The organism is Pseudomonas sp. SJZ079 (assembly GCF_007993865.1).
Lineage (GTDB): Bacteria > Pseudomonadota > Gammaproteobacteria > Pseudomonadales > Pseudomonadaceae > Aquipseudomonas.
The window spans coordinates 1-112,803 of sequence record NZ_VIUH01000004.1 but is presented as its reverse complement, the minus strand read 5'-3'; the positions used below and the strand labels follow the sequence as shown (position 1 = coordinate 112,803).

Sequence of the window (112,803 nt, the reverse complement as noted above, 5' to 3'; positions counted from 1 at the left end):
TCTCTAGCGACACTGACAGGTATGCGATGACTATTCTGCTTTCCATGGCGGCCTTTGCCCTGGCCGCCTCGATCTCCCCTGGTCCTGTCAATCTGCTGGCGCTGAGCGCCGGAGCCCGCTACGGCCTGCGCGCCAGCCTGCGGCATGTGACCGGGGCGACGCTGGGCTTCACCCTGTTGCTGTTGTGCATGGGGTTGGGGTTGCAGCAACTGCTGAATCAGTGGCCCGCGCTGGCTGTATCGATCCGCTGGTCTGGCGTCGCCTTCCTGCTGTACATGGCCTGTTGCCTGGCGCGTGACGATGGCAGGCTCGGGGCTGGCAAGGCGGCACAGGCGCCCTCGCTGCTCACCGGCGCGCTCATGCAATGGCTCAACCCCAAGGCCTGGCTGGCGTCGCTGGCGGGCATGGGGGCCTACGCGGCGGACGGTGAACTGCGCCTGGTCGGGCAGTTCGCCGCGCTGTATTTCGTCATCTGTTACCTGTCCATCGCCTGCTGGGCCTATGCCGGTGCGTTCCTGCGCCAGTACCTGGACGACCCCCGCCGCATGCGCCGCTTCAATCACAGTCTGGCGTTGTTGCTGGTGCTCTCTGCGGTCTACCTGCTGTGGTCGTGATCAGGCCGGACGGCGGTACTGCCCGGGCGTGGCGGCGAGCAGCTGCTTGAAGGCCCGCTGAAAGTGGGCCTGGTCGGCAAAGCCGGCCGCCAGCGCCACCTCGGCGATCTCGCCGCCGCGCCTGAGCCGGTTTTGCGCGTACTGGATGCGGCTGTTGATCAGGTAGGTGTGGGGCGTCATGCCGTAGCCGCGGCGAAAGGCGCGCGTCAGGTAGGAGGCCGACAGCCCGGCCGCCGCGCAGATGTCGTCCAGCTTGAGCGGCTGGGTGCAATGCTCATGGATGAACTCGGCCGCCAGGCGAATGCGTGGATTGTCCTCGCGTCGGCGCTGCGGCGCCGGCTCCAGGCGTTGCTGCAGTTCGCTGAAGCAATCGAGCAGGGCGCAGTGCTTGTGCAAGGTATCGGCCTGGGGATCGCTGAGCAGGGTGTAGAGGTGATTCAAACCGTTATAGAGCACCGGGTCGTGGCTGAGGGTGGCGGAAAAGGCGTGCAGCGACTGGTTGTGGCTGAAGCCCAGTTGCTGCTGCAGTTCGTTCAGCCAGGCTACATCCACATAGAACATGCGGTAGGACCAAGGCTGTCCGGCCAGGGGGTTGCAGGCATGGACGTCGCCCGGGTTCATCAGCACCACGCTGCCGGCGCCGATCTGTTCGCGGTTTTTTTCGTTGAGGTAAATGCTGCGGCCCTGGGTGACGGTGCCGACGGAGAAGGTTTCGTGGGCGTGCTTGGCGTAGCACTGTTGGCGGCCATCCAGCACGTCCCGCGCCTCGACGAAGGGCAGTGCCGGATCGCGCCAGAAGCGTGGGGTGGTGGTCCGATTGAGCTTTGCCATGTTCGCCCGCCCGCTGGCTAGTATTGGCCGATCCAGGACTATAGCCGGCCGTGGTCATGGCCGAAAGCCTCGCCTGCAGTAGCCTGCAAGCGGGCGTGCTTTGTCTTACCATGCCGGGACTGTCCTGAGTCGAGTCGTGCATGCCTGCGTTCTTCCTGCGATACCGCGTGGTCCTGATCGCGTTGCCGATTCTCCTCGGCCTGTTCGCCAGCATGTGGCTGGCCGGGCGTTATGCCGAGCAGCGCGCCTGGCTGGAGCGCAGCGTCGAGGCGCGCGGACAGTTGCAGCTCTATGCCCAGTCGCTGCACACCCTGGTCGAGCGCTTTCGTTCGGTGCCCGAGGTGCTGGCGCTCGACAGCGATATCAAGTCGCTGCTGCGTGCGCCGCGGGATCGTTTGCTGCGCGACACACTCAATCTGCGCCTGGAACAGCTGAATGCCGCCGCCGGCTCCAACGTGCTGTACCTGCTGGACCGGCAGGGCGAGGCCCTGGTGGCCAGTAACTGGCGCGACTGGAGCAGTTTCGTCGGCAACAACTACGCCTTTCGCCCGTACTTTCAGGATGCCCTGCGGCATTCCTCAGGCCGCTACTTCGCGGTCGGCGTGACCACCGGCATTCCCGGTTACTTCCTCTCCCATGCGGTGCATGACGATGACGGCACGCTACTCGGCGTGCTGGTGGTCAAGCTCGAACTGGAGAATCTGCAGCGCGAGTGGGCAGGCCAGAACGGCGTGCTGTTAGTCGCCGACAGTTATTCCGTGGTGGTGCTGAGTAACCGCCCGGCCTGGCGTTTTCGTGCCCTCAGCGAGCTGAGCGAACAGGCGCGGGCGGAACTGGTCGAGGTGCGCAAATACGCCGAGCAGGCCCTCAAACCACTGCCCAGCGAGCTGCGCCAGCAGATCGATGACGATGCGCAGTGGCGCCGCGTCGATGGCCCGGACGGGCGCCGCGATTACCTCTGGCAGCGCCTGGCGCTGCCCGAGGAAGGCTGGACCCTGCACCTGCTGCTCGAGCCACAGACCCTGGTCGACAGCGTGCGCAGCTACCGTCTGGCCGCCGCCGGGGTATGGATGACCCTGGCCTTCCTGCTGTTGTTTCTCGCTCAGCGGCGCAAGACCCAGCGCCTGCAAGCGGGCATTCGTGCCCGCCTGGAGTCTGAGGTGGCGCTGCGCACCGCCGAGTTGCGCGAAGCCCAGGAAGGCCTGGTGCACGCGGCGAAAATGGCCGCCCTGGGGCAGATGTCGGCGGCCCTGGCGCATGAAATCAACCAGCCGCTGACCGCCATGCAGATGCAACTGGGCAGCCTGCGCTTGTTGCTCGACAGCGGTCGTCAGGCCGATGTGCACGAGGGTTTGCGGCGCATCGATGGCCTGCTGCAACGCATGGCAGGGCTGACCGGCCACCTGAAAACCTTCGCCCGCAAGAGCCCGGCCGGACTCAAGGAGCGCCTGCGCCTGAGCGATGTGCTGGAACAGGCGCTGCAACTGCTGGCGCCGCGTATGCGCAGCGAACAGGTGGAACTGCGCAGCGATATTGATGCCAATGCGCAGGTGCTGGGCGATGCGATTCGCCTCGAACAGGTGCTCCTCAACCTGCTGCATAACGCCTTGGATGCCATGCGCAACGTCGAGCAACGGCGGCTCAGTATCGTGATTCGGCAACAGGGCGATCACTGCCTGCTGAGCGTGGCGGACAGCGGCAGCGGCATCAGTGCCGAGCACCTGGCCAATGTGTTCGAACCCTTCTTCACCACCAAGCCGGTGGGCCAGGGCCTGGGCCTGGGCTTGGCAGTGTCCTACGGCATCGTCCGCGAGCTGGGCGGCTGCCTGGAGGCGGCCAATGGCGAGCACGGCGCGCTGTTCACCATGCGTCTGCCAGCGGCTCCGCACGCGTAGGGTGGGTTAGGCGCATACAGCAGGCCCTCTGGCCTGCGGAAAATACGCCGCGCCGTAACCCACCACTGGCAGCACTTTGTAATTACAACGTGGTGGGCTACGCGGCGCACGGCGTGATTTATCGTCTGCCTGTACAGGGCTCCGCGCGCTCCCCATTCCACGGCTGGTCCCCGCCGAAGACCTTGGTCGCGGCAACAGAATTCGACGCAGGGCGATACACTGCGGGTATTCAGCAGGAGGTGCTATGAGCGGTCAGGTGATTGTGGTCGATGACGAGGCGGCGATCCGCGAGGCGATCCAGCAATGGTTGGAGCTGTCCGGTTTTCGCGTGCGAAGCTGCGCCAGTGCCGAACAGGCCCTGGACCTGATCGATCGCGACTTTCCTGGCGTGGTGATCAGTGATGTGCGCATGCCGGGGACCAATGGTCTGCAGCTGTTGGACAAGTTGCTGGAGTTGGACCGCGACCTGCCGGTGATCATGGTCACTGGCCACGGCGATGTGCCGATGGCGGTGCAGGCCCTGCGCCAGGGCGCCTACGATTTTATCGAGAAACCCTTCACCCCCGAGCGCCTGCTCGAAAGCGTACGCCGTGCCCTGGACAAACGCCGTCTGGTCTGCGAAAACCGCAAGCTGCGTCAGCAGTTCGCCTTCAAGGATCATATCGAGGCGCAGCTGTTGGGGGTGTCGCGGCCGATGGAAAACCTGCGCCGGCAGATCCTCGAACTGGCCGGCACCTCGGTGAATATCCTGATTCGCGGCGATACCGGCAGCGGCAAGGAGCGGGTAGCCCGTTGCCTGCATGATTTCAGCGCGCGGGTGGCAAAACCCTTCGTCGCCCTGAACTGCGCGGCGATTCCGGAAAGCATCTTCGAGAGCGAGCTGTTCGGCCATGAAAGCGGCGCCTTTACCGGTGCCCAGGGCAAGCGCATCGGCCGCATCGAGCACGCCGATGGCGGCACCCTGTTCCTCGACGAGGTGGAAAGCCTGCCGCTGGCGCAGCAGGTCAAACTGCTGCGGGTGTTGCAGGAAAAAACCCTGGAGCGGCTCGGCTCCAACCGCAGCATTCAGGTGGACCTGCGGGTGATCAGTGCGGCCAAGCCGGACCTGCTCGACGAGGTGCGCAGCGGGCGTTTTCGCGAGGACCTGTTCTACCGCCTGAATGTCGCCACCGTACAGATTCCGCCGCTGCGCGATCGACGCGAAGACATTCCGTTGCTGTTCGAGCATTTCGCCCATGAGGCGGCGCTTCGGCATAACCGCGAGGCACCGCCGCTGGCCCCAGGCGATCTGGCCCGCCTGCTTGGACATGACTGGCCAGGCAATGTGCGCGAGTTGATCAACGCCGCCGAACGCCATGCCCTGGGCCTCAGTACGCCTGGCGAGACGGCCGAGGTGGGCGATAGGCAGTCGCTGGCCGAGCAGATGGAGGCGTTCGAGGCGCAATGCCTGCACAACGCGTTGCTGCGCTGCCAAGGCAATATTGCCCAGGTGATGACGATGCTGCAGCTGCCACGCCGCACCCTCAACGAGAAGATGCAACGCCATGGCTTGCAGCGCAGCAGCTATCGGCCGGCGGGGAGTGTCGACGAGGAATAGGCAAGATATCGCCTAGGCTCCATCGTGGGTGGGCGGTTTTCCGCTTATTTCAGCCTGTTTGTTCGCATAAATCCCTCTAGAATGGCCTCCTCAGCCCTTGGCACGGCATCTGCTATAGCTCTTGTCAGCCAAGCGCGTTGTCGCGCTGGCGACTATAAGAAAGACAAGAGGTCAGCCAATGAACTGCCATGCACCCCACGCGAGCCTGACTCGCCCAACTGCTCTTCGCCTCCTCTTGTGCGCCAGGCTCAGGCCCGGTATCGGCGCTTGCCGCTTTCCCCAGCTGCAATAGAAAGTCCCGATAGAAAGCCCGATCGAAAGTCCAGCTCGATTCAAGCGCTGCCCAACCGCGCTCTGCTGGGCATCGACTACAGTGAAAAACTCTGCATTACAGCCATAACAACAACGGAGATTCTCCATGCGATTGACTAAGCGTTTCAGCCTGTTCGCCGCCGCTGCGGCCCTGACTGCCAGCACCGCGGTACTCGCCGCGCCGACCTTCATCAACATCCTCACCGGCGGTACCAGCGGGGTGTACTACCCGATTGGCGTCGGCCTGTCGCAGCTGTACAGCAACGGCATCGAGGGCGCCAAGACCTCGGTGCAGGCGACCAAGGCTTCGGTGGAAAACCTCAACCTGCTGCAGGCCGGGCGCGGCGAACTGGCCCTGGCCCTGGGCGACTCGGTGGCCGACGCCTGGAACGGCGTGGAAGACGCCGGCTTCAAGGCGCCGTTGAAGAAGCTGCGGGCGATCGCCGCCACCTACCCGAACTACATCCAGATCGTCGCCAGCAAGGAGTCGGGCATCACCAGCCTGGCCGACCTCAAGGGCAAGCGCATCTCCGTCGGCGCGCCGAAGTCCGGTACCGAGCTGAACGCCCGCGCCATCTTCAAGGCCGCCGGCCTCAGCTACGAAGACATGGGCAAGGTCGAGTTCCTGCCGTTCGCCGAGTCGGTCGAGCTGATGAAGAACCGTCAGCTGGACGCCACCCTGCAGTCCGCCGGTCTGGGCATGGCGGCGATCCGCGACCTGTCGGTGACCATGCCGCTCAACTACGTCGCGATTCCGGCCGAGGTCACGGCAAAAGTCGGCAACCCGGCCTATCAGCCCGCGACTATTCCGGCTGGCACCTATGACGGCCAGGACGCCGAGGTACCGACCGTGGCCATCACCAACATCCTGGTCAGCCACGAAGGTGTCTCCGACGAGGTGGCCTACCAGATGACCAAGCTGATGTTCGACAACCTCGAGCGCCTGGGCACTGCGCACTCCGCGGCCAAGGACATCAAACTGGAAAACGCCGCGAAGAACCTGCCGATTCCGTTGCACCCGGGTGCCGAGCGCTTCTACAAAGAAGTCGGCGCGCTGTAAACCTAGCAGTTGGCTTGCTGGCTGTCGGATGGGCTGCGCCTGGCGCGGCCCATCACCACGGCCCACTGGGTTAAGTCGCATGCGGCTAACCCAGGCCGGCCAGCCTCTGCAGACCAGAGGCGCTAATAAAACCAGCGTGAGCGTTGCCAGCAGTTCGCGGACGCTCACGGCAGGTTTTGTTAGCGGCTCTTCCGCTTTACCCGCGTAGTAATGAGGGCGTGACCTCCATGACCGAACACAATCAAGGCCTCGCGGCGCACTCCAGCGATTGGCCGAAGGCGCTGTTTTACGTGGCGCTGCTGTTCTCCAGCTTCCAGATCATCACCGCGGCCTTCTCCCCGGTGTCCAGCCAGGTGCTGCGCGCCGTACACGTCGGCTTCCTGCTGCTGGTGGTGTTTCTCAGCTTCCCCGCCGATGGCAAGGACAAGCCCTGGCAGCCCCTGGCCTGGTTGCTCGGCTTGGCCGGCATGGCCACGGCCGCCTACCAGTGGCTGTTCGAGGCCGACCTGATCCAGCGCTCCGGCGACCTCAACGACATGGACATGGCCATCGGCCTGCTGCTCACGGTGCTGGTGTTCGAGGCGGCGCGGCGGGTTATGGGCATCGCCCTGCCATTGATCTGCGGCCTGTTCCTCGCCTATGGCCTGTTCGGCGAGTACCTGCCGGGCGAACTGGCGCACCGTGGCTACGCCCTGGACCAGATAGTCAACCAGTTGTCCTTCGGCACCGAGGGCTTCTACGGCACACCGACCTATGTCTCGGCCACCTACATCTTCCTGTTCATTCTGTTCGGCGCCTTCCTCGAGCAGGCGGGGATGATCAAGCTGTTCACCGACTTCGCCATGGGCCTGTTCGGTCACAAACTCGGCGGCCCGGCCAAGGTCTCGGTGGTGTCTTCGGCGCTGATGGGCACCATCACCGGCTCCGGCGTGGCCAACGTGGTCACCACCGGCCAGTTCACCATCCCGCTGATGAAACGCTTCGGCTACCGGCCGGCCTTCGCCGGCGGTGTCGAGGCGACCTCGAGCATGGGCAGCCAGATCATGCCGCCGGTGATGGGGGCGGTGGCGTTCATCATGGCCGAGACCATCAACGTACCCTTCTTCGAGGTGGCCAAGGCCGCACTGATGCCGGCGCTGCTGTACTTCGGTTCGGTGTTCTGGATGGTTCACCTGGAAGCCAAGCGCGCCAACCTGCGCGGCCTGCCGAAAGACCAGTGCCCGAATCCCTGGGCCGCGGTGAAACAGCGCTGGTACCTGCTGATCCCCTTGTTCATCCTGGTCTACCTGCTGTTTTCCGGGCGTACGCCACTGTTTGCTGGCATGGTCGGCCTGGCCCTGACCGCCATTGTCATCCTCGGCTCGGCGATTATCCTGCAGGTCTCTTCGACCGCGCTGCGCATGGTCTTCTGGGTCGCCCTCGGGGTGCTCTGCGCCGGTTTCTTCCAGCTTGGCATCGGCGTGGTGTTCGGCGTGGTCGGGCTGCTGGTGGCGGTGTGCTGGTTCATCAAGGGCGGTCGCGACACCCTGAGCATCTGCCTGCACGCGCTGGTCGAAGGCGCCCGCCATGCGGTGCCGGTGGGTATCGCCTGTACCCTGGTCGGGGTGATCATCGGCGTGGTCTCGCTGACCGGCGTGGCCTCGACCTTCGCCGGCTACATCCTCGCCATCGGCCAGGACAACCTGTTCCTCTCGCTGATCCTCACCATGCTTACCTGCCTGGTGCTGGGCATGGGCATTCCGACCATTCCCAACTACATCATCACCAGCTCGATCGCCGCCCCGGCATTGCTGGAGCTGGGCGTGCCGCTGATCGTCTCGCATATGTTCGTGTTCTATTTCGGCATCATGGCCGACCTAACCCCACCGGTGGCCCTGGCCTGTTTCGCGGCAGCGCCGATCGCCAAGGAGAAGGGGCTGAAGATCAGCTTCTGGGCCATTCGTATCGCCATCGCCGGCTTCGTCGTACCCTTCATGGCGGTCTACGAGCCGGGGTTGATGCTGCAAGGCGGCAGCGTGCTGACCACCGTTTATGTGCTGTTCAAGGCGGCGCTGGCGATCGGCTTGTGGGGGGCGGTGTTCACCGGCTTCCTGCACAGCAAGATGGCCTGGTGGGAGCGGGCGCTGGGCTTCGCCGCCGGCGCCAGCCTGATCCTGGCCACGCCGATGAGCGATGAAGTCGGCTTTGCCTTGGCGGCACTGTTCTTCGCCCAGCATTACTGGCGCAGCCGTCACGCGCACGTGGCCTCGGCTTGATCGGTCTGTGCATGGGCCTGGCTGGCGCGGTCTGGGCCGAGCTGCCGGTTGCCGAGTTCACCCTGGCCTGGCGCCATACCATCGAGAAGGTGCGTTGGGAGGAGGATTACCGCGTCAGCGCCGAGGGCTTGTTGCTCGGCGAAGCGCGGGTCAAGGGTTCCGGTGCCGGCATGGAAATTCCTGCCGATGCCGAACTGCGTGGGGGCAGTTGGCACTACCAGCGTCAGCTACCGCCCCTGCAACCGCTGCGCTTGGGGCGAACCCCCGAGGCAGGGGATTACCAACTGTGTTTTAACCAGCGTTGTCACTCGATGAGTGACTGGCTCGGCCCGCCACAAGCGACCCAGCCGGCGTTGGAACTCTGGAGCTGTGAGCTCGGCTCCCCCGCGTCCCTGGTGGACGAGGGTCAGGGCAGCGGCTAAGGCTGCGTCCGCTCCCGGCGCCACAAGCGCTGGTCTTAGCACGCAAGAAGAGAACCCCCAGTCGGCGTTGCCGGTGGGGGTTTTGTTCATTTAGACCCGGCTGATGCGCGCTAGGCGTGCCGTCCGAGGGTTATTCGAGGGCGTATTTGCCTTTAAGGCGGTGCAGTAAAGCGGGTTGCTCGCGCAGGAATGCATCGAACGCGGCGATCACCTCGGGGTGGCGCAGGCTGGAGAGATGGTAGTGGTCATCGACATGCGCCAGCTCGGGATCGAACAGCAGAGCGTCGCCCGGCAGGCCCGCGGCTATCAGCGCATGCCGCGCCACCAGCGGGTTGAGATAGACCGCATCGACTCGCCCGGATATGGCCATGCGTAACAGCGAGTCGATGCGGTTGCTCTGGGTCAGCGACATCGCCCCACTTTCGATTGGTGCCAGGTAAGGCGACGGGGTGAAGCCGAGTTGGGTGCCGAGCACCTTGATGCGCTGCTGACCCTGACCGAGATGCCTGGGCAGTACCAGTACCCCGTCGGTGTAGGGCAGCACAGGCTGGCTGTAGTAGATCCTCTGGCCCTGCTTGTGCTCGGCTTTCCACTGCGGGTTGTCGGGAAACTTGAAGTCCAGGGCGCCGGCGAGGAAGTTGCTCAGCAGGCGTTTGACCGGTAACGCGACGTAGATGAACTGGTGACCCTGGCTGGCGGCGAAGGCGTCCAGCAGTTCACGGGCGTAGCCTCGATATTCACCCTCCTGCACGGCGAAGTAGGGCAGGTAGGGTTGCAGTTCTACGCCGACCCGAAACTGTTCCGCCGGCGCCGGGCTAACGGCACCGAGCAGGCTGAAACTGAGGATGATCGACAGCAAGGCTTTCATCGGCAGACACTCGTAGTGGCTGGGCCAGGCAACACGCGCGGTACAGCTCTAACCATAGTCCGGACTCAAGTCGGCTGAGCGGATCTCGGCTCAGAGGATAGGCGAGATCAGCCGTGCCACGCGCATGCCCAGCTGTTGCAGGCGGTGCAGGTTCTTGCGGTCCTCGGTCCGTAGTTCGCGGGACTGCCTGAAGTCCTCCTCGAGCATCTGCTCGACCTCGGCGGCGAAGCCGGCATCGACGGTCAGCAGGGTGATTTCGAAGTTCAGGCGGAAGGAGCGGTTGTCCAGGTTGGCACTGCCGATGGTGCAGGCGTCGCGGTCGATCAGCATGACTTTCTGATGCAGGAAGCCCGGCTGGTAGCGGAATACCCGCACCCCGGCGCGCAATGCCTCGAAGGCATACAGGCTGGAGGCGGCGAAGACCACGCGGTGATCGGGACGCGCGGGCAGCAGGATGCGCACGTCGATGCCACGCAGGACGGCCAGACGCAGGGCACTGAACAGCGCCTCGTCGGGGATGAAATATGGGCTGGTGATCCAGATCCGTTCGCGGGCGGCGTGGATGGCTTCGACGAACATCAGGGCGCAGGTGTCCTGGGGGTCGGCCGGACCGCTGGCGATCACCTGGCAGAGCATGCCACTGGCGGCGTAGGCCTCGGGCAACAGCAGCGGCGGTAACTGGCCACTGGCCCAGAACCAGTCTTCGGCGAAGGACTCCTGCAGGCAGGCGACTACCGGCCCACGCACCTCGACGTGGGTGTCGCGCCAGGGCGACAGCGGCGGCTTTTTGCCGAGGTATTGGTCGCCAACGTTGTGGCCGCCGAGAAAACCGCGCTCGCCATCGACCACCACGATCTTGCGGTGGTTGCGAAAGTTCAACTGGAAGCGGTTGAGCAAGCCGCCGCCGGTGGGAAAGGCGTGCACCTGCACGCCGCCGGCGCGCAGGCTGTCGCGGTAATGCGCCGGCAGGGCGTGGCTGCCGATCCCGTCATACAGCAGGTAGACCCGCACCCCGGCCTTCGCACGTTGCAGCAGTAGCTGTTGCAAGCGCCGGCCGAGTGCATCGTCATGGATAATGAAGAACTGCATCAGGATCACCTGGCGGGCCTCGGCCAGGGCGGCAAAAATCGCGGCGAAGGTGGCTTCGCCGTCAATCAGCAACTGCACCTGGTTGTTCGCCAGGCAGGGCATCGGGCTCAGGCGCGGTAGCGCACGCAGGCGTCGGAAGGCCTTGGACTCGTGGGCGGCCAGGGCTTCCTCGACCCAGGGGCGCCAGTTCAGGACCGCCATGGACCGGTGCATCTCCTGATCGGCCAGCCGGCGTGCCCGGATATAGGCACCGAAGCGACTGCGGCCGAACACCAGGTACGGCACCAGGGTCAGGTAGGGCATGAAGAACAGCGACAGCGCCCAGGCAATCGCCCCCTGGGCGGTGCGCACGCTGAGTACCGCATGAATGGCGGCGAGCACGCCGAGTCCATGGATGGCGGCGATCAGGTAGGCGAATAGGTGGGGAATGCCGAAGTCCATGAGTGTGCGATTCCTCTGCGCTGACCTCAGTCTAGGAGCCTGTCGGACTTAACGCTGCCCTACTGCGGAAAAGCCGGATTTGCCCATTTTTGCCGCTCTTTCTCGTTAAATAGCTCACTATTCGCCTCGATAGATCAGCAACACTGACTCAAACCGGACTTTCCCTCGCTACGTACGGTCAAGTCCGACAGGCTCCTGGAGCAGGCGACGCTACGGCGTTGCGTCATCGGCTGTCGCCAGGCCGGCACGCTGCCGCGCTGGGACGGCGCGGGCAGGCACGCAGGTGACATGGCTGTTACCCTTGTTGCCACAGCCGGGAACTAACCGGTTGACAGTGAGTCGGGCGAATCCGCCCTACACTTGTCAGTGAGTCAAACGGATCAAGGAGTATTTCGAATGGGCAAAGACCCTACGCACAGCACGGCAGCACCGCCGGACGTGCCGAGTGAGGACAGTATTCCAGCGCCGAGCGGGGCGTCCAATCTAATCGATACCGACTACGTCATCGGTCAGGACAACATCAAGGGGCGGTTTCTCTTCAACCTGGATATCCATGGCAAGGTGTTCAGCATTTCCGCGCTGACCATCGTGTTGTTCGTGGTCTTGACCCTGGCCCTGCAAAGCCAGGTCGAGCCGCTGTTCAGCGCTATTCGCAGCTGGCTGACCACGCACATGGCCTGGTTCTTTCTCGGCTCGGCCAACATCTTCGTGCTGCTCTGTCTCGGGTTGATCGTCTCACCCTTGGGCAAGGTACGCCTGGGCGGTAAGGAGGCGACGCCGGACTATTCCTACGTCGGCTGGTTCTCCATGCTGTTTGCCGCGGGCATGGGCATCGGCCTGATGTTCTATGGCGTGGCCGAGCCGATGTCGCACTTTTCCTCGTCCATGGGCGGGGTCAGTGTCGGCGCAGACGGTCTGCGCACCGACTGGGCGCCACTGGGCGCCGCCGTTGGCGATGCCGAGGCGGCGGCCAAGCTGAGCATGGCCGCGACCATCTTCCACTGGGGCCTGCACCCTTGGGCGGTCTACGCCATCGTCGCCCTGGCGCTGGCGCTGTTCTCCTTCAACAAGGGCCTGCCGCTGAGCATGCGCTCGATCTTCTACCCGATTCTGGGAGAGCGGGTCTGGGGCTGGCCGGGTCATGTGATCGACATCCTGGCGGTGTTTGCCACCCTATTCGGTCTGGCCACTTCGCTGGGCCTGGGTGCCGAGCAGGCGGCTGCGGGACTCGATTATCTGTTCGGTATCACTGCCACCGATACCAGCAAGGTGCTGTTGATCATCGGCATTACCGCGATCGCCCTGATGTCGGTGCTGGCCGGTCTGGACAAGGGGGTCAAACGCCTGTCCGAGATCAACATGGTGCTGGCCATCGGGTTGTTGCTGTTCATCCTGATCGCGGGGCCGACGCTGGCCATTGTCACCGGCTTCTTCAGCAACCTGGGTGCGTACCTGACCTACCTGCCGGCGCTGTCCAACCCGGTCGCGCGTGCCGATGCCAACTTCAGCCAAGGCTGGACCGCCTTCTACTGGGCCTGGTGGATCAGCTGGTCGCCGTTCGTCGGTATGTTCATCGCCCGGGTCAGCCGGGGCCGCACGGTACGCGAGTTCCTGATTTCGGTGCTGCTGGTGCCGTCGTTGTTCTCGGTGTTGTGGATGACCGCCTTCGGCGGCACCGCAATCGAGCAGTCCGTCGTTGAGGGTTTCACCGGGGTACAGGATGCGGCGTTGGAACTGAAGCTGTTCGCCATGCTCGGCCAGCTGCCGTTGACCGCGATCAGCTCCTTCCTCGGTATCGTTCTGGTGATCGTGTTCTTCGTCACCTCGTCGGACTCCGGTTCGCTGGTGATCGACACCATCACCGCGGGCGGCAAGGTCAATGCGCCGGTGCCACAGCGGGCCTTCTGGGCCATCATGGAGGGCGTGGTTGCGATCGCCCTGCTACTCGGTGGTGGTTTGACCGCGCTGCAGGCCATGGCGGTGTCCACGGGCTTGCCGTTCACCATCGTGCTGCTGGTGGGTTGTATCTCCATCGTCAAAGGGCTGATGTCCGAGCCGCGCTAGGGCGGGTTAGGCCCATGGTGGGGTGGGGCGATGCGCCGATTTCGGGCACGCCCTAACCCATCATTTGTTGCGAGTAAGTATTCGCCCTAAAAAAGGCGCGCCCGGAAACGGTCGCGCCTTTTTCAATTCCACAGTTCGCCGAGCGTGACCTCCGCCGAGTAGTGGGTGGCGACTTGCGCCTGCAGCAGTTCCGCCGTGGCCAGGGCATCGGTCAGCGCGTGATGCGCCTGATACAGCGGCAGGTTGTAGCGCAGGCGGCTGTCGGCCAGGCGGATGGACTCCGTTTGCTTGCCGAGCAGGCGGGCCAGCCAGCCGGGTTGCTGCTGGCCACGGTGCAGGCGGGCTTCCAGCTGCATGGTATCGATCACCGGGAAGTGCAGGGCTTCACCGAGCTGCTGCTGCACCGCCTGGTTGAGAAAGTCGCGCTCGATGCTGCGGTAATGCACCACCATCACCTTGCCGGCCATGGCCGCCAGCAGCTCGTCGAGCACGCTGGCGAGCCTGGGCGCGTGGCGAATATCCGAGTGGGTGATGTGGTGGAAGGTGACCGACTCGCTGCTGAGTTCGCCCGCCGGCTTGACCACCCAGTATTTAGCTTCGCCGCAGCGGATGCGCTTTAGATTGAACGGCACCAGGCCGAGGCTGACGATCGAGTCGCGCTGGCAATCCAGGCCGGTGGTTTCCACATCCAGCGCCACCAGCGGTGCCTGCTGCAACGGCGTATCGGCCGTGACTGCGCCGGCCTGGTAAAACTGCACCAGCCTCGGGTCCCTGGCCTGTTGCGCCAGTGCGGCGAAGTGCTGTTTCCAATCCACCACTGGCTGCTCGGCGGCTCTGCTGCCGGCTGCGAACAGACTCATAGCGGCCGCGCCAGCGGCTGCGCCGGGTAGCGGAAGCGCAGAAATTTCTGCGCATTGCTGAGTACCTGAAAGGCTTCCTTGAGGTTATGCCGGTCGGTGGCCGAGAACTTTTCCGGCTCGATGTAGTTGTCCGGCTCGCGGCCCTCCTGAACATCCATGGCCTGATGGCGGATGCGCACGATGGAGAGAAACTCCAGGGTGTAGCGCAGCCGGGTAATCGCCTCCTGAGGCAGCAGTTTGGTGGCGGCAATGGCGTCCAGTCGCTCCTGCGAGTTCTGCGCCTTGGAGCCGCAGGCCAGGGCGTGCACGCGAATCAGGTCGGTCAGCGGGGCAGTTCCGCGGCCTTTGAGGTTGATGATGTTTTTCTGTTCGCCATCGGTTTCCATCACAAAGGTGCGGAAGAAGCCCAGCGGCGGGGTGCGATTGAGGGCATTGTTCGCCAGGCTGGCGAGGAACAGCGGGCTGCGGCTGGCTTTCTCGGCCAACAGGTCCTTGAGGCTTTCGGCCAGTTCGGCCTCGCCATAGACGCTGTCCAGGTCGAAGAAGATGCAGCTGTTGAGCAAGGTTTCCGGGTTGGGCTGCTCGATCCACTGGTTGAAATAGCCCCTCCATACCCGCAGCGGCTGCCGCCACTTGGGGTTGCTGGCCATGATGCCGCCCTTGCAGTAGCTGTAGCCACAGGCCGCCAGGCCGTCGCTGACGAAGTTGGCCAGCTGCAGGAAATACTCGTCGTGCACCCGCGGGTCGAAGCTGTTGTCGAGCACCAGGGCGTTGTCCTGATCGGTGACTATCAGTTGCTCGTCGCGGGCCATCGAGCCGAGTGCCATGAAGCAGTAGGGCACCGGCGGTGGGCCGAACTGCTGTTCGGCCAGTTCCAGCAGGCGCTGGGTAAGGCTGCGGCCGATGCCCGACATGGCGCTGCCGATCATATGCGCGTTGGCCTCGTCGCTGACCATGCGCACGAAGGTGGCGCGCAGGTCCGGCAACAGCGCCTGCAGCTCGGCCACCGACTGTTTATTGAAGATGTTGTTGACCAGGTACAGGCTGCTTTGCGATTCGTACTTGATGATGTCCGACAGGTTGATCACCCCTATCGGCCGGCGCCGCTGCAGCACCGGCAGGTGATGGATATTCTGGCGCAACATGCACAGCATGGCCTCGAACACCGAGTCATCGGCCTGCATGGTAATCGGGTTGGGCGACATCACCTGGCTCACCGGGGTGTCGGGGGCCAGACCTTCGGCGACGACTCGGGTGCGGAAGTCGCGGTCGGTAATGATCCCCGCCATCACCTGGGTTTGCTGTTCTGCGACGAGAACTCGCTCTGGGTCTGCAATATTAGCCTGAGGATCGACGATGATCAGCGACGATACGCTGTTTTCGGTCATTACGCGTGCGGCTTCCTGTACCGAACAGCCCAGTGCCACGGTCACCGGCTGACGCGAAATCAGCTTGCGCACCTTGATCTTCATCAGCTCGCTGGCTTTGCCCTGCGTCTCTACCGCCGACTTCAGGCGTGATTGACCGCCGGCTTCGACGAAGTCGGCGAAGCTGTCATGGGCGTCGCACAGCTGTTCGAACAGGGCGCCGGGTATGAAGTAGAGCAGGCTGTCTTCGATGGCTTTGGCCGGATAGCGCACCCGGTGCTGGCGCAGGCCAAACTGGCCGAACACATCGCCCTCGGTCAGACGGTTGTACAGCGTGCCGTTGCGTCGGTAGATCTCCACGGCACCGCTGCGCACGTAGTGCAGGTCCTGGATGTCCGCGCCGTAGATGAGAATGTCGGTGCCAGCCTTGAAATAGGCGACTTCCACCTGCTGGGCGATTTCGTCGAGGGTTTCCTCGGGCAGCGCATCGAAGGGGGGGAAGCGACTCAGGTGGTCACGGATCTCGATCAACTCGATTTGCATCAGAGCCTCGCGGTCTGGAGTAGGGTTTAGCGCAGGAGCCTAACGACTATGACGTTTTTAGACCCACGGCGCATCGACGAATTAAAGTCTGTGTAGGTCAATCGGTAAGAAAATGTTGATAGCTCTGCCGGTTCCAGGCAGGCGTGCTACGCAGCGATGGGCCGCAGCGTTAGGCCATGGCCCAGGACGTGGAAGACGGCTGAGCTGTGCGTTTCAGCGCTGCCCTGATCAGTGGCTGTTAGCTAGTCCGGCGCTCAGGGTTGCGGGTTTTCTTGCGCTTCACTCGACCAGGCTTCGCGCCTGGCGTGCGGCTCGGCCTCGCTGGTTGTGGGGTTTCCTGATCGCTGCCGATGTCTGCGAGCAATTCGCACTGTCGCTAGACCCACGCGGATCCAGCTGCCCTAGGGGTTCCACGTGAAACCCCTATAAATCCTGATGTGCATGCATGTCGATGGGCGTCCAGAAGGTAGGCTGACCAACGCTTCGCAGTACTAGCGGGTATGCGCGACTCATTACGGTCAGGGTCATCGTGGAGGTTTGCGTGTGGCTGGAGTTTGTTGTGTTATGTTATAACAATTAAGTCGCGCGACCTGTGCATCACAACCCGCGAGCGCCAGGCACATCGCGACCCCCCTGATCGATACTGGAGCCCCTCGGCATGCCCAAGCGTCTACCCGTCACCCTGTTGTCCGGCTTCCTCGGCGCCGGCAAGAGCACCCTGCTCAATTACATTCTGAAGAATCGCGAGGGGCTCAGGGTCGCGGTGATAGTCAACGATATGAGCGAGATCAATCTCGATGGCAGCGAAGTTCAGCGCGATGTCAGCCTGAACCGCGCCGATGAAAAGCTCGTGGAGATGAGCAACGGCTGCATCTGCTGCACCCTGCGCGAAGACCTGCTGGAAGAAGTCAGCCGCCTGGCCCGCGAAGGGCGTTTCGATTACCTGTTGATCGAGTCCACCGGTATTTCCGAACCGTTGCCGGTGGCCGAGACCTTCACCTTTCGCGACGAGCAGGGCCAGAGTCTGGCCGATCTGGCGCGCCTGGACACCCTGGTGACCGTGGTCGACGGGGTGAACTTCCTCCAGGACTTCCACGCCGCCGAGGACCTCGTCAGTCGCGGCGAGAGCCTAGGTGAGGCGGATCAGCGCTCGATCAGCGAGTTGCTGATCGAGCAGGTGGAGTTCGCCGACGTGCTGCTGATCAGCAAGATCGATCTGATTAGCCAGGACCAGCGGGATGAACTCATGGCCATCCTTCATGGCCTCAACCGGCATGCCGAGATAGTGCCTATGAGCATGGGTGCGGTGGCGCTGGAGAAGGTCCTCGATACCGGCCGCTTCGACTTCGAACGGGCTGCCCAGGCGCCAGGCTGGCTCAAGCAGTTGCGCGGCGAGGTTGTGGCGGAGAGCGAGGAATACGGCATCGCATCAGCGGTCTATCGGGCGCGCCGGCCCTTCCATCCGCAGCGCTTCTTCGAGTTCGTCAATCGCGAGTGGTGCAACGGTAGGCTGCTGCGCTCCAAGGGCTTCTTCTGGCTGGCCAGCAAATATCAGGAAGCTGGCAGCTGGTCCCAGGCCGGCGGTCTGATGCGCCATGGCTTTGCCGGGCGCTGGTGGCGCTTCGTGGCGAAGGAACAGTGGCCCGCGGACGAGGAAGCCCGGCAAGCGATCATGCGTCACTGGCAGGCCGAGCTAGGCGACTGTCGGCAGGAGCTGGTGTTTATCGGCCAGCATATCGATTTCGCCGAACTGCGCGCCGAACTGGACGCCTGCCTGCTCAGCGAGGCGGAAATGCTCCAGGGCGAGGAGGCCTGGCACAGGCTGCCCGACCCATTCGGTCCCTGGCTCGAAGAGCGGGCGGGCTGATTCAATGCCGGGATGAATTGCCCGTCAGCGCGCCATCCACACGCCCTTGTTCTGCCGTTCGCAGAACGGCTTGAGGTAGGCGGCGTCGCTGGCCACGCCGTAATAGTGGATGTCCTGCTGGTAGGGCGTACCGCCGACCCTGGCGTTGCGACACACGCCGTAAGCACCGATCGGGCATTGCTCGACGAAGGCGACTTCGACCTTCTGCCCTTTCAGTTGCGGTTGGCAGAAACCGCTGCGAAACAGCTGCGGCGGGATGCTGCGGTTTTGCTGGCAGACCTTGACGTCCAGGCGCTCGGCCTGGCTGTGCACCACACAGGCTTCGCCCCAGGCCAAGCCGGATAAAGCCGATAATGCCAGCAGTGTTAAGCAACGCATCGAATGCCTCCTGAAGTCTCTGCCGGCGACTCTAGCACGGCGCTTTTATTGCGTCTGCGCGGGCTGGCGAGTGCCGAGGACTTCTCCTTCGCACAGTAAAACCGCACCATAGAGCCATGTTGAAAAATATTCCCACCCATCTGATCGCCGGTCCCCTGGGCGCCGGCAAGACCAGCCTGATCCGTCACCTGTTGGCGCAACGTCCAGAGCATGAGCGCTGGGCGGTGCTGATCAACGAGTTCGGCCAGATTGGCCTGGACGCGGCCTTGCTCAGTACGGATGACGCCGGCATCGCCCTCGGCGAAGTCGCCGGAGGCTGCCTGTGCTGCGTCAACGGCGTACCGTTTCAGGTTGGCCTGAGCCGCTTGCTGCGCAAGGCCAAGCCGCATCGCCTGCTGATCGAGCCTTCCGGCCTCGGCCATCCGCTGGAACTGTTACGCCAGCTCAGTGCGCCGCCGTGGGCCGGGGTGCTGAGCGTGCAGGCGCCGGTGCTGGTGCTGGATGCTGCCGCGTTGGCGGCAGGCGCGGCCCTGCCGCAGAGCCAGCAGGCGACGCTGAGCCGTGCGGGATTGCTGCTGATGAACAAGGCTGAGAACCTGGACGCTGCGGCGAGGACCCTGCTTGCCGCGCAACTGCCAGCCCGGCCGCTGCACTGGACCAGTCAGGCCGCGCTGGCGCTGGCGCAGTTGCCGGGGTTCGCCGCCCAGGCCGAGAGCGGCGCCGGGCTGGCGGCGCTGCCCGAGCAGCCAGCAGCTTTAGCGGCGATCTGGCACTCTCCGCAGGAGCCAATCTGCCAAATCCAAGACCAGCCCGAGGGCTGGAGCATCGGTTGGCGCTGGCACCCGAGCCAGTGTTTCGAACGCATGCGGGTGCAGCAGTGGCTCGCCGCGCTGCCTTGGCGGCGGGCCAAGCTGGTGCTGCACAGCGATGCCGGTTGGCGCTCGGCCAACGCCCTGGAAGGGCAGGCGCTGGAGTGGCAGAGCAGCGAGTGGCGCAAGGACTCGCGGCTCGAGCTGATCTTCGATACGCCGCAGGATGCGGCGTGTCTCAAGGCCGCGATGGCGGCGTGTCGGCTGCAATAAAGGCAATAACGCCGATTCACCCGACCTCTTGCACTGGCTACACTGCGCGCTGATTTTTGCGAGGCGCTTTGCATGCAGTTGCTCCCCTGGTCCCACGCCAGTTCCGCCGGCTTTACCCTGCGCGGTTGGCATTCGCCGGCCTCCGGCAAACCCGTGCTGCACTTCCTGCATGGCAATGGCTATTGCGGGCGGGTCTATCAGCCGCTGCTGGAGCTCCTGGCGGAGGACTTCGACCTCTGGTTGTGCGACGTCCAGGGCCACGGCGACAGTGATCACGGCGGTCGTTTCCATGGTTGGAATCGCAGCGCCGAGCTGGCCCTGGAGGCCTTCGCCGAGGGCCGTGAGCGCTTCGCCGAGGCGCCGGTGTTCGCCCTCGGCCACAGCTTTGGCGGGGTGCTCAGCAGCCTGATGCTGGCTCAGCAACCGCAGCTGTTTCAGCGTGCGGTATTGCTCGACCCGGTGTTGTTCAGCCCGGCGATGATCGGGGTGATGGCGCTGTCCGACGTGGTCGGCCTGGGTCGCCTGAATACCCTGGCGAGCAAGGCGCGCAAGCGCCGCCGGCAGTGGCCGGACCGAGACGCGGCGTATGCCGGCCTGCACGGTCGCGGCATGTTCCGCGGCTGGACCGAGGCGGCGTTCGCGGCCTATATCGAGCATGCCCTGCACGACACCGAGCAGGGCGTGGAGCTGAAGTGTCGGCCGAGCCGCGAAGCGGATATCTTCGGCTCCTACCCCAAGCGCCTGTGGCCGTCGCTGGCCAAGGTGGTCACGCCGACCGAGGTGATCTACGGCCAGCGCAGCTACCCCTTCGTCGCCAAGTCGGTGGCACGCTGGTGCGCCAGCAATCCTCACGTGCGGGCCCAGGTGGTCGACGGCGGCCACTGCTTTATGCAGGAGCGGCCCACGGCGACTGCCGAGCGGGTGGCCGACTTCCTGTTGCAGCGCAGCTGAACGGCTCCAGCAGGCCGGGCTTAACGCTGCCCTGCTGCGGCAAAGCCGGCAGGCTCCCAGCCCGTCCTGGTGCTGGATGATCGGGCAATAGGCGTGGCTGGCGCGATGCGGCTCACGCCGTTCAATCGTGCGGCCGCCGCTCGCGCCGCCATTGCTCCAGCTCGATCACCTGCGGGCTCTCGGCCGCAGGGGTTTTGCAGGGGTGCGCCGCCAGCTCGATGCGTCCGAGGTGCTGGCCGAACATGACGATGCTGCCGGCGTGGCGTTGTTCGCCGGTGACGGTGAACTCGAAGCCATAGACCCGCGCCAGGCGCCGGTGACCCCGGGCATCGGTGAGCAGGGTGAGTTTGCGCAGGGCGACGTTGCCGTCGAGCAATTCGATATCGGCCTTCACGCAGTGCTGCTTGACCAGCGCCAGGGCGCGCTCGCGCAGGCCGTGGGCGTGCCACAGCCAGGCCCCGGCCGTAGCCAGCAGCATCAATACGAAAATATTGCCGAGGGTCAACATCAGGGGCTCCAGGCGGGCGCTGCGTGGGTCGCAGGGGGCTGCGGCAGCTGCTCGGTGCATTCTGCCAGTCGCGGCCGGGCGCTGTCTTGCCTCGTCGCTTAGCTCTCGGTTTTCAAGCCCAGGTAGCGCCGTTCCAGTTCCTGGCGAATCGCCCGGCGTTGCTCGGCTTCTCTGAAGCGTCGCTGTTCATCGGCGGTTTGCGGCTGGCGTTGCGGCACCAGCGTGGGGTTGCCCTGATCATCGACCGCGACCATGGTGAAGAAACAGCTGTTGGTGTGGCGTACCGAGCGTTCGCGGATATTTTCCGTGACCACCTTGATGCCGACCTCCATCGAGGTGCGACCGCTGTAATTGACCGAGGCATGAAAGGTCACCAGTTCGCCGACATGGATCGGCTGGCGAAAGGTCACCTGATCCACCGACAGGGTCACCACGTAACACCCGGCATAGCGGCTGGCGCAGGCGTAAGCGACTTCATCGAGGTATTTGAGCAGGGTGCCGCCGTGCACTTTGCCGGAGAAGTTCGCCATATCCGGGGTCATCAACACGGTCATCGACAGCTGGGCGTTTCCGGGTTCCATGGGCGGGCTCTTCAAGGTTGGGGCGGGTTGAGGCGGTCTACTACGCCTAATCTATCAGAACGACTCAGGCCGGCGGCGGGTCACGCCAGCGTTTGCGCGCATGCAGGTAGGCGGCGCTGTCGTTGTAGCCGAGCAGTTCGCCGATCTGTGCACGACTGAGCCCCTGAAACTCGTAGTGCTGCTCCAGGTCGGCGCGCAGCAGGTCGAGCAGCTGGCGGAAGCTCAGCTCCTGTTCCTGCAGGCGCCGGCGCAGGGTGCGCGGACTCTGGTGCAGGGCCTCGGCGATGCTCTCCAGACTCGCCGGCTGGCCGTGCTCCAGGGCGCGGCGCGCGGCGGCGGCAACCTTGCCGGCCCAGCCGCCGAGGTGACGGCGCTGCGCCAGGCGGCGGTCCAGCTCCAGGCAGAGCAGCTCGACCATGCCCGGGTGGCGGTTGAGCATGGGCAGGGTCTGGGTCGAATGATCGAACAGCAGGCGGTTGTGCGCGGCGTTGAACTCGACCCGCTCGCCGAACCAGGGCCGATATTGCTCATGGTAGGCCGGGCGGGCGTGGCGGAACTGCGCGCGCAGCGGCAGCAGCGCCTGGCCGGTGCCGCGGCGCATCTGGGTCACGGCCATCACCGTGTAGTGTTCGACCAGGTAGCGCGCCAGCTGCGGCGGCGCGTCTATGTCCAGCTCCACGCCCAGGCCCTCGTCGGTGTCGACGATGCGCAGCTGGTCGGAGTCGGCGGCCAGGCCGGCGTAGCGCACCCAGCAGCGGGTCGCCTCGGCGACGTCGGCGCAGAACAGGCAAAGGTGCGCCAGCACATGCCAGTCCTGGGGGCTGAACTGGCCGAACAGGTGCAGACCGATGGCCGGATCGTGCTCGGCGGCGGCGCTCCACAACTGCTCCAGCTCGGCCAGGCTGAAGTCCGGCGAGGCGCTGGCGCGGCTCTGCAGGAAACGTTCGAGGACCTGGCCGAGGGCGCCGCGGTGGAAGCGTCGGGCGGGCAGATTGGCCTGTTCTCGGGTGTTTTTGTCCGTTTCGCGCATGTTGCCTCGGGCCGTTGTGGCTTCTTATGGGGCTGTCGCCCGGTGCGTCTGCCGGGCTCAGTCGAGGTTGCCATGAATCCAACAACAATCGCCAATAATCCCTCGCTGGTGGTCGGCGCGATCTTTCTCGGCTTCATCCTGCTGGAACTGGCCTGTGGCTGTTTCCGTCAGCCCAAGGGGCAGTGGCGCGACGTCGCCCTCGAGGTGATCGGTTCGAGCCTGCTGCTCGGCCTGACCTTCCCGCTGATCTTCTTCCTCTGCAACACCCTGCTCGCCCAGTGGCTGCCCCAGGCGCGCGGCGTGCTCAGCGAGCTGCCCTGGTGGGCCGGGGTCGGCCTGTTGTTGCTGTGCGACGACATGACCCAGTACGGGTGGCACCGTCTTACGCACAGGGTGCCCTGGTTGTACGCCCTGCACCGTGCGCACCACTCGGCGGACTACATGAGCATCCGTATCGTCTACCGCAACAACAGCTTCTACTACCTGCTGATGCCCGGTCTCTGGCTGTCCGCGATCCTGGTCTACCTGGGGCTGGCGGAGATCTACTACGGCTACCTGATCGTCAAGATGGCGGTGATTTTCGGCGCCCACAGCAGTGTGCCCTGGGACGACAGGCTCTATCGCATCCGCGCCCTGCGCCCGCTGATGTGGCTGCTGGAGCGGACCATCTCGACCCCGGCGACCCATTCCGCCCACCACGGGCAGAACGCCGCCGATGGCGTGACCCACTACAAGGGCAACTTCGGCAACCTGCTGTTCTTCTGGGACGTACTGTTCGGCACGGCGAAGATCACCCGGCGTCGGCCCCAGGCCTTCGGTGTGGAGAACCTGCGCCCGGTGAGCTGGCAGCATGAGCTGTTCTGGCCGCTGGTGCGCAGCCGCAAGCCGGCCAAGGCCGGCGAGCCCCAGGCACTGGGTGACGGAGCCGGGCAATGAGTCTGAAGCTGGTGTTGCTGGCCGGCTCCAGTCAGCCGTCCAGCCAGTCGGCCAAGGTCGCCGCCTACCTGCAGCGGCGCCTGCTGGAGCTGGGCCATTGCGCGGCGGCGGACCTCAGCCTGATCGACCTCGGCGCCACCCCGCTGCCGTTGTGGCCGGCCGAGGATCAGGCCGGCGCCTGGGCCGACTGCGCGGCGCTGCTGCGCGAGGCGGACGGCCTGGTGCTGGTCAGCCCGGAGTGGCACGGCATGGCCAGCCCGGCGCTGAAGAACTTCTTCGTCTACGCCGGGCGCCGCGAGCTGGGGCACAAGCCGGGGCTGCTGGTCGGTGTCTCGGCCGGGGTCGGTGGCGCCTATCCGTTGAGCGAGCTGCGTGCCTCCAGCTACAAGAACTGCCGACTGTGCTACTTGCCCGAACAGCTGATCGTGCGCCAGGTGGACGGCGTGATGAATGGCGGCGCGCCGGTCGATCAGGCCGATGCGCGGATCCGCGCGCGAGCGGACTGGGCGCTGCAGGTGCTGGTGCACTATGCGCAGGCCATGCGCCCGCTGCGCACGGCGATCCAGTTCGAGTCGGCGGCCTTCGCCAACGGCATGTGAGTGATGGCAGGTGCATGGCGCCGGCTTATTTGCCGGCCGAGAGGCCGAAGTCGATCGCCAGATCGGCGCCGGTGATGGCCTCCGCATGCGGCTGGCACAGGTACCAGACCAGCTCGGCGATTTCCTCGGGACGCAGGAAGCGCGCCTCGCGGCCCTGGGGGTACTGGCTGAGCAGCTCGCGCTTATAGGCGTTGGGGTTGCCCTTGCCATAGCGTTCGGCCTGGTAGTCGAGCATCGGCGTGGCGATATCGCCGGGTGACACGGCGTTGACCCGCACGCCGTGTTCGGCCAGTTCCAGTGCCAGGGTCTTGCTCAGCATGTTCAGTGCGGCCTTGCTCGCACAGTAGGCGGCCGAGCCACGGTAAGCCTGGCGGCCGGCGTCGCTGGAGATGTTGACGATGCAGCCGCGGCTCTCCATCAAGTGCGGGATGGCCGCCTGGCTGAGGTAGAAGGCGGCCTTCAGGTTGACGCCTATGACCTGGTCAAAGTCCTCTTCGCTGAAGTGCGCCACCGTCCCTTCGCGCCAGACCCCGGCGGCGTTGATCACGGCGTCCAGGCGCCCGGTGCTGGCCATGACCTTGGCAATCAGCTCATGGCAGTTAGCGGCGCTGCGCAGGTCGGCGGTGGCGCTGAAGTCCAGCGGCACCTGGGTATTCAGGGCATGCAGGCCACTCTTGTCGACATCGGTGCCGGTGACCCGCCAGCGGCTCTGCGAGAAACGCTTGGCAATAGCGCGGCCGAGACCGCCGGCGGCGCCGGTAATCAGGACAACAGGGGTGCTCATGGGGCGATCCTCCAGTTGGGCGGTGGTCAATCCAGTTTAGGTAAAACCGGTCACTTTGCGCGGCGCGCGGCTCATCAGGCTTGGCTGAGGTACCAGCGCCAGTCCTGCTCGCCGACTTCACCCATGAACTGACGGTATTCGTGGTACTTGATCGCCAGGAACACCTTGATGAACTCCGCGCCCAAGGCTTCGCGGGCCCACTTCGAGTGTTCCAGCGCGCGCAGGGCACTGAGCCAGTCGGTGGGCAGGAACTCCGTGGCCTGGGCATAGCCATTGCCTTCGATCGGCGCGCCCGGGTCGATCTGTTTGCGGATGCCCAGGTGGATGCCGGCGAGCACGGCCGCGGCGGCGAGATAGGGGTTGGCATCGGCGCCGCAGATGCGGTGTTCGATATGCCGGCTGAAGGCCGGCCCGCCCGGCACGCGCAACGACACGGTACGGTTGTTCACCCCCCAGTTCTTGGCCAGCGGCGCATAACTGTTGGCCTGGAAACGGCGGAATGAATTGGCGTTGGGGCAGAACAGCGCCAGCGAGTCGAGCAGGGTGCTCAGCATGCCACCGATGGAGTGACGCAGCAGCGGGGTGCCGCTGGGCGCTTCGCTGGCGTACAGATTGTTGCCCTGTGCGTCGGCCAGGCTGACGTGCAGGTGCATGCCGTTACCGGCCAGGTCGCCGAATGGCTTGGCCATGAAGCAGGCCTGCAAGCCCAGCTTATTCGCCACGCCCTTGACTAGGCGCTTGTAACGGATGCCTTCGTCGATGGCCTGCAGGGCATCGGCGCGATGTTCCAGGGTGATTTCGACCTGGCCCGGCGCGTACTCGGAAATCGCCGTGCGCACCGGCAATCCCTGCACGTCGCAGGCGGCGTACAGCTCGTCGAGGAAGGGTTGCAGTTGCTCCAGTTCATAGACGCCATAGACCTGGGTGGTCTGGGGTCGCAGCCCGTTGCCCTGCCGAGCCGGCAGTGGGCGACCCTGCTCGCCGCGTTCGCGGTCGAGCAAATAGAACTCCAGTTCCACCGCCATCACCGGGTGATAGCCGTCGACCTTGAGGCTGTCGATCACCCTGGCCAACACATGCCGCGGGTCGGCGACGGCGGCCGGCAGGCCCTGGCTGGGGTGCATGCTCACCTGCAACTGGCCGGTCGGCTGCGCGCGCCAGGGTTGCAGGCACAGGCTGCCGGGCAGTGGATAGGTCCAGCAATCGGCATCGCCGACCTCCCAGGCCAGGCCGCTGTCTTCGACATCCTCACCATTGATGGTCAGGCCGAGGATGGTGCTCGGCAGCGGGCGGCCGCTTTTATACATCGCCAACAGTTCATCGCGGTGCAGCAGCTTGCCGCGCGGCACGCCGTTGGCATCGATGATAAACAGCTCGATGCTGCGCACCTCGGGGTGTTGGTTGAGAAAGTCTTCGGCTTCCTGAAGGGTGGCGAATTGCATGTAAACCTCGTGGGCGCCGGCTTGGGCGCCTATGCCTTATGTATGTAGCCCGGATGCAATCCGGGATGGGTCGACCGAGCCCATGGCAGCCGGGCTACGCAATGTCGCCCCCTGGCTTATTCGCGGGCGGCGGGCATGGCCAGCAACTCACCCAGCGCCTGGTCCAGGGTGGCGATCAGCCTGTCGACATCCTCCGCGCAGGTGTCCGGACAGCACAGGGTCATGTTGTGGAACGGCGTGATGAGGATGCCGCGGTTGATCAAATACAAATGCAGGGCCATCTGCAGGCTGTCGTGGAAGGCCGCCTCGGCCTCGGCGCCGGTCTTCGGCGGCGCCGCGCAGAACTGGAATTCACAACGCGCGCCCAGCTCGGTCACCGACCATTTGAGCTGGTGTTTTTCGATCAGGCGGCGCAAGCCGGTGGCCAGGCGCCCCGCCAGTGGCAGCATGTGGTCGTAGGCGGCCTGGGTCATCACCTGTTCCAGGTTAGCGCGCATGCAGTGCATGGCCAGGGCGTTGGCCGACAGGGTGGTGCCCATGCCGCTGTGGCCGTGGCCGTGACTCTCTTCGCTGGCCTGCTGGCGCGCCTTGAGCATGGCCTCGGCCATGGCCGCGCTGCAGCCGAAGATGCCGCAGGGCACGCCGCCGGCGATCGGCTTGCCGACCACGAAGAAGTCCGGGTCAAGGTTCCACAAGCGGGTGCAGCCGCCGATGTCGGTGGAGATGGTATGGGTCTCGTCGATGATCAGCAGGCTGCCGTACCTGCGGGTCAGCTCGCGGCATTGCTGCATGAAGCCCGGCGCCGGCAGCACCATGCCGATATTGGTCATGGCCGGCTCGCACAGCAGCGCGGCGACATCGCCCTGGGCCAGCGCGGCCTCCAGGGCTTCGACATCGTTGAACGGGATCGAGCGGCTGTACTGGGTCAGGTCGTAGGCCTGGCCGATCAGTCCCGCGCGTGGCTGAGTCGCGCCGTCGCGGCAGCGCACCATCACGTCGTCCACGCTGCCGTGGTAGCAGCCGTCGAACACCAGCAGGGTCTTGCGTTGGGTGATCGCCCGCGCCCAGCGCAGCACGTAACGGTTGGAGTCGGTGGCGGTGGCGGTCACCTGCCAGAACGGCAGACCGAAGCGCGCGGCCAGCAACTCGCCGCAGACCACCGCGTCCTCGCCCGGCAGCATGCTGGTCAGGCCGTTGCTGGCCTGCTCGGTGATGGCTTTGGCGATCGGCTCCGGCGAGTGGCCGAACATGCTGCCGGTGTCGCCCAGGCAGAAGTCGAGGTACGCGTGGCCGTCGACGTCATAGAAACGCGCACCCTTGGCGCGCTCGACGAACAGCGGGCAGGGGGTCGACCAGTCGGCCATCCAGTGCATCGGCACGCCGGCGTACAGCGAGTGACGGGCGCGTTCGGCCAGGGCCACGGACTGTGGGTTCTGCTCGAGAAAGCGCTGGCGCTCGCGAGCGACGAAGGCTTCCACGGCGGTTTCGCTGATACCACTGGCAGTCATTTCAAAACACCTCGTTCGAATTTCTGCACATTCTTATTTTGTGATCACAAAAATGTCAATAGATGGCAGATGTGGGGAGCTATGTTAGTATTTTGTAAGTTTTGTGATCACAAAAGGAAAGATAGGTGACTGAGTCAATGTGGCAGGGGCAGGTTGCTCTGGTCAGCGGAGCTGGAAGTGACAGCGGCATCGGCATGGCCATTGCGCGCCGCCTGGGCCGCGTAGGCGTGCGCGTGCTGCTGACGGCCAGCAGTGCGCGAATCCAGCAGCGGGTGACCGAGTTGCAGGCAGAAGGGATAGACGCCCGTGCCCTGGCGGCCGACCTGACCGACGAAGTGCAGGTGGCGGAGCTGGCCGTCTGGGCTGTAGCGCAGTTCGGTCACGTCGACATTCTGGTGAACAACGCCGGCATGGCCATGCAGGGCAGCCCGGAGCCGTTCGCCGAGGTGGCGGCGATGGACCTGGCGACCTGGAACCTGTCGCTGGCGCGCAACCTGACCACCAGCTTCCTGCTCACCCGCGCCCTGCTGCCGGGCATGCAGGCCCGAGGTTACGGACGCATCGTCAATATCAGCTCGACCACCGGGACCCGGGGCAGCAACCCCGGCGAGGCGGCCTATAGCGCGGCCAAGGCGGGCCTGCTCGGCTTGAGCATGGGCTTGGCGCTGGAAGTGGCCAAACAGGGCATTACGGTGAACAGCGTGGCGCCCGGATGGATTGCCACCGGCTCGAGTACCGAGGCAGAGCGGCGCGCCGCGTCCTATACGCCCCTGGGGCGCGCCGGGCGTCCTGCTGAAATTGCCGGAGCCGTGGCCTTCCTGGCATCCCCTGAAGCCAGCTACATCACCGGCGCAGTGCTGGTGGTGGACGGCGGTAATTGTCTGATCGAGAACAAGGCGCCCTGAGCGCTAAGGAATAATGCATGCGTAACTGTCTTCTGACCCTCAACCAACTGCCGGCACCGCCGGCGTGCGCAGGGTGACCCGGGCATGGCCGACAACCTGCAGGAGCAACTCTACCAACGTATCCGCGAGGCGCTGCTGGCGGGACGTTTTCAGCCCGGCGAGCGGATGAAAATCCGCGACCTGGCGGCCGCCTGGGGCACCAGCCCGATGCCGGTGCGCGCGGCGCTGCAACGCTTGGTCGCCGAAGGCGCCCTGGAAGGCGAGCAGCAACGTTCGGTGCGGGTACCGGCGATGACCCGCGAACGCTTCCAGCAGATTTCCCTGGTGCGCCTGAGTCTGGAGGGCCTGGCGGTCGAACAGGCCGCGCCGCGTATCGGTGAGGCTGAGATCGAGCGGCTGCACGGCTGCATCGTGCGGATGGAACAGGCGCTGGAACAGCGCGATGTGCAGGGCTACCTGAAGGACAACAGCCAGTTCCACATGACCCTGTACCGTGCCTGCGGCAATCCGATTCTGCTGCGCATGATCGAGAGCCTATGGCTGCAGGTCGGGCCGTTCTTCAATCGCCTGTTTACCGAAGCGGACCTGCTGTTACGCCTCAACGACTTTCATGAGGACGTCTTGCAGGCTTTGCGCGCTGGCGATGGCAAGGGCGCGCGGGCGGCGATTGAGCAGGATCTGAGTTTCTTCGGTCAATTCCTGCTCAGTCTGCTGGATTTGGACAGTGCGGCGCGCGGCTGAGGGCGTGGGCCGCTGAGCCTTGGGGCCGCGCACTGCGCAGCCCGGGCCTGGTACTCAGCTCTCCAGCCAGACGTCGCGCACCCAGTGCCAGACCGATTCCCAGGTTTCGTCTTCGTTGAGCTCGCCGGTATCGCCTTCCCACAGCAGCACGGTGCCGTCTTCTTCGACGCAGTAGTAGTTGCCCCTGTCCTCACAGATCGGCACCAATTCGCGCGGTACGCCCAGCGACCAGGCCATCGAGGCCACTTCCGGCAGGTAGGTGTGCGACTGCGGGTCGGCGGCGGTCACCGGCTCCAGGCGACCGTAGACCACATCGCTGACCTGGAGCAGAAACTCGCGCAACTCGTAGGGCAGGTGAATCAGGATCTGCTCCTGGATTTCCACCAGGGTTTCCTCATCCGGTAGCTCCAGGGGCACCGGCACGGGTTCGTTCAGTTCGCGCAGTTGTTCGATGACTTCTTCCACGGCAATAGGCCCTCAATGCATTCTGATGCGCTTTATACAGTAGCTGGTGCCGGGAAGAAAAAGCATCCTGCGCTTCACCGGCGAATTCTGGTTGCAGGGGCGTTCACTGAGCTGAGTGCGCATGGCAATGCGCACTGGCTTTGCTCCGCTACGGATAGACCCAGTACTGCTGTCGAGGGTACCCGCCTAGCACCAAGTGTTGCAGCCTGGCGCGTGCGCGCAGACTAAAATTCATCCATGGGATCGTCGCTTAGCCAGCCGCCTTGGGTATCGGCTGGCAACGGGAGGTGGATCATGCATATGGCAGCAACCTTACAGCGCAGCCTGGAGCAGGCGCAGTGTCAGTTCGATCTGGTGCCGCACCCGCATTCGGCAGGCAGTCTGGAGTCGGCACGGGTGGCCAACATTCCGGCAGAGCGTCTGGCCAAACCGGTGATTCTGGATGATCGCCAGGGCCACTACCTGATGGCGGTGCTGCCGGCCAGTCGGCACCTGGATATGAGCATGGTTTGCAAAGGGGCCGAGCATTGGCAGCTCAGCAACGAGTCCACTATCGCCGGCCTGTTCAAGGATTGTGAGCTGGGCGCGGTACCGGCGGTAGGTGAGCCTTACGGGATGAACATGCGGGTCGATCCGCAGTTGACCCGCCAGCAGGATATCTATTTCGAGGCCGGCGATCATGAGAGCCTGGTGCATATGAGCACCGAGCAGTTTCTCAAACTGGTGCCGCATGCCGAAGTCTGTGAGCTTTGTCCGCAAGGGCCCGCCTAGGCCGTCGGCGCCGCCGATCTTCTATTGGCGCCGCTCGATCGCCCAGCGCCAGGCGCATCGTGTCGGTCGGCCGCGGGCGAAGGATCGCCGTTGAGTGCTGGCCGCTGAGCATACCGGTATAAAAAACCCCAGGCGTGCCTGGGGTTTTGTGTGCACAAACGAACCGATCAGTTCTGACGAATGCCCGCCACCAGCCAAGGCTGGTTGTCGCCCGCTGCGCGTTCCAGGCGCCAGCTTTCGCTGAAGCTTTCGCCCTGGTCGAAGCGCGAGGTCTTGGCCAGGCCAATGAAGGTCAGGGTGGCCACGGTCTTCTCGGCGGTGTCATCGACGCCGTCCAGCTGCACGTCGAGGTTGTCGATATAGGTGGACTGGAAACCGTCGCCCAGGCTGGTGCGTTCCTGAGTCAGGAAGCCCAGCAACTGAGGAGTGACGAATTCGGCGATCTGCTCCATTTCGTTGGCATCCCAGTGCTGTTGCAGGCTGAGGAAGTGCTCGCGGCCGGCCGCGATGAAGCTTTGCTCGTTGAACCAGGCTGGCGCATTGATCACCGGCTTGATCGCCGCCGAACTGCCGCCGAAGATCGGGCTGGCTGCGGCGGGCATCTCGCGCTGGTAGGGCGCGCCATTGGCGGCCATGGGCTGGCTGCGCTGGCGACGAGCGGCGAGAAAGCGGAATAGCAGGAAGGCGATCAGGCCGAAGATCAGCATGTCCATGATCTGCAGGCCTTCGAAGCCATCACCCATGAACATCGAGGCGAGCAGGCCACCAGCAGCCAAACCGGCCAGTGGGCCGAGCCAGCGCGAGGCACCGCTGGCGGCGGCGGGTTGGCGCCCGGCGGCGGTGGTGCCGGCGCTCGGTTGTGTCGAGGTCTGGCGGGTCTGGTGGCTCGGCGCGGAACCGAAGGATTTAGCGCCGCCAAAGCGCTTGGCGTGGGCTTCGAAGCTGAAGGTTAGCGCCAGGCAGATAACCAGGGCGATGCTGAGGAAACGCTGCATGATGGAGGTGCTCTCGGTTGTTGGAACTACGCGCGGCATCTTGCACGTGCAACGAGGCGATGGCCAGCCGCAGAGTGTTTCGGGCTTTTGCTTTTTAGCTGTACCGGTACAACCTGCTGCCTGCTGCCTGCTGCCTGCTGCCTGCTGCCGCGCGCGAACCCTTCAGCCATCCGTCGGGGGGATCGTTGTCAGGAACTTCCCCAAAGCCTTTGCCGAAGACGAGCTGAGTCGCTGCATGAGCTGATCGATCAGGTGCCCTGGCCGCCGGGGTCAGCGCACTCTGCGCAGGGCGTGCAGGTCGGCCTGCAACAATCGTCGCGGCCGAGCGAGTGGAGCCTGGTCGCGCGGATGGCGGATTTGACCAGCCATTAGCCGTACAAACCACTAGGCCTGGCGCAGCAACATCAACAGCGGGCCACAGCGCAGTTGTCGGCGCAGCAGGGCGCGGAACTCCACCGGGTCCTCGGTGGGATGGCGCAGCCAGTGAATGAAGCAGCGCAGGTAGACGCCGCTGAGCAGGCTTTCCTCGGCGATGCGGTGCAAGTACAGGGTTTCCCGCCGGGCGGCCTCGCGCCACCACTGCACGGTGCGGCTGATGCGCAGCAGGCCCAGCAGCTGCAGGTGCAGATGTCCTGGTTCGAGTTTGTAGAACAGCATCTGCCCGGTCACCGCGCGGTGCGCGGCCAGGCTGTCGAGCCAGGCGATCAGCAGTTCCTCCAGGCACCTGGCAGGCTCCAGCGCGACCAGATCGGTGGCTTTGGCGCGCGTTAGCAGGGCGCGGTCGGCACGGTCGAACCAGGCTTCGACCAGTTGATCCTTATCGCGAAAATGCGCGGCGATGGCGTCCAGGCCGACGCCCAAGTGCGCCGCCACCTCGAACAGGTGCAGACGCTCCCAGCCACAGTCATCGGCCAGTTGCAGTGCCGCGTCGAGGACCTGCTCGGCGCTAACGGTCGGTTTTTTCATCGGCTCACCTCGCTTTCGAGTATGGGCCGGCAGTAGCAAAGGGGTGGCCAGAAACGACAAACGGAGGCGAAGGCTCCGTTTGTGCTGGGTCATTGCGTTGGCTGTACCGCCGGGCTCAGCGCCAGTTGTACAGTTCCTTCTCGGACAGCTGGTGCATCTGGCTGACCTGGGCCTGGAAGGCCTTCATCGAGGCCCAGATACGTCCGTTCAGCTCGCTCTGCGCGGCCAGTTCGCCGAGCACTATTTCGGCCTCGAAGTGCATGGCGTCGAGCACCTCGTCGGGGAAGCGCTTGAGCAGGGTGGCCTGCTTTTTCAGTTCATCCAGGGCCAGGGCGTTGTGATAGACGTAGTCGTCCAGCATGTCCTGGTTGGCCGCGCGAGCCGCCTCGGTGAGGATCGCCTGCAAGTCGAGCGGCAGACTGTCCAGGGCTTTCTGATTGATCAGCAGCTCCAATACCGCCTGGGGTTCCTGCCAGCCCGGGTAGTAGTAGAACTTGGCCGCCTTGTGCAGACCGAAGGCCAGGTCGTTGTAAGGGCTGACCCAGTCGGTGGCGTCGATGGCGTTGGTCTGCAGGGCGGTGAACACCTCGCCACCCGGCAGGTTGACGGTGGTCGCGCCGAGGCGGTTGAGCACTTCGCCGCCGAGGCCGGGCATGCGGATCTTCAGGCCCTTGAGGTCATCCAGCGAATTGATTTCCTTGTTGTACCAGCCGCCCATCTGCATCCCGGTATTGCCTACGGCCATGGGCTTCACACCAAAGGGGGCATAGGCCTCGTCCCACATCTGCTGACCGCCGGCCTTGCTCAGCCAGGCGTTCATTTCCGCGGTCGACAGGCCGAACGGCACGGCGGTGAAGAATTGCGCTGCCGGCACCTTGCCCTTCCAGTAGTAGGCCGCGCCGTGACCGAGTTCGGCGGTGCCGCGCGAGACCGCGTCGAACACCTCCAGCGGCGGCACCAGTTCGCCACCGGCGTAGACCTTGATGGTCAGGCGGCCGTTGCTCATGGTCTTGACCCGCTCGGCCAGACGTTCGGCGGCGGTGCCCAGGCCGGGAAAGTTCTTCGGCCAGGCGGTGACCATCTTCCACTGATAGCTCTGCACCGGCGCGACGGCGGCTTGCTCGGGGCTGGCTTTTTCGTCATTGCAGCCAGCCAGACCGAGGGCGGCCAGCAGGGCCAGGGTGGCGCCGAGAAGGTTGCGGTGATTCATCGAGGCATCCTTAATGTCTGTCTTATTTATGCTGCAGCTATTACCAAGCAGCTCAAGGAGTGTTCAGCGCTGGAGCGGAGCGTCGTCTTGATTGAGCATTGGCAAGACGACTCGCACTCCAGCTGTGGAAAAAGCTTCTTTCCACAGTGCACTGCCTGGGAGGTAGATTCTTGAGCTTACTTGAGGCCGCCGTTCGTTAGAACTGGTAAGCAATACCCGCCTGTAGCGCTTTGCTGGTCAAGCGCTGCTTGTACTCTTCGCCCCACAGGTTGGCGGGCACCATTTCCGTACCGTAATCCGCGTAGCGGTATTCCAGTCGCGCGGAGATATTGGCGTTCAGCAGGTATTCTGCGCCGACGCCAGCCACCCAGCCGTCTTGCCAGCGGGTATGTGATTCCTTCACTTGGGCCAGGGTGTCCTGCCAGGTTCTTTCGACCCGTACCGCCGAGTAGCCTGCGGTGGCATAAAGCAGGAACTGCTTGTTGAAGAGATAGCCTGCGCGGCCTCTTAGCGATCCGGCCTCAGTCAACTCAGTCGTGGCGTGATAAGACGGATCGGGCTGTCCGTTAAAGGCCTGATAATCGCGGTCGGTGTCATCGGCGCGGCCTTCGTAGTCGGCCTCTATTCCGAGCAACAGATTATTTTCAAAGGTCCAGTTATAGCCGGCCAGGAGACCGTACTGGATGCCTCTGGGGTTGGTGGTTTGCGCCCAGTTGCTTTTTACCCCGGTGGCCTGAAACTGGCCCTTGCCTTCATCTTCGCTCCAGCTGTAGCCGCTGTAGGCACCCAGATAAGGCCCATTGAAAGTGTCTGCGAGGGTAACGTTCGAGGCGATCAGTGCAGCCAGGAACAATGGATATTTCATGGTTTTTTCCCTGTATTATTTTTAGCGCGAGCTGAAATGCTCAGCATCCTTGGGTGTAAGTGTTTTGACGGAAGCGTTTTTAACGCGGCCCCGAGAAGCAAGCCCAGCAGTCCTAATTTGATGTGTGTCCCTATTCCAACTGGCGTCGATTCTTACAGGGCTTCCAGCTTGGCGTAACTGAGCATCAGCCACTTGCTGCCTTCGCTTTCGAAGTTGACCTGTACCCGCGCCTGCGCGCCGCCGCCCTCGAAGTTGAGGATGGTGCCCTCGCCAAACAACGCATGCTGTACACGTTGGCCGAGGCTGAAGGCGGTATCCGGTACGGCGCTGCCGGCGAACATGCTGCCGCCGCTCATACCGCGATTGCCTGAGCCCATGGGCCGGGTGACGCTGTTGGACAGGCGCACTTCCTGGATCAGCGCGGGCGGGATCTCGCGGACGAAGCGCGACACCTTGTTGTAGGTCTCGCTGCCGTACAGGCGACGGGTCTCGGCGTAGCTGATCACCAGCTTGCTCATGGCGCGGGTGATGCCGACGTAGGCCAGGCGCCGCTCTTCCTCCAGGCGGCCGGGCTCTTCCAGGCTCATCTTGTGCGGGAACAGGCCTTCTTCCACGCCGACCAGAAACACCTGGGGGAACTCCAGACCCTTGGCGCTGTGCAGGGTCATCAGCTGGATGCTGTCTTCATTTTCCGCTGCCTGGGTGTCGCCGGCCTCCAGCGAGGCGTGGCCGAGGAAGGCCTGCAGCGGCGACTGTTCGTCGTCTTCGTCGTTCTCGAAGGCACGCGCGGCGCTGACCAGTTCTTCCAGGTTTTCGATGCGCGCCTGGGCCTTCTCGCCTTTTTCCGCCTTGTGGTAGGCGATCAGGCCGCTCTGCTCGATGACGGTCTGGGTCATCAGGTGCAGCGGCATGCTCAGCACCTTGGCGGCGAGGTTCTCGATCAGCTCGATGAAGCCAGCCAGGGCGCCGGAGGCGCGGCCGGGCAGGACCTTGCCGGCGAGCATCAGGCCGATCGCCTCCCACATGGAGAGGTCATGGCCGCGGGCGTACTCGCGAATCGCCTCGACGCTCTTCTCGCCGATCCCGCGTGCCGGCACGTTGATCACCCGCTCCAGCGCGGCGTCGTTACCGCGACCTTCGAGCAGGCGCAGGTAGGCCATGGCGTTCTTGATCTCGGCGCGCTCGAAGAAGCGCTGGCCGCCGTAGATGCGGTAGGGAATCTTCTCGCGCAGCAGCGCCTCTTCCAGTACCCGCGACTGGGCGTTGGAGCGGTAGAGGATGGCGATTTCGCTGCGCTTGAGGCCGTCCTTGCGCAGCGCGTCCTCGATCGACTCGACCACGTAGCGGGCTTCGTCGTGTTCGTTGAAGGCGGCGTACAGGCTGATCGGCTCGCCGTCGCCGTCCTCGGTCCACAGCTCCTTGCCCAGGCGCCCCTGGTTGTTGGCGATCAGCGCGTTGGCGGCCTTGAGAATGCCGGCGGTGGAGCGGTAGTTCTGCTCCAGGCGGATGGTCTCGGCGTCCGGGAAGTCGCGGCTGTACTGGTGAATGTTCTCGATCTTGGCGCCGCGCCAGCCGTAGATCGACTGGTCATCGTCGCCCACCACCATCAGGCTGTCGCCGTCCCTGGCCAGCAGGCGCAGCCAGGCGTACTGCACGGCGTTGGTGTCCTGGAACTCGTCGACCAGGATATGCCGGAAGCGCCGCTGGTAGTGCTCGAGCAGGCCCGGCTTGTCGCGCCACAGGTCGAGGGCGCGCAGCAGCAGCTCGGAGAAGTCGATGACCCCGGCGCGGGCGCAGGCCGCTTCGTAGGTTTCGTAGATTTTCAGCATGGTGGCGAGGAACAGGTCGCCGCCCGGCTGAGTGTGCTGCGGACGCAGGCCTTCGTCCTTCTGCCCGTTGATGAACCACTGGGCCTGGCGCACCGGCCAGCGTTGCTCGTCCAGGCCGAGCTCGCGGATCACCCGCTTGACCAGGCGTTGCTGGTCGTCGGAATCGAGAATCTGGAAGTTTTCCGCCAGGCCGGCTTCCTGCCAGTGCGCCCGCAACAGGCGATGCGCCAGGCCATGGAAGGTGCCGACCCACATGCCCGCCGGGTTCATGCCGAGCATCTGTTCGATGCGCGCGCGCATTTCGGCGGCGGCCTTGTTGGTGAAGGTCACCGACAAAATGCTGTGCGGCGAAGCGTTCACCACCTGGATCAGCCAGGCGATACGGTGCACCAGCACACGGGTTTTGCCGGAGCCAGCACCGGCCAGGACCAACTGACGGCCCAAACCGGCCGCTACGGCCTGGCGTTGAGCATCGTTGAGAGAGTTCAGCAGAAGAGAGAGATCGTCGCGCATCGCGGCATTCTAGGGGGCGGGCGCAGGCAGGGCAAACCGCAGATGAGCACGCCGTGGCCAACTGACGACTGGCAGGTCACTCCGCGGGACCCTGCTGCAGGGCCGCGCCTCGGCAAAAGCCAGGCTGGCGGGCGATGAAATCGCGCAGATCGATCTTGGGTGCAGTCTCTGCCTCGGGTATGCTCCGCCGACGCCTAGGCAACCCTTACAAGAATAGCGCCTATGACTGCCATCACGAGCACCGCAGTAGCCGAGTCGATGTTGGACATCTCGACCGAGATTGATCAGCAATTCGTCACCGACATCGCCGCCGAACGGACCCGCCTGCTGTACCAGGGCTCACGGGTGCCGACCCTATTGATGATGCTTAGCGGCCTGGCCTGCGCTTACCTGCTGTGGACACCGCACAATCGCGGGTTGCTCTCCGGCTGGCTGGTCTGGCTGGTGCTGCTCGGCGTATTGCGCCTGGTTCAGGTCACCGCGTTCAACGCCGCGGCGCCGAGCCGTCAGGCCCGGCCGTACTGGCGCTGGCGTTTTTTGTTCGGCGCCGCGGCCTCAGGTTTGACCCTGGCCTATGCCGCCATCGCCCTGGTGCCGGCCGACGAGTTCTACCAGCAGGCCCTGGTCTACGGGCTGATTTCCGCGGCGATTCTCTCCGCCAGCGTCGCCTATGCGGTGAGCCTGTCGGCGTTTCTGACCTTCGCCTTACCCTGTCTGCTGCCTACCCTGGCCTACCTGCTGCTGAGCGACCACCCCTTGCTGCGTGGTTGGGGCCTGCTCGGGGTGATCCTGGCCCTGGCCCTGCTGGTAGTGGCCTGGCAGGTCAACCGCCTGGTGCAGCGCAGCCTGCTGCAACGCTTCCAGAACCTGGCGCTGATCGGCAACCTGGAGCATGCCAAGCTGCAGGCCGAAGGCCTGAATGTCGAGTTGGCGCGGGAAATCGAACAGCGCCGACGAGCCGAGCGCGAGCTGCGCGCTGCCCACCGCGAACTGGAAATGCGCGTGGCCGAACGCACCCTGGAGCTGGACGAAACCACGCATGCCCTGAGCAAGAGCCAGGCGCGTCTGGCCCTGGCCCTGGAAGCCAGCGAATTGGGTTTGTGGGACTGGGACCTGCAAAGCGACCAGGTGCACCACTCGCAGCTCAAGGAGATTTTCGGCCTCGAACCCGGCGCGGTCCAGGTCATGTTGCGCGACCTCAAACCGCGCCTGCATCCGGACGACCTGCCGGCCCTGCGCCGCGCCCTGGTCGAGCACATGAAGGGGCGTACCGACGGTTACCAGATCGAGTACCGGATCAAGCACGCCGCCGGGCACTGGGTGTGGATCGAGGACCGTGGCCGCGCAGTCGAGCACGACGCCCAGGGACGGGTGCTGCGCATGCTGGGCACGCGGCGCAATATCAGTGTGCGCAAGCAGCAGGAACAGCAGCAGCAGCTGGCCGCCACGGTGTTCGAGGCGGCCAGCGAAGGCATCGTTATTCTCGATCCGGACTACCGCCTGTTGGCGGTCAACCGCGCGTTCAGGCAAGTCACCGGCTACCGCCAGGATGAGCTGATCGGTAAAAACGTGATCAGCTTTATCAGCAGTCGCGAGGCGCGCCAGCAGTACCAGCTGATTCGCCTGGAGTTGGAACAGTGCGGTAGCTGGCAGGGCGAACTGCTCGAGGCGCGCAAGAACGGCGAACTCTACCCGCAGTGGCTGCAGTTGAACGTTGTGCGCGACTCGCGGGGCAATGTCAGTCATGTGGTGGGCTTCTTCGCCGATCTATCGTCGCGGCGCGAATCCGAAGAGCGCCTGCGCTACCTCTCGCATTACGATCAGTTGACCGGTCTGGCCAATCGCAGCCTGTTCCGCGAGCGCCTGCATGACGCCAGCCAGCGCGCGCGCCAGAGTGGCCGTAGCCTGGCCCTGCTGCACATCGACCTGGATCGCTTCAAGCTGTTGAATGACAGCCTCGGGCATGACGTGGCCGATCAGCTGTTGCGGCAGATGAGCCGGCGCCTGAGCCAGGCGGTGCCCGAGGCCGACACCCTGGCGCGCCTGTCCGGCGACGAATTCGCGGTGTTGCTCGACTCCTACGGCAGCCTGTCCAGCCTGGCGCGCCTGGCCAGTCGCCTGCTGGCCAAGTTGCGGGTGCCGCTGACGGTCGGCGATCAGGAGCTGGTGGTCAGTGCGTCCGTCGGCATCAGCCTGTGGCCGGACAACGCGCGGGAAATCACCGCGCTGATCAGCCAGGCCAACATGGCCATGCAGCATGCCAAGCATCTGGGCGGCAACAGCTTCCAATTCTTCACCGACAACCTGCAGGCCTGCACCCTGGAACGCCTGCAACTGGAGACCCAGTTGCGCAAGGCCATCGACGAGGGTCAGCTGGAGGTGTTCTACCAGCCCAAGCTCTGCCTGGCCGATGACAGCCTGAATGGCGCCGAGGCGCTGGTGCGTTGGCGTCATCCGCAGCGGGGCCTGGTGCCCCCCGGCGACTTCATTGGCCTGGCCGAGGAAACCGGCTTGATCGCGCCCATCGGTGAGTTCGTCCTGCGTCAGGCGTGCCGCCAGGCGCGCGAATGGCAGCGTCAGGGGCTGGCGGATATTCGCGTCTCGGTAAACCTGTCGGTGCATCAGCTGCGTCAGGGCAATCTGACCAGCCTGGTGCGTCAGGTGCTTGAGGAAACTGACCTGGCGCCGCAGTTTCTTGAGCTGGAGCTCACCGAAAGCCAGCTGATGGAGAACGTCGAAAGTGTCATCAGCACCTTCCAACAGTTGCGTGCCCTGGGGGTCAAGCTGGCGATCGATGACTTCGGTACCGGCTATTCCTCGCTCAGTTACCTCAAGCGGTTTCCGGTGGATTACGTGAAAATCGATCAGACCTTCATTCGCGACCTGTCGAAGGGCGGTGAAGATGCCGCGATCACCCGGGCGATCATCGCCCTGGCCCACAGCCTGGAGCTGAAGGTGGTCGCCGAAGGGGTGGAAACCCAGGCGCAGATGGATTTCCTCAAGGCGCACCACTGCGATGAGATTCAGGGCTTTCTGATCAGTCGACCGGTCGAGGCGGCGGCGCTCGCCCGCTTACTCAAGGAGCAGGCCGGCGTGCGCTGAGCTTATTAGGCTGTAAGCCCTGACCGCTAACCGCGACAGGACTTGCAGCGGGCCAGCGACTACTCCATCCACTGCCGGCCATGTCGTTCGAGCAGACGTTGCAGCTGCTCCGGGCCGTTGCTGCCGGCCGGGTAGGGGCGCGGGCTCTGGTAGTGCTGATGCCAGCCCTGGATGATCGGATCGATCCATTGCCAGGCGGCCTCGACTTCATCGCGGCGCATGAACAGCGTCGAGTCGCCTTCGATGACATCCAGCAGCAGGCGCTCGTAGGCGTCCCAGCGGCGCTGTTTATTGAAGGCGTCGGCCAGGTTGAGATCCAGCTCCACCGGCTCCAGGCGCATGCCCTTACCGGGATTCTTGGCCATCAGTTGCAGGCTGATGCGCTCTTCCGGCTGCAGGCGGATCAGCAGGCGGTTGGCCTCGCTGTCGCCGAACAGTCGATGCGGCACCGGCTTGAACTGGATGAGGATTTCCGAGGACTTCTTCGCCAGGCGTTTGCCGGTGCGCAGGTAAAACGGCACGCCGGCCCAGCGCCAGTTGTCTATTTCCGCCTGAATGGCGACGAAAGTCTCGGTATCGCTGTCGTTGTCGACATTTTTCTCGAAGTAATACGCCGGCACGTCCTGCCCGCCGATCTTGCCGGCGGCGTACTGGCCGCGTACGGTCTTGTCGCGCACGTCGAGGCCGGTGATGGGCTTCAGGGCTTCGAGAATCTTCACCTTTTCGTTGCGCACCGCTTCGGCATCGAAGCGTACCGGCGCCTCCATGGCCACCAAACACAATAGCTGCAGCAGGTGGTTCTGCACCATGTCGCGCATCGCCCCGGCGTGATCGTAGTAGGCGCCGCGGTTCTCCACCCCTAGGGTCTCGCAGACGCTGATCTGGATATGGTCGATATGCCCGGCGCGCCATATAGGTTCGAACAGGGCGTTGGCGAAGCGCAGCGCCATCAGGTTCTGTACGGTTTCCTTGCCCAGGTAGTGATCGATGCGGAACACCCGCGTCTCGTCGAACACCGCGCCGATCGCCGCATTGATCGCCTGCGCCGATGCGAGGGAGTGGCCGATGGGTTTCTCCAGCACGATGCGCGCCTTGGGCCCGGCCAGGCCGCTGATCTTCAGGTGCGAGGCGATGTCCTCGAACAGGTCGGGCGCGGTCGCCAGGTAGTACAGGCGCACGCGTTCGTCGACGTGGCCCAGGTGTTTGCTCAGGCGGCCGAAGTCGGCGCTGTGACCGGCATCCATGGCGAAGTAATCGAGGCGCGCGGCGAAGCCTTGCCAGGTCTCGCTGTCGAAGTCGGCGCGCGCGACTTGGGCGCGGCAGTGGCGCTCGGCGAGCACCTGGAAGGCTGCGCGGCTGTGCTTGCTGCGCGCCAGGGCGAGGATGCGCATGTCGGGGTGCAGGCGCCCGTCGCGGTGCAGGTGATAGAGCGCGGGCAACAGTTTATGCAGGGCTAGATCGCCGGTGCCGCCAAACACCAGCATGTCGCAGGGAATACTCAACTCAGCAACTCCGACTCGGTTTACCTGTGCGGGGGTAGCGGCCATGTAGTATAACTACAAGATCACTACAACCCGGCCTGCGCCGATCATAACCGAGTCGTGACTCGGTCGAGGGTCGCTCGCCGGATTCGATGCCTCCAGCAGAGCCTATTTCTTGTGAATTTGTTGCAACACATAGCCCAGTCGCGTCACCTGTTACGTAAGTCGGAACTCAAGGTGGCCGACCATGTGCTACTCGACCCGGCTGCGGTGATGCACAGTTCGATGGCCGAGTTGGCCCATAACGTGGGCATCAGCGAGCCGACCATCGTGCGCTTCTGCCGCGCCATTGGCTGTGGCGGCTTTCAGGACTTGAAGCTCAAGCTGGCGCAAAGCCTGGCTGCCGGCGCCAGCTTCGGTCAGTTCGCGATCCATGAGAATGACTCGGTCGCCGATTTCAGCCTGAAGATCTTCGACACCACCCTGCACACCCTGATCGAGGTGCGCGAGCACCTCGATCCCCAGGCGCTGCAGCAGGCCATCTCCGCCTGCGCCCAGGCCCAGCGCGTGGAGTTCTACGGTTTCGGCGCCTCCGGGGCGGTGGCGGCGGATGCCCAGCACAAATTCTTCCGCCTGCTGCTGACCGCCGCGGCCTATTCCGACCCGCACATGCAGGCGATGAGTGCGGTGACCCTGAAGCCGACCGATGTGGCGATCTGCATCTCCCAGTCTGGTCGTTCCAAGGACCTGCTGATCACCGCCAACCTGGTGCGGGAAACCGGCGCCACGCTGATCACCCTGTGCCCGAGCCAGACGCCACTGGCCGATCTGGCCACGGTCAACCTGGCCATCGACGTGCAGGAGGACACCGAGATCTACACCCCGCTGACCTCGCGCATCGCCCACCTGGTGGTGATCGACGTGCTCGCCATGGGCGTGGCCATGGCCCGCGGGCCGTCGCTGGTCAACCACCTGAAGAGCGTCAAGCGCAGCTTGCGCAGCCTGCGCCTGTCGCCCAAGTCGATCAGAATCGCCGACGATCAGTAGTTCTCGCGCTAGCGCCGCCCGTGCTGACGACGGCCTGAGGTAACCACAGCTTCATCGCATTGCCGTCAAAGCGTCATGCTGACGGTCGATCCTGTGACTCCCGTTATTCGCCTTGGGAGACACGTGATGGCTGGTTACTCGGATAAAGTGCACGCGCACGCCGACAGTGATGCGAAAGAGCGACGCAAGTTGCGCGACCAGCGGCGTATGGCGTACCGCCGGGCGATCGAGTCCTACGCCGAACAGCGGCTGTTGCAGCAGGAGTTGGCCGACTATCCCGAGTTGATTGCCGCTAATTACCTGGCGACGACTCAGGCAGTGACCCGGCAAAGCGCTCAGCCAGCGCGTTGATCTGGCTGCGCTGGTTGCGCACGAAGTTGAAAAACGCCTGCGCCACCGGTGACAGGTGCTTGCCGCGCGGATGCACCACGCACCAGCTGCGCAGCAGCGGCAGCTCGCTGACCGGCAGCTCGCGCAGTACACCCTCCTGCAGTTCGCGGCGCACCGCGTGACGCGGCAGCAGGGCCAGGCCGAGGCCGGCCAGCACTCCTTCGCGCTGCCCCTCCAGTGAGCCCACCTCCAGGGTCTGGGCGAAGTGCGCGCGCTTCTGGTGGCAATACTCCTCGCAGGCCTTGCGTGTGCCCGAACCCGCCTCGCGTACCAGCAGCGGCCAGCCGGTCAGGTCCTGCAAGCTCAGTGGCGCGCGGGCGCACAGCGGGTGCGTCTGCGGCGCCACGGCGACGATCGGGTTGTTGAGGAAGGGCAGAAACTCCAGGGCCATGTCCGCCGGCACCTGCGACATGATCAGCAGGTCGTCGCGGTTGGCGCTCAGGCGCTTGATCGCCTGGGCGTGATTGACCACCACCAGCTGCAGGCTGACTTCCGGGTATTCGTGGCGAAACGCGGCGAACAGGTGGGGCATGAAGTACTGCGCGCTGGACTCCACGGCCAGGCTCAGCTGCCCCTGCAGCGAGCCCTGCAGGTCGGCCAATTGCATGTCGAGGCTTTCCAGGCGGCCGAAGATATCCGCGCCGGCGCGTTGCAGAGCCTCGGCGGCGTCGGTCAGGTAGAGCTTCTTGCCGACGTAGTCGAACAGCGGTTGGCCGACCAGTTCTTCCAGTTGCCGAATCTGCAGGCTGACGGCCGGCTGGGTCAGCGACATCTCCTCGGCGGCGCGGCTGTAGGAGCGCTGCTCGCACACCGAGCGAAATACCTGGAGCTGGCGCAATGTCATGCGCATCAAGGACTTACGCATTATGGGTCTCGTCGATTGCGAGTGGGGAGGCCGCGTTTGGCGGTCTGTGCAGATGCCTGGAAACGGGCGTAGAGGCGTGAGTATTAGTTTTTAATTATAGCTAATCAAATAAATATTAATTTTTGGTAATTCGCTGCGCGGCGTAGGGTAATCGGGCGATTGCTGCACGCCAGCGATCCTTCGCCGAACGGCTTGCTCGTTCGTCTGCTGCCGTTTCATCAGAGGCTGACCGAGGAAAAACTCGTGATCAAGAAAATCCTGATAGCCAACCGCGGTGAGATTGCCGTGCGCATCGTGCGCGCCTGCGCCGAGATGGGCATCCGCTCGGTGGCCGTCTACTCCGACGCCGACCGCATGGCGCTGCACGTCAAGCGTGCCGACGAGGCCCACGGCATCGGTGCCGACCCGCTGGCCGGCTACCTGAACCCGCGCAAGCTGGTCAATCTGGCGGTGGAGACCGGCTGCGACGCCCTCCATCCGGGCTACGGCTTCCTCTCGGAGAACGCCGAGCTGGCGGAAATCTGCGCCGAACGCGGGATCAAGTTCATCGGCCCGAGCGCCGAAGTGATCCGCCGCATGGGCGACAAGACCGAGGCCCGACGCAGCATGATCAAGGCCGGCGTACCGGTCACCCCGGGTACCGAAGGCAACGTCGCCGACCTCGCCGAGGCGCTGCGCGAGGGCGAACGCATCGGCTACCCGGTGATGCTCAAGGCCACCTCCGGCGGCGGCGGTCGCGGTATCCGCCGCTGCAACAGCCGCGAGGAGCTGGAGCAGGCCTACCCACGGGTGATTTCCGAGGCGACCAAGGCCTTCGGCTCGGCCGAGGTGTTCCTGGAGAAGTGCATCATCAATCCCAAGCACATCGAGGCGCAGATTCTCGGCGACAGTTTCGGCAACGTGGTGCACCTGTTCGAGCGCGACTGCTCGATTCAGCGACGCAACCAGAAGCTCATCGAGATCGCCCCCAGCCCGCAACTGACCCCCGAGCAGCGCGCCTATATCGGCGACCTGGCGGTGCGCGCGGCGCAGGCGGTGGGCTACGAGAACGCCGGCACCGTGGAGTTCCTGCTCGCCGAGGGCGAGGTGTACTTCATGGAGATGAACACCCGGGTGCAGGTGGAGCACACCATCACCGAGGAAATCACCGGCCTGGACATCGTCCGCGAGCAGATCCGCATCGCCAGCGGTTTGCCGCTGTCGGTCAAGCAGGAAGACATCATCCACCGCGGCTTCGCCCTGCAGTTCCGCATCAACGCCGAAGACCCGAAAAACAACTTCCTGCCCAGTTTCGGCAAGATCACCCGCTACTACGCCCCCGGCGGTCCCGGCGTGCGCACCGACACGGCGATCTACACCGGCTACACCATTCCGCCTTACTACGATTCGATGTGCCTGAAACTGATCGTCTGGGCGCTGACCTGGGAAGAGGCGATGGACCGCGGCCTGCGCGCCCTGGATGACATGCGCGTGCAGGGGGTCAAGACCACCGCCGCCTATTACCAGGAAATCCTGCGCAACCCGGAGTTCCGCAGCGGTCAGTTCAACACCAGCTTCGTCGAGAGCCATCCGGAACTGACCGAGTACTCGATCAAGCGCAACCCGTCGCACCTGGCCATCGCCATCGCCACCGCCATTGCTGCCCACGCTGGCCTGTGAGGATTTGAGAAATGTCTAAGACCCCTGTTGTCAAAAAAATAACCGTCACCGACACCATCCTGCGCGACGCCCACCAGTCGCTGCTGGCCACGCGCATGCGCACCGAAGACATGCTGCCGATCTGCGACAAGCTCGACCAGGTCGGCTACTGGTCGCTGGAAGTCTGGGGCGGCGCCACCTTCGACGCCTGCGTGCGTTTCCTCAAGGAAGACCCCTGGGAGCGCCTGCGCCAGCTCAAGGCGGCGCTGCCCAACACCCGCCTGCAGATGCTGTTACGTGGACAGAACCTGCTCGGCTACCGCCACTACAGCGACGATGTGGTGCGCGCCTTCGTGGCCAAGGCGGCGGTCAACGGCATCGACGTGTTCCGCATCTTCGACGCGATGAACGACGTGCGTAACCTGCGCGTGTCGATCGAGGCGGTGAAGGCCGCCGGCAAGCATGCCCAGGGCACCCTGAGCTACACCGTCAGCCCGGTGCATACGGTCGCGGCCTACGTCGAGCAGGCCAAGGCCATGCAGGCCATGGGCGTCGACTCCATGGCGATCAAGGACATGGCCGGCCTGCTCACGCCTTACGCCACCGCCGAGCTGGTCAAGGCGCTGAAGGCCGAGGTCGACCTGCCGGTGTTCATCCACAGCCACGACACCGCCGGCATGGGCTCGATGTGCCAGCTCAAGGCGATCGAGGCCGGCGCCGACCATATCGATACCGCCATCTCCAGCATGGCCTGGGGCACCAGCCACCCGGGTACCGAGTCGATGGTCGCGGCGCTGCGCGGCAGCGAATACGACACCGGTCTGGACCTGGAGCTGATCCAGGAGATCGGCATGTACTTCCATGCCGTGCGCAAGAAGTACCACCAGTTCGAGAGCGAATTCACCGCGGTGGATACCCGCGTGCAGGTCAATCAGGTGCCGGGCGGGATGATGTCCAACCTGGCCAACCAGTTGAAAGAGCAGGGTGCGCTCGATCGCATCAACGAAGTGTTCGCGGAGATCCCACGGGTGCGCGAGGACCTCGGCTTCCCGCCGCTGGTGACCCCGACCTCGCAGATCGTCGGCACCCAGGCGGTGTTCAACGTGCTGGCCGGCGAGCGCTACAAGACCATCACCAACGAGGTGAAGCTCTACCTGCAGGGCCGTTATGGCCTGGCGCCGGGCAAGATCAACGAGCAGCTGCGCAAGCAGGCGATCGGCAGCGAAGAGGTGATCGACGTGCGCCCGGCCGACCTGCTCAAGCCGGAGATGGCCAAGCTGCGCGGCGAGATCGGCGCCCTGGCCAAGTCCGAGGAAGACGTACTGACCTACGCCATGTTTCCGGACATCGGCCGCAAGTTTCTCGAGGAGCGTGCCGCCGGCAGCCTGACCCCCGAGGTGCTGCTGCCGATCCCCGAAGCCGGTGGCGTGGCCGCGGCCGGTGGCGAAGGCGTGCCGACCGAGTTCGTGGTCGATGTGCACGGCGAGAGCTACCGGGTCGATATCACCGGCGTCGGCGTCAAGGGCGACGGCAAGCGGCATTTCTACCTGTCCATCGATGGCATGCCGGAAGAGGTGGTATTCGAGCCGCTCAACGACTTCGTCGCCGGTGCCAGCGGCAAGCGCAAGGCCGCCAGCGCGCCGGGTGACGTCAGCACCAGCATGCCGGGCAACATCGTCGAGGTGCTGGTCAAGGAAGGCGATGCGGTCAAGGCTGGCCAGGCGGTGCTGATCAGCGAGGCGATGAAGATGGAGACCGAGGTGCAGGCGCCCATCGCCGGTACGGTCAAGGCGGTGCACGTGGCCAAGGGCGACCGGGTCAATCCGGACGAAGTGCTGATCGAGATCGAATAAGCGCAACTGCGGCGCAAGCGAGGCGCGTGCCGCCATCTGCAACTGTTTACCTCTGGGGGGGCCGCAAGGCTCCCTTTTTTTAACTGAACGTCAGGCCATGGCATCTACGGGAGGCGGTAATGGGCATCGATCCGGTTGTACTGTTTTTCGTCTTCGGCCTGAGTGCGGGCTTGCTGAAAAGCGAGCTGAAGCTGCCGCCGGCACTCTATGAAACCCTGTCGATTCTGTTGTTGCTGGCCATCGGTCTGCACGGCGGGGTGGAGCTGGCGGAGCAGGCCAGTGCGCGGTTGTTGGGCCAGGCCGCGTTGGTCCTGGGCTTGGGCGTGGCCTTGCCGGTGGTGGCCTTCGGCATCCTGCGGGCACTGGGCTTCGATCGGGTCAACGCCGCGGCGGTGGCGGCCCACTATGGTTCGGTCAGCGCCGGTACCTTTGCCGTGGCCGTGGCCTTTCTGCTGGCGCGCGGCATCCACTTCGAGAGCTACATGCCGCTGTTCGTGGCGATTCTGGAGATCCCGGCGATTCTGGTCGGCATCCTCCTGGCCAAGGGCCTGGCCCGCGATACCGACTGGCGCGAGCTGGGCCGGGAGATCTTCCTCGGCAAGAGCATCATGCTGCTGCTCGGCGGCCTGATCATCGGCGCGGTGGCCGGCAAGGACTCGATCAAGCCGCTGGAACCGCTGTACACCAGCATGTTCAAGCCGGTGCTGGCGTTCTTCCTGCTGGAGATGGGCCTGATCGCCTCGGGTCAGCTCGGTGCGCTGAAGCAGTTCGGTCTGCGTCTGGCCGGTTTCGCCCTGCTCATGCCACTGCTCGGCGCGCTGATTGGCGCCGCCCTGGCGCGCCTGATGGACCTGTCGCTGGGCGGCACCGCGATGCTCGCCACCCTGGCGGCCAGTGCGTCCTATATCGCGGTGCCGGCGGCCCTGCGCCTGGCGTTGCCGCAGGCCAATCCTTCGCTATCCTTGACCGCCTCGCTGGGGATCACCTTTCCCTTCAACATTCTGCTCGGCATTCCGCTGTATCTGGCGCTGGCCGAACAACTGATCGCCTGGGGACTCTGAGATGACCGCGCATACCCGTACCCTGCTCACCGTGATCTGTGAAGCGGCGCTGGAGAAGAAGCTGGTGGCCGACCTGGAACAGCTCGGCGCGCCTGGCTGGACCATCTCCGACGCGCGCGGGCGTGGCGCGCATGGGGTGCGCAGCGCCGGCTGGGAAACCGAGAGCAACATTCGCGTGGAGGTCATCTGCGCGCCTGAACTGGCCGAGCGCCTGACCAGCCATCTGCAGCAGCGCTACTACGCCAACTACGCGATGGTCTGCTACCTGGCGCAGGTCGAGGTGTTGCGCCCGGAAAAATTCTGAGTACGGCGCTACCGGGTGCGCCGGCACTTTTAGTGTGATCAGTGCTGCATGCCTGGCGTCTAGCAACGGTAGCCTGGGCGCCGTCCAGGTGTTGCCGCGAGGCCCCGCATGCAAGCGCTGTTGAACGAAATTCTCGATGAGGTCCGTCCATTGCTCGGCCAGGGCAAGGTGGCCGACTACATTCCCGCCCTGGCCACTGTCGAACCGCGCCAGCTGGGCATCGCGGTCTACGGCAACAGCGGCGAGCTGCACGTGGCCGGCGATGCGCAGCGGGCCTTCTCGATCCAGAGCATTTCCAAGGTCTTCAGCCTGGTCCAGGCCATCGGCCATTCCGGCGAGGCGATCTGGCAACGGGTCGGTTATGAGCCGTCCGGGCAGCCGTTCAATTCCCTGGTGCAGCTGGAGTTCGAGCGCGGCCGGCCGCGCAATCCCTTTATCAACGCCGGTGCCCTGGTGATCTGTGACATCAACCAGTCGCGCTTCGCCGCGCCGCCGTTGTCGATGCGCGATTTCGCCCGGCGCCTGGCCGGCAACCCGGAGCTGGTCAGCGACAGTCGGGTTGCCGAGTCGGAATACCAGCACCGTGCGCGCAACGCGGCCGCGGCCTACCTGATGCAGGCCTTCGGCAATTTCCATAACGACGTCGAGGCGGTGCTGCGCAGCTATTTCAGCCACTGCGCGTTGCGCATGAGCTGCGTCGATCTGGCCCGCGCCTTCTGTTTTCTGGCCAACGAAGGTTTCTGCAAGCACAGCGGCGAGCAGATTCTCAGCGCGCGGCAGACCAAGCAAGTCAACGCCATCATGGCCACCAGCGGCCTGTACGACGAGGCCGGCAACTTCGCCTACCGGGTCGGCTTGCCGGGCAAGAGCGGGGTCGGCGGCGGCATCGTCGCGGTGGTGCCGGGGCGCTTCACCGTCTGCGTCTGGTCGCCGGAGCTGAATGCCGCCGGCAACTCCCTGGCCGGCATGGCGGCCCTGGAACTGCTCAGTCAGCGCATCGGTTGGTCGGTGTTCTAAACCGGGCGAGCAGCGATTATTACCGCGCTATGGCTCGCTCGCCATCTGGGTTCCTCGTCGCTCGAGCGTGGCTGGCGCGGCTCAGGTCAGGCGCTTGCGGTACTGCACGAAACCCGAGCGTTCGGCGACGCGTTCGTAGAGCAGCATGGCGCTGCTGTTGCTCTCGTGGGTCAGCCAGTGCACCCGGTCGCACTCGGCCTCGCGCGCGCGGGCGTAGACGAAGTCGATCAGCTGGCCGCCGACACCACTGCTGCGCGCCTGCTTGCGGATGAACAGGTCTTGCAGGTAGCAGTAGTCGCCGACTGTCCAGCAGGAGCGATGAAACACCCAGTGGACCAGGCCAACGGCCTGACCGTCGTGCCAGGCGAGGGCGGCATGCATCGGTTCGCCGGGGTCGAGAAAGCGCTGCCAGGTGATGTCGCTGGTGGCGGCGGGTATCTCGGTCATATAGAAACGTTGATAGCCCTGCCACAGCGGCAGCCAGGCGGCATGGTCGTCGGCGCTGACGGGGCGGATCTCGACGGGAATACGAACGGGCATGGCGCGGTCTCCTGTATGCGCAAGCTGTCATCCTGCGACGGTTAGGCCGAGGTCGCAAGCCTCGCGACGGCATCGCGCGGCGGGCTTGCGGCGGCCTGGGCGGCTGGCCTCAGTCGGCGCGTTCGCCGCACAGGTCGAGGGCGAACCAGTGTTCCACCTCGGCTTGGCTCAAGCCGGCGCCGAGCAGGGCGAACAGCTTGCCCAGGGCCGCCTCGCGGGTCATGCCGCCGGCGGACACCAACCCGGCGCCGGCCAGCCGGCTACCGGCGGCGTACACGCCGAACTCGACATGGCCGTGCGGACACTGGCTGATCGCCGCCAGCACCACACCGCGCGCATGCGCGGCCTGGAGCGCGGCGAGCAGCTCGGCATCGCCGGCCGGGCCGGTGCCGCTGCCATAGCACTCCAGCAGCAGCCCCTGCACGCCGCTGGCCAGCAGGGCGCTGAGGTGCGCGGCCTGGAGGCCGGGGTAGAACGGCAGCACGGCGAGGTTCACCGGATGGCGCGGCTGCCGGTAACCGAGGCGGGCGGGGAGGCTCTCGGCCCGTTCGCTGTGGCGCTGGCGCGGCAGCACGCTGAAGGCGTCGAAGGCATCGCTGCGCAGCTTGCTGACCCGCGCGCCATGCAGCAGCTGGCCATTGAAATACAGCTGCACGCCGGCGGCCACGCCCTGCTGCAGGGCCTGCATGGCGCCGAACAGGTTGTCCCAGGCGTCGCTGCCCTTGGTGCCGGCCGGCAACATCGAGCCGGTCAGCAGCACGGGCACCGGCAGCCCCAGCAACAGGAAGCTCAGCGCCGCGGCGCTGTAGGCCAGGGTGTCGGTACCGTGCAGGACCAGCACCGCGTCGCAGCCGTCCTGCTCGACACCGGCGCGGATCGCCGCGACCATCGCCAGCCAGTTGGCCTGGCTCATATTGGCGCTGTCGATCGGCGGCAGCAGTTCGCGGAAGCTCCACTCGGGCAGTTGGCGACCCTGCTCCAGGGCCTGCTGGGCGCGCACCCGGGCCTCGAAGCCGGAGGCCGGTGCCAGGCCGTCGGCGCTCATCTGCATGCCGATGGTGCCGCCGGTGTAGAGCACTAGCAGTTTGGTTGGGGAGGACATGGCGTGGCTCCTTATGCAGATAGCAAAACAGGGGGCACGCCCCCTGTTTTGTCATGCCGCAACGCTGTTTAGCGTTGGTGCAGGTAGTTGCTGGCTTCGGCCTGAGCGCTTGGCTGCGGGACCGGCGGGTTGGCCGGCCAGGCCTCTGGGTCGAGGTCCAGATCGGCGAAGGCTTTCGGGTCGAAGACGGGTGACTCTACACCCGCTTTCACCTGGCTGTCGTAGTCGTTCATCAGGCGCAGACCGACCTTGAACAGCAGCGCCAGGGCCACCAGGTTGGCGACTGCGAGCAGGCCCATGGTCACGTCGGCGAAGGCGAACACCGTGCCCAGGTCCTGCACCGAGCCCCACAGCACCAGGCCGACTACCAGCACCCGGTAGACCTGTACCGGCCAGCGCTTGCTGGTGAAGAAGCCCAGGGCGTTCTCACCCAGGTAGTAGTTGTAGATCAGCGTGGTGAAGACGAACAGCAGCAAGGCGATGCTGACGAACACCCGGCCCCACTCGCCGACTACGGCGGCCATGGCGGTCTGGGTCAGCACTACGCCGGCCATCTCGGTGCCCGGCTGGTAGACGCCGGAGAGCAGGATGATCAGCGCGGTGCAGCTGCACAGGATCATGGTGTCGATAAATACGCTGAGCGACTGCACGATGCCTTGTGCGGCGGGGTGCTTGACCTGGGCCACGGCGGCGACGTTGGGTGCGCTGCCGAGGCCGGCTTCGTTGGAGAACAGGCCGCGCTTGACGCCCATGATGATCGCCGCGCCGATGCCGCCGGCGAAGGCCGGCTCCAGGCCGAAGGCGCTCTTGACGATCAGCGCCAGCACCTCCGGCACCTGGTCGATATTGCCGCCGATCACGAACAGCGCCATGGCGATGTAGGAGAAGGCCATGCTCGGCACCAGGACGTCGGCGATCTTGGCGATGCGCTTGATGCCGCCGAAGATGATCAGGCCGATCACCACCACCAGGGCCAGGCCGCTGATATGGGTGGGCAGGCCGAAGGTGTCGTGCAGCGAACTGGCCACGGTGAAGGACTGCACGGCGTTGAAGCCGAAGCCGAAGGTCACCAGCAGCAGCAAGGACACCACGATGCCCAACCAGCGCTGGCCGAGGCCGTGCTGGATGTAGAAGGCCGGGCCGCCGCGGTAGGTGCCGTCGGCTTCGCGGCGCTTGTACAGCTGGGCCAGCGAGCACTCGAAGTAGCTGGTGGCCATGCCGACCAGGGCTACCACCCACATCCAGAAGATCGCGCCCGGACCGCCGAGCATGATGGCCACCGAGACGCCGGCGATGTTACCGGCGCCGACGCGACCGGCGACGCTGAGCATCAGCGCCTGGAACGAACTGAGCTGGCCCGGTTGACGCTGAAAGGCTTCGCTGAAGATGCGGAACATGCTGCCGAAATAGCGGAACTGCACGAAGCGCGAGGCGATGGTGAAGTACAGGCCCAGGCCGATCAGCATGACGATCAGCAGCTTGCTCCAGAGTAGGTCGTTGAGGAGGTCCAGCATGAGGAGATGCCTCTCTTGTAGTTATTCGGGAATGCCACGCAGCGGGCAGCCTGTGCATGGTTGAGTAACTGGGTGTTTCAGGCAATTTCGCGGATGGCGGCGATGTGGCGCGAGTTGATGCTATATTTGCGCCGCTAGCATCACCTAGGCAGGCGTCATGTCGAACCATCAGGGTCTCAATCTCAAGCTGCTGTGCAGCCACTACCGCTCTATTGCCGAGGTTTGCCGGCAGCTGGCGATCAATCGCGCGCAGTTCAACAAGTACCTCAGCGGGCAGAGCCGGCCGACGGCTTACAACCTCAAGCGCATCTGCGATTTCTTCGGCATCGAGGACTATGAGCTGGGCCTGCCGGCGGAGCAGTTCGCCCGGCTGATCGGCGTACGCCGCAGTGGTCAGGAGCGACCGGCGGCGGCCGATCCGCTGCTCGAGCTGCTGCAGCCACTGCGCGAGCATTGCAGCAGTCTGTCGCGCTACTGCGGCTACTACTTCGAGTACGCCAACTGCATGTCGGTGCCCGGCAACATCCTGCTGTCGCTGGTGCAGCTGCGCGAGGAGCGCGGCACCTACCTGTTCGAGCGCCAGGAACGCCAGGAGCGCTCGCGCGCCGACAGCGGCGAGGCCGACGACTGGGTGCGTTGCCGCTATCTGGGCGCGGCGTTCTACCTGCAGGACCGGGTGTTCCTGATCGACTACGAGTCGCTGACCGCCAATGAGGTGAGCCAGACCATTTTGATTCCCAGCTTCAAGAGTCGCATCACCCGCCTCAATGGCCTGAAGACCGGGGTGTCCAGCGGCGATCGGCGCACCCCGGCCTGCACCCGGGTGGTCTGGGACTACCTGGGGTCGGAGATCAACCGGGTCAGTGCCTATCGCCAGGTGATGCTCTATGGCCCGGACGACCCGCGCATCGACGCCGACATTCGCCAGCGCCTCAGCGGCGGCCAGGTGCGCGACGGCTTGTTCGAGGTCGAGTAGGCCGCTGCCCGATTCAACCTGGAGGGCCGGGCGGTGTGCCGGCAACTCAGTCGCGCAGTTCCTCCAGGCGGCGTTTCTGCCGTCCCTGGTCATCGAAGTTGGCGGGCGCCAGCCAGCGCTGGAAGGCGGCGTGGCAGGCCGGCCACTCGCGGTCGAGGATGGAGAACCAGGCGCTGTCGCGGTTGCGCCCCTTGATCACCATATGCTGGCGGAAGGTGCCTTCGTAGACGAAGCCCAGGCGCTCGGCGGCGCGCATGGAGCGGGCGTTGAGGGCGTTGCACTTCCACTCCAGGCGGCGGTAGCCGAGCGTGCCCATGGCCAGCTCGGCCAGCAGGTAGACCGCCTCGGTGGAGCCTGGCGAACGCTGCATGGCGCGGCCGAAGGCGATATGGCCGATCTCGATGCAGCCGTCCTTGGGCGTCATGCGCAAAAAGCTCAGCAGGCCGACGGCGCGCTGGCTGGCCAGGTCGAGTACGGCGAAGAACAGCGGGTCGCTGCTGGCCGCGTTGGCCGCCAGCCAGGCATCGAAGGCCGTGCGCTCGGGGAAGGGGCCATAGGGCAGATAATCCCACAGCAGTGGGTCGCAGTCCGGGCCTTGCAGCGCCCGCCACAGCTCGTCGCCGTGAGCGGCGAGGTCCAGCGGTTGCAGGCGCACATAGCGGCCAGCCAGTGGCTCACGTTGCGGCAGGGGGCGGGGTTGCCAGTCAGCCAGGTCGGTGTGGGTCATGGCGCTGCTCCTGTCAGAGGTTCTTGCGATATTGGAGAAAGCCGGAGCGCTCGGCGACGCGCTGGTACAGCTGCATGGCATCGACGTTGCTCTCGTGGGTCAGCCAGTGCACTCGCGAGGCACCAGCAGTCTGGGCGGCCTGGTAAACGTGCTCGATCAGCCGGCGGCCGATGCCGGCGCCGCGCAGGCCTTCGCCGACGAACAGGTCCTGTAGGTAACAGTAGTCACCCTCGGTCCAGCAGGAGCGGTGGTAGATGAAGTGCACCAGCCCCACGGCGCGGTCGTCCTGCCAAGCCAGGGCGGCGTGCATGGGTTCGCCCGGGTCGAGGAAGCGCCGCCAGGTCAGGGCGCTGGTTGCGCTGGCGATCTCGGCTTTGTAGAAGCGCTGGTAGCCCTGCCACAACGGCAGCCAGGCGGCGTGGTCGGCGGCGGTGACGGGGCGGATCTCGAGGCGCATGGGTCTTCCTTGGGTGGAGTTAGTTAGGGCTGCTCATGCGCGCGGCCAGCTCACGGTCGCGCGCGTCGGGGCTGGCGTTCAGGCCCTCATGCACGCCGCGCTGGTCGGCGGCGCTGCGGTTCTGCCCGAGCTTCCACTTGCCTTCGAGACGTTCGATCGGCAGGGCGAAACCGACGATGGCGCGCAGCATGCCGGCGAGGTAGTCGCGGGGCGCCTCGCTGACCGCCCAGGGCTGGGCACGGCCGGCCTCGTGGCGCTCGCTGAGGCGGCTGACCAGCGCCAGCAGACGTTCGGCGTCGTCGAACACCTCGGCCTGGCCGTAGGCATGCACGGCGATGTAGTTCCAGGTCGGCACCACCTTGCCGTGCTCGGCCTTGGCCGGGTACCAGGACGGGCTGACGTAGGCGTCCGGGCCATTGCAGATCACCAGGGTTTCGCCGCCGGCGAGTGCCCGCCAGTGCGGGTTGGCCCGGGCGAAGTGGCCGTAGAGGGTGCCGAACTCGCCCTCCTCGGGCATCAGCAGCAGCGGCAGGTGGCTGGCCTGCAGGCCGTCCGGGCCCAGGTTGACGACTGTGGCCAGGCGGCAGGCGGCAACCTGCCGATGCAGTTCGGCGAGGTCGTCCTGGCGAAAGGATGGAGGCAGGTACATGGCGGCTTCTCCAAAATGGGGGCTGGTGTGATGGGTCCATGCTAGGCAGGATATTGGTCTGTTGTAAGATCCATTTACTGCGACTTTCATAGGGCCAATCCATGCCGTTGCCAGCGCCGCTACCCGTCGACCTCTCCGGCATTCGCCTCGATCCGGCCCGGGGCCTGGCGCGGCAGCTGTACCAGGCGCTACGCGAGCGCATCCTCGACGGACGCCTGGCCAGTGGCACCCGCCTGCCGGCCAGCCGCGACCTGGCCGGCCTGCTGGGCATCGCCCGCAACACCGTGATCCGCGCCTTCGACCAGCTGTATGCCGAGGGCTTCGTGGAGGGGCGCATCGGCGCCGGCACCTATGTCGCCGAACTGGCCGCGGTGGTGCGCCCGCCGCCCGCACCGCCCAGCGTCGCCGCGCCCAGCCAGGCCCTGCAGCGCCTGCAGCAGCACCATCTGCCCGGTGCGCTGGAGGGTGCGCCGCGGGCCTTTCGGGTCGGCGTGCCGGCCTTCGATCTGTTTCCCTTCGAGACCTGGGCGCGGCTGTCGGCGCGCTTCTGGCGCAAGCCGTCGGCGGCGCGCCTGGGCTATGGCGATCCGGCCGGGGACGCGCAGTTGCGCGAGCTGATCGCCGCCTACCTGCGCAACGGCCGCGGCCTGCACTGCGACCCGACGCAGATCCTGGTGACCTGCGGCGCGCAGCAGGCCATCAGCCTGTGCGCCCAGCTGCTGGTCGAGCCGGGTGACCGGGTGGCCATCGAGAACCCCGGCTACCGCGCCGCCGGGCATGCCTTCGCGGTGGCCGGGGCGGAGCTGGCGGGTATCGCGGTGGATGGCGAGGGGCTGGACACGGCCGCGCTGGAACGGGCGGGGCGCTGCCGCCTGGCCTATGTCACGCCTTCGCACCAGTACCCCACCGGCGTCACCCTGTCGCTGGCGCGGCGCCTGGAGCTGCTGGACTGGGCCGAGCGCCACGACAGCTGGATCATCGAGGACGATTACGACGGTGAGTACCGCTACAGCGGCACGCCGCTGGCGCCGCTGGCCGCCCTCGACCGGCAGGGCCGGGTGCTCTACGTCGGCACCTTCTGCAAGATCGCCTTCCCGGCGCTGCGTCTGGGCTACCTGCTGCTGCCGGCCGGCCTGGCCGAGGCCTTCGCCCGCCGCCGCGCACTGGACATGCGCCATTCGGAGATCGGCAGCCAGGCGGTGATGGCCGAATTTATCGCCGCCGGGCATTTCCAGCGGCATATCAGGCGCATGCGCGGCGCCGCGCGCAGCCGCCGCGATGCCCTGCTGGCCGGTTGGCCGCAGCAGGTACCCGGTTGCGCACCGCTGCCGGCGGTGGAGGCCGGCCTGCACCTGTGCGTGCGGGTGGACAGCCTGGCGCGCGAACGCCAGTTGATCGCTTCGGCGGCCGAGGTCGGGGTGGAGCTCAACGCCCTCAGCGACTACTGGCTGGCGGACAGCGAAGTTCCTGAAGACCGGCGCGCCGGGTTGGTGCTGGGCTTCGCCGCGGTGCCCGAGACGCGTATCGCGCAGGCCCTGCAGGCGCTACGCCGGGCCTGGGGCGTTTAGCGCCCCGGCTCAGCACAGCTGCGGGTTCTTCGTGCAGCTGCCGTAGCCCTCGCGGCGCATCTGCTGCAGCGCCGCCTGCAGGCGTTCGACCACCTCGTCCGGGGTGTCCTTGTTCAGCGCCAGGTACAGCTGCGAGGTCTCGAAGCTCAGGGCGGTGTCCAGGCCGCTGGCGCCCTGCTCCTTGGCGTAGTAACGCCAGACCGGGTCGGAGGTGGCCCACAGGTCGATCTGCCCGCGTTGCAGCTTGCGGATATTCTCCTGGTCGCGCAGGGCGTTCTGCGGCTTGAAGCCGAGACGCTCCAGGTACTGGCTGACCGCGGCGCTCTGGTAGGCGCCGATGCGGTAGGCCTTGGCCTGCGCCAGGTCGGTTGGTCGCGGGCCGCCGTCCTTGAGGCCGACCAGCACGCTCTGGTACTCGGCGATCGGCCCGACCCACTTGAACAGCGGTCGCCGTCCCTCGCTTAGCGAGGTGGAGAACAGTCCGTGATTGGGCGTGGTCATCGCCTGCTTGTAGATGCGATCCCAGGGGAAACGCAGGGTCAGGCTGTAGTCGATGCCGGCACGCTTGAACATCTCGCGCACGATGTCGGCGCTGATGCCCTGGATATTCGGGTCGCGGGCGAAGTTCTTGTTGTTCACCGCCATGTTGAACGGCGGGAAGTTCTCGGTCAGTAGCACGACCTGGTAATCGCGCGGCAAGTCGGCGTGGGCGAGGCTGCTGAACAGCAGGCCGAGTAACAGGCAGAAAGAGGCATAACGACGCATGGTCGATCACTCCTAGGGAGCACAGGGGCTCGCGCCGGCCACCTGGCCGCGCGGCGCCTATGACACAACGAAAGCCGCCCGGAGCAGAGTCCGGGCGGCAGAGGCTTAGCGCTGTTGCAGAACGTTGCTCGGCACGCTGCCAGCGATGGTGGGCACCGCCAGTGGGGGGAGCACTTCTGGCCAGGCCTCTGGGTCGAGGTCCAGACCGGCGAAGGCTTTCGGGTCGAAGACGGGTGACTCTACACCCGCTTTCACCTGGCTGTCGTAGTCGTTCATCAGGCGCAGACCGACCTTGAACAGCATTGCCAGGGCCACCAGGTTGGCGACCGCCAGCAGGCCCATGGTCACGTCGGCGAAGGCGAACACCGTGCCCAGGTCCTGCACCGAGCCCCACAGCACCAGGCCGACTACCAGCACGCGGTAGATCTGTACCGGCCAGCGCTTGCTGGTGAAGAAACCCAGGGCGTTCTCACCCAGGTAGTAGTTGTAGATCAGCGTGGTGAAGACGAACAGCAGCAAGGCGATGCTGACGAACACCCGGCCCCACTCGCCGACCACGGCGGCCATGGCGGTCTGGGTCAGCACCACGCCGGCCATCTCGGTGCCCGGCTGGTAGACGCCGGAGAGCAGGATGATCAGCGCCGTGCAGCTGCACAGGATCATGGTGTCGATGAACACGCTGAGCGACTGCACGATGCCTTGCGCGGCCGGGTGCTTGACCTGGGCCACGGCGGCGACGTTGGGTGCGCTGCCGAGGCCGGCTTCGTTGGAGAACAGGCCGCGCTTGACGCCCATGATGATCGCCGCACCGATGCCGCCGGCGAAGGCCGGCTCCAGGCCGAAGGCGCTCTTGACGATCAGCGCCAGCACATCCGGCACCTGGTCGATATTGCCGCCGATTACGAACAGCGCCATGGCGATGTAGGAGAAGGCCATGCTCGGCACCAGGACGTCGGCGATCTTGGCGATGCGCTTGATGCCGCCGAAGATGATCAGGCCGATCACCACCACCAGGGCCAGGCCGCTGAGGTAAGTCGGCAGGCCGAAGGTGTCGTGCAGCGAGCTGGCCACGGTGAAGGACTGCACGGCGTTGAAGCCGAAGCCGAAGGTCACCAGCAGCAGCAAGGACACCACGATGCCCAACCAGCGCTGGCCGAGGCCGTGCTGGATGTAGAAGGCCGGGCCGCCCCGGTAGGTGCCGTCGGCTTCGCGGCGCTTGTACAGCTGGGCCAGCGAGCACTCGAAGTAGCTGGTGGCCATGCCGACCAAGGCTACCACCCACATCCAGAAGATCGCGCCCGGACCGCCGAGCATGATGGCCACCGAGACGCCGGCGATGTTACCGGCGCCGACGCGACCGGCGACGCTGAGCATCAGCGCCTGGAACGAACTGAGCTGGCCCGGTTGACGCTGAAAGGCTTCGCTGAAGATGCGGAACATGCTGCCGAAATAGCGGAACTGCACGAAGCGCGAGGCGATGGTGAAGTACAGGCCCAGGCCGATCAGCATGACGATCAGCAGCTTGCTCCAGAGTAGGTCGTTGAGAATATCCAGCATGGTGTCTCACCTGTTCTTGTAGTTGTCGGGGACGAAAGAGGATGGCGCCGCAGCGCCGCCCGATGGGGCGACGCTGACGGACGACAACGGGTGGTCCGCTGCACGGATAGCCCGCCCAGTACAGTCGCTTCCGGCTGAGTGTGCCGACACAGAAAACCGCGTCGCGTCGGGGACGGACCCTGACGCGCTGCGGCATGAACGCGGAGTCGACTGGACTGGGTTGACTATTTCGAGCGCTAGCGCCTCGGGGATGGCCCGCGGCTTGGCGGTGAGAGACGGCTGAGGTTGAGCTGTTTCATGGGTTCACCCTGTGTAGTCATTGTTGGTATGCCCTGGAGGCCTATAGGCCTCTCGTTGGCTGCCGGCTCCGTCCGGCTGTGCGCCTGCACTGGTTAGGCGCAGGCGTCCCGCACGGCCTTGTGCGGGTGTCGCTCGGGGATGCGGGTTCAGGCTTTCAGCGGCACCAGGCGCGGGGCGATCATGTTCTCCGGGCGGAGGATGTCGTCCAGTTCGGCGTCGTCCAGCAGCTTCTCTTCGCGCACCAGCTCCAGCACGCTGCGGCCGCTGTCCAGGGCCAGCTTGGCGATGCGGGTGGCGTTCTCGTAGCCGATGTAGGGGTTGAGCGCGGTGATCAGGCCGATGGAGTTCTCCATCAGTGCGCGGCAATGCGCCTCGTTGGCGGTGATGCCGACCACGCAGTGCTCGCGCAGCATGTCCATGGCGCGCTGCAGCAGGCGGATCGAGTCGAAGATCTTGTAGGCGATCAGCGGCTCCATGACGTTGAGCTGCAACTGGCCGCCCTCGGCGGCGATGGTCAGCGCCAGGTCGTTGCCGATGATTTCGAACGCGACCTGGTTGACCGCCTCGGGGATCACCGGGTTGACCTTGCCCGGCATGATTGAGCTGCCCGGCTGACGTGCCGGCAGGTTGATCTCGTTGATCCCGGTGCGCGGGCCGCTGGACAGCAGGCGCAGGTCGTTGCAGATCTTCGACAGCTTGACCGCGGTGCGCTTGAGCATGCCGGAGAACAGCACGAAGGCGCCCATGTCCGAAGTCGCTTCGATCAGGTCGGCGGCCGGCACCAGCGGTTGGCCGCTGATCGCGGCCAGACGGTCGACGGCGAGCTGTTGGTAGCGCGGGTCGGCGTTGATCCCGGTGCCGATCGCGGTGCCGCCCAGGTTGACCTCGGTGAGCAGCTCTGGAGCCAGGTTGCGCAAGCGCGCCAGGTCTTCGCCGAGGGTGGTGGCGAAGGCGCGGAACTCTTGACCGAGGGTCATCGGCACGGCGTCCTGCAGCTGGGTGCGGCCCATCTTCAGCACGTGGGCGAATTCCTCGCCCTTGGCGGCGAAGGCGCCGATCAGGCTGTCGAGGCTGGATAGCAGGGTGTCGTGGCCGAGCAGCAGGCCCAGGCGGATGGCGGTCGGGTAGGCGTCGTTGGTCGACTGCGCCATGTTCACGTCGTTGTTCGGGTGCAGGTATTGGTACTCGCCCTTGGCGTGACCCATGGCCTCCAGGGCGATGTTGGCGATCACCTCGTTGGCGTTCATGTTGGTCGAGGTGCCGGCGCCGCCCTGGATCATGTCGACCACGAACTCTTCATGGAAGTCGCCACGGACGATGCGTGCGCAGGCTTCGCTGATCGCCGCGTGCTTGGCCGCGCTGAGGTGGCCCAGTTCGCGGTTGGCGTCGGCCGCCGCCTGCTTGACCATGGCCAGTGCCGTCACCAGTTTCGGGTAGTGCGCCAAGGGCACGCCGGACAGGCGGAAGTTGTGCACGGCGCGCAGCGTCTGGATGCCGTAGTAGGCATCAAAGGGAACTTCGAGAGTACCGAGCAAATCTTTTTCGACGCGAAATAATGCAGCAGCGGACATGATGGCTAGCTTCTCTTGGGGATGCGGTGAGTGCCGCGATGCCTTTTAGAATAGGGGCTGCGCCCGAATGCCGGCTAATGCTGTTAAGCGCTAGGGTATGCATAATCGGCATAATGTCGGCGTGACGTCCTAAACTGATCGGACGTGTAGCCCGGATGAAATCCGGGAATGCCCAACCACTCTGCCCCGGATTGCATCCGGGCTACGGGCGACTATCCATTCAAGCCGCATTACGGAAAGCAGATGAACCTGGAAACCAAATGGCTGGAGGACTTCGTCACCCTGGCCGCCACCCGCAGCTTTTCCCAGGCCGCCGAGAAGCGCTTCGTCACCCAGCCGGCCTTCAGTCGACGGATCAAGGCGCTGGAGCAGATGCTCGGCCTGACCCTGGTCAACCGCTCGCGCACCCCGGTGGAGTTGACCGAGGCCGGCCAGTTGTTCCTGGTCACCGCGCGCAGCCTGGTCGAGCAGCTCGGTGAGGTGGTGCGCCACCTGCACAATCTCGAAGGCAAGCAGGGCGAGATGTTGCAGATCGCCGCGGCGCACTCGCTGACCCTGGGCTTCTTTCCCGAGTGGATCGCCCGCCTGCGCCGTGAAGGCCTGCCGCTGACCACCCGGCTGGTGGCGACCAACGTCGGTGAAGCGGTGCATTCGCTGCGTGAAGGCAGTTGCGACCTGATCCTCGCCTACTACGACCCGGACGCCGCGTTGCAGATGGACCCGGAGATCTTTCCCTCGCTGCACCTGGGCCTGACCTCGATGCTGCCGGTGTGCGCGGTGGACGACGCGGGGCAACCCTTGTTCGATCTCGACAGCGGCCAGAGCGTGCCGCTGCTGGCCTACACGGCAGGGGCCTTTCTCGGCCGCTCGGTGAATCTGCTGCTGCGCCAGCGTGCCCTGCGCTCCAGCACGGTGTACGAGACGGCGATGGCCGACAGCCTGAAAAGCATGGCGCTGCAAGGCATGGGCGTGGCCTGGGTGCCGCGCCTGAGCGTGACCGCCGAACTGGCCCGCGGCGAGCTGGTGGTGTGTGGCGGCGAGCCCTGGCAGGTGCCGCTGGAGATCCGCCTGTACCGCTGCGCCCTGGTGCGCAAGGCGGCGGTGCGCCTGCTGTGGCGCAAGCTGGAAAGCGGCGAGGTCGGGCGTTCCTGAGGAACTGCGGCGAAGCAGTGTGCTGATAAATCAGGGCGTGGACGACTCGCCAGTCGTCCCGCCTTGGTGTGTTGTCTCGTAATAACCGTTCCCCGGCCGAGCCGCTGCTCGCAGGGGCGTCACCAGCAATGTAGGAGCCAGCTTGCTGGCGATCTTGGCTGCCTGTTGGCGGATCGCCAGCAAGCTGGCTCCTACACAATGTTCCCCCGAACTATTTCGCCGGCATCAATAATTCCGAGGCAGCCCCCTGGGGCGGTACTCAGGTGCCCGACTTGATCCGGGTCCAGGCGCGGGTGCGGATGCGTTCGGTCTTCAGCGGCAGCGGCTTGAGCACATACAGGGTCTTCTGCGCCTCGGCCGTCGGAGTCAGGTCGGAGTTGTCGCGGATCTCCGCGCTGACCAGTGGCATGGCGTCCTTGTTCGGGCTCGGGTAGCCGAGGAAGGTGCTGATGGGCGCGACCACGCTCGGGTCGAGCAAGTTATTGAGGAACTCGTGGGCCTCGTCGACGTTCTGCGCGCTGGCCGGGATGGCGAAGGAGTCGAACCACAGCGGTGCGCCTTCCTTGGGCAGGCGCCAGTCGACCACCACGCCGTTGCCGGCTTCTTTGGCACGGTTGGCGAACTGGTAGAAGCTGCCCGAATAGCCGATGGCCACGCAGATGTTGCCGTTGGCGATGTCGTTCATGTACTTGGCCGAGTGGAAGTAGCGCACGTGCGGACGGATCTTCAGCAGCAGCTCAGTGGCCTTGTCGTAGTCCTCGCGCTTGCTGCTGCTCGGGTCCAGGCCCAGGTAATGCAGGGCGATCGGCAGGATCTCGCCCGGCGAGTCGAGCATGGTCACCCCGCACTTCGCCAGCTTGGCGGCGTTCTCTTCCTTGAAGATCAGGTCCCAGCTGTTCACCGGGGCGTCCTCGCCGAGCGCGGCCTTGACCTTTTCCGGGTTGAAGCCGATCAGCACGGTGCCGTACATGTAGGGCACCGCATGCTCGTTGCCGGGGTCGTTGGCGGTCATCAGCTCCAGCAGGGCCGGGTCGAGGTGCTTCCAGTTGGGTAGCTGGGACTTGTCCAGCTTCTGGAACACCCCGGCCCTGATCTCGGTGTCGAGGAAGGTGTTGGTCGGCACCACCAGGTCGTAGCCGGAGTTGCCGGTGAGCAGCTTGGCCTCCAGCGCCTCGTTGGTGTCGAACACGTCCCAGGTCAGCTGAATGCCGGATTTGGCCTGGAACTCCTTGGGCACCGACGGCAGCATGTAGTCGGCCCAGTTGAATACGCGCAACTCGCGCGGCTTCTCCGCGGTCTGCGCCTGGGCCGCGCTGCACAGCGCGGTAGCGACTAGGGTCGCGCCGAATAGCTGGGTGATTCTGTTCATCGAGGTCACTCCATTCTTGTTGTAATGCTGTCACCGCGCTCGGGCGCGCGGGATTGTGTCGGGGTGGATGACGGTTTATCCATCCACCAGGCTGGCCCCGGTGGACGAAACGAGCGCCGTCCATCCCGGGATCAGCTCGCTTCGAAACCTTCCAGCACGTTCACCGCATTGATGCCGATCTCCTCCACCGCGTAGCCGCCCTCCATGACGAACAGGGTCGGCAGGCCGAGGGCGGCGATGCGTTGGCCCATGCGCAGGTAGTCCGGGCTGTCGAGCTTGAACTGGGAGATCGGGTCGTCTTTGAAGGTGTCCACGCCGAGCGAGACGATCAGCACTTCTGCGCCGTACTCGGCGATGCGCTGGCAGGCCTGCTCCAGGGCTGCGCCCCATTCCTGCCAGGCGCTGCCGGCCGGCAACGGGTAGTTGTGGTTGCAGCCTTCGCCGGCGCCTGCGCCAGTTTCATCGGCATAGCCGAGGAAGAATGGGAACTCCGCCAGCGGGTCGCCGTGGATCGAGGCGAACAGCACGTCGCTGCGGTCGTAGAAGATCGACTGGGTGCCGTTGCCGTGGTGGTAGTCGACGTCAAGGATCGCCACCTTGGCCCGGCCCTGATCGAGGAAGGCCTGGGCGGCGATGGCCGCATTGTTCAGGTAGCAGTAGCCGCCCATCACATCGGCGGCCGCGTGGTGGCCGGGCGGGCGACACAGGGCGAAGGCGCTACGGGCGCCGGCGGCGATTTCCGCCTGGGCGCTGAGCGCCACTTGCGCGGCGCTATAGGCGGCCTGCCAGGTGCCGGCGGTGATCGGCGCGCCGGCGTCGAAGCTGTAGTAGCCGAGCTGGCCGTGCAGGCTTGTCGGCATGACCGAGCGCAGGGTGCGCGCCGGCCAGGTGTAGGGCAGCAGGTCACCCTGACCGGCCTGCTCCTGCCAGCGCGCCCAGGCGCCTTCGAAAAACTCCAGATAAGCCGCACTGTGGATGCGCTGCAGTGGCGCGCGACCGAAATCCTTGGGCGCGCGTACCTCGCCGAGCTGGCGATCCTTGACCCGCGCCAGGATATGGTCGGCGCGTTGCGGCTTCTCGAAACAGGGCACCAGTTGCCCGTTCATCAGCTCGCAGCTGCCGTGGTGCAGGTGATGGTCGTCGCTGTAATAGGTCAGCATGTGCGGGCGGCTCCCGGTTTGTTGTTGTGGGAGTCATTGTTCGCCGGGTCGGCCGACTGGGGAACGCTGGCAACGGCCAATAGGGGATCGAAGTGGCCAAATATTCCGGCCACAGCCAGCCGTGATGAAGAACGTAGGTTGGATTAGCGAAGCGTAATCCGACAATCCGAAGCCCCGGATTACGCCTGCGGCTAATCCAGGCTACGCGCGGAAGCGACTCGGCGCGACCCCACTCCAGCGCTGGAAGGCATGGCGGAAGCTGGCGCTCTCGCTGAAACCGAGTGCCTCGGCGATGCGGCAGATCGGCCAGTCCTCCTGGCCGAGCAGGTTCTTGGCGTGCTCGAAGCGCAGTTCGTCGAGCAGCTCCTGATAATGGGTGCCGAGCTCCTGCAGGTGGCGGCGCAGGGTGCGCGGCGAGCAGTGCATCTGCTGCGCCAGCGCCTCCAGCCCCGGCGGCTCGGCCAGGTGGCTGGTCAGCTCCTCGCGCACGCGCTGCAGCCAGGCCTGGCGGGTGGTGAACTCGACATTCAGCTTGCGGCAGCGGGCGAGCATCTCCTGATGGGTGACCGGATCGGCCAGCGGCAGACGCCGTTGCAGCCACTCGGCGGGAAAGGCGAAGGCATTGCGCGCGGCGCCGAACTGCAACGGGCAGGCGAAGCTGGCCGGGTAACGCTCGGCATAGGCCGGCCGGGCATGGCGGAACTGCGCCGCGGCCAGCGGCACGGGCCGACCGAGCAGGTCATCGCAGACCAGTTTCAGCGAGGCCAGGCACATCTCCACATTGAACTGTTCCAGCGCCGGCGCATGCCGATACTCGGCCGCACTGACCCAGGCCAGCTCGCCCTCGACGCTCAGGTCCAGCTTGAAGTAGGTGCCGAGCAGGGCCGGGTACTGCAACAGCAGCCGCCAGGCGTCACCAAAGGTGGCACTCGACAGCGCGGCGTAACCGAGCAGACCGTAGGACGACACATGCAGACGCCGGCCCAGGGTCAGACCGAGGTCGGCGTGCCGGTCCAGGGCATTGGCGCACACCTGTAATTCCTGGGTGCGGGTGATGCGCTGCTCGCCGCTGGCCAGGTCACCGGCCTGGATGCCGCTGCCGGCGAGCAAGGCCTCGGTGGATTCGGGCCGCTCGGCGAACAACTCGAGAATCAGCGAAACCACATGCAGGGTGGTCAGGTGGGCATGCAACATCGACGGCATCCGCTACTTCGGGTGGTTGGAAGCAGCAAGAAGCATACCGCGGGTCTGGCTGGATCGGCTTTGGCCTGTTTATCTGCCAGCAGATCACGGCTATGCGCAGAAGCTGGTGCCGGCGTTCGGGGCTCCTGGTGCAGCCAGGGCCGAATGCGGGTGTGCTTTCTTCTTGGTTACTTGTTCTTTGCAACGGACGCCGATACGGGGCAAACAACAAGTAACCCGCACTAGGGGGCGAAACCCGAACATGCAGCCAGCACGGAAAAACGGCCGAGCGAGAGCTGGGAAGTGGGGAGGCAGTTGGTGGGCAAGCAGAGCGTTGCCCACCCTACAGAAGTCAGGACGGCACTTAGGTATCCAGGCTACTCGCTTTCTGGTTCAGGTGAATTCTCTGCATATTGAACGACAGAATCCGGGATGACCTCCCAGCTTGCTTTTGAACCAACAAATATATGCCTGCCTATTTCAATGCCTGGATCGTCGTTCAAGCAACCCAGGGTAATGCCATGAATCTGACCGTTGAAAACACCACAGAGCGTTGAACCGCATTTGCTACAGAATTGCAGGCCAAAGCCGGACCCGCTGGAAAAAGTAGTTAGTAGCTCTTGCCCTCGCGTCCATGTGAACTGATCCGGCTCCACGAGAGCGTAGGAAGACGCTTGTGAGCTGAATGCTTTTCGGCACTTGGAACAATGGCAGGAGCGCGCGTCACGCACCGTTCCGGCTATTTCATAGGCGACGGAGCCACAAAAGCATTCTCCAGTCAGTATCATTCTGATCTCCTACCTGTTGTCGCCCTGATTAATGCATTCAGGAACTCGGCTGGTAAAAAATAAATCACTCCGTCCTCTTTAGCTGACCATATACGCCTAGTTAGGCGTTAGCGTGCGCTTATGTTAGTTAGTATGCAGGCACCAAGCATTACGAACCATGCGCCACCAAGTATTTTCGCAAGAGTGTTGAAGTTTTTAGTTTGGCTTTTATTTATGAATAACAAGAATATCGATATTGCTGCGGATGATAGTAAAAATAAATAGCCAGGCCAGAGGTTTTCACCTGCCATTATGAACGAATTGCGCCTTGTCCCGACCTCAATGATTCCAGTGATGTATCCAATGTACGCATAGTTGACGCAGGCAATAATCATAGCGACTCCCGTCATGCGTAGGACCACTAATTTACTGCCTTCAATCTTTGGTGCGCCTGTCATAGAGCTAATGCCTAACGAAGCTGTAGAAAAACCCCAAAACCACTCCCGCTATCCAGGCTCGCAGCACTTTTTCAAGAAGCTGAGCGCACATCGGGCGATGGGTGTTTTGGGCGGATATGTGAGTGGTTGGCCATTCACGGGCTTTGATGGGGCGCGTGAGGGGTGTCTGGATGGTTTCCTGCGGTCTGGTTGTCATGACCAGGCCCCGCGGTGGGAAAGTTTTTCGATGTTGTGGGTGATGCAGTAGAGCTTCCACTGGCCATCCACCCGCTCGCGGCCACGCAGGCTGAAGCGATCCAGGCGTTTGTTGTGGCGTAGATTACCGAACACCGGTTCCACCGTGGCGAAGCGGCGGGTGATCATCTCGCGGCCAGCCGGACCCCTTTAGCTCCGTGCCAGTGAACGAAGCGAGCGATTTTACCAATTGTTATGCATGCTCGAAGTCACGGCATGACTCAAGCTTAAAGATTTTTACAAGATTCTCTTTTAACTCACGTGCTTCGGGGGTTATTTTTTCTGTCATGAGCTCAACTCGAATTGGTAGGAACACACCATTCCCACCAACCAGCTCGGTTTGGCAATGTTTGTAGTGACCCCAGTGAACTCTATTTCTTACGCCGTAAAAATTAGACATCGGGAAAACTTTTCTGTTTAATTGAAGCTGGCCAATTAGGCTGGAAATCACAATTTGTGTTTTTGATATTTTTACAATTTTATTGGTCATTGTCTTGAGTAGCAGAAAAAACCAATAGCCGCCTATGGCAAGAGAAAGTATTGGTGAGACCTTGGTGGCCCACATTGTAGTTATAATTCCGACAAGTAATATCGTTGCTGCGTACAGGGGCTTTTTACGGCGTGGATGAAATTCTAGGTCAATATTCATATGCATAACTATTAAGCTAATGGCTGTCTTCGCCGGTCCCAGTGAATAAAATTAGCGGCTTCAGCGCCTTGTTAGCGGTGATACCACGTAGCAATTTTTGTTTTCCCTTCCGGGGTATATTTTTTGAGCAATTTTGCGAGAACTTCTTGATTTTCGTAGCCTTCAAAACGTAAGTTGCTGAACGACTTTGTTGTAAGTAGTATTGATTTTATTTGGCCTTTGTTGTTTTGGATAATTAAATTCTCAAAGTCGGTGAGTGGCATGCTCACAGTCGCGCCCTTGTGCGAAATATTAAGCTTGTTGTCATGCTCCAGAATTTCTAGCTCGGGGTATGATGAATCGTTGTTTATTATGTTTCTATAAGCATGAGGAAGGTATCTTAAAAGCAAAAAAATACCGACTATTGATATGGTTTGATTGGTGGTTGTTGTGCTGCCAAAAAACATCCATACAAGGCCGATGATCAAAAGGGCAACTAACATTGAGGCGAGAATTGTATGCCGCCGCCCTTTGATTTTAAAATTTTCAGATACTTTAAATTTCATATGAATCGCTAATTAGTAATTATCCGACATACTTGGATATGGGAACAATTTCCATATCCAGCCCCTATGCCCATATTGGGATACCCAATGGTCTTATGTAGCCAACACTTGCTCCCCTCACAATCGTAAAACCCAAGGCACCACAAACCCTGCCTATATTTCAGGCATAGAGTCATCGATTGAGAGGGGTAGCGAAGGCACATGCAGATATCCATATCCTGCCTGAACGGCGTGGTCGTAGTGGCAGTTTGCTCCAGTACAGGCGTCTAGCTCAAGGGCGCAGGCGCTCACTGCCTGTATATAGAGAGAAAGCCCGCGCCCCCCGGCGCCAGAGCTGGCGGACGGACGGTCATGCAGGGGGGGCGCTCTTTGTGTCGTTACGCTATACTGCGCCGCCTTAAAACCCGCCTGCTCGCGGGTTTGACCCGATCATGACAAGCCACGCACTTTGCGTGGCTTGTTGGTTTTTGACGCGCCGTGAGGCGCCCGATGAAGAGGCACGACGATGAGCGCACTGGTTGGCGTGATCATGGGCTCCAAGTCCGATTGGTCCACCCTTAGCCACACCGCCGAGATGCTGGACAAGCTGGGCATTCCCTATGAAGTCAAAGTGGTGTCTGCCCACCGCACTCCGGACTTGCTGTTCCAGTACGCCGAAGAGGCCGAGGCGCGTGGCATCCAGGTGATCATCGCCGGTGCCGGTGGCGCCGCGCACCTGCCGGGCATGTGCGCGGCCAAGACCCACCTGCCGGTGCTCGGCGTGCCGGTGCAGTCGGCGATGCTCTCGGGCGTCGATTCGCTGCTGTCGATCGTGCAAATGCCGGCCGGCATCCCGGTCGCCACCCTGGCCATCGGCAAGGCCGGTGCGGTCAACGCGGCGCTGTTGGCGGCGAGCATCCTCGGTCACCAGCACCCGCAGTTCCACGCCGCGCTCAAGCAGTTCCGCCAGGAACAGACCGAGACCGTGCTGGATAATCCGGACCCGCGCGAGGCCTGATGGCCGCTCAGGGCTTGGCCTGGTAAGAGTATCGCGGGCGAGCCCGCTCCCACAGGTTGTGCGCAGGGCCGCAGGCGCTTGCGGCAGTTGATGAGGTAGCAGCATGAAGATTGGTGTAATCGGTGGCGGCCAGTTGGGTCGCATGTTGGCCCTGGCGGGGACCCCGCTGGGGATGAACTTCGCCTTCCTCGACCCGGCGCCGGACGCCTGCGCCCAGGCCCTCGGCGAGCATATCCGCGCCGACTACGGCGATCAGGATCACCTGCGTCAGCTGGCCGATGAGGTCGATCTGGTGACCTTCGAGTTCGAGAGCGTACCGGCCGAGACCGTGGCCTTCCTCTCGCAGTTCGTGCCGGTCTACCCCTGCGCCGAATCGCTGCGCATCGCCCGCGACCGCTGGTTCGAGAAGTCGATGTTCAAGGAACTGAGCATCCCGACCCCGGCGTTCGCCGACATCCAGTCGCAAGCCGACCTCGATGCCGCAGCCGCCAGCATCGGCCTGCCGGCGGTGCTGAAGACCCGCACCCTGGGCTACGACGGCAAGGGCCAGAAGGTTCTGCGTGCTGCCTCCGACGTGGTCGATGCCTTCGCCGAGCTGGGCAGCGTGCCCTGCCTGTTGGAGGGCTTCGTGCCGTTCAGCGGCGAAGTGTCGTTGGTCGCCGTGCGTGGCCGCGATGGCGAGACGCGCTTCTACCCGCTGGTGCACAACACCCACGACAGCGGCATCCTCAGCCTGTCCGTGGCCAGCAGCGAGCATCCGCTGCAAGCGCTGGCCGAGGACTACGCCAGCCGTGTGCTGAACAAGCTCAACTACGTCGGCGTGCTGGCCTTCGAGTTCTTCGAAGTCGACGGCGGCCTCAAGGCCAACGAGATCGCCCCGCGCGTGCACAACTCCGGGCACTGGACCATCGAAGGCGCCGAGTGCAGCCAGTTCGAGAACCACCTGCGCGCCGTCGCCGGCCTGCCGCTGGGGCCGACCACCAAGGTCGGCGAGAGCGCCATGCTCAACTTCATCGGCGTGGTGCCGGACGTGAGCAAGGTGGTGGCGATCGACGACTGCCATCTGCACCACTACGGCAAGGCCTTCAAGGTCGGGCGCAAGGTCGGCCACGCCACCCTGCGCTGCGCCGACCGCGCCACCCTGGAGGCGAAGATTGCCGCCGTCCAGGCGCTGATCGCGCAGGCCTGAGTCGATTTTTGGCGCCGTCTGCGGGCGGCGCCATGCGTCGGCCATTGAACCTCTGCAGTTGCATCCCGTCTGATGGCTTAACGCCAGACTTGAAGCAGAAGCCTGGCGCCTCCAATCTATTCGGAGCGCATGTCATGGGCATTCTCGGCACTATTTTCATCGGCCTGATCGTTGGCCTGATCGCACGGTTTCTCAAACCGGGCAACGACAGCATGGGCTGGATCATGACCATCCTGCTGGGCATCGGCGGCGCCATCGCCGCGACCTACGGCGGCCAGGCGCTGGGCATCTACCAGGCGGGGCAGAGCGCCGGTTTTATCGGCGCGGTGGTCGGCGCCATCGTCCTGCTGATCATCTACGGCGCGATCAAGAAGAACTGAGAAGTGGTGAAAGAATGCTCGCCTGCTCCAGCAATGCCGTTCCCCTGGGTCAAGTGGACAGCCTTTTAGTAGCCCGGATGTAATCCGGGGAAGTCCGGCGCCTGAAAGACCGCTCCCGGATTGCATCCGGGCTACGCATCGGGCGCGACGGCGATTGATATTTACCCACGCTCTGGACCCTTAGCGTCCCGATCATCTACGAGTACAGCTATGCGCCATCTGCTGTTGTCCCTCCTGCTGCTGAGTAGCCTGGTGCATGCCGAGCTGGCGGAAACCGACTGGCTGGAACTGATGCCCGAAGCCGACCGCCAGGCGCTGGAGGCCATGCCTGAGATCAGCCACGACAGTCCCGAGCAGGACGGCGCCTTCTACAACCCGAACGGGCTCCGGCAGCAGGACAAGAATTTGCCGGCGGTGATGTATTCGGCCAAGACCGTGGCCGCGCTGGACGGCAAGGCGATTCGCCTGGGCGGTTACCCGGTGCCGCTGGAAACCGACGCCCAGGGCCGCAGCACCTTGTTCTTCCTGGTGCCTTACCCCGGCGCCTGCATCCACGTGCCGCCACCGCCGCCTAACCAGTTGGTGCTGGTGCGTTACCCGCAGGGCATCGAGCTGGAGGATATCTACGCGCCGCTGTGGGTCAGCGGCACCCTCAAGGTCGAGCAGGTCAGCAACGAGCTGGCGGATGCCGCCTATGCGCTGGATGCCAAAGGGGTGCGCCTGGTGGAGGAGGCCGACCTGTAGCAGGCCGTTGAATAACTACTGCGCTCGGCTATGCGGCGTTGAAACCAGCCTCACAAAAGCGCAGCGTTGAACGCGCTTTAGCGCGGCCCCGAAGGGGTGAGCGAAGCGAATCAAATGCTCATTCACCACGTAAACTGCGCTTTTGACTCGCTACCGCTCGCCCTTCGGGCCAGCCTTTGGCTGTTACTCCGCTTCGCTGCGTTTCGGCCGATTTCGCCTTGCCTAGCCTTCGCTCGCTACATTTTCAACGGCCTGCTAAGGCCGGCCTCGCTGCCGCGCTCAATCGGCCAAGGGTTCCGACCACAGCGTCATGCTCAGGCTGTGCTGCTCGCCGGGCGCCAGGGTCAGCGCATCGTCCAGCACGTTGGCCGACTCGATGCAGAGCATGCCCTGCCAGGCGTCTTCGGCGAATTGCGAGAGGCGCTTGGCCTTGTCCACCCAGGGGTTCCACAGCACCGCCGAGCGCGAACCGCTGGTCTGCAGGTGTATGCGCCGCTGCCAGCCTGGATCGAGGATGCTCAGCTCGGCGGGCAGGCCCAGGTAGATGCGGTCGGTCTCGCCGCTGATGCGCAGGTTGCCGTCCTGCCAGCGCTCCTGCCAGTCCTCCAGCGTCTCGATATAGCGGCTGCCGCCGAGCCCTTCGACTTCCACCTGACGCACATCGCTGACCGCGAAGTAGCTGTGCAGCGCCTGGCTGATGGCCGCCGGCGCGCTGCCCTGGTTATGGCTGGTGAGGCTGATCTGCAGGTGCTGGTTGAGGCGGATGCTCAGGTTCAGGCTGACCCCCGGCCAGCCCGGCAGGCCGTTATCCGGCTCGATGAAGGCGAAGTCCATGCGCACGCCGTCACCCTCGTTCTCCACCCCCAGCAGTTGCCAGTCCGCGCCGCGTACCAGGCCGTGGGCCGGGACTATCATGCGCCCGCTCTGGTACATCGTCTGCACCGGCTGCGGGTTGCGCGCCAGGTCGCCGAACCAGGGCCAGCACACCGGCACCCCGCCGCGCAGCGACTGACCCTTCTTGTAGCTGGCCTGCTCGCTGAGCCAGATCAGCGCTGGCTGACCATGCTGTTGATAGCTCAGCACCTGTGCGCCCTGTTGGGCCACCAGTAATTCGGCCTGCGCCGTGCGCACCCGCCAGCAGACCAACTCGTCCATTTCTACCCGTTCGACCTGCGGGGTCTGCTCTGCACTGTTCATGGCTGCACTCCTCGGTAATACATAAGGGAATTTGAACCCAGTCGGAGGAAAAGGCCAATGGCGAATGACCGAGCGGCGTGGCTCGAACGCCGCTGGCGTTTCGAGTTTTCGTGCCGAGCGTGACATCCCGACTACCCTTGGATGGAGGAGATCGCTGTAACGGAGAGCTGCATGCGCAAACTGTTGATCGCCCTGGTAATAGTCGCCGGCCTGGTGGCGTTGGGCTGGTGGTGGAGTCGTCCGCAGCCGCTGGCGGTGCGGTTGCTGGCGGTCGAACGGGGGCCGGTCGAGGCACTGGTGGCCAACACCCGTGCCGGCACCCTGAAGTCCTGCCGACGTTCACACCTGTCCTTCGAGACGGGCGGCCAGGTCGACGAGTTGCTGATCGGCGAGGGTCAGCGGGTGCTCAAGGGCGAGCTGTTGATGCGCCTGCGCCAGGATGAGCAGCAGGCAAGGCTGGCGGAGGCCGAGGCACGCCTCAACGGCCTGCGCAACCAGCGTCAGCAGCGCTGTCTGCAGGCCGAGCTGGACCGCCGCGATCATCAGCGCCTGAGTCGCCTGGCCGAACGCAAGCTGGTCGCCGACGACCGTTTGGATCAGGTGGCGACCCGTGCGCGGTTGGCGCAGCTGGCCTGTGACGCCAGCGAGTCGCAGATCCACGAGGCCGAAGCGGGCCTGGCGCTGCAGCGCGCGTTGCTGGAGCAGACCAGCCTGCGCGCACCCTTCGCCGGCATAGTGGCGGAGATCAACGGCGAGCTGGGCGAGTACATCACCCCCTCGCCACCGGGGATTCCGACGCCGCCGGCGGTGGACCTGATCGACGACAGCTGCCTGTACGTGCAGGCGCCGATCGACGAGGTGGACGTCTCCCGCGTGCACCTCGGCCTGCCGGTGCGGATCAGCCTGGACGCCTATCGCGATCAGCATTTCGCCGGCGAGGTCAGCCGCATCGCCCCCTTCGTGCAGGAGCTGGAGAAACAGGCGCGCACCGTCGATATCGAGGTGCGTTTCGCCGAGGTGCCGCCCGGTCTGGCCCTGCTCACCGGCTACAGCGCCGATGTCGAGGTGCTCCTGGAGCGCAAGCGCGATGCCCTGCGCATCCCCACCGAGAGCCTGCTGGAGGGCCAGCGGGTGCTGCGCTACGACGCCGCGGCGGGGGTGCTGCGCGAGGTGACGGTGCACACCGGCTTGGCCAACTGGCGCTGGACCGAGGTGCTGGATGGGCTGGAGGCAGGTACGCAGATTCTCGCCAGCCTCGATCAGGAGGCCCTCGGCGATGGTGTGAAGGTGATCCCGCAGACCGCGACGGAGTCGTCGCCATGATCCGCTTGCGCGAGGTGACCCGCCGTTTTCAGATCGGCGAGCAGCAGGTGCTAGGCCTGGACCGGGTCAGCCTGGACGTCACTGCCGGGGATTACCTGGCGGTGCGGGGGCCGTCCGGTTCGGGCAAGTCGACGCTGCTGAATATCCTCGGCCTGCTGGATGCGCCGGATAGCGGCGAATACTGGCTGAATGGCGAGGCGACGGCGAGCTTGAGCGAGGAGCGCCGGGCCGAGTTGCGCAGCCGTTGGATCGGTTTCGTGTTTCAGTCCTATCACCTGATCCCCCGGCTCAGCGCCTTGGAAAATATCGAGCTGCCGATGCTGTTGGCCGGCATCGAGCCGGCCGAGCGCCGCCGCCGCAGTGCCGCGCTGATAGAGCGCCTGAGCCTGGGTGAGCGCAGCGCCCACCGCCCGGGCGAGCTGTCCGGAGGTCAGCGCCAGCGGGTGGCCATCGCCCGCGCCATGGTCATGCGCCCGCTTTTGCTGCTGGCCGACGAGCCGACCGGCAATCTCGACAGCCATTCCGGCGCCGAGGTGATCGCCCTGCTGGAAGAGCTCAACGCCGAGGGCCTGACCCTGCTGGTGGTGACCCATGACGCGGTGCTGGCGCGACGCGCCCGCCGGCAGATCCATATGCGCGATGGCTGCATCCTCGCCGAACCGAGCCTGGTGCCGGCCTGATGCGCGCCGCCGATGCCGTGACCCTGTGGCTCGGCGCGCTGCGCGGACACCGTTCGCGCAGCCTGATGCTGTTGCTGGTGATGGTCATCGGCGTGGTCGCGGTGATTCTGTTGACCGGCCTCGGCGAAGGCGCGCGCACCTTCATCCTCGGCGAGTTTTCCTTGCTCGGCCGCAACACCCTGATCGTGCTGCCCGGGCGCAAGGAAACCAGCGGCGGTATGCCGCCGATCAGCGGTCTGGCGCCGCGCGACCTGACTCTGCGCGACGCTCAGGCCATTGCGCGCTTGCCGCTGATTCGCCGGGTCGCGCCGCTGCAGGCCGGCCAGGCGCAGGTGAACGCCGGCAACCGCACGCGGGATGCTTTCATTCTTGGCACCACCCACGACTTCTTCGCCATTCGCCAACTGATCGTCGCCCAGGGCCGGCCATTGCCGAAGTTGCAACCGAACCAGGCCGCAGCCTTCTGCGTGATTGGCGCCACGCTACGCCGCGAGTTGTTCGGCAGCGCCCCGGCCCTGGGCGAATGGCTGCGGGTCGGCGACCGGCGTTTTCGCGTGATCGGCATCCTCGCCGAACGCGGCGAGGCCTTGGGCATGGACTTTGGCGAGCTGCTGGTGATTCCGGTGGCCAGCGCCCAGGCGCTGTTCAATCGCGAAGGCCTGTTCCGAGTGTTCGCCGAGGTGCGTGGGCCGAGCTTCATGGCCAGCGCCAAGCGGCAGATCCTCGCCAGCCTCAAGGCGCGCCACGAGGGCGAGGAGGACGTCACCCTGATCAGCCAGGACAGCATGCTCAGCGCCTTCGATGACATCCTCCGGGTGCTGACCCTGGCGGTGGCCGGGATCGCCGCCATCAGCCTGGTGGTGGCCGGCATCCTGATCATGAACGTGACCTGGATTGCGGTCAGCCAGCGCACCGCCGAAATCGGCCTGCTCAAGGCCATCGGCGCGACGGCGGCGCAGGTCCGCCTGTTGTTTCTCGGCGAAGCCGCACTGCTGGCGCTGGTCGGCGCCCTGAGCGGCTTGGCGCTCGGCGAGACACTGCTCTGGCTCGGCCGTCAGGCTACGGGACTGCCGTTCTATGCGCCCTGGTGGGCGCGGCTCGGCGCCGTGCTGCTGGCGTTCGTCACGGCGTTGCTGTTCGCCTGGTTGCCGGCCAGCCAGGCGGCGAAGCTGCAGCCGGTGATGGCGCTGCGCCCGCCGGGCACCCGCTGAAACCGAACTGTGGCGGGGCTGCTGTGGGCAGAGCCTCACCGCGCGAAGGCATGACCGACAACCGCAGCACGGCTGCACGGGAGGACCGCCATGCGCTGGCGAGATGGCTTCACCCTGACCCGTTCGGCGCTGACCAGTCGGCCGCTGCGCAGTGGCCTGACCCTGCTCGGGGTGGCCATCGGCATCGCTGCGGTGGCGCTGCTCACCGCCATCGGTGAAGGGCTGCGCGGTTACGCGATGGAGGGTTTCTCGCAGTTCGGCACGCGGATCATCGCGGTGCATCCCGGCAAGACCCAGACCGGTGGCCTGGGCAGCCTGCTCAGCAGCGTGCGCCCACTGACCCTGGCCGACGCCGATGCCCTGCGCCGTCTGCCGAATGTCGAGGCGGTGGTGCCGGTGATCCAGGGCAGCGGCGACATCCAGTTCGGTGCGCGTTCGCGGCGCAGCGACATCTTCGGCAGCGGCCACCAGCTAGCCGAGGCCTGGCGCTTCAAGCTGGCGCTCGGTCAGTACCTGCCGCAGGCGCGCGACGGCCGCTCACCGCCCTATGCGGTGCTCGGTGCGCGCTTGCGCCGCGAGCTGTTCGGTCCGCGTAACCCGGTGGGTGAGTTGATCCGCGTCGGCGGCACGCGCTTCCGGGTGATCGGGGTGATGGCGGAGAAGGGTCAGCTACTCGGTTTCGATCTGGACGATATCGCCTACATTCCGGTGGATTGGGCGCAGAGCCTGTTCAACCGCGAGGGCGTGATGGAGATCAACCTGGTGTTCAACGGCGGCACCACCTCCGCGCGCCTGAGCGAGAAAATCCGCCGGCTGCTCAGCGAACGGCATGGCGCCGAAGACTTCCGCCTGACCGCCCAGGACGACATGCTCGGCAGCCTGGATCGGGTGCTCGCCACCCTCAGTCTGGCCCTGGCTGCCCTGGGCGGCATCTCCTTGCTGGTCGGTGCGGTGGGCATCCTCACCATCATGACCACCACGGTCGGCGAGCGCACCGCCGAAATCGGTCTGCTGCGCGCCATCGGCGCCACTCCGCGGCAGGTGCTCGGCCTGTTCCTCGCCGAGGCGGTGTTGCTGTCCCTGGCCGGCGGGGTGCTCGGCTTGCTGTTGATGGCGCTGCTGTTGGGCCTGCTGCAACTGGGGCTGCCGGATCTGCCATTATCGCTGCAACCGCTGTTCCTGCTGCTGGCGCTGCTGTTGTCGGTCGGCATCGGCGTAGTCGCCGGCTTGGCCCCAGCGCGGCAGGCGGCGCGGCTGCATCCGGTGGAGGCGCTGAGAAGTGAGTAGGCTGCTGCGAGGACTGGCGGGATGGCCCTCTCCCGCGGATGGGAGAGGGCGCAGGGGGATTACTTGCCGTAGACCTGTTCCGGCAGCCAGGTGATCAGGCCCGGGAACTGATAGGCGATCACCAGCAGGAACAGCTGGATCAGGATGAACGGCAGCACGCCCTTGTAGATGGTGCTGGTCGGCACGGAGGGCGGAGTGACGCCGCGCAGGTAGAACAGGGCGAAGCCGAACGGCGGGGTGAGGAAGGAGGTCTGCAGGTTCAGCGCGATCATCACGCCCAACCAGACTGGGTCCAGCCCCATGGCCAGCAACACCGGCCCGACAATCGGCACCACCACGAAGGTGATCTCGATGAAGTCGAGGATAAAGCCGAGCAGGAAGATCACCAGCATCACCAGGAAGAAGGCGCCGAGCACGCCACCCGGTAGCTGGGCGAACACGTCCTCGATCAGCACTTCGCCGCCGAAACCGCGGAACACCAGGGAGAACAGCGAGGCACCGATCAGAATCAGGAACACCATGGAGCTGATTTCGGTGGTGCCATAGGCCACTTCACGCATCTGCGAGAAGTTCAGCTTGCGCTTGCCCAAGGCCAGCAGCATGGCGCCGAGCGCGCCGAGCGCCGCGGCTTCGGTGGGGGTGGCGTAGCCGGCGAGGATCGAACCCAGTACCGCGGCGATTAGCATCAGTGGCGGCAGCAGGGCGTTGAACAGCTTGCCCCACTCGATCGGGCCGAGTTCATCCTTCGGCAGCGCCGGCAGCTTCTTCGGCTGCAGCACGGCGACGCCGATGATGTAGAGGATATACAGGCCGACCAGCAGCATGCCGGGCAGAAAGGCGCCGACGAACAGGTCGCCGACCGATACGGTTTTCGGCGAGAAGATACCCATTTTCAGCTGCGCCTGCTGGTAGGCGCTGGACATCACGTCACCCAGCAGCACCAGCACGATCGACGGCGGAATGATCTGCCCGAGGGTGCCGGTGGCGGCCAGGGTGCCGGTGGAGATGGCCGGGTCGTAACCACGCCGGAGCATGGTCGGCAGCGCCATCAGGCCCATGGTTACCACGGTAGCGCCGACGATGCCGGTGCTGGCGGCGAGCAACGCGCCGACCACGCAGACGGAAATCGCCAGGCCGCCGCGCAAGGTGCCGAACAGTCGCGACATCGATTCCAGCAGGTCTTCGGCGACCCGCGACTTCTCCAGCATCACGCCCATGAACACGAACAGCGGCACCGCCAGCATGGTCTGGTTGTTCATGATGCCGAACAGGCGGTTGGGCAGGGCGCTCAGGTAGGTGGCATCGAAAGTGCCGGTGAGCACGCCGATGCCGGCGAACAGCAGGGACATGCCGCCGAGGGTGAAGGCCACCGGGTAGCCGGCCATCAGCGCCAGGCAGATGCATGCGAACAGCAGAATGGGCATTAACTCAGCCATGCTTCACCTCCGACGCGGGCAGGTGACCGGCGAGCAAGTAAATGGATTTGATCAGGTCGGACAGGCCCTGCAGCGCCAGGCTGACGACCAGTATCAGGATGATGCTTTTCTGCAGGTAGACGAATGCCAGGCCGCCCGATTCGCTGGAGGCCTCCAGGGTCGACCAGGAGTTGCCGACGTAATCCCAGCTGCTCCAGCCGAGGAACAGGCAAAACGGCAGGAGGAACAGCAGGTTGCCTAAGATCTCCACCAGGGCTTGGCGGCGGCCGCTGAACTTCTGGTAGAAGATGTCCACGCGAACATGGGCGTTGCGTTGCAGGGCCCAGGCCGCGGCGCCCATGAACACCAGGGCGTGGGCGTAAAGCACGGCTTCTTGCAGGGCGGTGGCGCCGATGCCGAAACCGTAACGCAGAATCACCACGATGGCGGTGCCGAGCACCAGAAACAGGGTCAACCAGGCGCAAGCCTGGCCGAAGCGCTGGTTCAGCGCATCGAGGGCGCGGGCGAGGCGCAGCGGTAGAGGAGGTTGGTCGGACATGTCGAGTCCTTATCGTTATGGGTGAGGAGGGGCGGGCAAATCGGCGATTCTAGGCATGCCGAGGGTATCGCAGCAATGCCACTACAACTTTAGTCGTATCTACTAGGCTTGAGGGGCAGTTGCCCCTATGTTACGCAGGCACAGTCTGGCAACAGCGATCCTGTGGTCAGACCAATACAACAAGAAGGAGCTTTGCATGAAACGTCGTCAAATTCTCACAGCCGCAGGCGTTGGCCTGGCCGCCACCGCACTGGCTGGCTGTGGTAAAGAACCGGAAACCGCCGGCAAACCCCAAGAAGGTGCGCAGGCTGAGACTTTCAGCTGGAAAATGGTCACCTCCTGGCCGAAGAACTTCCCGGGTGTAGGCGTGGGTGCCGAACGCTTCGCCAAGCTGGTCGAGGACATGAGTAATGGCCGCCTGAAGGTCAAGATCTATGCCGCCGGCGAGCTGGTACCGGCACTCGAAGTGTTCGATGCGGTGTCCCGCGGTACCGCGGAAATGGGTCACGGTGCGCCCTACTACTGGAAAGGCAAGGTGCCGGCCGCGCAGTTCTTCTGCGCGCTGCCGTTCGGCCCGAACGCCCAGGAAATGAACGCCTGGCTGTACAAGGGCGGCGGTATGCAGCTGTGGGAAGAGGTCTACAAGCCGTTCGGCGTACTGCCGATGGCCTGTGGCGCCACGGGTGTACAGACCGCCGGCTGGTTCAACAAGGAAATCAACTCGGTCGACGACTTCGTCGGCCTGAAGATGCGCACCCCGGGTCTGGGTGGTGAAGTGCTGACCAAGATGGGCGGTACCGTGGTCAATATGCCGGCCGGTGAAATCTTCACCGCCCTGCAAACCGGCGCGATCGATGCCACCGAGTGGATCGGCCCGTACAACGACCTGGCCCTGGGTCTGCACAAAGCGGCCAAGTACTACTACACCCCGGGTTGGCAGGAGCCGAACGTCACCTTCGAACTGGACATCAACATCAAGGCCTGGGAAACCCTGCCGGCCGATCTGCAGGCCATCGTCCGTGCCGCGGCGCGCGATGTGAATGCCGACATGCTCGACGACTATGATGCGCGCAACATGGAAGCTCTGGAGCAGCTCAAGGCCGATGGCGTGGAAGTACGCCGCCTGCCGGACGAAGTGTTGGCCAAGCTGAAGGGCGTGGCTGCCGAAGTGGTCGATGCCTCCGCCGCCGCCGATCCTGCGGCGAGCAAGGTGTGGGCGCAGCAGAAAGCGTATCTGCAGCGTCTGTACGACTACGCCGAACACGCCGAGAAGGACATCTACAACATTCGAGGTTAAGTTTTATCGCGTACAAAAACGCCGGCTCCAGAGCCGGCGTTTTTCTGTCTGGGGATCAGCGCCGCGCGGGTACGGGACGGGTGCGACCGCTGCCGTCGATGGCGACGAAGACGAACACCGCTTCGGTGACCTTGCGCCACTCGCTGGACAGCGGGTCGTCGCTCCACACTTCGACCAGCATCTGGATCGAGCTGCGACCGACCTCCAGGGTCTGGGTGTAGAAGGACAGTTGCGCGCCGACGGCGACCGGCACCAGGAACGCCATGCGATCGATCGCTACCGTGGCGACGCGGCCACCGGCGACCTTGCTGGCCATGGCGGTACCAGCCAAATCCATTTGCGATACCAGCCAGCCACCGTAGATGTCGCCGAAACCATTGGTTTCGCGCGGCAGTGCGGTGATCTGCAAGGCGAGGTCGCCTTGGGGTATCGGGTCATCCTGTTCGAAGTCGTTCATTTAGTAAGGCTCGCGGCGCGGTTGTTGTTGTAGGCGCGGAGCCCGCAGGTTGCGGGCTTTGCCAGTATACCGACTGGGCGGTCGGCGGGCGACTCTGGCGCCGCGGCTGGAGGCGGCGCAGTCGGCAAAAATGATTGATTGCTGGAAAAATCGACAATGGTCATCTAACTGTCATATGCATTTCATAGATTGGTCACATGGCCTGCAGATACTTGGGCCCGTTCAACTCAACCCTGATTTTGTTAGGAGCAAGGCATGAAACTGAAGCGTTTGATGGCGGCCATGACTTTTGTCGCCGCTGGCGTAGCTGCCGCCACTGCGGTTGCCGCTGTCGACCCGGCTCTGCCGACCTATGAAAAAACCTCGGGCGTTTCGGGCAACTTGTCCAGCGTCGGTTCCGATACCCTGGCCAACCTGATGACCTTGTGGGCTGAGAACTACAAGAAGCTCTACCCCAACGTGAACATCCAGATTCAGGCTGCCGGTTCTTCCACTGCGCCGCCCGCGTTGACCGAAGGCACTTCCAACCTCGGCCCGATGAGCCGGCAGATGAAAGATGCCGAGTTGCAGGCGTTCGAAGAGAAGTACGGCTACAAGCCGACCGCCATTCCAGTCGCTATCGATGCCTTGGCGGTGTTCGTGCATAAGGACAACCCGATCAAGAGCCTGAGCATGCAGCAGGTCGATGCGATCTTCTCCAACACCCGTCTGTGCGGTGAAGCCAAAGAGATCAAGACCTGGGGCGATGCTGGCCTGAGTGGCGAGTGGGCAAGCAAGCCGGTTCAGTTGTTCGGTCGTAACTCGGTGTCCGGCACCTACGGTTACTTCAAGGAAGAAGCCCTGTGCAAAGGTGACTTCAAGGCTAACGTCAACGAGCAGCCGGGTTCGGCTTCCGTGGTGCAGTCGATCTCCAGCACCCTGAATGCCATCGGTTACTCGGGCATCGGCTACAAGACCTCGAGCGTTCGCGCCGTGCCACTGGTCGATAAGAATGGCGTAGCCGAAGAGGCCAGCGAAGCGAATGCCCTGGCTGGCAAGTACCCGCTGGCGCGTTTCCTCTACGTTTACGTGAACAAGGCGCCGAACAAGGCCCTGAGCCCGCTGGAAGCTGAATTCATCAAGATGGTGCTGTCCAAGCAGGGTCAGGAAGTGGTGGTCAAGGATGGTTACATCCCACTGCCGTCCAAAGTAGTAGAGAAAACCCTGAAAGAAGCCGGTCTGTAACACCACCCGGCCCCGCGCTGCGGCCTTGGGTCGCGGCGTTTTTCAGGCGAACCCGCCCCTCCAGTTGGAGCGGCGGGTTTCGTCGTGTCATCGTGCTGTAATGTTTCTGTCATACAAGCTTGTTAGGTTAGCCTCCAGCTCATTCCACGGGCGCTAGCGCGCAACCGCCCAGAGATTCTCGTATGAACGACTTGGCCAAAGACTCCATGACCGCTCCTTCGAACAGCAGCCAACGGCTGGACTTCAATACCCCCGCCATGCTGCGCAAACGCCGCCGGCGTGCGCTCAAGGATCGTCTGACGCGCTGGTATGTGTCGATCGGCGGTCTTGCCGTATTGGCCGCGATTACCCTGATTTTCTTCTATCTGGCCCATGTGGTGCTGCCGATGTTCACCGGTGCCGAGCTGGACGCGCGCAAGTCCCAGCAGCCGCAGTGGCTGGCCGGGCAGGGCGAGGCACTGCTGCTGGCCGTGGAAGAGCAGAACAAGGTCGCCATGCGCCTCGATCGCGCCGGCCGGGTGCAGTTCTTCGCGCTGAAGAACGGCGCGGCGTTGAGCCAGTACCAGTTGCCGCTACCGGCCGATGCGAGCATCACTTCGGTCAGTGAGGATCAGCCGGGTAGCCAGCGCGTGGCCCTGGGACTGTCCAACGGTCAGGTGCTGTTGTTCAAGCACGCCTATAAGGTCAGTTACCCGGACAACGTCAAGACCATCACCCCGACGCTGGAGTACCCCTTCGGTGAAGCGCCGATCAGCCTGGATAGCCAGGGCCGTGCGCTGGAACACGTGGCGATCAATCAGAGCGGCGATACGCTGCTGCTCAGCGCCTCCACCGGCAGCGAGTTGCAGGTGCTGTCGATCAGCCGCGAAGAGAATCTGTTCAGCGGCGAAGTGACTCAGGAAGAGCGGCGCATCGAGCTGCCGCAGATCGCCGAGCCGATCAAGGACATGGTCATCGACCCGCGGCAACAGTGGCTCTATGTGTTCAACGGCAAGGCCACCGCCGATGTCTTCGACCTGCGTAACAAAAGCCTGAACGGCCGTTACAAGTTGCTCGAAGGCGAGGCCGAGGTGACCACCGTGAGCCCGCTGCTCGGTGGCATTTCGATGCTGATCGGCACCAGCAAGGGCGGTATCGCCCAGTGGTTCATGGTCCGCGATAGCGATGGCAAGGCCGCGCTGACCCGCATCCGCGACTTCCAGTTGGGTGACAGCGCCATCACCCAGATCATTGCCGAGCAGCGCCGCAAGGGTTTCATGGCCCTGGACGCCAGCGGTCAGCTGGGCATCTTCCACAGCACCGCGCACCGCACCCTGCTGATCGAGCAGGTCGCCGAGGGGCCGGGCGTCGCGGCCCTGTCGCCGCGCGCCAGCCGTTTGCTGGTCGAGTCCAAGGGTCAGCTGCAGCGCTTTGTGGTCGACAATCCGCACCCCGAGGTGTCCTGGAGTTCGCTGTGGGGCAAGGTCTGGTACGAGAACTATGACGAGCCCAAGTATGTATGGCAGTCGACCTCGGCCAATGGCGACTTCGAACCCAAGATGAGCCTCTCGCCGCTGACCTTCGGTACCCTCAAGGCGGCGTTCTACGCCATGCTGCTGGCCGCGCCGCTGGCCATCTGCGCGGCGATCTACACCGCCTACTTCATGGCGCCGGCCATGCGCGGCAAGGTCAAACCGGTGATCGAGTTGATGGAAGCGCTGCCGACGGTGATCCTTGGATTCTTCGCCGGCCTGTTTCTCGCGCCCTATGTGGAGGGCCACCTGCCGGGCATCTTCAGTCTGCTATTGCTCACCCCGGTCGGCATCCTGCTGGCGGGCTATGGCTGGAGCCGTCTGCCGGAGCGGGTACGCCTGCTGGTTCCGGATGGCTGGGAGGCGGCGCTGCTGATCCCGGTGATTCTGCTGGTCGGCACCTTCTCCCTGGGCATGAGCGGGCACATGGAGAACTGGTTCTTCGGCGGCGACATGCGTCTGTGGTTGAGCAATGACCTGGGTATCCCATTCGACCAGCGCAACGCCCTGGTGGTCGGTCTGGCGATGGGCTTCGCGGTGATCCCGAACATCTACTCGATCGCCGAAGACGCCGTGTTCAGCGTGCCCAAGAGCCTGACCTTCGGTTCCCTGGCGCTCGGCGCCACGCCCTGGCAGACCCTCACTCGGGTGGTCATCCTCACCGCCAGTCCGGGGATCTTCTCGGCGCTGATGATCGGCATGGGCCGTGCGGTTGGCGAGACCATGATCGTGCTGATGGCCACCGGCAACACGCCGATCATGGAAATGAACATCTTCGAAGGCCTGCGCACCCTGGCCGCCAACGTGGCGGTGGAAATGCCGGAATCCGAAGTCGGCAGTACTCACTACCGCGTGCTGTTCCTCGCCGCGCTTGTGCTGCTGTCCTTCACCTTCGTGATGAATACCCTGGCGGAGGTGATTCGTACCCGCCTGCGCAAGAAATACGCCTCGCTCTGAGACTTGGAAAGGTAGACGTCCGTGAAACAGCAAAACCTGAAATCCTGGTTCAAGAGCGGCTCCCCTTGGGTCTGGATGACGGCCGGTGGGGTCTCCATCGCCGTGATCATGACCATCGGCCTGCTCGCCGTGATCGCCACCCGTGGCCTGGCCCACTTCTGGCCGGCCGATGTCATCGAGTCCGACTACCAGGTGCCGGGCGAAGCGCCACGGGTGCTCGCCGGTGAACTGGTGCAGGCCGAGCAGGTGCCGCGCGCCCGCCTGGCCGCGGCCGGACTGCCGGTGGATGTCAAAGGCGGTGAGTTCATGACCCGCGAACTGCTCAAGGTGGGCAACCGTGAGCTGTTCAACGCCGATTTCAACTGGGTGGTGGCCGAGTGGATGAGCAACTCGCGCACCCCGGCCAAGCTGCTGGTGATGGAACGCCGCGAATGGGGCAACTTCTACGGCTACCTGGTCAACGTCAAACAGAGCGGCCAGTTGGTCGCCGAGGGTGACGCCGCCTGGAGCGAGTTGCAGCAGCGGGTTGGCCGAATCGATGAACTGCACAAGCAGATATCGGCGCTGGAGAAGAAGGACATTGGCCGGATCAATCACGGCCTCGAGAATCTGCGCCTGCAAAAGCGCCGGCTGGAGTTGAACGGGCAATTGGATGCCGCCGCCCAGGCCGATCTGGACGCCGAGCGCGCCGTATGGGATGCCGAGTACAAAGTACTGGAAAGCCAGCTGATCGAGTTGAACAACGCCTTCAACCGCGACAGCGTGACGGTGCGCACGGTCGACGGCCGCGAGCAGGAAATCAGCATGGGCAAGGTGGTGCGCGCCTACCAGCCGAACGCCATGGGTACGGCCGACAAGCTCGCTTTCTACTTCGCCAAACTGTGGGAGTTCGTCAGCGACGATCCACGTGAGGCCAACACCGAGGGCGGTATCTTCCCGGCCATCTTCGGCACCGTGATGATGACCCTGATCATGGCGGTGATCGTTACCCCATTCGGCGTGCTGGCGGCCATCTACCTGCGCGAGTACGCCAAGCAGGGCCCTATGACCCGGATCATTCGCATCGCGGTGAACAACCTGGCGGGCGTGCCGGCGATCGTTTACGGGGTATTCGGCCTGGGCTTCTTCGTCTATGTGTTGGGCGGCTCGCTCGACCGTTTGTTCTTTCCCGAAGCCGCTCCGGCGCCGACCTTCGGCACCCCGGGTCTGCTCTGGGCCTCGCTGACCCTGGCGATTCTCGCCGTGCCTGTGGTGATCGTCGCCACCGAGGAAGGCCTGGCGCGGATACCGCGGGCCTTGCGCGAGGGCTCTTTGGCGCTCGGCGCAACCAAGGCCGAGACCCTGTGGCGGGTGGTGCTGCCGATGGCCAGCCCGGCGATGATGACCGGCCTGATTCTCGCCGTGGCGCGTGCCGCCGGCGAAGTGGCGCCACTGATGCTGGTGGGCGTGGTCAAGCTGGCGCCGGCGCTGCCACTGGACGGCAACTACCCTTATCTGCACCTCGACCAGAAGATCATGCACCTGGGCTTCCATATCTACGACGTCGGCTTCCAGAGCCCCAACGTCGAGGCCGCGCGGCCGCTGGTGTATGCCACCGCGCTGCTGCTGGTGCTGGTAATCGCCCTGCTCAACCTCAGCGCGGTGTTCATTCGTAACCACCTGCGCGAGAAGTACAAGGCGCTGGATCATTAATCCTTTTACGCCCGCGGCCTCACTGGCGGCGGGCGTGCTCAACGAATTGTTAGCGTAGGGAGCATCCCATGCAGCACCAAGCACCCACCCACGGCATCAACATGGCTGCCCTCGGCCGCGAGAAGCAGGGCCTGAACCTGGCAGAAGAGAGCGTGGCGCTGGAAGTCCCCGGCCTCAACCTGTTCTATGGCGACAAGCAGGCGCTGTTCGACGTCAGCATGAACATTCCCAAGCAGCGCGTGACCGCCTTTATCGGCCCGTCCGGCTGCGGCAAGTCGACCCTGCTGCGCACCTTCAACCGGATGAACGATCTGGTCGACGGCTGCCGCGTCGAAGGCGAGATCAACCTCGACGGCCGCAATATCTACCGCAAGGGCGAAGACGTTGCCGAACTGCGCCGCCGGGTCGGCATGGTGTTCCAGAAGCCCAACCCCTTCCCCAAGAGCATCTACGAGAACGTGGTCTACGGCCTGCGTATCCAGGGCGTGAACCAGAAGCGCGTGCTCGACGAGGCGGTGGAGCTGTCGCTGAGAAACGCGGCGTTGTGGGACGAAGTCAAGGACCGCCTGCACGACTCGGCGCTGGGTTTGTCCGGTGGTCAGCAACAGCGTCTGGTGATCGCCCGGACCGTGGCGGTGCAGCCGGAAGTGCTGCTGCTCGACGAACCCTGCTCGGCCCTCGATCCGATCTCCACGCTCAAGGTCGAAGAGCTGATCTACGAGCTGAAGTCCAAGTACACCATCGTCATCGTCACCCACAACATGCAGCAGGCCGCGCGGGTGTCGGACTACACCGCGTTCATGTACATGGGCAAGCTGATCGAGTTCGGCGATACCGACGCGTTGTTCACCAACCCGGCGAAGAAGCAGACAGAAGACTACATCACCGGCCGCTACGGTTGATGGCCATGTCGGAGTGCGCTGGCCTGTGTCGGCGGAACTTGCCGTACTGATATGTACTGTCTGCGTTCCGCCTCCTTGGCCAGCACCCTCCGCCAAAGCCCATCCCTAACAGTAAACGTATCCGGTTAAATCAAGGGTTCGCACATGATCAACAAAGACAGCCTCACCCATCACATCTCTCAGCAGTTCAACGCCGAGCTGGAGGAGGTGCGCAGCCACTTCCTGGCGATGGGCGGACTGGTCGAGAAGCAGGTCAACGACGCGGTCACTTCGTTGATCGATGCCGATTCCGGCCTGGCCCAGCAGGTGCGCGAAGTCGACGACCAGATCAACCAGATGGAGCGCAATATCGACGAGGAGTGCGTGCGCATCCTCGCCCGTCGCCAGCCGGCGGCTTCCGACTTGCGCTTGATCATCAGCATCTCCAAGGCCGTGATCGACCTCGAGCGCGTCGGCGACGAGGCGACCAAGATCGCCAAGCGCGCGATTCTCTTGTGCGAAGAAGGCGAAGCGCCGCGCGGCTATGTGGAAATCCGCCATATCGGCGACCAGGTGCGCAAGATGGTGCGCGAGGCGCTGGACGCCTTCGCCCGCTTCGACGCCGACCTGGCGCTGTCGGTGGCGCAATACGACAAGACCGTCGACCGCGAGTACAAGACCGCGCTGCGCGAGCTGGTCACCTACATGATGGAAGACCCGCGCTCGATCTCCCGGGTGCTCAACGTGATCTGGGCGCTGCGCTCGCTGGAACGCATTGGCGATCATGCACGCAATATTGCCGAACTGGTGATCTACCTGGTGCGCGGCACCGACGTGAAACACATCGGCCTGACCCGCATGCAGGAAGAAGTGCAAGGCAAAGGCAAGGACAGCTAAGCCCTCAGCCAGGTGCTAGATTCTGGGCCCGCGCTCGGCAATATAGTGGGCTACAGCACGGCATAGCCCTCGGTGCTGTGCGCGGGAGTCAGTGCCACGCAGTGCTGGTTGGCATGCCCCTGGCCAGCATTTCGCGGCGTTAGGGTTGGCCTTCGCCCGCTTGCGGCGATTATGCTTAGGCGCATTCGTATGGGAGTGGCCGATGAGCAAAGTCAGCGTGCTGGTGGTGGACGACGCAACCTTTATCCGTGATCTGGTGAAAAAGGGTCTGCGCGATCACTTCCCCGGGGTGAAGATCGAGGAAGCCATCAATGGCCGCAAAGCCCAGCAAATGCTGGCACGGCAGAGCGTCGACCTGATCCTCTGTGACTGGGAAATGCCGGAAATGACCGGACTCGAACTGCTCAGCTGGTGCCGCGAACAGGACAACCTGAAAAGCGTGCCCTTCATCATGGTCACCAGCCGGGGCGACAAGGACAACGTGGTGCAGGCGATTCAGGCCGGTGTCACCGATTTCATTGGCAAGCCCTTCTCCAACGAGCAGTTGGTGACCAAGGTGAAGAAGGCCTTGAGTCGCACCGGCAAGTTGCAATCCTTGCTGAGCAACACGCCCAAGGCGATGACAGCGGCATTTGCCAATGACTCGCTGTCCGCCCTGACTGGTGGCAAGGCCGAGGTGATCAAACCCAGCGCGCCCGCCGCTGTTGCCCCGGCGGCGAGCTTCAGCGCTCAGCCGGCGGCGCCGGCCAAGGCAGCGCCGTCCGGGCGCGGCCAGGGCCAGCTGCGCCTGCCCGCCGGTAGCATGGCCTGCGTGATCAAGGCGCTGAGCCTCAAGGACGCCCAGCTACTGGTCAAGCGCGGCGAGCAGCTACCCCAGGTTCTGGAAAGCGCGGTGCTCGACCTGGAGCAAGGCGAGGGCGGCGAAGTGGCGCGGCTCAACGGTTACCTGCATGCCATCGCCGCCTTCGAGCCGAAAGCCGACAGCGAGTGGCTGCAACTGACCCTGCGCTTCGTCGATCAGGATCCGCAAAAACTCGACTACCTGTCGCGCCTGATCGCTCGCGGTACCGCGCAAAAGCATTTCAGCCCCGGCGCCTAACTTGGGGACGTAACCACCCGGCCGGGCGCGCGAGCTTAAACAGTCCGGTGAACAGGTCGTGCGCGAGCTGGCGCACAACCCTGAGCGCATTGGCTCGCGCCGCGTGAGGTGGGCTGCTAGTCTGCATAATCTGGATATCGAAAAACTATAAGATCCGAGTGTTTATGCTAGGGCGCCTGATACTACTCTGCAGCTTGTTGGCCGTGGCCGGCCACGCGGCTGCCTTGACCATCTACAAATACACCGATGCCAACGGCGTGGTCACCTATACCGACCAGGCGGCGCCGGGGGCGCAGGTGTTCGTGTTTCGCGATCGCATGGTCGAGCGCCTGGATAACCAGGTGAAACTGGAAACCAAGAAACACGCCGCCGGGGAGACCCTGCTGGTGCGCAATGACCTCTATGCGCCGGTGCAGATCGAGCTGAAGCTGGAGCAGGTGCGCAATGCCGTCGGCGCGCCAGACCAGCCGATCACCTGGGTGTTGCCGCCGCGCAGCAAGATCCGCCTGGCCACCCTGGCCGCGCGCGACCCCAGCCAGCCCCTGAGTTACACGCCCAAGCTGCGCTATGCCCTCGGCGACCCGCGTTTGCTGCCGACGCAGAACCGCTATCCGCTGCCCTGGCGCGGGGGGCCGTTTCGCCTGAGTCAGGGCGCCAACGGCAAATACAGCCACTTCACCCCGAAAGGTCGCTACGCCCTGGACATCGCCATGCCCGAGGGCACGCCGATCATTGCCGCGCGCGCCGGGGTGGTGGTGAAGACCGAGAACCGCCAGAGCGGGCGCGGCAACAACCCCTCTGGCAACTACGTGCGCATCCTCCATGACGACGGCACCATGGGCGTTTACCTGCACCTGATGAAGGGTTCGGTACAGGTCCAGGAAGGGCGTCGGGTGCAGGTCGGCAGCCTGCTCGCCCGCTCCGGCAATACCGGCAACAGCACCGGCCCGCACCTGCACTTCGTGGTGCAGCGCAATGTCGGTCTGGCCCTGGAGTCGATCCCGTTCGACTTCAGCCAGCCGGTCAACAGCCTGCCGAACTTCGCCGTCGGCGGCGAATGACGGTCGCTGCAAGCGGCCAGCCATCAGCTACAAGTCGTAGGATGGGTTAGCCGCTTGAGTAATATCCGCTCAAGGCAACGCCTGGTGCGCGGCGTAACCCAGCATGGCGGCGACTCGGCACCCGCTGTGCAGCGACTGCCTGCTAGCGGAACGCCAAGTCGCGCAGGAACAGGGTGATCGGCGGGAACATGATCAACAGCACCGAGGTCAGCAGCAGGATGACGAAGAACGGCAGGCTGCCGCGAATCACCTCGAAGTAGGGTCGGCGGAACACCGCGATGGCGGTAAAGATGTCGCAGCCGAACGGTGGCGTAGCCGAGCCGATGGCCGCCTGCAGGGTGATGATGGTGCCCACCAGCACCGGATCGAGCCCGGACAGTTTGACCGCCGGAGCGAAGATCGGCACCAGGATCAGCATCACCACGATCGGGTCGACGAACATGCAGCCGATGAAGAAGGCGATCGAGATGATGATCAGCAGCCCGGTCGGCGACGCATCCATCAGGCCGATACCGCTGAGGATCTGTTGCGGGATCTGGGCGAAGGAGATCACCCAGGAGAACGCCGAGCCGGCGCCCACCAGGATGAACACCACGGCGGTAATCAGACCGGTGGACAGGGCGATGCTGGACAGGTCGCCGAGCTTCACCCGGCGAAAGATCAACACCTCCAAGATCAACGCGTAGAGCACCGACACCGCGGCGGCCTCGGTGGGGCTGAACACGCCGGTGTAGATGCCGCCGATGGTCATCACCGGCAACAGCAGCGGCAATATGGCGCGGCGACAGGTGCGCAGGCGCTCGGTCCAACTGAATTTCTCGCCCTGGGGAATGCCCACCACACGGGCGTAGCCATAGCAGTAGCCGGCCAGCAGCAGCAATAACAGTAGCCCTGGGCCGATACCGGCGATAAACAGTTCGGCCACCGAGGTGCCGGACACCACGCCATAGATGATCATGCCGATGCTCGGTGGAATCAGCAGGGCGATGTCCGAGGCGTTGATGATCAGGGCGATGGCGAAGCTGTCCTTGTAGCCCTGCTGGAGCATCTTCGGGCGCATGATGCTGCCCACCCCGACCACAGTCGCCTGGGTCGAGCCGGACAGCGCGCCGAACAGCGCGCAACTCAATGCGGTGGTCACCGCCATGCCGCCACGCACGTGGCCGACGAATGCCATGGCGACGTCCAGCAGGCGATTGGCGGTGGCGCCGCGGGTGATGATATCGGCGGCGAGAATGAACATCGGCACCGCCACCAGGGCGGAGGGGCGGATGCCGGCAATCATCTGCTGGATGATGAACTCCGGGCCCATGTTGAAGAAAAACACGAAGCCGGCGGCTGCGGCGGCGAGCAGGGTAACCATCATCGGGAAACCGGCCAACAGCAGCACCAGCATGATGATCAGGAGTGTGGTGGTCATGTCCATTAGCGGCGGCTCAGGCTTGGGGCGGGAGAGGGGCATCGACGTGGCGCGGCGGCGCCTCACGGCGACCGAGTAGCACCAGCAACTGGGTGAAGGCGTGGCGCAGGAACTGCAAGCCGCTCATGCCAAGGCCCAGGGGGATCAACAGGTAGATGTAGTGCAGCGGTACCTGCAGTGCGGAGGAGGAGCGGCCGATGCGCGCTGCCGATTGCACATAACCCACCGCAGCCCAGGCCAGCCAGAGCATCAGGGCGGCGGTGAGCAGGTTGATCAGCAGCAGGGTGACGGCGGCCGGCTTGCCGGTGAGATGCTCGATGAATGCACTCATGCTTACGTGCCGACTCTGTCGGGCGGCGTAACTGCAACCGACGAAGGTGACGAAGATGATGAGGAACTGGTTGAGCTCCTCGGAGAAGTACAGGCTCTGGTTGAACAGGTAGCGGCCGAACACGTTGCTGACCGAGTTCAGCGCCATCGCCAGGATCGAACTGGCGAGGATCCAGGCTTCAAGCTTTTCCAGCGCCCAGTCCAGTTTACGCAACCAAAGCATCGCCACCTCCAGCCCAGCGACATGCGGCTGGACACTTTTATTGTTGTGGAGGCTAGAACATATCGCCGGGCAAAAATCATGTCAATTAATTATTTGAATCATTACAAATGTTCGATAATAGGGCGAGTGTAATGATTGGTGCGCCGTTTCAGAACACGAAATGCATCGGCGGCGGCGTCTCGTCGAACAGGCCATTGAGCGTACTCAAGCCGCTCTGCAGGCGCGAACGGCTCTGTTCCGCGCCCAGACTGATGCGCACATGCTGATTGCTGCGATCGGCACTGGCCAGGAAGGGTTCGGCCGGGAAGATCATCACGCCCTCCTGGCGGGCGCGGCGGGCGAACTTCTCCGGCTGCCAGTGGGCCGGCAATTCGGCCCAGATGTGCATGCCATTGGGGTGGGCCTTGAAGCGGCAACCGCTGAGCAGTTCGCGGGCCATCAATTGGCGCGCGGCCAGCTCCTGTTGCTGGAAGGTAATCATGCGCTCCAGGGTGCCGTCCTGCATCCACCAGCTGGCGATTTCGAACGGCATCAGGGTGGCCATCCAGGTGGTACTGCGCAGGCGGCCGATAGCCTGCTGAACCAGGTGCGGCGGGGTGATCAGGTAGCCGGCGCGCATACCAGGCAGGCTGACCTTGGTCAGGCTGGTGGCGTAGAAGCTGCGCTCGGGAATCAAGGCTGACAGCGGTGGCGCACGATCCGGTTGCAGGGCGCCGTAGACGTCGTCCTCGACCACTGTCAGGTCGTAGCGGCGGGCCAGCTCGGCGATGGCCTGGCGGCGTTCCAGGCCCATGGTGTCGGTGGTCGGGTTGTTCATGGTCGGGGTGCAGAACAGCACCCGTGCGCCGCCCTGCTTGCAGGCTGCTTCCAGCGCCTCGGGCAGCAGGCCCTGGTCGTCGGTGGCCAGGCCCTTGAGGTTGAAGTGCAGGGTCTGCGCCAGGGCCAGCAGCAACATGCAGGTTTCTCGTTCGCAGAGCACCGTATCGCCCGGCTTGAGCACGGTGGCCATGGCGATGGTCAGGGCGTGCGCGGCGCCGTTGCAGAACAGCATGTGATCGGGATCGGCCGGCATCTTCTGCTGTGCCAGCCAGCTGCTGACCACCTCGCGGTGCTGGGTCAGGCCCTGGGTCGGGTGGAAGGAGGTGATGAAATCATCGCGGCCTTCCTTGGCCAGACGCTCCAGACCTTCGCGGTACAGCTTGACGTGGCGCTGGGTGCACACCGGGTGGGCGGTGGACAGGTCGATGCCGCGGCTGGGGTCCTCATGTTCATCGGTGGACAGGTAGTCCGACTCATGACTGACGTGACGACTGCGGACGAAGGTGCCGCTGCCGACCTGGGCATAGATGGCGCCCTGCTTCTCCGCGTGAGCGTAGGCATTGCTCACCGTCTGCACGCTGACCCCCAGGGTTTCCGCCAGCTCGCGATGGGTCGGCAGCTTGCTGCCAGGCTGCAGTGCGCCGGCATTGATCGCCTCATTGAGGGCATTGCCGATGGCCAGGTATTTGGGCTGGCCGGAGCGGATAAAGGGCTTCAGGTTAATTGTCATGGTTCAATAAAGTTCTTGACGAAAATTGTAATGATCATAAGTATGGGTCTTATGCGGATTGACCTGTATTTGATGTGGTCACTCTAGCAGATTTCAGTACATTGCATAATCGCCCGGTCGTTACGCCGGTTTATAGAGACCTGAACGCATCCGCGTTCGCTTTCGAGATGCTGTCATGAGTGAAATTGCGTTGAATTTCAGCCGTGCAGAGTACGCCCAGCGTCTGGCCAAGGTGCGCGCCGCCATGGCTGAGCGGGGGCTCGCCAGCCTGATCGTACATGATCCTTCGAACATGGCCTGGTTGACCGGCTATGACGGCTGGTCGTTCTACACCCCGCAATGTGTGGTGGTGGGCCAGAGCGGTAATCCGTTGTGGTACGGGCGTGGCATCGATGCCAACGGCGCGCGCCGCACCGTCTACCTGCCCGAGGAGGATATCGCCTCCTACAGCGACCGCTACGTGATGAACCCGCCGCACCATGCGCTCGACTACCTCTGTGAGGAAATCCTCCCGGGCCGCGGCTGGACCGCCGGGATGATCGGCGTGGAAATGGACAACTACTACTACAGCGCCACCGCGCATGAGGCGCTCAAGCGCGGCCTGCCCCAGGCCCAGCTGATCGACGCCACGGGCCTGGTCAACTGGTGCCGGGCGATCAAGTCACCGCAGGAAGTCGAGTACATGCGCGTCGCCGCGCGCATCGTCGAGAACATGCACCGCGCCATCGTCGAGATGATCGAACCGGGCCTGCCGAAGAACCTGCTGGTCGGCGAGATCTATCGAGTGGCCTGCGCCGGTCACGACGGCAAGTTCGGCGACTACCCGGCCATCGTACCGATGCTACCCTCGGGCAAGGACGCCTCGGCACCGCACCTGACCTGGGATGATCGGCCGTTCAAGAAGGGCGAAGGCACCTTCTTCGAGATCGCCGGCTGCCACAAGCGCTACCACTGCCCGCTGTCACGCACCGTCTACCTGGGCGAGCCCTCGGCGGCGTTCCGCAAGGCCGAAGAGGCGATCAACGCCGGCCTCGAAGCGGGTCTGGCGGTGGCCAAGCCGGGCAATACCTGCGGCGACATCGCCCGCGAACTGAACAGCAGCCTGCGCCGTTACGGCTATGACCGCGGTGACAACCGTTGTGGCTACCCGATCGGACTGAGTTATCCGCCGGATTGGGGCGAGCGCACCATGAGCCTGCGCGAGAGCGACATCACGCTGTTGCAGCCGGGCATGACCTTCCACTTCATGCCGGGCCTGTGGCTGGACGACTGGGGGCTGGAGACCACCGAAAGCATTCTGATCACCGACAGCGGCGCGGAAACCCTCTGCGACTACCCGCGCCAGTTGTTCGTCAAGGCCTGAGATGAGTATTGCAGCCATGAACATTGCACCCGAAGCGGAACTCCAGGCGAGCAGTCTCACGACCCTCACCGAGCTCCATGAAAGCACCATCAGCGTCACCCTCGATTTCGAGCGTGACGGCGTGCAGCACGGCTTCCTCAAGCTGCCGTACTCCCATGACCAGTCGGCCTGGGGCTGCATCATGATTCCCATCACGGTGGTGAAGCACGGCAGCGGCCCCACGGCGCTGCTCACCGGCGGCAACCACGGCGACGAGTATGAGGGCATCACCGCGCTGCTCAAGCTGGCCGGTGAGCTGCGTGCCGAGGACATCCAGGGCCGGGTGATCATAGTGCCGGCGATGAACTACCCGGCGGTGCAGAGCGGCAGCCGCACCTCGCCGATCGACAAGGGCAACATGAACCGCTCGTTCCCCGGCAATCCCCACGGGGCGATGACCGAGCGCATCGCCGACTACTTCCAGCGCTACCTGATTCCCTTGTGTGACTACGCTCTGGACATCCATTCCGGTGGCAAGACCCTGGATATCCTGCCCTTCGCCGCGGCCCACCGGCTGCCCGACCCCGCACAGGAGGCCAAGTGCATCGAAGGCGCCCGGCTGTTCGGCACCGCCGCCAGCATGATCCTCTTCGAGCTGGATGCGGCGTCGTTGTACGACACCGCCGTGGAAGCCCAGGGCAAGGTGTTCGTCACCACCGAGCTGCGCGGTGGCGGCACCAGCACGCCGCAGACCATGGCCCTGGCCGACCGCGGCGTGCGCAACTTCCTCAAGTTCGCCGGGATCATCGCAGGCGAGCCGGAGCTGGCGGACGAACCGGCGCTGCAGCTGGATATGCCCGACGCCAGCTGCTACGTGCAGAGCGTGCACCGCGGCATTCTCGAACTCACCCTCAGCCTGGGCGATCGGGTGCGCTGCGGCGATCTGGTGGCGCGGGTGCATGCCTTCGAGCGCACCGGCACCCCGGCGGTGGAATACCGCGCCGAGCGTGACGGCATGCTGGTGGCGCGGCGCTTCCCGGCGCTGGTGGACATAGGTGACACCCTGGCGGTGATCGCCGACATAGTCGAAGGCTGACGTCCGGCGGACGCAGTTGGTTTTCCAGTCAATAACAACAGCGGAGACTTCACCATGAGCAGATTCAGCACATTGAAGAAAGCAGCCCTGGTCGCAGCCATGGGCCTGACCCTGATCGGTCAGGCCAGCCTGGTGGCGGCGGAGGAATGGAAGTTCGCCCTCGAGGAAATCAGCGGCAGCGTGCAGGACGCCTACGCGCAGAAGTTCAAGCAGCTGGTGGAGCAGAAGAGCGGCGGCAAGATCAGCGTCACCGTCTACCCCTACGGTGCGCTCGGCGAGTCGGAGGATTTGACCGAGCTGGTGGCCAACGGCGTGCTGCAGTTCGCCCATGGCTCGACCGGCATTCTCGGTTCCACCGCGCCGTCGATGCAGGTGTTTTCGGTGCCCTACCTGTTGTCCCAGGACAACCAGGTCAACCTCAAGGTGCTGACCGAGAGCCCGACCATCTACGGCCCCATGGCCGACAAGCTGAAGACCCGCAACCTGCGCCTGCTGAGCATGTACCCGGAAGGCGAAATGGTCTGGACCACCAACAAGGTGGTGCGTAAGCCGGCCGATTTCGACAACGTGAAGATGCGCGTGATGGCCTCGCCGATGCTGGTGGAAACCTACAAATCCTTCGGTGCGGTGCCCACCCCGCTGCCTTACTCGGAGGTCTATGGCGCGCTGCAGCTGAAGATGATCGACGGTCAGGAGAACCCGATCTTCGCCATCGAAGAGATGAAGTTCTATGAAGTGACCGATGTGCTGACCTGGTCCGGCCATCAGCAGTTCACCGTCGCCGTGTTGTCCAGTGAGTCCTGGTACCAGGGGTTGCCGGCCGAGCAGCAGAAGATTATCGACGAGACCGTGACTGAGCTGGGCCCGTACATCTTCGACACCCAGGCGCAGTACAACAAGGAGCGTCTGGCGAAGATCCAGCAGCTCAAGCCGGGCATCGAACTGGTGCACCTGAACGAAGCAGAGCAAGCCGCCTTCCGCAAGGCCAGCCTGCCGATGCGCGACAAGCTGGTCGAACTGGCCGGGCCCGAAGCCGGTGCCACCCTGCAGGCGCTGGAGAAGGAAATCGCCGCGCTGGAACAGCAGTAAGCGGCGCTTCACTGGCCGGCGGGGTCATCTCGCCGGCTTCGTTACACCTGGCGCGCAGGTATCGCCCTGCGCCGGAGCGCTTCTATGCGTCTGGACAGTTACGACCTGAAGATTCTGCGCATCCTTCAGCACAACGGCCGCATCACCAAGTCCAGCCTGGCCGAAGCCATCAGCCTGTCGGTCAGCCCCTGCTGGGAGCGGGTCAAGCGTCTGGAGGAGGCCGGCATCATTCGCGGTTACGGCGCGCAGCTGAATCCCGAGATCCTCAGCAAACGCGCCGCGGTGCTGGTGGAGATCAGCCTCAAGCAGCACAACCGTGAAGCCTTCCAGCGCTTCGAGCGCGCCATGCAGGACTGCCCCGAAGTCACCGAGTGCTACGCCACCGGCGGCGGCATCGACTACCTCGTCAAGGTCATGGTCCGCGACATCGACCAGTACCAGCGGCTGATCGACCGCTGGCTGATGGCCGACCTGGGTATCGAACGCTACTTCACCTACATAGTCACCAAGACCATCAAGCACAGCGAGCCGCCGTTGCAAGTGGACGTCGAGTCGGCGTGACGGCTAGGTCGGGCGCAGGTTCGTGGTACCGCCGAAAAAACCGTCAATCGCCCTGCCGCAAAGCAAAAAAAGCGCAAGCAAGAGCCCGCTGAAGAGAAAAAATCGGCGCCCGATCACCCCTAGAGTGGAAGCCGTAAACACGCACCACGCCCTGCCTCGCGGATTGTCCGCGGTCGGGCCTGTAGAGGGGACGCAGTCCATGCACAAACTCGAAGATCCACGCCTGGTCCGCCAGTTGGCCTACGTCGACGGCAAATGGATAGCCGGCAGTGATGGCCGCGACGAGGCGGTTATCGACCCTGCGACCGAGGCAACCATCGGCCACTGCACCCAGCTCGATGAGGGCCAGGTTGGCACCGCTATCGATGCCGCCGCTGCCGCCTTACCGGCCTGGCGCGCACTGTCGCTGGAGGCGCGTGGCGCCATCCTCAACACGTGGCACGACCTGCTGCTGGCCAACAAGGAAGACCTGGCCCGGCTGATGACCCTGGAGCAGGGCAAGCCGCTGGACGAGGCCCGTGGCGAGATCGACTACGCCGCCTCCTTTATCCGCTGGTTTGCCGAAGAGGCGCGCCGCGCCTACGGCGAGACCATTCCCAGCCATATCCACAATGCCCAACTGGGCAGCGTGCGCGAGCCGATCGGCGTCGCCGCGCTGATCACGCCGTGGAATTTCCCCTGCGCGATGATTACCCGCAAGGCCGCCGCGGCCTTGGCCGCCGGTTGTACCGTGCTGGTCAAACCGGCCGGTGAGACGCCGTTCTCCGCCCTGGCCCTGGCCGAGCTGGCCGAGCGCGCCGGCTTCCCCGCCGGGGTGTTCAACGTCATCACCGGTGAGCCGCAGATGGTCTCCCAGGTGCTTTGCGCCAGCGACAAGGTCAAGGCGCTGTCCTTCACCGGCTCGACCCGGGTCGGCCGCCTGCTGCTGCAGCAGGCCGCGGCCACGGTGAAGAAGTGCTCGATGGAACTGGGCGGCAACGCGCCCTTTATCGTGCTGCCGGACATGGACGTGGAACAGGCCGCCCAGGCGGCGATCGACGCCAAGTTCCAGACCACCGGCCAGGACTGCCTGGCGGCCAACCGGATCTTCGTGCATCGCTCGCTGTATGAGCCCTTCCTTGACGCCTTTGCCCGGCGCATGGGCGAACTGACCGTGGGCAACGGCCTGATTCGCGGGGTCAACCAGGGCCCGCTGATCAACGCCAAGGCGGTGGCCAAGGCCCAGGAACTGGTGGACGACGCCGTGGCCAAGGGCGCGCGCCTGCTGGTCGGTGACCAGGAGCAGGCGCCGGGGCGCAACTTCTTCATGCCGACCCTGCTGGCCGATGTGACCGCGGACATGCGCGTCTACCGCGAGGAGAACTTCGCCCCGGTGGCCGGCGTGCTGGCCTGGGACGACCTGGAGCAGCTGATCGCCCAGGCCAACGACACCGAGTATGGCCTGGCCGCCTACGTCTACGGCTACGACATGCGCCAGGTGTGGCGCCTGCTGCGCGGCCTGGAGTTCGGCATGGTCAGCGTCAACTCGGTGAAGATGACCGGCCCGCCCGTGCCCTTCGGCGGCGTCAAGCAATCCGGCCTCGGCCGCGAGGGCTCGCGGCACGGCCTCGATGAGTACAGCCAGATCAAATATTACTGCCTGGGCAACCTGCCCAGCGCCAGCGGTAGCTGAAAACTACTGCGGGCTTCGTGCGCTATGCGCTGCCTAGCCTTCGCTCGCTAGGTTTTCTAACAAGGAAAACCTAGCTGGAACCGTTAACAAATAACCTGAGGGCATTGCCATGACCATCGACACCCAGAAGATCATCGAGATCGACCGCCAGAACGTCTTCCACGCCTCCACCCACCTCAAGCAGCACGCCCACGGCGAGAGCCCGGCACGGATCATCACTGGCGCTCAGGGCATCCGCATTCAGGATTCGCTGGGCAACGAGTTCATCGATGGTTTCGCCGGCCTGTACTGCGTGAACATCGGCTACGGCCGCACCGAGATGGCCGAGGCGATCTACGAGCAGGCCAAGCAGTTGGCCTACTACCACACCTATGTCGGCCACACGACCGAGGGCATGGCCAGCCTGTCCGAGCGCATCGTCAAGCTCGCCGGCCAGGGCATGAGCAAGGTCTACTACGGCATGTCCGGCTCGGACGCCAACGAGACCCAGCTCAAGCTGGTCTGGTACTACAACAACATCCTCGGCCGTAAGGAGAAGAAGAAGGTCATCTCCCGCGACCGTGGTTACCACGGTTCGAGCATCGCCTCCGGCTCCATGACCGGCCTGCCGGTGTTCCACGCCCACTTCGACCTGCCGCTGGAGCGCATCAAGCACACCGTTGCGCCGGTCTACTACCGCCGTCCCGACGACGCCATGAGCGAGCTGGAGTTCTCCCGCTACTGCGCGCAGAAGCTCGAGGAGATGATCCTCGCCGAAGGCCCGGATACGGTCGCGGCGATGATCGGCGAGCCGGTGCTCGGCACCGGCGGCATCGTGCCGCCACCGCAGGGCTACTGGGCGGAGATCCGCAAGGTGCTGGACAAGTACGACATCCTGCTGATCGCCGACGAAGTGGTCTGCGGTTTCGGGCGTCTGGGCGTGGACTTCGGCTCGCAGTACTACGAGATGAAGCCCGACCTGATCACCGTGGCCAAGGGCCTGACCTCGGCCTACCAGCCGCTGTCCGGGGTGATCGTCGGTGAGCGCGTGTGGCAAGTGCTGGAGCAGGGCACCGACACCTACGGCGCCATCGGCCACGGTTACACCTATTCCGGCCACCCGATGGGCATCGCCTCGGCCATCGCCAACCTGAACATCATCGAGCGCGAGAACCTCACCGGCAACGCGCGCGACACCGGCGCCTACCTGCAGCAACGCATGCAGGAAAGCTTCGGCCAGCATCCGCTGGTCGGCGAGGCTCGCGGCATCGGCCTGCTGGCGGCCCTGGAGTTCTCCAGCGATCGCAGCAAGCGCCAGCACTTCGACCCCAACCTCAAGGTCGGCGCGCAGATCTCCGCGGCCTGCCTGGAAGAAGGGTTGATCGCCCGCGCCATGCCGCACGGCGACATCCTCGGCTTCGCCCCGCCGCTGGTGGTCAGCCGTGGCGAGGTCGACGACATCGTCGGCCGCGCCGAGCGGGCGGTGAACAAGGTCACCGACAAGCTGATCAGCAGCGGCGCCTGGCAGGCCAAGTAACCGGCCAGGTCAACGCGGGGGCATCGAGACGGTGGCCCCCGCTTGCGTTCACAGGTTGGATTTTGCACATGAACGAACAACTGACCCTGCAAGACATCTACCGGGCGCGCCAGCGCATCGCCGGCCTGGCCCTGCGCACCCCGCTGGTGCGTTCCGAATCACTGTCGCGGCGCTGGAACTGCGAGGCCTGGCTGAAGCTGGACTGTCTGCAACCCACCGGCGCCTTCAAGCTGCGCGGCGCGGTCAACGCGCTGCTCGGCCTGGATGCCGCGCAGCGACAGCGCGGCGTGGTGACCATGTCCACCGGCAACTTCGGCCGCGCCCTGGCCTATGCCGGCCAGCACCTGGGCATTCCGGTCAGGGTGTGCATCTCGCGCCTGGTGCCGGAGAACAAGGTCGAGGCCCTGCGCCAGAGCGGCGCCGAGCTGGTGATCCACGGCGAAGCCCAGGACGAGGCCGATGTCGAGGCGCGCCGCCTGCGCGACGAACAGGGCCTGGCCTATGTCTCGCCGTTCGACGACCCGCTGGTGATCGCCGGGCAGGGCACCTGCGGCCTGGAGATCATGGAGGAGCAGCCGGACATCGACCTGCTGTTCGCCGGTCTGTCCGGTGGCGGCCTGATCGCCGGCATCGGTCTGGCGGTCAAGAGCATCAATCCGCGGGCCGAGGTGATCGGCGTGAGCATGAACCAGGGCGCGGCGATGCTCGAGAGCCTGGCCGCCGGCCATCCGCTGCAGGTGCCCGAGGTGGCATCACTGGCCGACAGCCTGGGCGGCGGCATTGGCCTGGATAACGCCTGGAGCTTCGCCATGACCCAGCGCTACATGGACCGCGGCTACAAGGTCGACGAGGCGCAGATCGCCCGCGCCATGCTGCATTTCCTGCGCGAAGAAAAACTCCTGGTCGAGGGCGCCGCCGCGGTCGGTGTGGCCGCCGTCGAGCAGCACCAATTGGACCTGAGCGGACGCCGCGTGGCGTTCGTGGTCAGCGGCCAGAACCTGTCCACCGCCACCTTTTCCGAGGCCTGCCGCCTGGCCGGAGAGCGTCCCTATGAACATCTATAACCGCCAGCAGATCGCCGAGCGGGTCAAGCTCGACCCGGCCGCCCTGGAGGCCGTGGAGGCTGGTTTCGCCGCCCTTGGCCGCGACGAGGTGGCGATGCCGCCGATCCTCAGCATGAACATCGCCGAGAGCAACGGCGAGGTCGACGTGAAGACCGCGCACATCCAAGGCTGGCCGCGTTTCGCGGTGAAGATCAGCCCCGGCTTCTTCGACAACCCCAAGCTCGGCCTGCCCAGCCTCAACGGTCTGATGCTGCTGTTTTCGGCCAAGACCGGGCTGGTCGAGGCGGTGCTGTTCGACGAGGGCTACCTGACCGACATCCGCACCGCCCTGGCCGGCGCCATCGCCGCCAAGCACCTGGCCCGCGAGGACGCCCAGCGCGTCGCGGTGATCGGCGCCGGCCTGCAGGCCGAATTGCAGGTCGCGGCCTTGCGCCTGGTGCGCGATATCCGTGAGGTGCATGTGTACGCCCGCGACCGCGCCAAGGCCGAGGCCTATGCCGCGCTCATGCAGGAACGTCATGGCCTGACGGTGACGGTGCACGACAGCGCCGCCGCGGCCTGCGCCGAGGCCGACATCGTGGTCACCACCACCCCGGCGCGCGAGCCGGTGCTGCGCTGGAGCGACCTGCCCAAGGGAGTGCACGTCACCGCCATGGGCTCGGACAACCCGCACAAGAACGAACTGGAGGCGACCATCCTGGCCAGTGCCGATGTCGTGGTAGTCGATCGCCTCAGCCAGTCCCGCGCCCTCGGCGAGCTGCATCACGCTCCGGCGCTGCAGCGCGAGGTGTTCGAGCTGGGCAGCCTGATCGCCGAGGGCCGCCAGGTCCGCCGCGGCGCCGAGCAGATCACGGTGTGCGACCTGACCGGCACCGGGGTGCAGGACACCGCCATCGCCAACTACGCCGCGCGCCTGCTTGAGGAGGCCTGAGATGGAGCTGTCCTTCGCCGGCTTTCTGGACCTGCAACGCATCTTCGCGCATCAACGCACGACGGATGACGGTCATGTGCGCATCGGCCTGGTGCAACTGGCCAGCGACTTCACCCTGGAAAACGAATGGCGCCAGCTGCTCGGCGAGCGGGTCGAGCTGTACAGCACGCGCACGCCCTGCAGTCCGACGGTCACTCCGCAGGGGCTGCGCAACATGGCCCAGGGCCTGACTCAGTCCAGCGCCCTGCTGGTGCCGGGGCTGCCCCTGGACGTGCTGGCGTTCGGTTGCACCTCGGGCAGCATGCTGATCGGCGAACAGGAGGTGAGTCGCTTGATCAACCGGGCCCACCCCGGCGTGCCGGTGACCAACCCCTGGAGTGCGGTCAAGGCGGCTCTGCGCGGCCTGGGCGCGCGGCGCATCGCCGTGCTCACGCCGTACATCGGCGAGGTCAATTACCCGATCTACCAGGGGTTGCGCCAGGCTGGCCTGGAGGTCGCCGCCTTCGGCACCTTCGGCGTGCTGGAAGATGCCGAGATCCCGCGGATTCCCGAGGCGGCCATCGAGCAGGCGGCGCGCGAGTTGCTGATCGGCCAGCGGGTCGACGCGTTGTTCCTCTCCTGCACCAACCTGCGCACCCTGGGCATGCTCGCTGAGCTGGAGCGCAGTCTGGGGTTGCCGGTGATCTCCAGCAACCAGGCGCTGTTCTGGCATGCCCTGCAACTGGCCGGCTGCGTGCACCGCCCGCAGGGTTTCGGTACCTTGCTGACCGACAGCTACGCGTTGGTTTGAAGGGCGCACGCACGCGCCCGGTCTGCGTGCTGGAGCGGGGAGTCTGAGGTGCAGGACCGACAGAAAGGCTTGTTGTTGACCGCGCTAGGGGTGCTGGTGTTGTCGCCGGATGCCCTGGTGCTGCGCTGGCTGGCCGCCGATGCCATGCAGGTGCTGGCCTGGCGCGGGCTGCTGATGGCCGTCGGGCTGAGCCTGCTGCTGACCTGGCGTTACCGCGGCGGACTGCCCGCCGCGCTGCGCCGCTGTGGTTGGACCGGCCTCGGCTGTGCCCTGTGCTACTGCGTCAGCACCATTGGCTTCGTCCAGGCGATCAGCCTCGCTGGGGCGGCCAACACCCTGCTGATCCTCAGCATCGCCCCGCTGCTCGCCGCGGCCCTGGCCTGGCTGGCCCTCGGTGAGCGCCTGGCGCTGCGTACCCTGCTGGCGATCCTGGTGTGCGTCGCCGGGGTGGGGCTGATCGTCGCTGACCGCACGCCGGGCAACAGCCTGCCGGGTAATGCCTGGGCGCTGGCGGCCGCGACCTTCCTGGCGGGCAACTTCACCCTGGCGCGCAGTCGGCCGGCGGTGGACATGAGCCCGGCGTTGTTCCCCGGAGCCCTGCTGGTGTCGCTGCTCGGGTTCGCGTTTGGCGGCAGCCCGCAGCTCGCGCCGCTGCAGTGGGCGGGATTGGCGCTGATGGCCGGGATTCTGCTGCCCCTGGCCTTCACGCTGATTCAACTCGGGCCGCGCTGGATCAGCGGTACCGAGGTGGGGTTGTTGCTGTTGCTGGAGGTGGTGCTGGGGCCGCTATGGGTCTGGTGGCTGCTCGGCGAGGTGCCGAGCAGCCAGGTGCTGCTGGGCGGCGCGCTGATCTTCGTCACCCTGTGCGTGCACAGCCTGCTGGGCTGGCGGCGCGGCCCACTGCCCCTGACGGGTTGAGCGGCTCAGTCGAGCTTGACCACCTTGGCCAGGAGGATTTTCGGTCCCTTCATCTTCTTGACCACGATGCGCAGGCCTTCGACGTCCAGCACTTCCTCCTCTTCCGGCACCCGCTTGAGCGTCTCATAGACCAACCCGGCGAGGGTCTCCGCCTCGATATGGTCGAGGTTGACCCCGAGCAGGCGCTCGACCTTGAACAGCGGGGTGTCGCCGCGCACCAGCAGCTTGCCCGGCTGGTAGGCGAGGATGCCGCGATCGGCCTTGCGGTGTTCGTCCTGAATATCGCCGACCAGGGCTTCCAGCACGTCTTCCATGGTCAGATAGCCGATCACCTTGCCGTCGGCTTCCTCGACCAGGGCGAAATGTGCGCCGCCCTGGCGAAACTGCTCGAGCAGGCTGGACAGCAGCATGTGCCGGCTGACGCGATCCAGCGGGTGCATCAGTTCGCCGATCTTCAGCGCCGAGGGCAGCATTTCCAGCAGGGACAGCTGCAGCAGCAGGTCCTTGATGTGCAGCACGCCGACAAACTCCTCGGCCTCGGCGTCGTAGACCGGGTAGCGGCTGTATTTATGCCGGCGGAACAGGCTGAACACTTCGTCCAGTGGTGCGTGCAGTTCCAGGTAGATCAGGTCTTCGCGGGAGTTGGCCCAGTCGGCCACCTCCAGCTCGCCCAGTTCCACGGCGGAGGCCAGCACGCGCATGTCCTGATCGCTGGGATCGCGGGCGCGGCTGGAGTGGAGGATCAGCTTGAGCTCGTCGCGGCTGTAATGATGCTCATGATGCGGCCCCGGTTCGCCCTGGCCGGCGATGCGCAGGATGCCGTTGGCACTGGCGTTGAGCAGGAAGATCGCCGGGTACATGATCCAGTAGAACAGGTACAGCGGTGCGGCCGTCCACAGCGACAGCAGCTCGGGCTGGCGGATCGCCCAGGACTTGGGGGCCAGCTCGCCGATCACGATGTGCAGGTAGGAGATGATGAAGAAGGCGCTGAAGAAGGCGATGGCGCTGACCAGCTTCGGCGAGTCGATACCCAGGGCGCCGAGCATCGGTTCGAGCAGGCTGGCAAAGGCCGGCTCGCCAATCCAGCCGAGGCCCAGCGAGGCCAGGGTGATGCCCAGCTGGCAGGCCGACAGGTAGGCATCCAGCTGGTTGTGCACGGTGCGCAGGATCTGTCCGCGCCAGCCATGCTGGCTGGCAATGGTTTCGACCCTGGTGGCACGCAGCTTGACCATGGCGAATTCGGCGGCGACGAAAAAGGCGTTGAGCAGCACCAGGGCGAAAGCGAATAGCAGGAGGCCGAATTCGGCTAAATAGGCGGCGACGGAGAAGCTCGGGGAGGGGTCCATAGAGGGTTCGGTTGACCAATGACCGCTAGAGGGTGAGGGCTGCCGTGCGGCTTTGCAAGCGTGGGCGTCTGCCGCGCCGACTACTTGCCGCGGCGGACCACCTGGGTGCCCGGGAAATGGCAGGTGAAGGTGCTGCCTTGGCCCACGCGGCTGTCGATGTCCAGGTGCGCGCGGTGGCGCAGCAGCACGTGCTTGACGATGGCCAGGCCAAGGCCGGTGCCGCCTGTGTTGCTGGCGCGACTGGAATCGACCCGGTAGAAACGCTCGGTCAGGCGCGGCAGGTGTTTGGCCTCGATGCCCAAGCCGTTGTCCTGCACCGCGAGGCAGGCGCCGTGTTCATCTCCCGACCAGCGGATATGGATCTGGCCTTCGTTGGGGGTGTATTTCACCGCGTTGAACACCAGGTTGGAGAAGGCGCTGCGCAGTTCGCTCTCGCTGCCCTTGAGCTTGAGGTGGGGGTCGGCTTCCAGGCTGATACGGTGCTGGCGTTCGCCCGAGAGGGCTTGGGCGTCGTTCTTGATCGACAGCAACAACAGGTCGATCGCCACTGGCTGGTTGTCCGAGGGGTAGTCGGTGGCTTCCAGCTTGGCCAGCAGGAGCAGGTCATTCAGCAGGTTCTGCATGCGCCCGCCTTGTTGCTGCATCTGTTGCAGGGCGCGCAGCCAGCGCGGGTTCACCGCCTCGACATTATCCAGCAGGGTCTCCAGGTAACCGGAGATCACCGTCAGCGGCGTGCGCAGCTCGTGGGAGACGTTGGCGACGAAGTCCTTGCGCATCTGTTCCAGCTGGTGCAGGCGGGTGACGTCGCGCACCAGCACCAGGTGTTCCTGGTTGCCGTACTGGGTGATATGAAATTGCAGGCGCCGGTTGTCGCTCAGCGGCGAGGGCAGCTCCAGCGGTTCCAGGTAGTTGTTGCGCTCGAAGTATTCCTTGAAGCGCGGGTGGCGCACCAGGTTGCCGATCGGCTGGCCGCTGTCCTGTAGGGTTTTCAAGCCGAGCAGGGTTTCTGCTGCGGGGTTCCACCACTCCAGGTTGCCGTCGCTGTCGAGCATGATCACCGCGTCTTTCAGCGCGGAAGTGGACTCCTGGGCACGGTCGATCACCGCCTGCAGGCGCGCCCGCGCGCGTTGCTCATTACGCTGCTGGTGATAGATGCTGTCGAACACTTCGCCCCACAGGCCGGCGCTGTCGGGTGGCGGCTCGTCAGGCTGGTGGTGTTTCAGCCAGGTGTGCAGGCGCAGCAGTTGGCGCAGGGTCCAGACGAGATAGGCACCCAAGCCGAGCACCAGCGCCCAGGCGTATTGGCCGCTGATCGCGCCGAACAGCAGGCAGACGCCGACTAACAACAGCAGGCGGCGTATCAGGGCGCCACGCCAGTCTTGATTCACTTAGAGCTCATCCGCCAATCGATCCATTGTGCCGCCAGGTCCAGGTCCGGTCGGCAATCCTAACCCGCGCCGCTCGGCACGGACATACTGCGAGCGTATGCCTAGCTTTTGGTGGAGAAACGATAACCGGTGCCGCGTACGGTCTGCACCAGGTTCTCGTAGACCTCGCCCAGCGCCTTGCGCAGGCGGCGGATATGCACGTCGACCGTGCGCTCCTCGACGTAGACGTTGCCGCCCCAGACCTGGTCGAGCAACTGACCGCGGGTGTAGGCCCGTTCCTGGTGGGTCATGAAGAATTGCAGCAGGCGGTATTCGGTCGGGCCCATCTCGGCGGGTTTGCCGTCGATGGTCACGCGGTGGCTGACCGGGTCGAGCAGCAGGCCATTGACCTCGATCGGCCCCTCGTTGTCGCTGGGACCGGCGCGGCGCAGCACGGCTTTGAGTCGGGCCACCAGCTCGCGCGGCGAGAACGGCTTGGTGATGTAATCGTCGGCGCCGACTTCCAGGCCCTGGATCTTGTTGTCTTCCTCGCCCTTGGCGGTGAGCATGATGATCGGTATGTCCCCGGTCAGCTCGTCACGCTTGAGGCGCCGCGCCAGCTCGATGCCGGAGGTGCCGGGGAGCATCCAGTCGAGCAGGATCAAATCGGGTTTGCGGTCGACGATGATGGCATGGGCCTGCTGGGTGTTCTCCGCTTCCAGGCACTCGTAGCCGGCCATTTCCAGGGCCACCGCGATCATTTCGCGGATCGGTGCTTCGTCGTCGACGATCAGGATGTTCTTGCCAACCATGGGTCCTGCCTCGGTTTGTTCAGCTGTCTTGTGGCGCATTAGATAACGGAATTATTGCAGGGATATGACACCTCGATGTTAGCGGCTGCGTCAGCGCGTGCCTGGTCTATGCTCAAAGGTGCGCCCGGCCAGTCGATCGGGCGCGTGGAGCCTGGCGCAAAAGAGCCCTGTCAGATGCAGGCTTTTCAGGGTTCTGCCCGCTCGTCCGTCGAGGTTGTCCGGCACCGATTTTAGCCTGTCGCCAAGCTAACCTGGTTAGACCCAAGGAGACATCAGATGATCAGACTCAATCCAGCCCCACTGGCCCTGCTCGGCGGCGCATTGCTGGCGTTATCGGGCTTGGCCTACGCGGACGAACCGGCGATGGTCGAGAACGGCATGCTGGTCGACAGCAAGGGCATGACGCTCTACACCTACGATTCGGACGGCATGGATAAATCCAACTGCTACGGCCCGTGCGCGGAGAACTGGCCACCCTTGGCCGCCGAGGCCGGCGCCATGGGCGAAGATGACTGGACGGTGGTCAAGCGCGACGATGGCACCCTGCAGTGGGCCTATTACGGCAAGCCCTTGTACACCTTCATCAAGGACATGAAGGCCGGTGATATGACCGGCGACGGTAAGGGGGGCGTCTGGCACGTGGCCAAGCCGGAATGACCCCCGCTGTCCACGCAGCGCCCGAGCGCTGCGTGGACCTCAGCGCAGGGCGTAGTCGGCGACCAGGCCGATAAAGATCGCCAGCCCGGCCCAGTGGTTATGCAGGAACGCCTGGAAACAGGCCAGCGCCTCACGGCTGCGCGTGCTCCAGTATTGCCAGGCGAAACAGCCGGCCGCCAGCAGCAGGCCGAGGTGAAAATACAGGCCCAGCTCGAAGCGCGCGCCGGCCAAGAGCAGGCACAGCAGTGCCAGGCCCTGGAGCGTGGCGATGATCAGTCGATCGGCTTCGCCGAACAGAATGGCGGTGGACTTCAGCCCGATCTTCAGGTCGTCCTCGCGGTCGGCCATGGCGTAATAGGTGTCGTAGGCCACCGTCCACAGCAGATTGGCGATGAACAGCAGCCAGGCTTCCGCCGGCAGGCTACCGGTCTCGGCGGTGAAGGCCATCGGTATGCCCCAGGAAAACGCCGCACCGAGCACCACCTGCGGGTAGAAGGTGTAGCGCTTCATCAAGGGGTAGCAGGCGGCCAGGGCCACGCCGCCGAACGACAACCAGACGGTCGTGGCATTGGTCAGCAGCACCAGCATGAAGCTCAGGCCGACCAGCAGAGCGAACAGCAGCAGCGCCTCGCGCGGCTTGACCTTGCCGCTGGCCAAAGGGCGCGCCTGGGTGCGGCTGACGTGGCCGTCGAAGTTGCGGTCGGCATAGTCGTTGATCACGCAGCCGGCGGCGCGCATGAGGATCACCCCGACTACGAAAATGCACAGGTTCTTCGCGCTCGGCACACCGCCTGCCGCCACCCACAGCGCCCACAGCGTCGGCCACAGCAACAGGTAGATGCCGATGGGTTTGTCCAGGCGCATCAGTTGAATGAAGTCCCAGGCGCGAGGGTGCAGGCGATTCAGCGAGTGCAGCAGGCGGGTATACATCGAGCGCGTCTCCGTGCGAGTTGCGCGGATTATACGGGTGCTGGGCGCGTAGGGTGGATGACGCTGTGTTCATCCACCGCTACTGGCTCGAAGGTGAGAGTCGGGGGTGAGCGATGAGTCGGTGGAAAACGTCGCGGTTTTCCGCCCTACGCTTCGATCCCCGCCGCCAGCCAGAACGCCGGCAGAAACACCTCGGCCACCAGCACCGCCAGGGCGCCGCGACTGAAGCAGGAGCGCCGCGCCCACAGGCGTTCGGTGCGGACTTCTGGCGGCAGCCAGGCGGTCGGGTAGCGGCAGGCCTGCAAGGGGCCGCGCTCGAAGGCGCGGTCGCTGAACAGCAGCTCGCCGAGGGAGCGGCTGCCGAGCTGGTCGAGACCCATGCCGGAACCCTCCAGGGCGCTGCGCGCCGCCACGCTGCGGGCGAATACCCAGGGTTGGCCATGGCCGCGCAGGTACACCTCGCGCACCCAGCCCTGACTGCCGTTCGCCACGCCGAGGGCGGCACATTCGTCGTTGCGCAGGCGCTGCCAGCCCTCGCTCAGGGGGCTGACGCTGAAGTGCTCGGCAGACAGCTCGATCAGCCGCTGGGTCAGCGAGTCCTGGTTGACGAACAGCCAGCTGTACACCCCCGCCGCCGGGGTCGGTTGCAGTTGGCCGGCGGTCAGCCAGCGAGGTGGATGGGCGATGGAGGCGTGGGGCACGGTAGAGGGTCAGCACAAATCGGAAGCGCGCGAGTGTAACAAATGCATTGCGCTCATCCAGCTCAATTCGGCAGCCTCGGTGTTGCTGCCCTCATCGAGCTTACCGCTATTTACGCGGCAAGCATCGGTCACAACGGATGGGGCTGTTCCCAGTAGCCGGGTGCGCTGTACAGCGACTTCAGGTAATCGATGAACACGCGCACCTTGACCGGTAGATAGCGCTGCTGTGGATAGACGGCCTGGATGTCATAGGCGGGCACGGCGAACTCGTCGAGCACCGTCAGCAGCTGACCGCGCTTGAGTTCGGCCTGGATTTCCCAGGTCGAGCGCCAGCCGATGCCCAAGCCTTGCTTCACCCAGTTGTAGAGCAGTTCGCCATCGTTGCAGTCGAGGTTGCCGGACACCTTGACCGCTACCTGCTTGCCGTCGCGCAGGAAGGTCCAGCCGCGTTGCTGGCCACCCTGCAGGTTGAACGCCAGGCAGTTGTGCTGGGCCAGATCCTCGAGTGTCTGCGGTACCGGGTGGCGCTGGAAATACCCCGGTGACCCACAGACCACCCGCCGATTGGGGAACAACTTGATGGCTACGTAGTTGGGGTCGGTCACCTCGCCGATACGAATGCCCATGTCGTAGCCCTGGCGTACCAGGTCGACCACGCTGTCGGTCAGGTTGAACGACAGGTTCAGGTCCGGATAGCGTGCCTGGAAGGCCGGCGCATGGGGTGCGATATGCCGCCGGCCGAATGCCGCCGGCGCCGACACCACCAGGTGTCCGCGCACCGAATGCGCACCACGGGTGATGCTCGCGTCGGCCTCTTCAAAGTCGCGCAGTAAACCGCGGGCGCGCTCCAGGTACTGCTCGCCCAGGTCGGTCAAGGACAGGCCGCGGGTCGAGCGATGCATCAGCTTGACCCCTAGCTGCCGTTCGAGCGCGTCGAGGCGGCGGCCCATCACCACCGGGGTCACGCCTTCGACCAGGGAGGCGGCGGCAAAGCTGCCGTGATCGGCCACCAGAACGAAACTGTGCAAGGCGGTGTAACGGTCCATTCGATACTCCTGATACCGACAGAACTAAAGAATGCAGCAATTCACCTCGGATAGTCATTAGTCGCATGCTTGAAGCATGTAGAAAAAATATCGACCAAAGTCTGGAGGTCTGACTTATGACGCGTATGAGAGCAATCGAAGCTGCAGTACTGGTGATGCGCCGCGAAGGCGTTGACACGGCGTTCGGCATTCCCGGCGCGGCGATCAACCCGCTGTACGCCGCCCTGCAGAAAGTCGGTGG

At 64.5% G+C, this 112,803-nt stretch carries 103 protein-coding genes; 54 read left to right on the top strand and 49 right to left on the bottom strand.

Features of this window, described 5'->3' with window-relative positions:
* The first annotated feature begins 26 nt into the window (after positions 1-26).
* Entirely contained in the window at positions 27-614 is a 588-nt protein-coding gene (locus FBY03_RS06015; protein WP_147171291.1) for a LysE family translocator, read from the top strand.
* On the opposite strand, the gene FBY03_RS06010 is transcribed toward FBY03_RS06015, so the two are convergent.
* Positions 615-1,445 carry an AraC family transcriptional regulator gene (locus tag FBY03_RS06010; protein ID WP_147171290.1) on the bottom strand — a complete coding sequence of 277 codons (831 nt, stop codon included), beginning with the start codon at positions 1,443-1,445 and terminating at the stop codon, positions 615-617.
* Between the two features lie 140 nt (positions 1,446-1,585).
* Here FBY03_RS06010 and FBY03_RS06005 point away from each other — a divergent pair, with 140 nt between their 5' ends.
* The 5 genes from FBY03_RS06005 to FBY03_RS05985 all read left to right on the top strand — a co-directional run bounded on the left by FBY03_RS06005 (position 1,586) and on the right by FBY03_RS05985 (position 8,986).
* The gene (locus FBY03_RS06005; RefSeq protein ID WP_147171289.1) at positions 1,586-3,340 is read left to right on the top strand and encodes an ATP-binding protein; all 1,755 of its coding nucleotides are present in this window, start codon (positions 1,586-1,588) and stop codon (positions 3,338-3,340) included.
* A 244-nt stretch (positions 3,341-3,584) separates the two neighbouring features.
* On the top strand, positions 3,585-4,937 hold the full coding sequence (locus FBY03_RS06000) for a sigma-54 dependent transcriptional regulator (protein WP_147171288.1): 1,353 nt from the start codon (positions 3,585-3,587) through the stop codon (positions 4,935-4,937).
* A gap of 418 nt (positions 4,938-5,355) precedes the next feature.
* On the top strand, positions 5,356-6,309 hold the full coding sequence (locus FBY03_RS05995; RefSeq protein WP_147171287.1) for a TAXI family TRAP transporter solute-binding subunit: 954 nt from the start codon (positions 5,356-5,358) through the stop codon (positions 6,307-6,309).
* Positions 6,310-6,536: 227 nt separating this feature from the next.
* Entirely contained in the window at positions 6,537-8,564 is a 2,028-nt protein-coding gene (locus FBY03_RS05990) for a TRAP transporter permease (protein WP_147171286.1), read from the top strand.
* Entirely contained in the window at positions 8,561-8,986 is a 426-nt protein-coding gene (locus FBY03_RS05985) for a DUF1850 domain-containing protein (protein WP_147171285.1), read from the top strand. Before FBY03_RS05990 ends, FBY03_RS05985 begins: the two co-directional genes overlap by 4 nt.
* Before the next feature lie 130 nt (positions 8,987-9,116).
* Here FBY03_RS05985 and FBY03_RS05980 read toward each other — a convergent pair whose 3' ends face one another.
* Both FBY03_RS05980 and cls read right to left on the bottom strand, forming a co-directional pair.
* Positions 9,117-9,854 (bottom strand): ABC transporter substrate-binding protein, encoded by a 738-nt coding sequence (locus tag FBY03_RS05980; RefSeq protein WP_147171284.1) that lies wholly within the window; start codon positions 9,852-9,854, stop codon positions 9,117-9,119.
* A 90-nt stretch (positions 9,855-9,944) separates the two neighbouring features.
* Entirely contained in the window at positions 9,945-11,384 is a 1,440-nt protein-coding gene (cls, locus tag FBY03_RS05975) for a cardiolipin synthase (protein WP_147171283.1), read from the bottom strand.
* A 396-nt stretch (positions 11,385-11,780) separates the two neighbouring features.
* On the opposite strand from cls, the gene FBY03_RS05970 reads away from it, so the two are divergent.
* Positions 11,781-13,448 (top strand): BCCT family transporter, encoded by a 1,668-nt coding sequence (locus FBY03_RS05970; protein ID WP_147171282.1) that lies wholly within the window; start codon positions 11,781-11,783, stop codon positions 13,446-13,448.
* A gap of 122 nt (positions 13,449-13,570) precedes the next feature.
* On the opposite strand, the gene FBY03_RS05965 is transcribed toward FBY03_RS05970, so the two are convergent.
* Together FBY03_RS05965 and FBY03_RS05960 are read right to left on the bottom strand one after the other, a co-directional pair.
* A complete protein-coding gene (locus FBY03_RS05965) occupies positions 13,571-14,308 on the bottom strand; it encodes a 3'-5' exonuclease (RefSeq protein WP_147171281.1) in 738 nt (245 codons plus the stop codon).
* Complete coding sequence (locus tag FBY03_RS05960; RefSeq protein WP_147171280.1) at positions 14,305-16,218, bottom strand: DUF294 nucleotidyltransferase-like domain-containing protein; 1,914 nt, start codon at positions 16,216-16,218, stop codon at positions 14,305-14,307. The genes FBY03_RS05965 and FBY03_RS05960 overlap by 4 nt, the downstream gene beginning before the upstream one ends.
* A gap of 658 nt (positions 16,219-16,876) precedes the next feature.
* On the opposite strand from FBY03_RS05960, the gene zigA reads away from it, so the two are divergent.
* Positions 16,877-18,085: a zinc metallochaperone GTPase ZigA gene (gene zigA, locus FBY03_RS05955; protein ID WP_147171279.1), complete on the top strand. Its 1,209-nt coding sequence runs from the start codon at positions 16,877-16,879 to the stop codon at positions 18,083-18,085.
* A 24-nt stretch (positions 18,086-18,109) separates the two neighbouring features.
* On the opposite strand, the gene FBY03_RS05950 is transcribed toward zigA, so the two are convergent.
* Entirely contained in the window at positions 18,110-18,463 is a 354-nt protein-coding gene (locus tag FBY03_RS05950) for an NADH:ubiquinone oxidoreductase (protein ID WP_147171278.1), read from the bottom strand.
* 116 nt (positions 18,464-18,579) lie between these two features.
* Here FBY03_RS05950 and FBY03_RS05945 point away from each other — a divergent pair, with 116 nt between their 5' ends.
* Together FBY03_RS05945 and FBY03_RS05940 are read left to right on the top strand one after the other, a co-directional pair.
* On the top strand, positions 18,580-19,545 hold the full coding sequence (locus FBY03_RS05945) for a GTP-binding protein (protein WP_147171277.1): 966 nt from the start codon (positions 18,580-18,582) through the stop codon (positions 19,543-19,545).
* A 72-nt stretch (positions 19,546-19,617) separates the two neighbouring features.
* Positions 19,618-20,496, top strand: coding sequence for an alpha/beta fold hydrolase (locus FBY03_RS05940; RefSeq protein ID WP_147171276.1), 879 nt, complete (start codon positions 19,618-19,620; stop codon positions 20,494-20,496).
* A gap of 121 nt (positions 20,497-20,617) precedes the next feature.
* Here FBY03_RS05940 and FBY03_RS05935 read toward each other — a convergent pair whose 3' ends face one another.
* The 3 genes from FBY03_RS05935 to FBY03_RS05925 all read right to left on the bottom strand — a co-directional run bounded on the left by FBY03_RS05935 (position 20,618) and on the right by FBY03_RS05925 (position 22,615).
* Positions 20,618-21,004 carry a DUF3301 domain-containing protein gene (locus FBY03_RS05935; protein WP_147171275.1) on the bottom strand — a complete coding sequence of 129 codons (387 nt, stop codon included), beginning with the start codon at positions 21,002-21,004 and terminating at the stop codon, positions 20,618-20,620.
* A gap of 98 nt (positions 21,005-21,102) precedes the next feature.
* Positions 21,103-21,585, bottom strand: coding sequence for an acyl-CoA thioesterase (locus tag FBY03_RS05930; protein WP_147171274.1), 483 nt, complete (start codon positions 21,583-21,585; stop codon positions 21,103-21,105).
* 64 nt (positions 21,586-21,649) lie between these two features.
* Positions 21,650-22,615 carry an AraC family transcriptional regulator ligand-binding domain-containing protein gene (locus FBY03_RS05925; RefSeq protein WP_147171273.1) on the bottom strand — a complete coding sequence of 322 codons (966 nt, stop codon included), beginning with the start codon at positions 22,613-22,615 and terminating at the stop codon, positions 21,650-21,652.
* Positions 22,616-22,687: 72 nt separating this feature from the next.
* Between FBY03_RS05925 and FBY03_RS05920 the strand changes: the two genes are divergently transcribed.
* Together FBY03_RS05920 and FBY03_RS05915 are read left to right on the top strand one after the other, a co-directional pair.
* Positions 22,688-23,551 (top strand): sterol desaturase family protein, encoded by an 864-nt coding sequence (locus tag FBY03_RS05920; RefSeq protein ID WP_147171272.1) that lies wholly within the window; start codon positions 22,688-22,690, stop codon positions 23,549-23,551.
* Complete coding sequence (locus FBY03_RS05915) at positions 23,548-24,150, top strand: NADPH-dependent FMN reductase (protein WP_147171271.1); 603 nt, start codon at positions 23,548-23,550, stop codon at positions 24,148-24,150. Before FBY03_RS05920 ends, FBY03_RS05915 begins: the two co-directional genes overlap by 4 nt.
* A gap of 25 nt (positions 24,151-24,175) precedes the next feature.
* Here FBY03_RS05915 and FBY03_RS05910 read toward each other — a convergent pair whose 3' ends face one another.
* The 3 genes from FBY03_RS05910 to FBY03_RS05900 form a co-directional block, all read right to left on the bottom strand.
* Entirely contained in the window at positions 24,176-24,934 is a 759-nt protein-coding gene (locus tag FBY03_RS05910) for an SDR family NAD(P)-dependent oxidoreductase (RefSeq protein ID WP_147171270.1), read from the bottom strand.
* 74 nt (positions 24,935-25,008) lie between these two features.
* Positions 25,009-26,376 carry a glutamine synthetase family protein gene (locus tag FBY03_RS05905; protein WP_147171269.1) on the bottom strand — a complete coding sequence of 456 codons (1,368 nt, stop codon included), beginning with the start codon at positions 26,374-26,376 and terminating at the stop codon, positions 25,009-25,011.
* Positions 26,377-26,492: 116 nt separating this feature from the next.
* Positions 26,493-27,884, bottom strand: a complete 1,392-nt coding sequence (locus FBY03_RS05900; RefSeq protein WP_147171268.1) for an aspartate aminotransferase family protein — start codon at positions 27,882-27,884, stop codon at positions 26,493-26,495.
* A 137-nt stretch (positions 27,885-28,021) separates the two neighbouring features.
* Between FBY03_RS05900 and FBY03_RS05895 the strand changes: the two genes are divergently transcribed.
* Positions 28,022-28,789, top strand: a complete 768-nt coding sequence (locus FBY03_RS05895; RefSeq protein ID WP_147171428.1) for an SDR family NAD(P)-dependent oxidoreductase — start codon at positions 28,022-28,024, stop codon at positions 28,787-28,789.
* A gap of 84 nt (positions 28,790-28,873) precedes the next feature.
* Positions 28,874-29,530 (top strand): GntR family transcriptional regulator, encoded by a 657-nt coding sequence (locus FBY03_RS05890; RefSeq protein WP_147171267.1) that lies wholly within the window; start codon positions 28,874-28,876, stop codon positions 29,528-29,530.
* A gap of 54 nt (positions 29,531-29,584) precedes the next feature.
* Here the strand turns inward: FBY03_RS05890 and FBY03_RS05885 are convergent, their stop codons facing one another.
* Positions 29,585-29,995 carry an SMI1/KNR4 family protein gene (locus tag FBY03_RS05885; RefSeq protein WP_147171266.1) on the bottom strand — a complete coding sequence of 137 codons (411 nt, stop codon included), beginning with the start codon at positions 29,993-29,995 and terminating at the stop codon, positions 29,585-29,587.
* A 294-nt stretch (positions 29,996-30,289) separates the two neighbouring features.
* Between FBY03_RS05885 and FBY03_RS05880 the strand changes: the two genes are divergently transcribed.
* Positions 30,290-30,766, top strand: a complete 477-nt coding sequence (locus FBY03_RS05880; protein ID WP_147171265.1) for an aminoacyl-tRNA deacylase — start codon at positions 30,290-30,292, stop codon at positions 30,764-30,766.
* Between the two features lie 167 nt (positions 30,767-30,933).
* On the opposite strand, the gene FBY03_RS05875 is transcribed toward FBY03_RS05880, so the two are convergent.
* The 5 genes from FBY03_RS05875 to uvrD all read right to left on the bottom strand — a co-directional run bounded on the left by FBY03_RS05875 (position 30,934) and on the right by uvrD (position 37,144).
* Positions 30,934-31,761 carry a Tim44 domain-containing protein gene (locus FBY03_RS05875; protein WP_147171264.1) on the bottom strand — a complete coding sequence of 276 codons (828 nt, stop codon included), beginning with the start codon at positions 31,759-31,761 and terminating at the stop codon, positions 30,934-30,936.
* A 384-nt stretch (positions 31,762-32,145) separates the two neighbouring features.
* Positions 32,146-32,727, bottom strand: coding sequence for a TetR/AcrR family transcriptional regulator (locus tag FBY03_RS05870; protein WP_147171263.1), 582 nt, complete (start codon positions 32,725-32,727; stop codon positions 32,146-32,148).
* 115 nt (positions 32,728-32,842) lie between these two features.
* Positions 32,843-33,937, bottom strand: coding sequence for a TRAP transporter substrate-binding protein (locus FBY03_RS05865; RefSeq protein WP_147171262.1), 1,095 nt, complete (start codon positions 33,935-33,937; stop codon positions 32,843-32,845).
* 196 nt (positions 33,938-34,133) lie between these two features.
* The gene (locus tag FBY03_RS05860) at positions 34,134-34,802 is read right to left on the bottom strand and encodes an outer membrane protein (protein WP_147171261.1); all 669 of its coding nucleotides are present in this window, start codon (positions 34,800-34,802) and stop codon (positions 34,134-34,136) included.
* Positions 34,803-34,954: 152 nt separating this feature from the next.
* On the bottom strand, positions 34,955-37,144 hold the full coding sequence (gene uvrD, locus FBY03_RS05855; RefSeq protein ID WP_147171260.1) for a DNA helicase II: 2,190 nt from the start codon (positions 37,142-37,144) through the stop codon (positions 34,955-34,957).
* Positions 37,145-37,366: 222 nt separating this feature from the next.
* Here uvrD and FBY03_RS05850 point away from each other — a divergent pair, with 222 nt between their 5' ends.
* On the top strand, positions 37,367-40,246 hold the full coding sequence (locus FBY03_RS05850; protein WP_147171259.1) for a bifunctional diguanylate cyclase/phosphodiesterase: 2,880 nt from the start codon (positions 37,367-37,369) through the stop codon (positions 40,244-40,246).
* Between the two features lie 59 nt (positions 40,247-40,305).
* Here the strand turns inward: FBY03_RS05850 and zwf are convergent, their stop codons facing one another.
* Positions 40,306-41,793: a glucose-6-phosphate dehydrogenase gene (zwf, locus tag FBY03_RS05845; protein ID WP_178090573.1), complete on the bottom strand. Its 1,488-nt coding sequence runs from the start codon at positions 41,791-41,793 to the stop codon at positions 40,306-40,308.
* A 111-nt stretch (positions 41,794-41,904) separates the two neighbouring features.
* On the opposite strand from zwf, the gene hexR reads away from it, so the two are divergent.
* A complete protein-coding gene (gene hexR / locus FBY03_RS05840; protein WP_147171257.1) occupies positions 41,905-42,774 on the top strand; it encodes a transcriptional regulator HexR in 870 nt (289 codons plus the stop codon).
* A 126-nt stretch (positions 42,775-42,900) separates the two neighbouring features.
* A complete protein-coding gene (locus FBY03_RS05835) occupies positions 42,901-43,125 on the top strand; it encodes a PA3496 family putative envelope integrity protein (protein ID WP_147171256.1) in 225 nt (74 codons plus the stop codon).
* On the opposite strand, the gene FBY03_RS05830 is transcribed toward FBY03_RS05835, so the two are convergent.
* Entirely contained in the window at positions 43,067-44,029 is a 963-nt protein-coding gene (locus FBY03_RS05830; protein ID WP_147171255.1) for a LysR family transcriptional regulator, read from the bottom strand. The genes FBY03_RS05835 and FBY03_RS05830 overlap by 59 nt on opposite strands.
* A 243-nt stretch (positions 44,030-44,272) precedes the next feature.
* Here FBY03_RS05830 and FBY03_RS05825 point away from each other — a divergent pair, with 243 nt between their 5' ends.
* The 5 genes from FBY03_RS05825 (at position 44,273) to glsB (ending at position 49,902) form a co-directional block, all read left to right on the top strand.
* A complete protein-coding gene (locus FBY03_RS05825; protein WP_147171254.1) occupies positions 44,273-45,688 on the top strand; it encodes an acetyl-CoA carboxylase biotin carboxylase subunit in 1,416 nt (471 codons plus the stop codon).
* 11 nt (positions 45,689-45,699) lie between these two features.
* The gene (gene oadA, locus FBY03_RS05820; protein WP_147171253.1) at positions 45,700-47,520 is read left to right on the top strand and encodes a sodium-extruding oxaloacetate decarboxylase subunit alpha; all 1,821 of its coding nucleotides are present in this window, start codon (positions 45,700-45,702) and stop codon (positions 47,518-47,520) included.
* 119 nt (positions 47,521-47,639) lie between these two features.
* Positions 47,640-48,581, top strand: a complete 942-nt coding sequence (locus FBY03_RS05815; protein ID WP_147171252.1) for a sodium-dependent bicarbonate transport family permease — start codon at positions 47,640-47,642, stop codon at positions 48,579-48,581.
* A 1-nt stretch (position 48,582) separates the two neighbouring features.
* On the top strand, positions 48,583-48,885 hold the full coding sequence (locus tag FBY03_RS05810; protein ID WP_147171251.1) for a DUF3240 family protein: 303 nt from the start codon (positions 48,583-48,585) through the stop codon (positions 48,883-48,885).
* Between the two features lie 108 nt (positions 48,886-48,993).
* Positions 48,994-49,902, top strand: coding sequence for a glutaminase B (gene glsB, locus FBY03_RS05805; protein ID WP_147171250.1), 909 nt, complete (start codon positions 48,994-48,996; stop codon positions 49,900-49,902).
* An 81-nt stretch (positions 49,903-49,983) separates the two neighbouring features.
* Here glsB and FBY03_RS05800 read toward each other — a convergent pair whose 3' ends face one another.
* The 3 genes from FBY03_RS05800 to FBY03_RS05790 form a co-directional block, all read right to left on the bottom strand.
* Positions 49,984-50,442: a GNAT family N-acetyltransferase gene (locus tag FBY03_RS05800; protein ID WP_256677873.1), complete on the bottom strand. Its 459-nt coding sequence runs from the start codon at positions 50,440-50,442 to the stop codon at positions 49,984-49,986.
* 109 nt (positions 50,443-50,551) lie between these two features.
* Entirely contained in the window at positions 50,552-51,544 is a 993-nt protein-coding gene (locus tag FBY03_RS05795) for an asparaginase (RefSeq protein ID WP_147171249.1), read from the bottom strand.
* 68 nt (positions 51,545-51,612) lie between these two features.
* Complete coding sequence (locus FBY03_RS05790; RefSeq protein ID WP_147171248.1) at positions 51,613-53,058, bottom strand: sodium:alanine symporter family protein; 1,446 nt, start codon at positions 53,056-53,058, stop codon at positions 51,613-51,615.
* 157 nt (positions 53,059-53,215) lie between these two features.
* Between FBY03_RS05790 and FBY03_RS05785 the strand changes: the two genes are divergently transcribed.
* Positions 53,216-54,034 (top strand): helix-turn-helix transcriptional regulator, encoded by an 819-nt coding sequence (locus FBY03_RS05785; RefSeq protein ID WP_147171247.1) that lies wholly within the window; start codon positions 53,216-53,218, stop codon positions 54,032-54,034.
* A gap of 46 nt (positions 54,035-54,080) precedes the next feature.
* Here the strand turns inward: FBY03_RS05785 and FBY03_RS05780 are convergent, their stop codons facing one another.
* The 3 genes from FBY03_RS05780 to FBY03_RS05770 are packed head-to-tail and all read right to left on the bottom strand — an operon-like array spanning position 54,081 to position 55,867.
* Positions 54,081-54,761 carry a GNAT family N-acetyltransferase gene (locus tag FBY03_RS05780; RefSeq protein ID WP_147171246.1) on the bottom strand — a complete coding sequence of 227 codons (681 nt, stop codon included), beginning with the start codon at positions 54,759-54,761 and terminating at the stop codon, positions 54,081-54,083.
* Positions 54,762-54,774: 13 nt separating this feature from the next.
* Positions 54,775-55,218 carry a GNAT family N-acetyltransferase gene (locus tag FBY03_RS05775; protein ID WP_147171245.1) on the bottom strand — a complete coding sequence of 148 codons (444 nt, stop codon included), beginning with the start codon at positions 55,216-55,218 and terminating at the stop codon, positions 54,775-54,777.
* Positions 55,219-55,237: 19 nt separating this feature from the next.
* The gene (locus FBY03_RS05770; RefSeq protein WP_147171244.1) at positions 55,238-55,867 is read right to left on the bottom strand and encodes an FMN-binding negative transcriptional regulator; all 630 of its coding nucleotides are present in this window, start codon (positions 55,865-55,867) and stop codon (positions 55,238-55,240) included.
* 101 nt (positions 55,868-55,968) lie between these two features.
* Between FBY03_RS05770 and FBY03_RS05765 the strand changes: the two genes are divergently transcribed.
* A complete protein-coding gene (locus tag FBY03_RS05765; protein ID WP_147171243.1) occupies positions 55,969-57,435 on the top strand; it encodes a PLP-dependent aminotransferase family protein in 1,467 nt (488 codons plus the stop codon).
* A gap of 9 nt (positions 57,436-57,444) precedes the next feature.
* Here FBY03_RS05765 and FBY03_RS05760 read toward each other — a convergent pair whose 3' ends face one another.
* The 3 genes from FBY03_RS05760 to FBY03_RS05750 form a co-directional block, all read right to left on the bottom strand.
* A complete protein-coding gene (locus tag FBY03_RS05760) occupies positions 57,445-58,200 on the bottom strand; it encodes an ABC transporter substrate-binding protein (protein WP_147171242.1) in 756 nt (251 codons plus the stop codon).
* Positions 58,201-58,305: 105 nt separating this feature from the next.
* Positions 58,306-59,757 carry a sodium:alanine symporter family protein gene (locus FBY03_RS05755; protein ID WP_147171241.1) on the bottom strand — a complete coding sequence of 484 codons (1,452 nt, stop codon included), beginning with the start codon at positions 59,755-59,757 and terminating at the stop codon, positions 58,306-58,308.
* A gap of 446 nt (positions 59,758-60,203) precedes the next feature.
* Positions 60,204-61,628: an aspartate ammonia-lyase gene (locus FBY03_RS05750; protein ID WP_147171240.1), complete on the bottom strand. Its 1,425-nt coding sequence runs from the start codon at positions 61,626-61,628 to the stop codon at positions 60,204-60,206.
* Positions 61,629-61,871: 243 nt separating this feature from the next.
* Here FBY03_RS05750 and FBY03_RS05745 point away from each other — a divergent pair, with 243 nt between their 5' ends.
* Positions 61,872-62,780 carry a LysR substrate-binding domain-containing protein gene (locus FBY03_RS05745; RefSeq protein WP_147171239.1) on the top strand — a complete coding sequence of 303 codons (909 nt, stop codon included), beginning with the start codon at positions 61,872-61,874 and terminating at the stop codon, positions 62,778-62,780.
* Positions 62,781-63,039: 259 nt separating this feature from the next.
* Here the strand turns inward: FBY03_RS05745 and FBY03_RS05740 are convergent, their stop codons facing one another.
* The 7 genes from FBY03_RS05740 to FBY03_RS05710 form a co-directional block, all read right to left on the bottom strand.
* Positions 63,040-64,149: a polyamine ABC transporter substrate-binding protein gene (locus tag FBY03_RS05740; protein ID WP_147171238.1), complete on the bottom strand. Its 1,110-nt coding sequence runs from the start codon at positions 64,147-64,149 to the stop codon at positions 63,040-63,042.
* A gap of 131 nt (positions 64,150-64,280) precedes the next feature.
* A complete protein-coding gene (locus tag FBY03_RS05735; protein ID WP_147171237.1) occupies positions 64,281-65,309 on the bottom strand; it encodes a histone deacetylase family protein in 1,029 nt (342 codons plus the stop codon).
* Between the two features lie 201 nt (positions 65,310-65,510).
* A complete protein-coding gene (locus tag FBY03_RS05730; protein ID WP_147171236.1) occupies positions 65,511-66,503 on the bottom strand; it encodes an AraC family transcriptional regulator in 993 nt (330 codons plus the stop codon).
* Positions 66,504-66,868: 365 nt separating this feature from the next.
* Positions 66,869-67,279 (bottom strand): GFA family protein, encoded by a 411-nt coding sequence (locus tag FBY03_RS23465; protein WP_147171235.1) that lies wholly within the window; start codon positions 67,277-67,279, stop codon positions 66,869-66,871.
* 629 nt (positions 67,280-67,908) lie between these two features.
* Positions 67,909-68,079 (bottom strand): transposase, encoded by a 171-nt coding sequence (locus FBY03_RS05720; protein WP_218570757.1) that lies wholly within the window; start codon positions 68,077-68,079, stop codon positions 67,909-67,911.
* 64 nt (positions 68,080-68,143) lie between these two features.
* Positions 68,144-68,599 carry a hypothetical protein gene (locus FBY03_RS05715; RefSeq protein ID WP_147171234.1) on the bottom strand — a complete coding sequence of 152 codons (456 nt, stop codon included), beginning with the start codon at positions 68,597-68,599 and terminating at the stop codon, positions 68,144-68,146.
* 71 nt (positions 68,600-68,670) lie between these two features.
* Positions 68,671-69,144 carry a hypothetical protein gene (locus FBY03_RS05710; RefSeq protein ID WP_147171233.1) on the bottom strand — a complete coding sequence of 158 codons (474 nt, stop codon included), beginning with the start codon at positions 69,142-69,144 and terminating at the stop codon, positions 68,671-68,673.
* A 505-nt stretch (positions 69,145-69,649) separates the two neighbouring features.
* Here FBY03_RS05710 and purE point away from each other — a divergent pair.
* From purE to FBY03_RS05690, 4 genes are all read left to right on the top strand, one after another.
* Positions 69,650-70,141, top strand: coding sequence for a 5-(carboxyamino)imidazole ribonucleotide mutase (purE, locus tag FBY03_RS05705; RefSeq protein WP_147171232.1), 492 nt, complete (start codon positions 69,650-69,652; stop codon positions 70,139-70,141).
* A 103-nt stretch (positions 70,142-70,244) separates the two neighbouring features.
* Complete coding sequence (locus FBY03_RS05700) at positions 70,245-71,330, top strand: 5-(carboxyamino)imidazole ribonucleotide synthase (RefSeq protein ID WP_147171231.1); 1,086 nt, start codon at positions 70,245-70,247, stop codon at positions 71,328-71,330.
* Between the two features lie 134 nt (positions 71,331-71,464).
* Positions 71,465-71,710 (top strand): GlsB/YeaQ/YmgE family stress response membrane protein, encoded by a 246-nt coding sequence (locus FBY03_RS05695; protein ID WP_147171230.1) that lies wholly within the window; start codon positions 71,465-71,467, stop codon positions 71,708-71,710.
* A gap of 210 nt (positions 71,711-71,920) precedes the next feature.
* On the top strand, positions 71,921-72,454 hold the full coding sequence (locus FBY03_RS05690) for a DUF3299 domain-containing protein (RefSeq protein ID WP_147171229.1): 534 nt from the start codon (positions 71,921-71,923) through the stop codon (positions 72,452-72,454).
* Between the two features lie 279 nt (positions 72,455-72,733).
* Here FBY03_RS05690 and FBY03_RS05685 read toward each other — a convergent pair whose 3' ends face one another.
* Positions 72,734-73,651 (bottom strand): D-hexose-6-phosphate mutarotase, encoded by a 918-nt coding sequence (locus FBY03_RS05685; RefSeq protein WP_147171228.1) that lies wholly within the window; start codon positions 73,649-73,651, stop codon positions 72,734-72,736.
* A gap of 171 nt (positions 73,652-73,822) precedes the next feature.
* Between FBY03_RS05685 and FBY03_RS05680 the strand changes: the two genes are divergently transcribed.
* The 4 genes from FBY03_RS05680 to FBY03_RS05665 all read left to right on the top strand — a co-directional run bounded on the left by FBY03_RS05680 (position 73,823) and on the right by FBY03_RS05665 (position 78,152).
* Entirely contained in the window at positions 73,823-74,974 is a 1,152-nt protein-coding gene (locus tag FBY03_RS05680) for an efflux RND transporter periplasmic adaptor subunit (protein WP_147171227.1), read from the top strand.
* Positions 74,971-75,654, top strand: coding sequence for an ABC transporter ATP-binding protein (locus FBY03_RS05675; protein ID WP_147171226.1), 684 nt, complete (start codon positions 74,971-74,973; stop codon positions 75,652-75,654). Before FBY03_RS05680 ends, FBY03_RS05675 begins: the two co-directional genes overlap by 4 nt.
* Entirely contained in the window at positions 75,654-76,865 is a 1,212-nt protein-coding gene (locus FBY03_RS05670; protein WP_147171225.1) for an ABC transporter permease, read from the top strand. Before FBY03_RS05675 ends, FBY03_RS05670 begins: the two co-directional genes overlap by 1 nt.
* Before the next feature lie 90 nt (positions 76,866-76,955).
* On the top strand, positions 76,956-78,152 hold the full coding sequence (locus tag FBY03_RS05665) for an ABC transporter permease (protein ID WP_147171224.1): 1,197 nt from the start codon (positions 76,956-76,958) through the stop codon (positions 78,150-78,152).
* Positions 78,153-78,211: 59 nt separating this feature from the next.
* On the opposite strand, the gene FBY03_RS05660 is transcribed toward FBY03_RS05665, so the two are convergent.
* Together FBY03_RS05660 and FBY03_RS05655 are read right to left on the bottom strand one after the other, a co-directional pair.
* Positions 78,212-79,588 (bottom strand): TRAP transporter large permease subunit, encoded by a 1,377-nt coding sequence (locus tag FBY03_RS05660; protein WP_147171223.1) that lies wholly within the window; start codon positions 79,586-79,588, stop codon positions 78,212-78,214.
* Complete coding sequence (locus FBY03_RS05655; protein WP_147171222.1) at positions 79,581-80,126, bottom strand: TRAP transporter small permease subunit; 546 nt, start codon at positions 80,124-80,126, stop codon at positions 79,581-79,583. The genes FBY03_RS05660 and FBY03_RS05655 overlap by 8 nt, the downstream gene beginning before the upstream one ends.
* Positions 80,127-80,322: 196 nt before the next feature.
* On the opposite strand from FBY03_RS05655, the gene FBY03_RS05650 reads away from it, so the two are divergent.
* Positions 80,323-81,423 (top strand): TRAP transporter substrate-binding protein, encoded by a 1,101-nt coding sequence (locus FBY03_RS05650; protein WP_147171221.1) that lies wholly within the window; start codon positions 80,323-80,325, stop codon positions 81,421-81,423.
* 55 nt (positions 81,424-81,478) lie between these two features.
* On the opposite strand, the gene FBY03_RS05645 is transcribed toward FBY03_RS05650, so the two are convergent.
* Complete coding sequence (locus FBY03_RS05645; protein WP_147171220.1) at positions 81,479-81,880, bottom strand: acyl-CoA thioesterase; 402 nt, start codon at positions 81,878-81,880, stop codon at positions 81,479-81,481.
* Positions 81,881-82,135: 255 nt separating this feature from the next.
* Between FBY03_RS05645 and FBY03_RS05640 the strand changes: the two genes are divergently transcribed.
* The 7 genes from FBY03_RS05640 (at position 82,136) to FBY03_RS05610 (ending at position 91,202) form a co-directional block, all read left to right on the top strand.
* Positions 82,136-83,104: a PstS family phosphate ABC transporter substrate-binding protein gene (locus FBY03_RS05640; protein WP_147171219.1), complete on the top strand. Its 969-nt coding sequence runs from the start codon at positions 82,136-82,138 to the stop codon at positions 83,102-83,104.
* 182 nt (positions 83,105-83,286) lie between these two features.
* The gene (locus tag FBY03_RS05635) at positions 83,287-85,572 is read left to right on the top strand and encodes an ABC transporter permease subunit (protein WP_147171218.1); all 2,286 of its coding nucleotides are present in this window, start codon (positions 83,287-83,289) and stop codon (positions 85,570-85,572) included.
* A gap of 75 nt (positions 85,573-85,647) precedes the next feature.
* Positions 85,648-87,264: a phosphate ABC transporter permease PstA gene (gene pstA / locus FBY03_RS05630; protein ID WP_178090578.1), complete on the top strand. Its 1,617-nt coding sequence runs from the start codon at positions 85,648-85,650 to the stop codon at positions 87,262-87,264.
* A 68-nt stretch (positions 87,265-87,332) separates the two neighbouring features.
* The gene (gene pstB, locus FBY03_RS05625; RefSeq protein WP_147171216.1) at positions 87,333-88,166 is read left to right on the top strand and encodes a phosphate ABC transporter ATP-binding protein PstB; all 834 of its coding nucleotides are present in this window, start codon (positions 87,333-87,335) and stop codon (positions 88,164-88,166) included.
* Between the two features lie 144 nt (positions 88,167-88,310).
* Positions 88,311-89,042 carry a phosphate signaling complex protein PhoU gene (phoU, locus tag FBY03_RS05620; protein WP_147171215.1) on the top strand — a complete coding sequence of 244 codons (732 nt, stop codon included), beginning with the start codon at positions 88,311-88,313 and terminating at the stop codon, positions 89,040-89,042.
* A 202-nt stretch (positions 89,043-89,244) separates the two neighbouring features.
* Entirely contained in the window at positions 89,245-90,141 is an 897-nt protein-coding gene (locus FBY03_RS05615) for a response regulator (RefSeq protein WP_147171214.1), read from the top strand.
* 164 nt (positions 90,142-90,305) lie between these two features.
* The gene (locus tag FBY03_RS05610; protein WP_147171213.1) at positions 90,306-91,202 is read left to right on the top strand and encodes a peptidoglycan DD-metalloendopeptidase family protein; all 897 of its coding nucleotides are present in this window, start codon (positions 90,306-90,308) and stop codon (positions 91,200-91,202) included.
* A 142-nt stretch (positions 91,203-91,344) separates the two neighbouring features.
* Here FBY03_RS05610 and FBY03_RS05605 read toward each other — a convergent pair whose 3' ends face one another.
* The 3 genes from FBY03_RS05605 to FBY03_RS05595 form a co-directional block, all read right to left on the bottom strand.
* On the bottom strand, positions 91,345-92,622 hold the full coding sequence (locus FBY03_RS05605) for a TRAP transporter large permease (protein ID WP_147171212.1): 1,278 nt from the start codon (positions 92,620-92,622) through the stop codon (positions 91,345-91,347).
* Between the two features lie 16 nt (positions 92,623-92,638).
* Complete coding sequence (locus FBY03_RS05600; protein ID WP_147171211.1) at positions 92,639-93,175, bottom strand: TRAP transporter small permease; 537 nt, start codon at positions 93,173-93,175, stop codon at positions 92,639-92,641.
* Between the two features lie 148 nt (positions 93,176-93,323).
* Positions 93,324-94,724 (bottom strand): PLP-dependent aminotransferase family protein, encoded by a 1,401-nt coding sequence (locus FBY03_RS05595; RefSeq protein ID WP_147171210.1) that lies wholly within the window; start codon positions 94,722-94,724, stop codon positions 93,324-93,326.
* A 175-nt stretch (positions 94,725-94,899) separates the two neighbouring features.
* Between FBY03_RS05595 and doeA the strand changes: the two genes are divergently transcribed.
* The 10 genes from doeA (at position 94,900) to FBY03_RS05545 (ending at position 105,703) form a co-directional block, all read left to right on the top strand.
* The gene (gene doeA, locus FBY03_RS05590) at positions 94,900-96,087 is read left to right on the top strand and encodes an ectoine hydrolase DoeA (RefSeq protein WP_147171209.1); all 1,188 of its coding nucleotides are present in this window, start codon (positions 94,900-94,902) and stop codon (positions 96,085-96,087) included.
* 16 nt (positions 96,088-96,103) lie between these two features.
* Complete coding sequence (gene doeB, locus FBY03_RS05585) at positions 96,104-97,162, top strand: N(2)-acetyl-L-2,4-diaminobutanoate deacetylase DoeB (protein WP_147171208.1); 1,059 nt, start codon at positions 96,104-96,106, stop codon at positions 97,160-97,162.
* Positions 97,163-97,216: 54 nt separating this feature from the next.
* Complete coding sequence (gene dctP, locus FBY03_RS05580; protein WP_147171207.1) at positions 97,217-98,251, top strand: TRAP transporter substrate-binding protein DctP; 1,035 nt, start codon at positions 97,217-97,219, stop codon at positions 98,249-98,251.
* A gap of 84 nt (positions 98,252-98,335) precedes the next feature.
* Complete coding sequence (locus FBY03_RS05575; protein WP_147171206.1) at positions 98,336-98,812, top strand: Lrp/AsnC family transcriptional regulator; 477 nt, start codon at positions 98,336-98,338, stop codon at positions 98,810-98,812.
* A 199-nt stretch (positions 98,813-99,011) separates the two neighbouring features.
* Positions 99,012-100,484, top strand: coding sequence for an NAD-dependent succinate-semialdehyde dehydrogenase (locus FBY03_RS05570; RefSeq protein WP_147171205.1), 1,473 nt, complete (start codon positions 99,012-99,014; stop codon positions 100,482-100,484).
* A gap of 109 nt (positions 100,485-100,593) precedes the next feature.
* Positions 100,594-102,000: an aspartate aminotransferase family protein gene (locus FBY03_RS05565; RefSeq protein ID WP_147171204.1), complete on the top strand. Its 1,407-nt coding sequence runs from the start codon at positions 100,594-100,596 to the stop codon at positions 101,998-102,000.
* A 68-nt stretch (positions 102,001-102,068) separates the two neighbouring features.
* A complete protein-coding gene (gene eutB, locus FBY03_RS05560) occupies positions 102,069-103,064 on the top strand; it encodes a hydroxyectoine utilization dehydratase EutB (protein ID WP_147171203.1) in 996 nt (331 codons plus the stop codon).
* Positions 103,051-103,995 carry a cyclodeaminase gene (locus tag FBY03_RS05555; protein ID WP_147171202.1) on the top strand — a complete coding sequence of 315 codons (945 nt, stop codon included), beginning with the start codon at positions 103,051-103,053 and terminating at the stop codon, positions 103,993-103,995. Before eutB ends, FBY03_RS05555 begins: the two co-directional genes overlap by 14 nt.
* 1 nt (position 103,996) lies before the next feature.
* Entirely contained in the window at positions 103,997-104,785 is a 789-nt protein-coding gene (locus FBY03_RS05550) for an aspartate/glutamate racemase family protein (protein ID WP_147171201.1), read from the top strand.
* Positions 104,786-104,833: 48 nt separating this feature from the next.
* Positions 104,834-105,703, top strand: coding sequence for a DMT family transporter (locus FBY03_RS05545; RefSeq protein ID WP_178090571.1), 870 nt, complete (start codon positions 104,834-104,836; stop codon positions 105,701-105,703).
* 5 nt (positions 105,704-105,708) lie between these two features.
* On the opposite strand, the gene FBY03_RS05540 is transcribed toward FBY03_RS05545, so the two are convergent.
* The 3 genes from FBY03_RS05540 to phoB all read right to left on the bottom strand — a co-directional run bounded on the left by FBY03_RS05540 (position 105,709) and on the right by phoB (position 109,228).
* The gene (locus tag FBY03_RS05540) at positions 105,709-107,049 is read right to left on the bottom strand and encodes a hemolysin family protein (protein WP_147171200.1); all 1,341 of its coding nucleotides are present in this window, start codon (positions 107,047-107,049) and stop codon (positions 105,709-105,711) included.
* 80 nt (positions 107,050-107,129) lie between these two features.
* Entirely contained in the window at positions 107,130-108,437 is a 1,308-nt protein-coding gene (gene phoR / locus FBY03_RS05535; protein WP_147171199.1) for a phosphate regulon sensor histidine kinase PhoR, read from the bottom strand.
* 101 nt (positions 108,438-108,538) lie between these two features.
* Positions 108,539-109,228, bottom strand: a complete 690-nt coding sequence (phoB, locus tag FBY03_RS05530) for a phosphate regulon transcriptional regulator PhoB (protein WP_147171198.1) — start codon at positions 109,226-109,228, stop codon at positions 108,539-108,541.
* Positions 109,229-109,504: 276 nt separating this feature from the next.
* Between phoB and FBY03_RS05525 the strand changes: the two genes are divergently transcribed.
* Positions 109,505-109,885 (top strand): hypothetical protein, encoded by a 381-nt coding sequence (locus tag FBY03_RS05525; protein ID WP_147171197.1) that lies wholly within the window; start codon positions 109,505-109,507, stop codon positions 109,883-109,885.
* A gap of 39 nt (positions 109,886-109,924) precedes the next feature.
* On the opposite strand, the gene ubiA is transcribed toward FBY03_RS05525, so the two are convergent.
* From ubiA to FBY03_RS05510, 3 genes are all read right to left on the bottom strand, one after another.
* A complete protein-coding gene (gene ubiA / locus FBY03_RS05520; RefSeq protein ID WP_147171196.1) occupies positions 109,925-110,815 on the bottom strand; it encodes a 4-hydroxybenzoate octaprenyltransferase in 891 nt (296 codons plus the stop codon).
* Between the two features lie 146 nt (positions 110,816-110,961).
* Complete coding sequence (locus FBY03_RS05515) at positions 110,962-111,516, bottom strand: chorismate lyase (RefSeq protein ID WP_147171195.1); 555 nt, start codon at positions 111,514-111,516, stop codon at positions 110,962-110,964.
* 128 nt (positions 111,517-111,644) lie between these two features.
* On the bottom strand, positions 111,645-112,562 hold the full coding sequence (locus tag FBY03_RS05510; protein ID WP_147171194.1) for a LysR family transcriptional regulator: 918 nt from the start codon (positions 112,560-112,562) through the stop codon (positions 111,645-111,647).
* A gap of 116 nt (positions 112,563-112,678) precedes the next feature.
* Between FBY03_RS05510 and FBY03_RS05505 the strand changes: the two genes are divergently transcribed.
* Positions 112,679-112,803: thiamine pyrophosphate-binding protein (locus FBY03_RS05505; protein WP_371920758.1), on the top strand; the 125-nt coding region annotated here is incomplete at its 3' end.

Coding starts and splice junctions, on each gene's coding strand:
- FBY03_RS05645 (WP_147171220.1), bottom strand. CDS start 81,880: ATGAACGACTTCGAACAGGATGACCCGATACCCCAAGGCGACCTCGCC.
- FBY03_RS05695 (WP_147171230.1), top strand. CDS start 71,465: ATGGGCATTCTCGGCACTATTTTCATCGGCCTGATCGTTGGCCTGATC.
- FBY03_RS05770 (WP_147171244.1), bottom strand. CDS start 55,867: ATGTACCTGCCTCCATCCTTTCGCCAGGACGACCTCGCCGAACTGCAT.
- FBY03_RS05860 (WP_147171261.1), bottom strand. CDS start 34,802: ATGAAATATCCATTGTTCCTGGCTGCACTGATCGCCTCGAACGTTACC.
- FBY03_RS05830 (WP_147171255.1), bottom strand. CDS start 44,029: ATGCGTAAGTCCTTGATGCGCATGACATTGCGCCAGCTCCAGGTATTT.
- FBY03_RS05905 (WP_147171269.1), bottom strand. CDS start 26,376: ATGCAATTCGCCACCCTTCAGGAAGCCGAAGACTTTCTCAACCAACAC.
- pstB (WP_147171216.1), top strand. CDS start 87,333: ATGCAGCACCAAGCACCCACCCACGGCATCAACATGGCTGCCCTCGGC.
- FBY03_RS05635 (WP_147171218.1), top strand. CDS start 83,287: ATGAACGACTTGGCCAAAGACTCCATGACCGCTCCTTCGAACAGCAGC.
- FBY03_RS05715 (WP_147171234.1), bottom strand. CDS start 68,599: ATGAATATTGACCTAGAATTTCATCCACGCCGTAAAAAGCCCCTGTAC.
- FBY03_RS05690 (WP_147171229.1), top strand. CDS start 71,921: ATGCGCCATCTGCTGTTGTCCCTCCTGCTGCTGAGTAGCCTGGTGCAT.
- FBY03_RS05550 (WP_147171201.1), top strand. CDS start 103,997: ATGGAGCTGTCCTTCGCCGGCTTTCTGGACCTGCAACGCATCTTCGCG.
- zwf (WP_178090573.1), bottom strand. CDS start 41,793: ATGGCCGCTACCCCCGCACAGGTAAACCGAGTCGGAGTTGCTGAGTTG.
- FBY03_RS05815 (WP_147171252.1), top strand. CDS start 47,640: ATGGGCATCGATCCGGTTGTACTGTTTTTCGTCTTCGGCCTGAGTGCG.
- FBY03_RS05795 (WP_147171249.1), bottom strand. CDS start 51,544: ATGTCCTCCCCAACCAAACTGCTAGTGCTCTACACCGGCGGCACCATC.
- FBY03_RS05910 (WP_147171270.1), bottom strand. CDS start 24,934: ATGAGCACCCCTGTTGTCCTGATTACCGGCGCCGCCGGCGGTCTCGGC.
- FBY03_RS05940 (WP_147171276.1), top strand. CDS start 19,618: ATGCAGTTGCTCCCCTGGTCCCACGCCAGTTCCGCCGGCTTTACCCTG.
- FBY03_RS05525 (WP_147171197.1), top strand. CDS start 109,505: ATGATCAGACTCAATCCAGCCCCACTGGCCCTGCTCGGCGGCGCATTG.
- FBY03_RS05850 (WP_147171259.1), top strand. CDS start 37,367: ATGACTGCCATCACGAGCACCGCAGTAGCCGAGTCGATGTTGGACATC.
- FBY03_RS05775 (WP_147171245.1), bottom strand. CDS start 55,218: ATGCGCCTCGAGATCCGCCCCGTCACCGCCGCCGACCACGCCGCCTGG.
- FBY03_RS05700 (WP_147171231.1), top strand. CDS start 70,245: ATGAAGATTGGTGTAATCGGTGGCGGCCAGTTGGGTCGCATGTTGGCC.
- phoB (WP_147171198.1), bottom strand. CDS start 109,228: ATGGTTGGCAAGAACATCCTGATCGTCGACGACGAAGCACCGATCCGC.
- FBY03_RS05790 (WP_147171248.1), bottom strand. CDS start 53,058: ATGCTGGACCTCCTCAACGACCTACTCTGGAGCAAGCTGCTGATCGTC.
- FBY03_RS05965 (WP_147171281.1), bottom strand. CDS start 14,308: ATGAGTCTGTTCGCAGCCGGCAGCAGAGCCGCCGAGCAGCCAGTGGTG.
- FBY03_RS05595 (WP_147171210.1), bottom strand. CDS start 94,724: ATGACAATTAACCTGAAGCCCTTTATCCGCTCCGGCCAGCCCAAATAC.
- FBY03_RS05950 (WP_147171278.1), bottom strand. CDS start 18,463: ATGCGTTGCTTAACACTGCTGGCATTATCGGCTTTATCCGGCTTGGCC.
- FBY03_RS05800 (WP_256677873.1), bottom strand. CDS start 50,442: ATGCCCGTTCGTATTCCCGTCGAGATCCGCCCCGTCAGCGCCGACGAC.
- FBY03_RS05935 (WP_147171275.1), bottom strand. CDS start 21,004: ATGTTGACCCTCGGCAATATTTTCGTATTGATGCTGCTGGCTACGGCC.
- FBY03_RS05575 (WP_147171206.1), top strand. CDS start 98,336: ATGCGTCTGGACAGTTACGACCTGAAGATTCTGCGCATCCTTCAGCAC.
- FBY03_RS05655 (WP_147171222.1), bottom strand. CDS start 80,126: ATGTCCGACCAACCTCCTCTACCGCTGCGCCTCGCCCGCGCCCTCGAT.
- FBY03_RS05875 (WP_147171264.1), bottom strand. CDS start 31,761: ATGCAGCGTTTCCTCAGCATCGCCCTGGTTATCTGCCTGGCGCTAACC.
- phoU (WP_147171215.1), top strand. CDS start 88,311: ATGATCAACAAAGACAGCCTCACCCATCACATCTCTCAGCAGTTCAAC.
- FBY03_RS05665 (WP_147171224.1), top strand. CDS start 76,956: ATGCGCTGGCGAGATGGCTTCACCCTGACCCGTTCGGCGCTGACCAGT.
- pstA (WP_178090578.1), top strand. CDS start 85,648: ATGACGGCCGGTGGGGTCTCCATCGCCGTGATCATGACCATCGGCCTG.
- FBY03_RS05640 (WP_147171219.1), top strand. CDS start 82,136: ATGAAACTGAAGCGTTTGATGGCGGCCATGACTTTTGTCGCCGCTGGC.
- FBY03_RS06000 (WP_147171288.1), top strand. CDS start 3,585: ATGAGCGGTCAGGTGATTGTGGTCGATGACGAGGCGGCGATCCGCGAG.
- FBY03_RS05735 (WP_147171237.1), bottom strand. CDS start 65,309: ATGCTGACCTATTACAGCGACGACCATCACCTGCACCACGGCAGCTGC.
- FBY03_RS05870 (WP_147171263.1), bottom strand. CDS start 32,727: ATGAAAAAACCGACCGTTAGCGCCGAGCAGGTCCTCGACGCGGCACTG.
- FBY03_RS05570 (WP_147171205.1), top strand. CDS start 99,012: ATGCACAAACTCGAAGATCCACGCCTGGTCCGCCAGTTGGCCTACGTC.
- FBY03_RS05915 (WP_147171271.1), top strand. CDS start 23,548: ATGAGTCTGAAGCTGGTGTTGCTGGCCGGCTCCAGTCAGCCGTCCAGC.
- uvrD (WP_147171260.1), bottom strand. CDS start 37,144: ATGCGCGACGATCTCTCTCTTCTGCTGAACTCTCTCAACGATGCTCAA.
- dctP (WP_147171207.1), top strand. CDS start 97,217: ATGAGCAGATTCAGCACATTGAAGAAAGCAGCCCTGGTCGCAGCCATG.
- FBY03_RS05510 (WP_147171194.1), bottom strand. CDS start 112,562: ATGGACCGTTACACCGCCTTGCACAGTTTCGTTCTGGTGGCCGATCAC.
- FBY03_RS05565 (WP_147171204.1), top strand. CDS start 100,594: ATGACCATCGACACCCAGAAGATCATCGAGATCGACCGCCAGAACGTC.
- FBY03_RS05730 (WP_147171236.1), bottom strand. CDS start 66,503: ATGTTGCATGCCCACCTGACCACCCTGCATGTGGTTTCGCTGATTCTC.
- FBY03_RS05925 (WP_147171273.1), bottom strand. CDS start 22,615: ATGCGCGAAACGGACAAAAACACCCGAGAACAGGCCAATCTGCCCGCC.
- FBY03_RS05780 (WP_147171246.1), bottom strand. CDS start 54,761: ATGACCCACACCGACCTGGCTGACTGGCAACCCCGCCCCCTGCCGCAA.
- FBY03_RS05920 (WP_147171272.1), top strand. CDS start 22,688: ATGAATCCAACAACAATCGCCAATAATCCCTCGCTGGTGGTCGGCGCG.
- FBY03_RS05785 (WP_147171247.1), top strand. CDS start 53,216: ATGTCGAACCATCAGGGTCTCAATCTCAAGCTGCTGTGCAGCCACTAC.
- FBY03_RS05960 (WP_147171280.1), bottom strand. CDS start 16,218: ATGCAAATCGAGTTGATCGAGATCCGTGACCACCTGAGTCGCTTCCCC.
- glsB (WP_147171250.1), top strand. CDS start 48,994: ATGCAAGCGCTGTTGAACGAAATTCTCGATGAGGTCCGTCCATTGCTC.
- FBY03_RS05675 (WP_147171226.1), top strand. CDS start 74,971: ATGATCCGCTTGCGCGAGGTGACCCGCCGTTTTCAGATCGGCGAGCAG.
- FBY03_RS05605 (WP_147171212.1), bottom strand. CDS start 92,622: ATGACCACCACACTCCTGATCATCATGCTGGTGCTGCTGTTGGCCGGT.
- purE (WP_147171232.1), top strand. CDS start 69,650: ATGAGCGCACTGGTTGGCGTGATCATGGGCTCCAAGTCCGATTGGTCC.
- FBY03_RS05765 (WP_147171243.1), top strand. CDS start 55,969: ATGCCGTTGCCAGCGCCGCTACCCGTCGACCTCTCCGGCATTCGCCTC.
- cls (WP_147171283.1), bottom strand. CDS start 11,384: ATGGACTTCGGCATTCCCCACCTATTCGCCTACCTGATCGCCGCCATC.
- FBY03_RS05615 (WP_147171214.1), top strand. CDS start 89,245: ATGAGCAAAGTCAGCGTGCTGGTGGTGGACGACGCAACCTTTATCCGT.
- FBY03_RS05760 (WP_147171242.1), bottom strand. CDS start 58,200: ATGCGTCGTTATGCCTCTTTCTGCCTGTTACTCGGCCTGCTGTTCAGC.
- FBY03_RS05835 (WP_147171256.1), top strand. CDS start 42,901: ATGGCTGGTTACTCGGATAAAGTGCACGCGCACGCCGACAGTGATGCG.
- FBY03_RS23465 (WP_147171235.1), bottom strand. CDS start 67,279: ATGATACTGACTGGAGAATGCTTTTGTGGCTCCGTCGCCTATGAAATA.
- FBY03_RS05990 (WP_147171286.1), top strand. CDS start 6,537: ATGACCGAACACAATCAAGGCCTCGCGGCGCACTCCAGCGATTGGCCG.
- FBY03_RS05555 (WP_147171202.1), top strand. CDS start 103,051: ATGAACATCTATAACCGCCAGCAGATCGCCGAGCGGGTCAAGCTCGAC.
- FBY03_RS05745 (WP_147171239.1), top strand. CDS start 61,872: ATGAACCTGGAAACCAAATGGCTGGAGGACTTCGTCACCCTGGCCGCC.
- doeA (WP_147171209.1), top strand. CDS start 94,900: ATGAGTGAAATTGCGTTGAATTTCAGCCGTGCAGAGTACGCCCAGCGT.
- ubiA (WP_147171196.1), bottom strand. CDS start 110,815: ATGTATACCCGCCTGCTGCACTCGCTGAATCGCCTGCACCCTCGCGCC.
- FBY03_RS05720 (WP_218570757.1), bottom strand. CDS start 68,079: ATGATCACCCGCCGCTTCGCCACGGTGGAACCGGTGTTCGGTAATCTA.
- FBY03_RS05865 (WP_147171262.1), bottom strand. CDS start 33,937: ATGAATCACCGCAACCTTCTCGGCGCCACCCTGGCCCTGCTGGCCGCC.
- FBY03_RS05810 (WP_147171251.1), top strand. CDS start 48,583: ATGACCGCGCATACCCGTACCCTGCTCACCGTGATCTGTGAAGCGGCG.
- FBY03_RS06010 (WP_147171290.1), bottom strand. CDS start 1,445: ATGGCAAAGCTCAATCGGACCACCACCCCACGCTTCTGGCGCGATCCG.
- oadA (WP_147171253.1), top strand. CDS start 45,700: ATGTCTAAGACCCCTGTTGTCAAAAAAATAACCGTCACCGACACCATC.
- FBY03_RS05980 (WP_147171284.1), bottom strand. CDS start 9,854: ATGAAAGCCTTGCTGTCGATCATCCTCAGTTTCAGCCTGCTCGGTGCC.
- FBY03_RS05610 (WP_147171213.1), top strand. CDS start 90,306: ATGCTAGGGCGCCTGATACTACTCTGCAGCTTGTTGGCCGTGGCCGGC.
- doeB (WP_147171208.1), top strand. CDS start 96,104: ATGAACATTGCACCCGAAGCGGAACTCCAGGCGAGCAGTCTCACGACC.
- FBY03_RS05750 (WP_147171240.1), bottom strand. CDS start 61,628: ATGTCCGCTGCTGCATTATTTCGCGTCGAAAAAGATTTGCTCGGTACT.
- FBY03_RS05945 (WP_147171277.1), top strand. CDS start 18,580: ATGTTGAAAAATATTCCCACCCATCTGATCGCCGGTCCCCTGGGCGCC.
- FBY03_RS05895 (WP_147171428.1), top strand. CDS start 28,022: ATGTGGCAGGGGCAGGTTGCTCTGGTCAGCGGAGCTGGAAGTGACAGC.
- FBY03_RS06015 (WP_147171291.1), top strand. CDS start 27: ATGACTATTCTGCTTTCCATGGCGGCCTTTGCCCTGGCCGCCTCGATC.
- FBY03_RS06005 (WP_147171289.1), top strand. CDS start 1,586: ATGCCTGCGTTCTTCCTGCGATACCGCGTGGTCCTGATCGCGTTGCCG.
- FBY03_RS05685 (WP_147171228.1), bottom strand. CDS start 73,651: ATGAACAGTGCAGAGCAGACCCCGCAGGTCGAACGGGTAGAAATGGAC.
- FBY03_RS05740 (WP_147171238.1), bottom strand. CDS start 64,149: ATGAACAGAATCACCCAGCTATTCGGCGCGACCCTAGTCGCTACCGCG.
- FBY03_RS05995 (WP_147171287.1), top strand. CDS start 5,356: ATGCGATTGACTAAGCGTTTCAGCCTGTTCGCCGCCGCTGCGGCCCTG.
- FBY03_RS05755 (WP_147171241.1), bottom strand. CDS start 59,757: ATGCTGGATATTCTCAACGACCTACTCTGGAGCAAGCTGCTGATCGTC.
- FBY03_RS05900 (WP_147171268.1), bottom strand. CDS start 27,884: ATGACTGCCAGTGGTATCAGCGAAACCGCCGTGGAAGCCTTCGTCGCT.
- FBY03_RS05540 (WP_147171200.1), bottom strand. CDS start 107,049: ATGGACCCCTCCCCGAGCTTCTCCGTCGCCGCCTATTTAGCCGAATTC.
- zigA (WP_147171279.1), top strand. CDS start 16,877: ATGCCCAAGCGTCTACCCGTCACCCTGTTGTCCGGCTTCCTCGGCGCC.
- FBY03_RS05660 (WP_147171223.1), bottom strand. CDS start 79,588: ATGGCTGAGTTAATGCCCATTCTGCTGTTCGCATGCATCTGCCTGGCG.
- FBY03_RS05890 (WP_147171267.1), top strand. CDS start 28,874: ATGGCCGACAACCTGCAGGAGCAACTCTACCAACGTATCCGCGAGGCG.
- FBY03_RS05650 (WP_147171221.1), top strand. CDS start 80,323: ATGAAACGTCGTCAAATTCTCACAGCCGCAGGCGTTGGCCTGGCCGCC.
- FBY03_RS05600 (WP_147171211.1), bottom strand. CDS start 93,175: ATGCTTTGGTTGCGTAAACTGGACTGGGCGCTGGAAAAGCTTGAAGCC.
- eutB (WP_147171203.1), top strand. CDS start 102,069: ATGAACGAACAACTGACCCTGCAAGACATCTACCGGGCGCGCCAGCGC.
- FBY03_RS05680 (WP_147171227.1), top strand. CDS start 73,823: ATGCGCAAACTGTTGATCGCCCTGGTAATAGTCGCCGGCCTGGTGGCG.
- FBY03_RS05880 (WP_147171265.1), top strand. CDS start 30,290: ATGCATATGGCAGCAACCTTACAGCGCAGCCTGGAGCAGGCGCAGTGT.
- FBY03_RS05670 (WP_147171225.1), top strand. CDS start 75,654: ATGCGCGCCGCCGATGCCGTGACCCTGTGGCTCGGCGCGCTGCGCGGA.
- FBY03_RS05930 (WP_147171274.1), bottom strand. CDS start 21,585: ATGGAACCCGGAAACGCCCAGCTGTCGATGACCGTGTTGATGACCCCG.
- FBY03_RS05710 (WP_147171233.1), bottom strand. CDS start 69,144: ATGAAATTTAAAGTATCTGAAAATTTTAAAATCAAAGGGCGGCGGCAT.
- FBY03_RS05970 (WP_147171282.1), top strand. CDS start 11,781: ATGGGCAAAGACCCTACGCACAGCACGGCAGCACCGCCGGACGTGCCG.